Annotated in this window: 85 protein-coding genes and 2 pseudogenes (1 of these 87 running past the window's edge); 49 read left to right on the top strand and 38 right to left on the bottom strand. The window is 69.9% G+C overall.

Going from position 1 to position 114,979, the window contains the following annotated elements; all coding sequences use genetic code 11:
* The 7 genes from ACWDSL_RS02255 to ACWDSL_RS02225 all read left to right on the top strand — a co-directional run.
* On the top strand, window positions 1-213 hold a 213-nt coding region (locus ACWDSL_RS02255; RefSeq protein WP_450480816.1), incomplete at its 5' end, for an aldehyde dehydrogenase family protein.
* Window positions 214-397: 184 nt separating this feature from the next.
* Entirely contained in the window at window positions 398-1,918 is a 1,521-nt protein-coding gene (locus ACWDSL_RS02250) for a gamma-aminobutyraldehyde dehydrogenase (RefSeq protein WP_450480814.1), read from the top strand.
* A gap of 79 nt (window positions 1,919-1,997) precedes the next feature.
* On the top strand, window positions 1,998-3,275 hold the full coding sequence (locus ACWDSL_RS02245; protein ID WP_450480812.1) for a polyamine ABC transporter substrate-binding protein: 1,278 nt from the start codon (window positions 1,998-2,000) through the stop codon (window positions 3,273-3,275).
* A gap of 21 nt (window positions 3,276-3,296) precedes the next feature.
* Window positions 3,297-4,451 carry an ABC transporter ATP-binding protein gene (locus ACWDSL_RS02240; RefSeq protein ID WP_450480810.1) on the top strand — a complete coding sequence of 385 codons (1,155 nt, stop codon included), beginning with the start codon at window positions 3,297-3,299 and terminating at the stop codon, window positions 4,449-4,451.
* Window positions 4,448-5,395, top strand: coding sequence for an ABC transporter permease (locus ACWDSL_RS02235; protein WP_450480808.1), 948 nt, complete (start codon window positions 4,448-4,450; stop codon window positions 5,393-5,395). The genes ACWDSL_RS02240 and ACWDSL_RS02235 overlap by 4 nt, the downstream gene beginning before the upstream one ends.
* Window positions 5,395-6,189 (top strand): ABC transporter permease, encoded by a 795-nt coding sequence (locus ACWDSL_RS02230; RefSeq protein ID WP_450480806.1) that lies wholly within the window; start codon window positions 5,395-5,397, stop codon window positions 6,187-6,189. Before ACWDSL_RS02235 ends, ACWDSL_RS02230 begins: the two co-directional genes overlap by 1 nt.
* 5 nt (window positions 6,190-6,194) lie before the next feature.
* Window positions 6,195-7,640, top strand: a complete 1,446-nt coding sequence (locus ACWDSL_RS02225; RefSeq protein WP_450480804.1) for an NAD(P)/FAD-dependent oxidoreductase — start codon at window positions 6,195-6,197, stop codon at window positions 7,638-7,640.
* 62 nt (window positions 7,641-7,702) lie between these two features.
* Here ACWDSL_RS02225 and ACWDSL_RS02220 read toward each other — a convergent pair whose 3' ends face one another.
* The 3 genes from ACWDSL_RS02220 to ppk2 form a co-directional block, all read right to left on the bottom strand.
* Window positions 7,703-8,287: an SUKH-4 family immunity protein gene (locus ACWDSL_RS02220; protein ID WP_450480802.1), complete on the bottom strand. Its 585-nt coding sequence runs from the start codon at window positions 8,285-8,287 to the stop codon at window positions 7,703-7,705.
* 135 nt (window positions 8,288-8,422) lie between these two features.
* Window positions 8,423-8,953, bottom strand: coding sequence for a translation initiation factor IF-2 (locus ACWDSL_RS02215; RefSeq protein WP_450480800.1), 531 nt, complete (start codon window positions 8,951-8,953; stop codon window positions 8,423-8,425).
* Between the two features lie 154 nt (window positions 8,954-9,107).
* Window positions 9,108-9,986: a polyphosphate kinase 2 gene (gene ppk2, locus ACWDSL_RS02210; protein ID WP_450480830.1), complete on the bottom strand. Its 879-nt coding sequence runs from the start codon at window positions 9,984-9,986 to the stop codon at window positions 9,108-9,110.
* Window positions 9,987-10,383: 397 nt separating this feature from the next.
* Here ppk2 and ACWDSL_RS02205 point away from each other — a divergent pair, with 397 nt between their 5' ends.
* Entirely contained in the window at window positions 10,384-11,358 is a 975-nt protein-coding gene (locus tag ACWDSL_RS02205; RefSeq protein ID WP_450480798.1) for an acetylxylan esterase, read from the top strand.
* An 89-nt stretch (window positions 11,359-11,447) separates the two neighbouring features.
* On the opposite strand, the gene ACWDSL_RS02200 is transcribed toward ACWDSL_RS02205, so the two are convergent.
* The 9 genes from ACWDSL_RS02200 to ACWDSL_RS02160 form a co-directional block, all read right to left on the bottom strand.
* Window positions 11,448-13,151, bottom strand: coding sequence for a right-handed parallel beta-helix repeat-containing protein (locus tag ACWDSL_RS02200; protein WP_450480796.1), 1,704 nt, complete (start codon window positions 13,149-13,151; stop codon window positions 11,448-11,450).
* A gap of 170 nt (window positions 13,152-13,321) precedes the next feature.
* The gene (locus ACWDSL_RS02195; RefSeq protein ID WP_450480795.1) at window positions 13,322-15,493 is read right to left on the bottom strand and encodes a glycoside hydrolase family 3 N-terminal domain-containing protein; all 2,172 of its coding nucleotides are present in this window, start codon (window positions 15,491-15,493) and stop codon (window positions 13,322-13,324) included.
* Window positions 15,494-15,625: 132 nt separating this feature from the next.
* Window positions 15,626-17,227, bottom strand: coding sequence for an FAD-dependent oxidoreductase (locus ACWDSL_RS02190; protein ID WP_450480793.1), 1,602 nt, complete (start codon window positions 17,225-17,227; stop codon window positions 15,626-15,628).
* Between the two features lie 215 nt (window positions 17,228-17,442).
* Window positions 17,443-18,486, bottom strand: coding sequence for a LacI family DNA-binding transcriptional regulator (locus ACWDSL_RS02185; RefSeq protein WP_450480791.1), 1,044 nt, complete (start codon window positions 18,484-18,486; stop codon window positions 17,443-17,445).
* Window positions 18,483-19,589, bottom strand: a complete 1,107-nt coding sequence (locus ACWDSL_RS02180) for an ABC transporter ATP-binding protein (protein WP_450480828.1) — start codon at window positions 19,587-19,589, stop codon at window positions 18,483-18,485. The genes ACWDSL_RS02185 and ACWDSL_RS02180 overlap by 4 nt, the downstream gene beginning before the upstream one ends.
* Window positions 19,590-19,639: 50 nt before the next feature.
* Window positions 19,640-20,710, bottom strand: a complete 1,071-nt coding sequence (locus ACWDSL_RS02175) for an ABC transporter ATP-binding protein (RefSeq protein ID WP_450480789.1) — start codon at window positions 20,708-20,710, stop codon at window positions 19,640-19,642.
* Window positions 20,711-20,783: 73 nt separating this feature from the next.
* Window positions 20,784-21,683 (bottom strand): ABC transporter permease, encoded by a 900-nt coding sequence (locus ACWDSL_RS02170; protein ID WP_450480787.1) that lies wholly within the window; start codon window positions 21,681-21,683, stop codon window positions 20,784-20,786.
* Between the two features lie 6 nt (window positions 21,684-21,689).
* Entirely contained in the window at window positions 21,690-22,724 is a 1,035-nt protein-coding gene (locus ACWDSL_RS02165) for an ABC transporter permease (RefSeq protein WP_450480826.1), read from the bottom strand.
* Window positions 22,725-22,744: 20 nt separating this feature from the next.
* Window positions 22,745-24,412: an ABC transporter substrate-binding protein gene (locus tag ACWDSL_RS02160; RefSeq protein WP_450480785.1), complete on the bottom strand. Its 1,668-nt coding sequence runs from the start codon at window positions 24,410-24,412 to the stop codon at window positions 22,745-22,747.
* A 525-nt stretch (window positions 24,413-24,937) separates the two neighbouring features.
* Between ACWDSL_RS02160 and ACWDSL_RS02155 the strand changes: the two genes are divergently transcribed.
* The gene (locus tag ACWDSL_RS02155) at window positions 24,938-26,947 is read left to right on the top strand and encodes a beta-galactosidase (protein ID WP_450480783.1); all 2,010 of its coding nucleotides are present in this window, start codon (window positions 24,938-24,940) and stop codon (window positions 26,945-26,947) included.
* Window positions 26,948-27,468: 521 nt separating this feature from the next.
* Here ACWDSL_RS02155 and ACWDSL_RS02150 read toward each other — a convergent pair.
* The 3 genes from ACWDSL_RS02150 to ACWDSL_RS02140 all read right to left on the bottom strand — a co-directional run bounded on the left by ACWDSL_RS02150 (window position 27,469) and on the right by ACWDSL_RS02140 (window position 31,539).
* A complete protein-coding gene (locus ACWDSL_RS02150) occupies window positions 27,469-27,846 on the bottom strand; it encodes a Dabb family protein (RefSeq protein WP_450480781.1) in 378 nt (125 codons plus the stop codon).
* A 134-nt stretch (window positions 27,847-27,980) separates the two neighbouring features.
* Window positions 27,981-30,719: an AAA family ATPase gene (locus ACWDSL_RS02145; protein ID WP_450480779.1), complete on the bottom strand. Its 2,739-nt coding sequence runs from the start codon at window positions 30,717-30,719 to the stop codon at window positions 27,981-27,983.
* A gap of 73 nt (window positions 30,720-30,792) precedes the next feature.
* The gene (locus ACWDSL_RS02140; RefSeq protein WP_450480777.1) at window positions 30,793-31,539 is read right to left on the bottom strand and encodes a GOLPH3/VPS74 family protein; all 747 of its coding nucleotides are present in this window, start codon (window positions 31,537-31,539) and stop codon (window positions 30,793-30,795) included.
* Window positions 31,540-31,589: 50 nt separating this feature from the next.
* Between ACWDSL_RS02140 and ACWDSL_RS02135 the strand changes: the two genes are divergently transcribed.
* Entirely contained in the window at window positions 31,590-32,105 is a 516-nt protein-coding gene (locus tag ACWDSL_RS02135; RefSeq protein ID WP_450480775.1) for a hypothetical protein, read from the top strand.
* Window positions 32,102-32,455 carry a transcriptional regulator gene (locus tag ACWDSL_RS02130; protein WP_450480773.1) on the top strand — a complete coding sequence of 118 codons (354 nt, stop codon included), beginning with the start codon at window positions 32,102-32,104 and terminating at the stop codon, window positions 32,453-32,455. Before ACWDSL_RS02135 ends, ACWDSL_RS02130 begins: the two co-directional genes overlap by 4 nt.
* On the opposite strand, the gene ACWDSL_RS02125 is transcribed toward ACWDSL_RS02130, so the two are convergent.
* From ACWDSL_RS02125 to ACWDSL_RS02105, 5 genes are all read right to left on the bottom strand, one after another.
* Entirely contained in the window at window positions 32,444-32,740 is a 297-nt protein-coding gene (locus ACWDSL_RS02125) for a fibronectin type III-like domain-contianing protein (protein WP_450480771.1), read from the bottom strand. The genes ACWDSL_RS02130 and ACWDSL_RS02125 overlap by 12 nt on opposite strands.
* Window positions 32,741-32,772: 32 nt before the next feature.
* Window positions 32,773-35,442 carry a family 78 glycoside hydrolase catalytic domain gene (locus tag ACWDSL_RS02120; RefSeq protein WP_450480769.1) on the bottom strand — a complete coding sequence of 890 codons (2,670 nt, stop codon included), beginning with the start codon at window positions 35,440-35,442 and terminating at the stop codon, window positions 32,773-32,775.
* A gap of 106 nt (window positions 35,443-35,548) precedes the next feature.
* A complete protein-coding gene (locus ACWDSL_RS02115) occupies window positions 35,549-36,391 on the bottom strand; it encodes a carbohydrate ABC transporter permease (RefSeq protein WP_450480767.1) in 843 nt (280 codons plus the stop codon).
* A gap of 86 nt (window positions 36,392-36,477) precedes the next feature.
* The gene (locus ACWDSL_RS02110) at window positions 36,478-37,383 is read right to left on the bottom strand and encodes a carbohydrate ABC transporter permease (protein ID WP_450480765.1); all 906 of its coding nucleotides are present in this window, start codon (window positions 37,381-37,383) and stop codon (window positions 36,478-36,480) included.
* Window positions 37,383-38,720, bottom strand: coding sequence for an ABC transporter substrate-binding protein (locus tag ACWDSL_RS02105; protein ID WP_450480763.1), 1,338 nt, complete (start codon window positions 38,718-38,720; stop codon window positions 37,383-37,385). Before ACWDSL_RS02105 ends, ACWDSL_RS02110 begins: the two co-directional genes overlap by 1 nt.
* Before the next feature lie 275 nt (window positions 38,721-38,995).
* Here ACWDSL_RS02105 and ACWDSL_RS02100 point away from each other — a divergent pair, with 275 nt between their 5' ends.
* From ACWDSL_RS02100 to ACWDSL_RS02075, 6 genes and pseudogenes are all read left to right on the top strand, one after another.
* Complete coding sequence (locus ACWDSL_RS02100; RefSeq protein ID WP_450480761.1) at window positions 38,996-40,024, top strand: LacI family DNA-binding transcriptional regulator; 1,029 nt, start codon at window positions 38,996-38,998, stop codon at window positions 40,022-40,024.
* A 155-nt stretch (window positions 40,025-40,179) separates the two neighbouring features.
* Window positions 40,180-41,595: a glycoside hydrolase family 5 protein gene (locus tag ACWDSL_RS02095; RefSeq protein WP_450480759.1), complete on the top strand. Its 1,416-nt coding sequence runs from the start codon at window positions 40,180-40,182 to the stop codon at window positions 41,593-41,595.
* A gap of 13 nt (window positions 41,596-41,608) precedes the next feature.
* Window positions 41,609-43,690, top strand: coding sequence for a beta-galactosidase (locus ACWDSL_RS02090; RefSeq protein ID WP_450480757.1), 2,082 nt, complete (start codon window positions 41,609-41,611; stop codon window positions 43,688-43,690).
* A gap of 170 nt (window positions 43,691-43,860) precedes the next feature.
* Window positions 43,861-45,633, top strand: a complete 1,773-nt coding sequence (locus ACWDSL_RS02085; protein WP_450480755.1) for a family 43 glycosylhydrolase — start codon at window positions 43,861-43,863, stop codon at window positions 45,631-45,633.
* A gap of 212 nt (window positions 45,634-45,845) precedes the next feature.
* A pseudogene (locus tag ACWDSL_RS02080) lies at window positions 45,846-45,995 on the top strand (winged helix-turn-helix transcriptional regulator); the annotation flags it as partial.
* A 206-nt stretch (window positions 45,996-46,201) separates the two neighbouring features.
* Window positions 46,202-47,089 (top strand): alpha/beta fold hydrolase, encoded by an 888-nt coding sequence (locus tag ACWDSL_RS02075; protein ID WP_450480753.1) that lies wholly within the window; start codon window positions 46,202-46,204, stop codon window positions 47,087-47,089.
* Here the strand turns inward: ACWDSL_RS02075 and ACWDSL_RS02070 are convergent.
* From ACWDSL_RS02070 to ACWDSL_RS02055, 4 genes are read right to left on the bottom strand one after another with little or no spacing between them, the layout of a single operon-like run.
* Window positions 47,001-48,332 (bottom strand): SMI1/KNR4 family protein, encoded by a 1,332-nt coding sequence (locus tag ACWDSL_RS02070; protein ID WP_450480751.1) that lies wholly within the window; start codon window positions 48,330-48,332, stop codon window positions 47,001-47,003. The genes ACWDSL_RS02075 and ACWDSL_RS02070 overlap by 89 nt on opposite strands.
* An 11-nt stretch (window positions 48,333-48,343) precedes the next feature.
* Complete coding sequence (locus ACWDSL_RS02065) at window positions 48,344-49,150, bottom strand: copper homeostasis protein CutC (RefSeq protein WP_450480749.1); 807 nt, start codon at window positions 49,148-49,150, stop codon at window positions 48,344-48,346.
* Window positions 49,147-50,679 (bottom strand): M81 family metallopeptidase, encoded by a 1,533-nt coding sequence (locus ACWDSL_RS02060; protein WP_450480747.1) that lies wholly within the window; start codon window positions 50,677-50,679, stop codon window positions 49,147-49,149. The genes ACWDSL_RS02065 and ACWDSL_RS02060 overlap by 4 nt, the downstream gene beginning before the upstream one ends.
* Window positions 50,680-50,704: 25 nt before the next feature.
* Window positions 50,705-51,937, bottom strand: a complete 1,233-nt coding sequence (locus ACWDSL_RS02055) for an ROK family protein (RefSeq protein WP_450480745.1) — start codon at window positions 51,935-51,937, stop codon at window positions 50,705-50,707.
* 312 nt (window positions 51,938-52,249) lie between these two features.
* On the opposite strand from ACWDSL_RS02055, the gene ACWDSL_RS02050 reads away from it, so the two are divergent.
* From ACWDSL_RS02050 to ACWDSL_RS02005, 10 genes are all read left to right on the top strand, one after another.
* Window positions 52,250-54,067, top strand: coding sequence for a peptide ABC transporter substrate-binding protein (locus ACWDSL_RS02050; RefSeq protein ID WP_450480743.1), 1,818 nt, complete (start codon window positions 52,250-52,252; stop codon window positions 54,065-54,067).
* A 50-nt stretch (window positions 54,068-54,117) separates the two neighbouring features.
* On the top strand, window positions 54,118-55,080 hold the full coding sequence (locus tag ACWDSL_RS02045) for an ABC transporter permease (protein ID WP_450480741.1): 963 nt from the start codon (window positions 54,118-54,120) through the stop codon (window positions 55,078-55,080).
* Window positions 55,077-55,976, top strand: a complete 900-nt coding sequence (locus ACWDSL_RS02040) for an ABC transporter permease (protein ID WP_450480739.1) — start codon at window positions 55,077-55,079, stop codon at window positions 55,974-55,976. The genes ACWDSL_RS02045 and ACWDSL_RS02040 overlap by 4 nt, the downstream gene beginning before the upstream one ends.
* Window positions 55,973-57,721, top strand: a complete 1,749-nt coding sequence (locus ACWDSL_RS02035) for a dipeptide ABC transporter ATP-binding protein (protein ID WP_450480737.1) — start codon at window positions 55,973-55,975, stop codon at window positions 57,719-57,721. Before ACWDSL_RS02040 ends, ACWDSL_RS02035 begins: the two co-directional genes overlap by 4 nt.
* An 11-nt stretch (window positions 57,722-57,732) precedes the next feature.
* The gene (locus tag ACWDSL_RS02030; protein WP_450480824.1) at window positions 57,733-58,692 is read left to right on the top strand and encodes an ROK family protein; all 960 of its coding nucleotides are present in this window, start codon (window positions 57,733-57,735) and stop codon (window positions 58,690-58,692) included.
* Window positions 58,693-59,032: 340 nt separating this feature from the next.
* A complete protein-coding gene (locus tag ACWDSL_RS02025) occupies window positions 59,033-62,152 on the top strand; it encodes a non-ribosomal peptide synthetase (RefSeq protein WP_450480735.1) in 3,120 nt (1,039 codons plus the stop codon).
* A 2-nt stretch (window positions 62,153-62,154) separates the two neighbouring features.
* A complete protein-coding gene (locus tag ACWDSL_RS02020; protein WP_450480733.1) occupies window positions 62,155-64,746 on the top strand; it encodes a beta-ketoacyl synthase N-terminal-like domain-containing protein in 2,592 nt (863 codons plus the stop codon).
* Entirely contained in the window at window positions 64,743-68,228 is a 3,486-nt protein-coding gene (locus ACWDSL_RS02015) for an amino acid adenylation domain-containing protein (protein WP_450480731.1), read from the top strand. Before ACWDSL_RS02020 ends, ACWDSL_RS02015 begins: the two co-directional genes overlap by 4 nt.
* 153 nt (window positions 68,229-68,381) lie before the next feature.
* Window positions 68,382-75,629, top strand: coding sequence for an amino acid adenylation domain-containing protein (locus ACWDSL_RS02010; protein ID WP_450480729.1), 7,248 nt, complete (start codon window positions 68,382-68,384; stop codon window positions 75,627-75,629).
* Window positions 75,626-76,660, top strand: coding sequence for a MupA/Atu3671 family FMN-dependent luciferase-like monooxygenase (locus ACWDSL_RS02005; RefSeq protein WP_450480727.1), 1,035 nt, complete (start codon window positions 75,626-75,628; stop codon window positions 76,658-76,660). Before ACWDSL_RS02010 ends, ACWDSL_RS02005 begins: the two co-directional genes overlap by 4 nt.
* Window positions 76,661-76,716: 56 nt before the next feature.
* On the opposite strand, the gene fabD is transcribed toward ACWDSL_RS02005, so the two are convergent.
* Complete coding sequence (fabD, locus tag ACWDSL_RS02000) at window positions 76,717-77,670, bottom strand: ACP S-malonyltransferase (protein WP_450480725.1); 954 nt, start codon at window positions 77,668-77,670, stop codon at window positions 76,717-76,719.
* Window positions 77,671-77,756: 86 nt separating this feature from the next.
* Here fabD and ACWDSL_RS01995 point away from each other — a divergent pair, with 86 nt between their 5' ends.
* The 5 genes from ACWDSL_RS01995 (at window position 77,757) to ACWDSL_RS01975 (ending at window position 84,305) form a co-directional block, all read left to right on the top strand.
* Window positions 77,757-78,599, top strand: a complete 843-nt coding sequence (locus tag ACWDSL_RS01995) for a thioesterase II family protein (protein WP_450480723.1) — start codon at window positions 77,757-77,759, stop codon at window positions 78,597-78,599.
* Window positions 78,592-79,962 (top strand): MATE family efflux transporter, encoded by a 1,371-nt coding sequence (locus ACWDSL_RS01990; RefSeq protein WP_450480722.1) that lies wholly within the window; start codon window positions 78,592-78,594, stop codon window positions 79,960-79,962. The genes ACWDSL_RS01995 and ACWDSL_RS01990 overlap by 8 nt, the downstream gene beginning before the upstream one ends.
* Window positions 79,963-80,037: 75 nt before the next feature.
* On the top strand, window positions 80,038-81,822 hold the full coding sequence (locus ACWDSL_RS01985) for a non-ribosomal peptide synthetase (RefSeq protein WP_450480721.1): 1,785 nt from the start codon (window positions 80,038-80,040) through the stop codon (window positions 81,820-81,822).
* Window positions 81,822-83,087, top strand: coding sequence for an ATP-grasp domain-containing protein (locus tag ACWDSL_RS01980; protein ID WP_450480719.1), 1,266 nt, complete (start codon window positions 81,822-81,824; stop codon window positions 83,085-83,087). The genes ACWDSL_RS01985 and ACWDSL_RS01980 overlap by 1 nt, the downstream gene beginning before the upstream one ends.
* Before the next feature lie 36 nt (window positions 83,088-83,123).
* On the top strand, window positions 83,124-84,305 hold the full coding sequence (locus tag ACWDSL_RS01975; protein ID WP_450480717.1) for an argininosuccinate synthase-related protein: 1,182 nt from the start codon (window positions 83,124-83,126) through the stop codon (window positions 84,303-84,305).
* Between the two features lie 33 nt (window positions 84,306-84,338).
* On the opposite strand, the gene ACWDSL_RS01970 is transcribed toward ACWDSL_RS01975, so the two are convergent.
* The gene (locus ACWDSL_RS01970) at window positions 84,339-84,896 is read right to left on the bottom strand and encodes a hypothetical protein (RefSeq protein WP_450480715.1); all 558 of its coding nucleotides are present in this window, start codon (window positions 84,894-84,896) and stop codon (window positions 84,339-84,341) included.
* 93 nt (window positions 84,897-84,989) lie between these two features.
* Here ACWDSL_RS01970 and ACWDSL_RS01965 point away from each other — a divergent pair, with 93 nt between their 5' ends.
* The 3 genes from ACWDSL_RS01965 (at window position 84,990) to ACWDSL_RS01955 (ending at window position 87,827) form a co-directional block, all read left to right on the top strand.
* Window positions 84,990-85,811 (top strand): phytanoyl-CoA dioxygenase family protein, encoded by an 822-nt coding sequence (locus ACWDSL_RS01965; protein WP_450480713.1) that lies wholly within the window; start codon window positions 84,990-84,992, stop codon window positions 85,809-85,811.
* A gap of 165 nt (window positions 85,812-85,976) precedes the next feature.
* A complete protein-coding gene (locus tag ACWDSL_RS01960; protein ID WP_450480711.1) occupies window positions 85,977-86,909 on the top strand; it encodes a 4-hydroxybenzoate octaprenyltransferase in 933 nt (310 codons plus the stop codon).
* Window positions 86,910-86,933: 24 nt separating this feature from the next.
* Window positions 86,934-87,827, top strand: coding sequence for an oxygenase MpaB family protein (locus ACWDSL_RS01955; RefSeq protein WP_450480710.1), 894 nt, complete (start codon window positions 86,934-86,936; stop codon window positions 87,825-87,827).
* A gap of 223 nt (window positions 87,828-88,050) precedes the next feature.
* On the opposite strand, the gene ACWDSL_RS01950 is transcribed toward ACWDSL_RS01955, so the two are convergent.
* The 6 genes from ACWDSL_RS01950 to ACWDSL_RS01925 form a co-directional block, all read right to left on the bottom strand.
* Window positions 88,051-88,425 carry a hypothetical protein gene (locus ACWDSL_RS01950; RefSeq protein WP_450480708.1) on the bottom strand — a complete coding sequence of 125 codons (375 nt, stop codon included), beginning with the start codon at window positions 88,423-88,425 and terminating at the stop codon, window positions 88,051-88,053.
* A 136-nt stretch (window positions 88,426-88,561) separates the two neighbouring features.
* Window positions 88,562-89,302, bottom strand: a complete 741-nt coding sequence (locus ACWDSL_RS01945) for a DUF1775 domain-containing protein (RefSeq protein WP_450480706.1) — start codon at window positions 89,300-89,302, stop codon at window positions 88,562-88,564.
* A 16-nt stretch (window positions 89,303-89,318) separates the two neighbouring features.
* Entirely contained in the window at window positions 89,319-90,047 is a 729-nt protein-coding gene (locus ACWDSL_RS01940; protein ID WP_450480704.1) for a hypothetical protein, read from the bottom strand.
* Window positions 90,048-90,163: 116 nt separating this feature from the next.
* Entirely contained in the window at window positions 90,164-92,242 is a 2,079-nt protein-coding gene (locus ACWDSL_RS01935) for a cytochrome c oxidase assembly protein (RefSeq protein ID WP_450480702.1), read from the bottom strand.
* Complete coding sequence (locus ACWDSL_RS01930; protein ID WP_450480700.1) at window positions 92,232-92,840, bottom strand: copper resistance CopC family protein; 609 nt, start codon at window positions 92,838-92,840, stop codon at window positions 92,232-92,234. The genes ACWDSL_RS01935 and ACWDSL_RS01930 overlap by 11 nt, the downstream gene beginning before the upstream one ends.
* A gap of 87 nt (window positions 92,841-92,927) precedes the next feature.
* Window positions 92,928-93,629 (bottom strand): hypothetical protein, encoded by a 702-nt coding sequence (locus tag ACWDSL_RS01925; protein ID WP_450480698.1) that lies wholly within the window; start codon window positions 93,627-93,629, stop codon window positions 92,928-92,930.
* 218 nt (window positions 93,630-93,847) lie between these two features.
* Between ACWDSL_RS01925 and ACWDSL_RS01920 the strand changes: the two genes are divergently transcribed.
* From ACWDSL_RS01920 to ACWDSL_RS01910, 3 genes are read left to right on the top strand one after another with little or no spacing between them, the layout of a single operon-like run.
* Complete coding sequence (locus ACWDSL_RS01920) at window positions 93,848-94,153, top strand: PadR family transcriptional regulator (RefSeq protein WP_450480696.1); 306 nt, start codon at window positions 93,848-93,850, stop codon at window positions 94,151-94,153.
* A complete protein-coding gene (locus ACWDSL_RS01915; protein WP_450480694.1) occupies window positions 94,150-94,842 on the top strand; it encodes an ABC transporter ATP-binding protein in 693 nt (230 codons plus the stop codon). The genes ACWDSL_RS01920 and ACWDSL_RS01915 overlap by 4 nt, the downstream gene beginning before the upstream one ends.
* Window positions 94,839-97,184: an ABC transporter permease gene (locus ACWDSL_RS01910; RefSeq protein WP_450480692.1), complete on the top strand. Its 2,346-nt coding sequence runs from the start codon at window positions 94,839-94,841 to the stop codon at window positions 97,182-97,184. Before ACWDSL_RS01915 ends, ACWDSL_RS01910 begins: the two co-directional genes overlap by 4 nt.
* 142 nt (window positions 97,185-97,326) lie before the next feature.
* Here ACWDSL_RS01910 and ACWDSL_RS01905 read toward each other — a convergent pair whose 3' ends face one another.
* Window positions 97,327-97,923, bottom strand: a complete 597-nt coding sequence (locus tag ACWDSL_RS01905; protein ID WP_450480690.1) for a DUF308 domain-containing protein — start codon at window positions 97,921-97,923, stop codon at window positions 97,327-97,329.
* A 228-nt stretch (window positions 97,924-98,151) separates the two neighbouring features.
* Here ACWDSL_RS01905 and ACWDSL_RS01900 point away from each other — a divergent pair, with 228 nt between their 5' ends.
* Complete coding sequence (locus tag ACWDSL_RS01900) at window positions 98,152-99,351, top strand: sensor histidine kinase (protein WP_450480688.1); 1,200 nt, start codon at window positions 98,152-98,154, stop codon at window positions 99,349-99,351.
* Window positions 99,348-100,010: a response regulator transcription factor gene (locus tag ACWDSL_RS01895; RefSeq protein WP_450480686.1), complete on the top strand. Its 663-nt coding sequence runs from the start codon at window positions 99,348-99,350 to the stop codon at window positions 100,008-100,010. The genes ACWDSL_RS01900 and ACWDSL_RS01895 overlap by 4 nt, the downstream gene beginning before the upstream one ends.
* Here ACWDSL_RS01895 and ACWDSL_RS01890 read toward each other — a convergent pair.
* The gene (locus ACWDSL_RS01890; RefSeq protein WP_450480684.1) at window positions 100,001-100,963 is read right to left on the bottom strand and encodes a helix-turn-helix domain-containing protein; all 963 of its coding nucleotides are present in this window, start codon (window positions 100,961-100,963) and stop codon (window positions 100,001-100,003) included. The two genes, ACWDSL_RS01895 and ACWDSL_RS01890, sit on opposite strands and share 10 nt — an antisense overlap.
* A gap of 327 nt (window positions 100,964-101,290) precedes the next feature.
* On the opposite strand from ACWDSL_RS01890, the gene ACWDSL_RS01885 reads away from it, so the two are divergent.
* The 3 genes and pseudogenes from ACWDSL_RS01885 to ACWDSL_RS01875 form a co-directional block, all read left to right on the top strand.
* Complete coding sequence (locus tag ACWDSL_RS01885; protein ID WP_450480682.1) at window positions 101,291-102,166, top strand: SDR family oxidoreductase; 876 nt, start codon at window positions 101,291-101,293, stop codon at window positions 102,164-102,166.
* A 163-nt stretch (window positions 102,167-102,329) separates the two neighbouring features.
* A complete protein-coding gene (locus ACWDSL_RS01880) occupies window positions 102,330-103,091 on the top strand; it encodes a nuclear transport factor 2 family protein (protein ID WP_450480680.1) in 762 nt (253 codons plus the stop codon).
* Window positions 103,034-103,426 (top strand): annotated as a pseudogene (locus ACWDSL_RS01875) (glyoxalase superfamily protein); the annotation flags it as partial. The gene ACWDSL_RS01880 and the pseudogene ACWDSL_RS01875, both read left to right, overlap by 58 nt.
* Window positions 103,427-103,486: 60 nt before the next feature.
* Here ACWDSL_RS01875 and ACWDSL_RS01870 read toward each other — a convergent pair.
* The gene (locus tag ACWDSL_RS01870; protein ID WP_450480678.1) at window positions 103,487-104,089 is read right to left on the bottom strand and encodes a TetR/AcrR family transcriptional regulator; all 603 of its coding nucleotides are present in this window, start codon (window positions 104,087-104,089) and stop codon (window positions 103,487-103,489) included.
* 131 nt (window positions 104,090-104,220) lie between these two features.
* Here ACWDSL_RS01870 and ACWDSL_RS01865 point away from each other — a divergent pair, with 131 nt between their 5' ends.
* Window positions 104,221-105,651 (top strand): amidase, encoded by a 1,431-nt coding sequence (locus ACWDSL_RS01865; protein WP_450480676.1) that lies wholly within the window; start codon window positions 104,221-104,223, stop codon window positions 105,649-105,651.
* A gap of 75 nt (window positions 105,652-105,726) precedes the next feature.
* On the opposite strand, the gene ACWDSL_RS01860 is transcribed toward ACWDSL_RS01865, so the two are convergent.
* Entirely contained in the window at window positions 105,727-107,319 is a 1,593-nt protein-coding gene (locus tag ACWDSL_RS01860; RefSeq protein WP_450480674.1) for a ricin-type beta-trefoil lectin domain protein, read from the bottom strand.
* A gap of 391 nt (window positions 107,320-107,710) precedes the next feature.
* On the opposite strand from ACWDSL_RS01860, the gene ACWDSL_RS01855 reads away from it, so the two are divergent.
* The 5 genes from ACWDSL_RS01855 (at window position 107,711) to ACWDSL_RS01835 (ending at window position 112,994) form a co-directional block, all read left to right on the top strand.
* Entirely contained in the window at window positions 107,711-108,784 is a 1,074-nt protein-coding gene (locus tag ACWDSL_RS01855) for a hypothetical protein (RefSeq protein ID WP_450480672.1), read from the top strand.
* 207 nt (window positions 108,785-108,991) lie between these two features.
* Window positions 108,992-109,984 carry a hypothetical protein gene (locus ACWDSL_RS01850; protein ID WP_450480670.1) on the top strand — a complete coding sequence of 331 codons (993 nt, stop codon included), beginning with the start codon at window positions 108,992-108,994 and terminating at the stop codon, window positions 109,982-109,984.
* Window positions 109,981-110,328, top strand: coding sequence for a hypothetical protein (locus ACWDSL_RS01845; protein ID WP_450480668.1), 348 nt, complete (start codon window positions 109,981-109,983; stop codon window positions 110,326-110,328). The genes ACWDSL_RS01850 and ACWDSL_RS01845 overlap by 4 nt, the downstream gene beginning before the upstream one ends.
* 39 nt (window positions 110,329-110,367) lie before the next feature.
* Complete coding sequence (locus ACWDSL_RS01840; protein WP_450480666.1) at window positions 110,368-111,348, top strand: histidine decarboxylase, pyruvoyl type; 981 nt, start codon at window positions 110,368-110,370, stop codon at window positions 111,346-111,348.
* Between the two features lie 8 nt (window positions 111,349-111,356).
* Complete coding sequence (locus tag ACWDSL_RS01835; protein ID WP_450480664.1) at window positions 111,357-112,994, top strand: hypothetical protein; 1,638 nt, start codon at window positions 111,357-111,359, stop codon at window positions 112,992-112,994.
* Between the two features lie 34 nt (window positions 112,995-113,028).
* On the opposite strand, the gene ACWDSL_RS01830 is transcribed toward ACWDSL_RS01835, so the two are convergent.
* Window positions 113,029-114,795 carry an amylo-alpha-1,6-glucosidase gene (locus ACWDSL_RS01830; protein WP_450480662.1) on the bottom strand — a complete coding sequence of 589 codons (1,767 nt, stop codon included), beginning with the start codon at window positions 114,793-114,795 and terminating at the stop codon, window positions 113,029-113,031.
* 83 nt (window positions 114,796-114,878) lie between these two features.
* Window positions 114,879-114,979, bottom strand: the final stretch of a protein-coding gene (locus ACWDSL_RS01825) for a carbohydrate ABC transporter permease (protein ID WP_450480660.1). It continues 724 nt past the right edge of the window; the window shows 101 of its 825 coding nt (coding positions 725-825); the start codon falls outside the window, past its right edge — the gene reads right to left on this strand; its stop codon occupies window positions 114,879-114,881.

Raw genomic sequence — 114,979 nt, 5'->3', positions numbered from 1 at the left:
CTGGCCTCCTCGGTATGGACCAAGGACCACGCACGCGCCATGCGGATGTCCAAGGCCCTGGACTTCGGCTGCGTCTGGATCAACACCCACATCCCGCTCGTCGCCGAGATGCCACACGGCGGCTTCAAGAAGTCCGGCTACGGCAAGGACCTCTCGGCCTACGGCTTCGAGGACTACACCCGGATCAAGCACGTCATGACCTCACTGGGCTGACGCCTGACCGCCCCGGACGGCCGACATCGGCGGCCGACCCTATCCGATCACCGAATCCGTCGTGAAACTAAAAAGCAACAACGGAATCCCTTGTTGAAGAGAATGTCCTCTGTCAGGATCGGCCTTCGATTCCGGCTAGAACGACGCCATACCCCGAGGGGCGACCGGCGGAGGAGAGCACGCGATGGACCAGCGGTTCGATGTGACGGAGCGGTTCGCCCAGGGTGCGCAGTACATCGCGGGCCGGCTGCGCACAGGCGGCTCGGAACACCTACACGCGGTCGTCGACCCGGCCACCGGCGAGCAGGTGTACACCTACCGGCTCGCCGGTCCGGCCGACGTCGACGACGCCGTGGCGGCGGCGGAGGCCGCCTTCCCCGAATGGGCGGGCGCCACCCCCGGTGAGCGGTCGGACGCCATGCACCGGTTCGCCGCCGCGCTCGGGGAGCAGGCGGAGGAGCTCGCCTACGCCGAGTCGTTGCAGTGCGGTAAGCCGATCAAGCTCACCACCGAGTTCGACGTCCCCGGCAGCATCGACAACACCGCCTTCTTCGCGGGCGCCGCCCGCCAGCTGGAGGGCAGGGCGGCCGCCGAGTACAGCGGTGACCACACCTCGTACATCCGCCGTGAGCCGATCGGCGTCGTCGGCTCCATCGCCCCCTGGAACTATCCGCTCCAGATGGCGGCGTGGAAAGTCCTCCCGGCCATCGCCGCGGGCAACACCATCGTCCTCAAGCCCGCCGAACTCACCCCGTTGACCTCGCTGATGTTCGCGCAGGCGGCCACCGAGGCGGGCATCCCGGACGGTGTCGTCAACATCGTGACCGGCAGCGGCGTGGGCGCCGGTGAACAGCTGGTCGGCCACCCCGGCGTGGCCATGACCTCCTTCACCGGCTCGACCGCGGTCGGTAAGCGGGTGGCCGAACTGGCCACCGCCACCGTCAAGCGGCTCCACCTCGAACTCGGCGGCAAGGCGCCCTTCGTCGTCTTCGACGACGCGGACGTCGAGGCCGCCGCCCACGGCGCCGTCGCGGGCGCCCTGATCAACACCGGCCAGGACTGCACCGCCGCCACCCGCGCCTACGTCCAGCGCCCGCTGTACGACGCGTTCGTGGCCGCCGTCGCCGAGCTGATGGCGTCCGTACGCCTCGGCGACCCGTTCGACCCGCACACCGACCTCGGCCCCCTCATCTCGCGCACCCAGCGCGACCGCGTTGCGGGCTTCGTCGAGCGGGCCCGCGGCTACGCCACCGTCGTCACCGGCGGTGAGGCCCCCGGCGGCGATCTCGTCAAGGGCGCCTACTACCGGCCCACCCTCATCACCGGTGCCGCCCAGGACAGCGAGATCGTCCAGTCCGAGATCTTCGGCCCGGTCCTGGTCGTCCTCCCCTTCGACAGCGACGACGAGGGCCTGGCCCTGGCCAATGACACCCCCTACGGCCTCGCCGCCTCCGCCTGGAGCCGCGATGTCTACCGGACCCACCGCGCCACCCGCGAGATCAAGGCCGGATGTGTGTGGATCAACGACCACATCCCGATCATCAGCGAGATGCCGCACGGCGGCTTCAAGAAGTCCGGCTACGGCAAGGACATGTCGGCGTACTCCCTCGAGGAGTACACGCAGGTCAAGCATGTGATGTTCGACAACACGGCGGAGGTCCGCAAGGACTGGCACCGCACGGTCTTCGGGGACCGACAGATCTGATCCGTGCGGCCACCGCGGGTGGCCTTCGGCCGGCTGGGACCGGCCCGCACCGGCCGGCACCTTCGAAAGGCACAGCTTCATGGAACGAACGGAACCAACGGGGCCAACGGAACCCACCCACGAGTCCGAGAGCCTGTCCCCACCGCAGATCGCCGCGATCCGCCGCAGCATGACCAGCGGCCGGATGGCACTGACCCGCCGCGGCCTGCTGCGCGCCGGCAGCGCCGGAGCGTTCGCCATCGGCGGGCTCGGGGCGCTGAGCGGCTGCGGCATCCCGCCCGCGGGGCGCGCCGAGGCGGACAACGCTTCCGATGACCACTCCGACGACGAGAAGCGGGTCAACTTCTCCAACTGGACCGAGTACATCGACGTCACCGACGACAACAAGCACCGTCCGACGCTCGAGGAGTTCCGGCGCCGCACCGGCATCACGGTGAAGTACACCGAGGACATCAACGACAACGTCGAGTTCTTCGGAAAGATCAAGCCCCAGCTCGCCGCGGGCCAGGACACCGGACGCGACCTCATCTGCGTCACCGACTGGCTGGCCGGACGGATGATCCGGCTCGGCTGGATGCAGCGGCTGGACGCGGCCAACCTGCCGCACGCGTACACCAACCTCGGGCAAGGCTTCCGCAATCCGGACTGGGACCCGGGCCGCGCCCACTCCTACCCGTGGACCGGTATCCCCGCCGTCATCGCGTACAACAAGAAGGCCACCGACGGCCGCGCGATCACCTCCGTCTCCCAGCTGCTGGAGGACCCCAAGCTCAAGGGCCGGGTCGGCATGCTGACCGAGATGCGCGACACCGTCGGGCTCACCCTGCTCGACATGGGCAAGCGCCCCGAGACCGTCACCGCCGACGAGTACGACGCCGCCATCGCCCGGCTCCAGAAGGCCACCGACCGCGGTCAGATCCGCCGGTTCACCGGCAACGACTACACCGGCGACCTCACCAAGGGCGACCTCGCCGCGTGTCTGGCCTGGGCCGGTGACCTCATCCAGCTCCAGGCGGACAACCCGGAGATCGAGTTCGCCATCCCGGAGGCGGGCTACATGATCTCCACCGACAACCTCCTCATCCCCGACAAGGCCCGCCACAAGAAGAACGCCGAACGGCTCATCGACTACTACTACGAGCCCAAGGTCGCCGCGAAGACCGCCGCGTACATCAACTACGTCTGTCCGGTCGACGGCGTACGCGCCGAACTTGCGAAGATCGACAAGGATCTGGCGAACAACCCGCTGATCATCCCGGATGACGAGATGGTCGCCAAGGCCCACGCTTTCCGCCTGCTGTCGAGCAAGGAAGAGACGGCATTCGAGGACAAGTTCGCCAAGCTCACCGGCGCCTGACAAGCGAGGAAGACCCCAGCCATGCCCCAGCAGCCCACCACCGGCGGTGATGTCCGCCTCACCGGGATCAGCAAGACCTACGGGTCGTTCACCGCCGTCCACCCGCTCGATCTGGACATACCCGCCGGCTCCTTCTTCGCCCTGCTCGGCGCCTCCGGCTGCGGCAAGACCACCACCCTGCGCATGATCGCGGGCCTGGAGGACCCCACCACCGGCACCGTCCTGCTCGCCGGACAGGACGTCACCGCCCTCCCGCCGTACAAGCGCCCGGTGAACACCGTCTTCCAGAGCTACGCCCTCTTCCCGCACCTCGACATCTACGAGAACGTCGCCTTCGGCCTGCGCCGCCGCGGCATCAGGTCGGTGAAGAAGCAGGTCGACGAGATGCTGGAGCTGGTCCAGCTCGGCGACTTCGCCCGCCGCAAGCCCCAGCAGCTCTCCGGCGGCCAGCAGCAGCGCGTCGCCGTCGCCCGCGCGCTGATCAACCACCCGCGGGTGCTGCTCCTCGACGAGCCGCTGGGCGCCCTCGACCTCAAGCTGCGCCGTCAGATGCAGCTCGAGCTCAAGCGCATCCAGACCGAGGTGGGCATCACCTTCGTCCATGTCACCCACGACCAGGAGGAGGCCATGACCATGGCCGACACGGTCGCGGTGATGAACGGCGGCCGCGTCGAGCAGCAGGGCGCCCCCGCCGAGCTCTACGAGAACCCCGCCACCACCTTCGTCGCCAACTTCCTCGGCACCTCCAACCTCATCGAGGCCGAGATCAGCGACAAGAGCGGCGGCACCCTGGTGCTGACCACCGCGGGCGGCAAGCTCGCCCTGCCCGCCGCCCGCTGCGGCGCGCCCGTGCGCACCGGCGGCAAGGTGCTCGTCGGAGTGCGCCCGGAGAAGATCTCCCTCACCCACGCCGAGGACGCCGGCACCGTCGCCGACGGGCGCAACCGGATCACCGGCCGGATCGCGGACTCCAGCTTCATCGGCGTCTCCACGCAGTACGTGGTGCAGACCCCGGACTGCCCCGAGATCGCCGTCTACGAGCAGAACATCGAACGCGATGCGCGGCTGGTCCCCGGCGCCGAGGTCGTCCTGCACTGGAACCCGGCGCACACCTTCGGCCTCGACGCCGCCCAGGACATCGACGCGGGCACGGAACGCGACGAGGAGGCGGCGTGAGCGCGACCACCGCCCCCAAACCGGCACCCCCGGCGCCGCCCCCGCCGCCGGCAGCCGCGGCGGGCGTCCGTAAGGCCGCGCTCCGCAAGAAGCTGGTCCCCTACTGGCTGCTGCTCCCCGGCATCCTGTGGCTGCTGATCTTCTTCGCGGCGCCGCTGGTCTACCAGGCGTCCACCTCGGTCCAGACCGGCTCCCTCGAAGAGGGCTTCAAGGTCACCTGGCACTTCCAGACCTACTGGGACGCGCTTACCGAGTACTACCCGCAGTTCCTGCGCTCGGTGATGTACGCGGCGACCGCCACCGTGCTGTGCCTGCTGCTCGGCTATCCGCTCGCGTATCTCATCGCGTTCCGCGCGGGCCGCTGGCGCAATCTGGTGATGATCCTGGTCATCGCGCCGTTCTTCACCAGCTTCCTGATCCGCACGCTGGCCTGGAAGACCATCCTGTCCGACAGCGGTCCGGTGGTCGGCGTGCTGAACTCCCTGCACATCCTGGATGTGACCAGTCAGCTCGGGCTCACCGAGGGCGAACGGGTGCTGGCCACGCCGCTGGCGGTGGTCTGCGGTCTGACGTACAACTTCCTGCCCTTCATGATCCTGCCCCTCTACAGCTCGCTGGAGCGCATCGACGGCAGGCTGCACGAGGCGGCCGGGGATCTGTACGCCAAGCCCTTCACCACCTTCCGCAAGGTGACCTTCCCGCTGTCGATGCCGGGCGTGGTCGCGGGCACCCTGCTCACCTTCATTCCGGCCACGGGCGACTACATCAACGCCGAGCTGCTGGGCTCGACCGACCAGAAGATGGTCGGCAACGTCATCCAGTCGCAGTTCCTGCGGGTACTCGACTACCCGACGGCCGCGGCGCTGTCCTTCATCCTCATGGCGGCGATCCTCGCGATGGTCACCGTCTATATCCGCAGGTCCGGGACGGAGGATCTGGTCTGATGGCTCTGACACGCTGGATACGGCGGAACCTGGTCGTCATCGCGGGGCTCGGCACGCTCGCCTATCTGATCCTGCCCAACGTCGTCGTCCTGGTCTTCTCCTTCAACAAGCCCAACGGCCGGTTCAACTACGAATGGCAGCGGTTCTCCACCGACGCCTGGACCGACCCCTGCGGCGTCGCCGACATGTGCGGCTCGCTCGCGCTGAGCCTGAAGATCGCGGTGTGGGCGACCATCGGCGCCACCGTCCTGGGCACCATGATCGCCTTCGCGCTGGCCCGCTACCGTTTCCGGGCCCGCCCGGCCGTCAACAGCCTGATCTTCCTGCCGATGGCGATGCCCGAGGTCGTCATGGCCGCCTCGCTGGCCACGCTCTTCCTCAACATGGGCGTCGACTTCGGCTTCTGGACGATCCTCATCGCCCACATCATGTTCTGCCTGAGCTTCGTCGTCACCGCCGTCAAGGCGCGGGTGCTGAGCATGGACCCCCGGCTGGAACAGGCCGCCCAGGACCTCTACGCCTCCCCGGCGCAGACCTTCCTGCGCGTCACCCTGCCGATCGCGGCCCCCGGTATCGCCGCCGGTGCGCTGCTGTCCTTCGCGCTCTCCTTCGACGACTTCATCATCACCAACTTCAACGCCGGCTCGACCGTCACCTTCCCCATGTTCGTCTGGGGATCCGCACAGCGCGGTACGCCCGTACAGGTCAATGTGATCGGCACGGCGATGTTCGCCATCGCGGTGCTGTGCGTCCTCGTCGGCCAACTGGCCGGCACCCGCCGCAAGAGGAGCTGAAACCCATGGCCGCAGACGCCATGACGCGCTCTACCGGGGACAGCGCCCCCGGACCGTCCGCCCTGGAATCCCTGGCCGACGCCGCGTACACCCCGTACTGGCTGGAGGACCCCGGCCGGCCCCGTGCCCGTCCCGCCCTCGTCGGGGACGAGCACTGCGATCTGCTGGTCATCGGCGGCGGCTACAGCGGACTGTGGACCGCCCTGATCGCCAAGGAGCGCGACCCCGACCGCGATGTGGTGCTGCTCGAGGGCCAGGAGATCGGCTGGGCCGCCTCCGGGCGCAACGGCGGCTTCTGCGCCGCCTCCCTCACCCACGGCCTCGGCAACGGTCTGGCCCGCTGGCCCGGTGAACAGGCCGAACTCGAACGGCTCGGCCACCGGAACCTCGACGAGATCGAAGCCACCGTCGCCCGCTACGGCATCGACTGCGACTTCGAGCGCACCGGCGAGATCGACGTGGCCACCGAGCCCCACCAGATCGAGGAGCTGCGCGAGACCGCCGAACTGACCGCCCGGCTCGGCGTCGCGGAGCAGGAGTTCCTCGACCGCGACGCGGTGCGCGCCGAGGTCGACTCGCCGACCTTCCTCGCCGGGCTGTGGGACCGCAAGGGCGTGGCGATGGTGCACCCCGCCAAGCTGGCCTGGGGCCTGAAGCGCGCCTGCGCCGAACTGGGCGTACGGATCTACGAGCACACCCCGGCCGAGCGGCTGACGAGCGCCGGGGCGGCGATGGCCGTCCGTACCCCGTACGGCCGGGTGCGTGCCCGTCAGGTGGCGCTCGCCACCAACGCCTTCCCCGCGCTGGTGCGGCGCGTCCGCCCGTATGTCGTGCCCGTCTACGACCACGCGCTGATGACGGAGCCGCTGACCGAGGAGCAGCTCGACGCGATCGGCTGGAAGCGGCGGCAGGGGCTGAGCGACACCAACAACCACTTCCACTACTTCCGCATCACCGCCGACCACCGCATCCTGTGGGGCGGCTACGACATCATCTACCGCTACGGCGGCCGGGTGCGCGCCGAGTACGACCACCACCCGGCCACCTACGGCACCCTCGCCCGGAACTTCTTCCGCTGCTTCCCGCAGCTGGAGGGCGTGCGTTTCAGCCACGCCTGGGGCGGCGCGATCGACACCTGCTCGCGCTTCTCCCCGTTCTTCGGCAGCGCGCACGGCGGACGGGTGGTCTACGCCCTCGGGTACACCGGCCTCGGCGTCGGGGCGACCCGCTTCGGCGCGGAGGTGATGCTCGATCTGCTCGGCGGTGAGCCCAGCGCGCGCACCCGGCTGGAGATGGTGCGCAGCAAGCCGCTGCCCTTCCCGCCGGAGCCGGTGCGCTGGGCGGGCATCGGGATCACGCAGTGGTCGATGACCCGGGCGGATGAGAACGGGGGCCGCCGGAATCTGTGGCTGAAGGCGATGGACAAGATAGGGCTGGGCTTCGACAGCTGAGGTGGGCCTGCGGCCCGGGTGGTCGGCCACGGCCACGTCGGAGGACGCCGACCAGCCCGCCATCACTCCTCCGACGCGAGTGTCTCCAGCGCGAAGAGCACCACGTGCTGCCAGAACATGGCCGGGCTGTCGAAGGACTGCGGATCGACGTCGCGGATCTCCCCGACCAGGCGGCGCACCTCGTCTGCGATCTCTTCCTCCGATTCGTCCTCGTCCGCGCTGTAGAACAGGTCGAGGCCCTTGAACTTCAACCGGAGCTCGTACGCGGTCTCCAGGAACCGCTCCAGGGACGTGTTGGCGAGCGCGAACTTCCGGTCGCTGCTCCCCGGCTCGTACCAGTAGATGCGGTTGTCCGCCCGAGACATGCAGGCCAAACCGCCCATGCCCGAGGCGATCACGATGTCGTCCCGAACCTCCGGCGGGAACTTGTCCGGCGTCCCGGTGTCGAGGGCCTGGCTGATGGTCAGCGGCGGGTCGGTCCGGACGTTGCCGAAATACAGCTGGCCCAGGAGTGACTGGGGCATGCCGACCTCGGTCAGCAGCCGCCGATCCTCGGGGTTGGCGAAATGCCGCTCGGCGACCTCCGGCGGCATCGTCTCGACCCAGAGCGAGCCGAACGCCGACACCAATTCCGCGTGCGTGACCATCGCGGGCTCCTCAGCCGGCTGCCTACCCGGTTTACCACGGGGCGTACCTTAGCAAGTTCGGCCACGGACACTCGCCGGCGCAGCGCTGACCGCCTGCACCCTGTGGCTGCCTGTCGCCGGAGCCAGGCACCCCGTTCAGTGCGGTGACGGTTTCGGGTCCAGGGCGTTGCCGACGGTGCAGCCACCCTCTCCGGGCATCCGCTGGATCCGGGGCGGCACCCACACCTCGGTGGCACCGGGGCCCACGCGGGCAAGAAGGCAGTCCTGCGCGTCGAAGCCGTTTCCCTTTACCAACAGAAGAACGCCGACCCGGCCGCCGTCCGCCTTCACCTCGGTGCGGATCGCCGGATCCAGGTCCAGGGCAGCGAGCGTACGCCGCACCTCGGCCTCGTCCACCCGGCCGCCCTCCGGCACCCGGGGAAGTTTCGCGCGGAGCTCCTCGTACGGCAGCCGGGGCGGTTCGGGTGGCGGGGCGAAGGTCAGCGCAGGGCCATCCGGGCAGTCCACGTCACGGGGATCCTCATCCCACTCCGACTTGGGTGACACCCGCACCGCGAAACAGCGCCGCACGTCGACCTCTTCAGAGTCCCATCCGTTGTACGCCGAGCCCGACGTGCGGACGACCACGTCGACGCCGTCCCCGTCGTGTGTCGAGGTGCCCGTCACCCGCAGTACCTCCACCCCGTCGAGGACGGCACCACCCCGCAGTCGACGGCGAACAGCAACAGCGGGGCGAGCAGCAGCAGTCGGCGCATGCGTCCACCCTTCCGGCACCGGGCGCGGCGGGCAAGCGCTCGCGTACTCAGACCGGCGTAGGTGTTCACACTCCGCGCCCATCCGAGGGTCGGCGAGGCCGCAGACCCGCCCCTCCGCCGGGGGTCTCGCGATCCGGTGCCAGGAGCGAGGCGGCGTGGTCGGGTACATAGGTCTGCAGATGCCGGGGCGGCCGCTCGTACCCGGTGGGCGCGGGACGGGGCGGCAGTCGCAGGTCCGGCAGCCGGACGTCGCCGTACGGCACGGTGGACAGCAGGTGGGCGATCATGTTGATGCGGGCCGCGCGTTTGTCGTCGGCCTCGACGACGTACCAGGGGGCCTCGGGGATATCTGTGCGCGCGAACATCTCGTCCTTGGCCTGGGAGTACGCCTCCCAGCGCGTGATGGACTCCAGGTCCATCGCCGAGATCTTCCAGCGCCGGGTGGGGTCGCTCAGCCGCCTGCGGAACCGCTGCTCCTGTTCGGTGTCGCTCACCGAGAACCAGTACTTGCGCAGCAGAATCCCGTCCTCGACCAGCATCCGTTCGAAGACCGGGCACTGGTGCAGGAAGCGCTGGTGCTCCTCCTCGGTGCAAAAACCCATGACGCGCTCGACGCCGGCCCGGTTGTACCAGCTGCGGTCGAAGAGCACGATCTCACCCGCGGCGGGAAGCTGCTCGACGTAGCGCTGGAAGTACCACTGAGTGCGCTCCCGCTCGGTCGGCACCGGCAGAGCGACGATCCGCGCGATACGCGGGTTCAGGCTCTCGGTGACCCGTTTGATCGCGCCGCCCTTGCCGGCGGCGTCGCGCCCCTCGAAGACCACCACCAGCCGCCACCCCTCGGCCCGCACCCACTCCTGGAGCCTCACCAGCTCGATCTGCAGACGTGACATCTCCTGCTCGTACCTGGCCCGGGGCAGTCGGCCAAAGCCGCGGTCGCCCATGAGGCCAGTGTCGCATCGCACGGACCGCTCCGCCCCGCCACCGCGTCCCGCGCTGACACCGCGCCCAACGGCGCCCCCAGCGGCCTACGTCTCCTGGGCTAGCCGACTGGATTCCAGTTGAACCAGCCTCGGGAAGTGTCGGAGATGTCTGTGGGTTCGTCGCAAGTCTGGGATGTAAAGATCTGCAGGGCGACGGCGTCCGCGCGCGCCGCATAGTGGTCCGCCAGAACTACCAAGATCAGAACCGAAGACAGCATGAGCGCGGGAAGAACTCGTCCTCGGTGTACGCATGAGATGACCAGTGCTGCCACGGCCAGCACGAGGCCGGCCAGCAGGAGCCACCGGTTCCTGCCCGCTTCCTGGTCGAGTCGTTTCGAGGGTGTTCTACGATCACCGCATGCCGCGCTTCGCACACGACTTCCCCTTCGACCCGTCCTACGGCCGAGCGCTCAACGAACTGCTGCAGATCGCGGCACCCGCCGCCCCCGCCGACTTCGACGGGTTCTGGCGCGACAGATACGAGGAAGCCCGCCGGGTCGAGCCGGAGTCGCGCATCGGTGCACTCGTGGAAGAGCGCGATGGTGTGCGGATCTTCGACGTGTCCTACGCGTCGACACACGGCCGGCGCGGCGGCTGGCTGGTCCTGCCTGCCGACGTGGCATCGGTGCGCCACGGTTTCGTCATCGGCCATGGCTACGGCGGCCGGGCCCAGGCCGGCCAGGACATCCCGCTTCCCCTGCCCGCCTCGGCGGCGATCCTGCCGTGCGTGACCGGCATGCCGAGCAAGGGACTGCTTCCGGGCGTGCCGAGCGTCGCCGACGACCATGTGCTGCACGGCATCGACTCGCGTGACGGCTATGTCATCGGCGACTGTGTCGCGGACCTGTGGTGTGCGGCCTCGGCGCTCACCGAGCTGGTCCCGGCGCTCGCCGGCCGTGGGCTCGGGTACCTCGGGGAGAGCTTCGGCGGCGGTCTTGGCGCCCTCGGGCTGCCGTGGGACGGGCGCTTCGCGGCGGCACAGCTACGGGTCCCCACCTTCGGCAACCACCCGCTGCGTCTGACGCTTCCCTGCGTCGGCAGCGGCGAGGCCGTACGCCGCCACCGCCGAAACCACCCCGGCATCGTCGATGTCCTCGCCTACTACGACGCGGCCTCCGCGGCGACGCGGATGGACATCCCGGTGCTTGTCGCCCTCGCCCTCTTCGATCCGGTCGTGCCGCCGCCGGGCCAGTTCGCGGTGTACAACGCGCTCTCGGGGCCGCGCGAACTGCACGTCCTGCAAGCCGGCCACTTCCCCTATGACGGGGAGGACGTCGAGGCACAGGCGCTGCGTGCGGCCACGGCGGAGTTCTTCACCAAGCACCTGGTATGACATCGGCACCGGTCTCCGTCGCCGTGGCGTGGCGTGGCGTGGCGTGGCGTTGGAGACCGGTGCCGATGGCCGATGGGGTCAGTCAGGGCCTATGCGGCGTCGGCCCCGATGTTCGGCGGGCTGGGGATGGTGGCCCCGTAGTAGTCCACACCGCCGTTGCCGGACACGGCCGTTCCCGTTCCGAGGGCCGGGGAGCCCGACTTGAGCGTGTATGCCTGCGGACACGGCTGCGGCCCCGTGCCCGAGGTCGGAGACCATGAGCACGTACCGCCCCCGCCGGGCGAGGTGAACAGCGGGTCACCCCACACCGCGGCCGACTCAAGACCCGCCGCCTTCCACGCGGCGAAGTCGGCGTAGGTCGTGCCGCTCCAGCGCCAACCGCCGGTGTTCGTGCCGTAGTACAGGTTGTTCGACAGCGTCATGCCGGTCTGCCCGTACGGGTTGTAGTACATCTGGCCGGTCTTGCCGTACGTGCCCTTGTTGGCCATGTGGCAGATGTTGTCCTTGACCTGCGAACCACTGGCCCATGTGCCCGCGGCATAGCCGAACATGAAGCACGCGCTCGCGCCGGCCTTCTTGTTGGCACTTTGGTCCTTGTTGGTGAAGAAGGTGTTGCCGTAGATCGACAGCGCGTTCTTCGGCGCGCTGGGCACCACGTCGAACAGGCCGCCCTGGGCGTTCGCCCAGTCGTCGTTCTCGGAGATGTTGTAGCGGTAGGTGTTCGGCCCCCACACCCTCGAACTGGCCGTCGAGGTGTAGGCCAGGTAGCCGCTGCCCGCGTTGTTGTGGGTGTAGTTGTACTCCACCACCGAGTTGGTGGTGCCGCCGTCGAGATCGATGCCGTCCCAGTCGCAGCCGGCCGTGTACGCCGGCGACGGCTGCACGTTGTACACCTCGTTGTGGCGGATCGTCACAGCATTCGAGGTGTACGTCATGATGCCGCTGGCGCCGCCGCACGAGGTCACGTTCGCCCCGATGTCATGGACCACGTTGCGCTCGATGACCGCGCCGTTCCAGCCGTTCCCGGTCAGCCCGGCCCCGACGCTCTGGGGGGACATACCCAGGTTGTAGACGGAGTTGCCGGCGACCCGGACACTGGTGATGTTCACCCCCGAGCCCCAGCCGTAGATGCCGGGGCCGGCGGTCGAGGTCACGCTGGAACCGTGCAGCTTGTTGTCGAGGATCTGCACATCGTCCAACGGCCCGCTGTTGCCGTTGACCGCGTAGCCCAGGACCATGATCTGTCCGCCGAAGGTGCTGCTGCTGCCACTGGGCTGCGCGAACCCGGAGATGTCCGAACCCGTCACCTTCAGGCCCTTGGTCGCCGTCGACGACTTCTGGTTCTGCAGCAGCACACCGGCCGCGGTCGTGGTGCCGTTGACCAGCGTCAGGTTGTTCAGCTCGAAGCCGCTCACGGCATCGGCGGTGACCGCCGCCGAGTACTCCCCCGTGCAGGTGGACTTCAGCGTGGCCTTTCCGGTGCCGTACGACGTCACCTTGAACGGCGTGGACGCCGACGACACCGGCACGTTCGTCGAGTTGAACACCAGGCAGCCGGAGAACCACTCCTGGCCCTGGAACGCGACGGTACTGCCCTGCGGGAAGGCGAATCCGTTGACCTTGCCGACCGACTTCCATGCCTGGTCCGGCGACGTTCCGCTGTTGCTGTCACTGCCGAACGTCGACACATAGTAGGTGGTGGTAGCGGCGTGCGCGGTCCCGGTCGCGGCACCCGCCAGCAGCAGGCCCAGCATTCCCTGGGCCACCACTGCTGCACACATTCTTGCTCTCATGCTTACTCCCCACTGAGTGACCGTGACGACGCACGGACACGCAGATGACGACTCGTGGATGAGGCATGTCCGACGCGCCACGCACGGCCCAGCCGACGTGGCGTCGGACGCGATGTACCGACTCGCTGCATCACTCCCTTCGGCCGGACCACAGCCCGCCCCGCCGGTGGTCAGGTGATCAGGAGGGTGCTCCGGGCGCGGGTCTGTGAGCTGTTGCCCGTGTGGATGTGGATCTCGCCCGGCTCCACTGTGAAAACTCCGGCCGGGTCGTTGGTCCAGAAGCCGACGTCTTCTGCGCCCAGGGTGAAGCGGACCTCCTGCCGCTCCCCCGCCGCCAGCCGGATCCTGCGGAAGCCACGCAGTCGGCGGATCGGCTGGGCGATGCTTGCTGCGGGGTCCTGGACGTAGAGCTGGACCACCTCGTCGCCCTCGCGGTCCCCACTGTTGCGGACCACGACGGCCACCTCCACCGTCGCGCCCGCCCGCAGTTCCTCCGCCCCGATCCGCTCACGGCTCAGCACCGGGTCGCCCAGCCAGAAGGTGGTGTAGCTCAGGCCGTGGCCGAACGCGAACTCCGGCCCGTCGGCGAGGTCGAGGTACTTCGACACGTACTTCACATCGGGCGCGGCCGGGTCGGAGGGGCGGCCGGTCCGCTCGTGGTTGTAGTAGAGCGGGAGCTGACCGACCGCGCGCGGGAAGGTCACGGGCAGCTTGCCGCCCGGGGCCACGGCTCCGGTCAGGACGTCCGCCACGGCGGGGCCCGCCTCGATGCCCGGGTGCCAGGCCATCACGATCGCCGACACCTTGTCCGCCCAGCCGCCGATGGTGAGCGGGCGCCCGCCGACGAGCACCACGACGCAGGGCTTGCCGGCCGCGGCGACCGCCCCGATGAGCTGTTCCTGGGCGCCGGGCAGGCCGAGCTCGCTGCGTACGGCCGCCTCTCCGCTGATCGCGGGCGGTTCGCCCACCACGAGGACGACGGCGTCGGCGGCCTCGGCAGCCGCCACGGCCTCCGGAATGCCGCTGGTGTCGAACCCGTCCGGGGACACCCCGGCGGCGTGGCGGATGTCGGTGTCCGGCAGTGCCGCGCGCAGACCGGCAAGCACGGGGACCGCCGCGGGCGCGCCGGGCAGCGTCCATGTGCCCAGCAGGTCACCGGAGTCGGCGAAGGGACCGACGACCGCGAGCGAGCGCAGGGCAGGCGCGTCGAGGGGCAGGACATGGTTGTCGTTCTTCAGCAGCACCATGCAGCGCCCGGCGACCTCGCGCGCCGCGGCCCGCGCCGCGGGGGTCGACGCCGTCAGCGCCGCGGACTCCTCGACGTACGAGCGCTCGAACAGGCCCAGTCGCAGTTTCAGGCGCAGCACCCGGGCCACGGCGTCATCCAGCCGCTCCTGGCTCAGCGCCCCGGAGGCGAGCAGGTCCCGGCCGTGGTCGACGAAGGTGGTGGAGACCATCTCCATGTCGACTCCGGCGGTCAGGGACCGCCGTGCCGCCTCGGCCTCGTTCGCCACGTTGCCGTGTGCGATCAGTTCCTGGACGCCCGTCCAGTCGCTGACCACGACGCCGTCGAAGCCCCACGCGTCCTTGAGGATGTCGGTCAGGGTGTGCGGGTTGGCGTGGGCCGGGACGCCGCTGATGGTGTTGAAGGCCGCCATGACCGTGGCGGCGCCGGCGTCGACCGCGGCCCGGAACGGCGGCAGGTAGAGGTTGCGCAGCCGCTGCTCGGACACGTCGACGGTGTTGTAGTCGCGGCCACCCTCCGCGCCGCCGTAGGCCACGAAGTGCTTGGCACAGGCTGCGATCCGGTCCGGCGCGCTCAGATCGGCGCCCTGGTAGCCGCGCACCTTGGCCGCCGCGTAGCCGGCGGTCAGATACGGGTCCTCGCCGATACTCTCCGCGATCCGGCCCCAGCGCGGCTCCCGGGTGACGTCCATCATCGGGGAGAACGTCCAGTGGGTGCCGTTGGAGCGGGCCTCGCGCGCGGAGACCTCGGCGTCCTTCTCCGTCACCGCCGGGTCGAAGGCGGCGGCCTGGGCGAGCGGGATCGGGAACGTGGTGTGGTAGCCGTGGATCACATCCAGGCCGAAGACCAGCGGAATGCCCAGGCGGGACTCCTCCACGGCGATGCGCTGGAGAGCATTGCTCGCCTCGGCACCGACGACGTTGAGCACCGAGCCGAGCAGACCCTTGCGCGCGGCGGCCTCGGCCCCCTCCGTGTCGGCGCCCCCCGGACCGGTTTCCCACTCCCAGGCCAGCTGCTGCAGCTGGCCCAGCTTCTCATCGACGGTCATCTGGGCCAGGAGTTCCTCGATACGGGACTCGTGGTCATGGCCGCTCATGGCGGATTCCTCTCAGGTGTGAATCGAGCCCGCGCCCCCGGCTGTCAGGGACCGAGGGCGCGGGAGACAGAACGTGCCGTCGGAACCACGGCCCGTGGCGTGCGTGTCCGATCCTCAGTACGCGGCTGATCCTCAGTAGTGGTGCGCTCGGCTGCGGATCTCCTCCGGCCAGGCCAGTTGAATCCCGAGTGTCTGGCCGAGCAGGTGCTGGTAGTCGGCGAGCCGGGCCTGGTCCGAGCGGACCTTACGGGGCGGCAGGGCCCGGTCGAGGCAGAATCCGGCCAGGGCCCCCACGGCCTCGCCGATGGCCCACTCCACGGGGTGCAGCCGGTAGCAGCCGTTGGTGATGTGCGTGGTGCCGATGTTCTTGTTGGCCGGCAGGAGATTGTCGACGCGTACGGGGATCAGGGCGCCCAGGGGGATCTGGAAGGGGTAGGACTCGATGTCGATATAGGTGCGGCCCGCGGTGCTGGGATGCAGGTCGATGCGGTAGCTGCCGAGGCCCACGCTGTCGTGGAACACCTCGCCTCCGGAGCCCGGCGGGCGGGCCTCGACGCCCACGTGCTGTTCGAGGACGGTGAACTCGGCCCGGATACGGCGGGATTCGCGGATGTACGGGGTCTTGGCCAGGCCGTCAGGGGTGCCGGTGACGTCGGGCCGCAGGCGCAGGCCCGGCCAGCCGGTGCCGCCGTCGGGGCGAGGAGCCTCGGTCTGCAACCAGTGCAGGAAGGACAGCGACAGGTCGCGGCTGGCCGCGAGCGCCGCCTGCCGCTGCTCGGCGTCGACGCCCAGTAACGGCGCCTCCCAGTAGTCGATCTGTGGCCAGTTGACGACGGTGAGGTCGGAGGCGACGGCCCCGGCGGCCAGCTGCTCGCGGGCCAGGATGCGGCGGAACTCCCACAGGCCGAAGTGCTGGCCGGCCTCCCGGCCGCCTCCCATCAGCGCCCAGGTGCGCTGCTGGAGGGTGATCGGGACGACGTCGGTGAAGGAGAGTTGCGGGCCGGGCCAGAACGGGGCGACGGTGGTGCGCCAGTGGTCGTAGGAGGCGGGCCGGTCGATCACATGGTCCTCGCCGGGCCGGTGTTCCAGGGCGAAGCACCAGGACACGGCCTGCTGGTCGAGGGGGTCGGCGGTGTCGGGCGCATGCGGCTCCCCGGTCTCGTCGCGGCCCTCCGCGCCGAAGACATGCTCCACGCCGGCCAGTTCCAGCAGGTCGCCGAGTTCGGTGGCGTCGGCGACGTACGAGGCGTGGACGGTGATCTCGTGTCCGTCGTGCCGGTCGGTCAGCGTGACGGCCTCGACGCGGTCGCCGTCGGTGTGCGCGGCGACGGGCTCGTACCCGGTGAGGACGGTTATCGCGCCGGAGGACCGCCACGGGGCGAGCATCTCCTCGATGACGGCCACGGCCACCCGTGGTTCGTGGCACATCCGGCTCACGATGCCACGCCCCGGGTCGAGGAGCGGGTCCTGCGCGGCGTCCGGTCCGAGGGGGTAGTTCCGGCGATAGTAGTCGCGTACCCGACGGCGCAGTTCGGCGTAGCCGGGCGGCGCGGCCGGGCCCTCGATCCAGGGATGTTCGTCGGGCGGCACGGCCTGTGCGGTGAGCTGTCCGCCGAGCCAGTCGGTGGCCTCGGTGAGCACCACCGTCCGGCCGAGCCGGGCGGCGGTGAGCGCCGCGGCCACGCCGCCGAGTCCGCCGCCGACGACGAGGAACTCGGTTCGTATTTCTCTCATGGGCTCGGGGCTCCTTCTGCCGGTCGAAGTGGCCAGTTCGGGGGCGTACCCGAAGGGCCGGCCTCGCCGGTGGGTGTGGGTTAAGTGCGGGTATCCGTGGAGAGACGGTGTGCGGGCAGCACCGGACCGCCGTCCGTCGGGTTTCAGGGCAGGCCGGGACCTACGGACGGCGCCGCTCATCTCTCGGCGCCTCCTGCGGCGGCGGGCGTTCGGCCCTACTCGCTCACCGCCGCGATGGTGGTGCCCCGGATCAGCGGACACGGCACCAGCAGGCTGCCGGTCCGCTGCTCGGGGTCGTCGAGCGTGGCCTGGAGCCGGTCCACCGCGAGGCGTCCGATCTCGATGCGGGGAATCACCAGGGAGTCCCACTGCCCGGACAGATCCGCGGGCGCCCGCTCCAGCACGGCGACGGACACGTCATCGGGAATCTTCCGGCCACGGGCGCCCAGTTGCTCGCGCAGGGACTCCGCGAGCCGCACGCTCTCCGCCACAATCGCGGTCACCGCGCCGCGCGCCACCTCGTCGAGCCAGGAGCCCTCGATGTCCGGTGTGCCATGGAAACCTGGGGAGGTGTCCGTCACGCCGAGCCGCTGGACGGCCTCCGCGTAGCCGGCGCGGCGGTCCTCGTACGGCTCCATTTCCATCCACTCGCGTACGTAGCCGAACCGCCGGTGGCCGTGTTCCGCGAGCCGTTGCACGATCTGCCCGCTCGCCGACCGGTAGTCGGGGATGATCTGCGGGATCTCCGCACCGGGCACCTCACGGCGGCCGATGTGGAGAAAGGGATAGCCCTCGTACCAGAGCCGGGCCAACTCGCCGCGGTCGGTGGAGACACCGAGCAGAATGCTGCCGTCGGCCAGGTTGAGCCGATTAGTGCCGTTCCGGTAGACCTTCCGCCCGCCGTCGCCGCCGGACCCGGTGGAGGTGAACAGCACCAGGTCGAAGCCCGTCTCCTCGGCCCGCTCCTCGATCCCGAGCAGGAACTCGAAGTAGAAGTCCTCGTGCGCGCGCGGGAAGACGCGCTCGAAGGTGTGCACGCCCAGCAGGTTGTTCCGCTTCTTGCGCATGGCCCGGGCGGCGGGGTTGGCGACGTATCCGAGCTCGCGCACCGCTTCGAAGACTCGCTGCCGGGTTTCCTCCGGGATCCGCGCCGTTGCCGCGTTCCCGCTGATCACCCGGGACACCGCCGACTGTGACACGCCTGCCAGCCGAGCCACATCCGCCTGGTTGGGCGCCTTGTCGCGCCGTCGTCCTGTCACGGTGCTCCTCGCAGCGTCTCCCGCCGGGCGGTGGTGGCCGCGGCGTGTGTCGTCTCGGCCAGTTCCCGGGCCCGGCCCTTGACGTGCAGCCAGCACGTCGCCCAGTGCCCGTCGCCCAACTCGGTGCGCGGCGGGGCGTCGGTGACGCACTCTTCCATCGCGAACGGGCAGCGGGGGTGGAAACGGCAGCCTGTCGGCGGGTCGATCAGGCTGGGCGGCTCACCCAGCTCGTCGGCTCCCGCGAAGAGCGCGTCGCGGTCGCCCACTCCGCGCTCGGGGTCCGGGGAGGACTCTATGAGCAGTTTGGTGTACGGGTGCTGCGGTGACGCGATCACGTCCTCTTTGGGGCCGGATTCCACCATCTGCCCGGCGTACATCACGGCGATCTCATCGCACAGATAGCGGGCACTGGCAATGTCGTGGGTGATGTACAGCAGCGCGAGTCCGTCCTCGGTCCGCAGCCGCTGGAGCAGATTGAGCATCTCCAGCCGGATCGACACGTCCAGCATGGAGATCGGCTCGTCGCCGAGCAGGACCTTGGGCTCCACGGCGAGCGCGCGGGCGATCACGACGCGCTGGCGCTGCCCGCCGGAGAGCTCGTGCGGGAACTTCGCCGCGAAGTCCGCGGCCGGGGTGAGGCTGACCCGCTCCAGCAGTTCCGTGATCCGCTCCCGGCGCCCGGTGGCGGTCAGCTGGGGCTGGTGCAGGCGCAGCGCCCGGTCGAGGTTGTAGCGGACGCGGTGCAGCGGGTTCAGTGACCCGAAGGGGTCCTGGAAGATCAGCTGCACCTCGGAGTGGTAGGCGCGCTGGGCCCGTCGGCTGCCGTTCACGGGCTCGCCGCGCAGGGCGATCTCGCCCTGCGTCGGTTCGTGGAAGCGGGCCAGTATCCGGGCCAGGGTGGTCTTGCCGCTGCCGCTCTCCCCCACCAGCGCCAGTATCTGACCGGGCTTCAGGCGGACGGTCGCGTCCTCGACGGCACGGACGACCGAGGTGCGGCCGAGCGAACTGCGGACGGTGAAGTGCTTGGAGACATTCCGCGCTTCCAGGACGTATTCCGTCTCCGCTCCCGTCTCCGCTCCCGTCTCCGCAGCCGCCTTGGACACCCGTGCCGCCCGCCGGCCTGCCGAGGATGTCTCCTCGCGAAGGGTCTTGTTCACCGGTTCTGGCCTCCCGTCTCGCCGTCGGTCTCACCGTCGGTCTCGTTGAGCAGGCACGCCGCCTCGTGCCCTGGCTCCGGTCCCACGGGCAGCAGTGCCGGCAGCCGCTCGTCGCAGCCCTCCGTCCGCCGCGTGCAGCGCGGATGGAACGGGCAACCCGATGGTGGGCGGCCCAGGTCGGGCGGGGTGCCGGGGATGCCCCGCAGGGTGCGCAGCGGGGCGCGCAACGGCGGGAAGGAGTCCCGCAGGCCCTGGGTGTAGGGGTGCTTCGGCGCGCTGTAGAGGTCCGCCGCCCCGCCCACCTCGACGATACGGCCGGCGTACATGATGGCGATGCGATCCGCCAGCTCCAGCAGCAGCGACAGGTCGTGCGTGACAAAGATGACCGCGAAGTCCAACTCACGCCGCAGCCGAAGTACTTGAGCGAGGATCTGCCGCTGCATGACCACGTCGACGGCCGTCGTCGGCTCGTCCATCACCACCAGTTCGGGACTGCAGGCCAGGGCCAGGGCGATGGCGGCGCGCTGGCGCATCCCGCCGGAGAGCTGGTGCGGATAGTCCCGGACCCGGTCGGCGGAGATCCCGACCAGGGCCAGCAGCTCCGTGGCCCGCGTCCAGGCGTCCCGCTTGTTCATCGAGCGGTCCCGGGCTTGCAGGACATCGGCGAACTGGGCGCCGATCCGCATCACCGGATTCAGCGCGTCCATCGCCGACTGGAGCACGATGGACAGCGCCGTCCACCGGTAGCGGCGCAACTTCTTGGCGTCGAGCGCGACGAGGTCGACGGGCGGGGCGCCGTCCCGGCCGTGGAAGAGGATCTGACCGGCGGTGGTGACGGCGGGCGGGCGCTGGAGCCGGGTCAGAGCGGTGATCAGGGTGGACTTCCCGGAGCCCGACTCCCCCGCGACCCCGAGGATCTCGCCTCGGCGCAGGGTGAAGGACACATCGGAGCAGGCGCGCACGGGGACGGTGCGAGTGGCGTACTCCACGGTCAGGCCGCGGACCTCCAGAACGGCCTGCCCGGCCGGGGCCACGGACGGTCTGTGCTGCTCAACCTGTACGGTCATCGGAATCCCCCTCCGGGCCGAGAAGTCGTGGTGCGCGAGGTCATGGGAGGCGGTGGCAGGGCACACACGGTGATCACGCCCCGTTTCCGGCCCGCGCCGGCCGCTTGGCGCGCCGGACCGACACCGGACGGGCGCCCCGCAGCTTGGGGTTGGCGAGTTCGTCGACGCCAAAGTTGACCAGGGCCGACGCCGTACCGATCAGGGCGATGCACAGACCGGGCGGGACGAACCACCACCACAGGCCGCGCAGCACGGCGCTCTGCTGCTGCGCCGACTGGATCATCGTTCCCCAGCTGATCGTCGAGGAATCGGAGATGCCGAGGAACGCGAGCCCCGCCTCGGCCATCACCGCGCCGATCATCGCATGCAGGAACATCGACGCGATGAGGCCGGTCAGATGGGGCAGCACTTCGGCGAAGACCAGCCTGCGGCCTCGCTCGCCGAGCATGCGCATGGCCCGTACGAAGTCGCGGTTGGCGATGGAGAGGGCCTGGGCGCGAAGCGTACGTGCCCCGCCGGACCAGCCGAAGAAGCCGATGATCAGGGCGATGGTGGTGAGGCCGGTGCCCTCCAGGTAGCCGGCGACGATGAGGATGAGCGGCAGCACAGGCAGGACGAGGAAGAGGTTCGTCAGGAAGTTCAGGGCGGCGTCCACCTTGCCGCCGTAGTACCCGGACGGCACGCCGACCAGGATCGCCATCGCCGTGCCGACCACCGCGCCGAGCAGCCCGACGTACATCGAACCGCGGGCGCCGGAGATGACCTGGGCGAGCATGTCCTGGCCGAACTGGTTGGTGCCCAGCAGGTGGTCGCCGTTGGGCGGCTGGGCGATGACACTGGTGTCGTTCTCGCCCGGGTCGACGCCCAGCAGGCTCTCCACCAGCCAGGGCCCGAACACGGCGAGCAGGCAGAAAAAGGCCAGGACACCGAGGCCGATGCGAACCTTCCAGCTGGTGAGGAATACGGTTCTCACGGCCCGTCACCCTCCTTCTCTGATACGCGGGTCGAGCAGGGCGTACACCGAGTCGGCCAGCAGGTTGGCCAGCAGAACGGTCAGCATGATGAGAAAGAAGACCCCTTGCATGACCGGATAGTCGCGCTGCTGGAGCGAGGTGAAGAGCAGATAGCCGACACCCGGGTAGTTGAATACGACTTCGGTGAGCAGTGCGCCGCCGACGACGTGACCGAGGGCGAGAGCGAAGCCGGTGAAGTTCGGCAGGACGGCGTTGCGGGCCGCGTAGCGGAGCATCACCCTGCGGTTGGACAGGCCCTTGGCCTGGGCGAGAAGAACGTAGTCCTCACGCACGGTCGTGACCGTCATGTTGCGCATGCCGAGCAGCCAGCCGCCGAAGGCCGAGAAGACGATGGTGGTGGCGGGCAGCACCCCGTAATGCAGCACGCTCAGCAGAAACGACGGGGAGAACCTGATCGGGATGTCGGCGTCGTACCCACCGGACAGCGGGAACCAGCCCAGCTGGAAGCCGAACAGCCACAGCGCGATGAGCGCCATCCAGAAGTACGGGATGGCCGAGATGAAGGTGGTGAGCGGGCTGACCACGGCGTCGAAACGGCTGCCCGCCTTCCAGCCCGCCACCGCGCCGATCCCGGTGCCGAGCACGAACGCGATCACCGTGGTCGCGCCGACGAGGAGCAGGGTCCAGGGCAGCCCCTGCCACAGCAAGTCGCTCACGGGCACGGGGAAGTTGCTGACGGAGATTCCGAGATCGAAGTGCGCCAGTTGGCCCAGGTAGTCGAGGTACTGGCGGCCCAGGTTGGCGTCCGGGTTGCCGAAGACCTTGTGGATCGACTCCGCCGCGCTCGCCGACAGTTGCTGGCCGCTGACGCGCTGGAGCTTCTCGACGACCGCGGACGACGGGTCGCCGGGCATCAGCCGGGGCAGGAAGAAGTTCAACGTGATCGCCGACCAGGCAGCCGCCAGATAGAAGCCCAGGCGGCGGACCAGGAACCCCCAGCGCCGGGGGGCCCTGGCCCGGCGCGCGGCGGGCGCGGCGATGGCCACGGTGGTCGCCGCGGTCACGTGGTGGCCTGCTTCAGCTTCATGAGGGTGAGCGTGGCGTCGGGGCCGGCTCCAGGGAACGGCACATAGGAGTAGTTGTCGGGGGTGGGCCAGCCGGTCCATTCGTCGCTGTTGATCAGGACGAACCAGTAGCTGTCGTAGATGGGGCTGAACGGCACCTGCTCGGCGACGATCTTCTGCATCTCCTCCCCCGCGCTCTTCATCTCGGCCGGGTCGTTCGACCCCTGCAGCGTACGGATCGCAGCATCGGTGGCCTCGTCCTTCCACCGACCGTAGTTGGTAACCGCCGTCTCTCCTACTGGCCGGTAGGCCACGCTGCTCAGAGCGCTGTAGAGTCCTGCGACACCCGCTCCGCCCGTGGTGCTGATGGTGAGGTCGAACTCGGCGCGCTGCTGCTGGTCGAGAAGGTTGGCGCTGGGGGCGCCCACCGACTTCACCTTGATCCCCAGGTGCTTCTGCCAACTGCGGATCATGATGTTGGCGTAGGCGTCCCAGCCGTAGTCCTGGTTGAAGGAGAGCTTCGGGGCGTAGGACTTGCCGTCCTTCACCAGCTTGCCGCCCTGGACCTTGAAGCCGCTGAGCGCGAGTTCCTTCTGGGCCGCCGCGGCATCGACCTTCTGCACCTTGCCCCGGTACTCCGGGACAATCTCGTCCCCGTAGACCTCATCCACAAGTCCCGTGGGACCGGCCTCGGTTCCAGGCCGCTGCAGTGTGGCGACGATGTCCTTGCGCGGAATCGTCATCGCGAGCGCACGCCGCAGGTGGATGTCGTCGAAGGGGGCCTGGGCGGTGTTGAAGAAGAGGGAGTAGGCGCCTCCGGTCGCGTACTTCTGGTACATGTGGTGCTTGGGGTCCTTGGCGACGTACTCCTGTTCGCCGCCGTTCCAGCCGCTGAGCGCCCAGTTCACCTCGCCGCGCAGCAGCTGGGCTCGCAGGGAGTCGCCGTTGGTCGGGATGACCTTGATCTGCTTCAGGGCAAACTTTCCGCCCCAATAGTCATCCCTGGCACGGAGGGTGACCTGCTGAGCCGCGAACCGCTCCAGGGTGAAGGCGCCGGTGCCCACCGGGTCGGGATTGGTCCAGGTCCTGAGGTTCTTCCCCTCCCATATGTGCTTGGGCACGACCGGCAGCCACACGTTTCCGAGCTGATTCAGTTCACTGAACGCGGCTTTCGCCCAGTGGACCGTGACGGTGGTGGCGTCCTTCTTGGCGACGCGGTCATAGGTGGTGCCACCGGTGTTGAAGGCGGCATCCTTCAACGGGATGCTGAGCGAGAACACCACGTCGTCGGCGGTCATCGGCTTGCCGTCCGAGAACGTCACATCGTCGCGCAGCTTCACCGTGAGCGTCGTGCCGGCCTCGTCGAACTCCAGGCTCTTGGCCAGCCACGGTTTGACCTTCGCGCCGTCGCTGTAGTCGATCCGCGCCAGCGGCTCGTAGATCATCTCTATGCTGGGGGCCTTCTGCACGGCGGGGCCGAATACGTTGAAGTTGCGGACGAACGTCGTCCCGCCGTCGGTCTTGCCGAACACGAGTGCCGGCGCGCCCTCGCCGCTCGTCCCGGCTCCGCCGGCGCCCGTCCCGGCCGTACAGGCACTCGCTCCCAGCGGGACGGCCATGGCCGACGCGGCGGCCCGCACGATGAAGGCTCTTCTGGTGGGCATGGCTGACTCCTGGCTCCTCGTGAGGGCGATGCAGGGCGCAAAACGAAGTGCTCATACGTATGAGCACTAGCAGGGAGGGCTTCCGGGCCTCTGCTTCTACGTATGACCAGGGAACGTACGGACGTTACGAGAGTGCGTCAAGAGTGTGACGTGAAGAGGTTTTTGAGCCACAGCTCTCCGATGGCCCGGCTCATGGGCAGCTCGTCGTGGGCGACTTGCGAGACCAGCTGGTCAATCGTGGTGCTCGCAGTGCGGTTTGGCGTCAGAAATACGTTCCGATGTGCCGCTGCCCGCCATGTGCGCCCGCATTGACACCCCCGTGCGGCCAGCCTAAGTTGAACGCGCTTCCGGTGCGCAGCGTCCACTGCCGCCTCCCAGCCTCTGCATTGCGCATCACGACGGGACGTCGTGCATGCCTGCCTCCTCCCACTGACGTCCGATCGTCCGATCCCGCACGTTCTCGTGGACAAGCGGGTTCCCCATCGGTCTCCCACGCCTCGTAGCTCAGAACTCAGGAGCTTCGCCATGCCGCGATCCGACCACCCGCACCTCGCATGGGGCCGAATCCCGCGCCCCGCCTACGGCGCCGACTACAACCCGGAGCAGTGGGACAGAGCCACCTGGGAAGACGATGTCCGCCTGATGCGCGAGGCCAACGTCAACCTGGTGACCCTTGGTGTCTTCGCCTGGTCCTGGATCGAACCCAGGCCGGACGCCTTCGACTTCTCCGGCCTGGACGAGGTCATCACGCTTCTCCACGAGTCGGGCATCGCCGTCGACCTGGCCACACCAACCGCGGCACCGCCGCTGTGGTTCTCCCACGCTCACCCCGAATCGCTGCCTGTCACAGCCGACGGGCGAACACTCGCGCCCGGCTCCCGTCAGGCGTACTGCCCATCGTCACCGGCCTATCGGGAACGCGCCGCGCTGGTCACCCACCGCCTCGCCGAACGCTACGGCGACCACCCGGCGGTGGTGATGTGGCACATCAACAACGAGTACGCCAACGCCAACGCCCACTGCTGGTGCGCGACCTCGGCTGACGCGTTCCGCAACTGGCTGCGCACCACATACGGAGACGACCTGGATGCCCTCAACGACCGGTGGGGCCGGACCGTTTGGGGTATGCACTACAGCGACTGGGAACAGGTCATTCCACCGCACGCCGGCACCAGCAGCCTCTCGCCGGGGCTGTGGCTGGACTTCTATCGCTTCAGCGACGCCGAGCATCTGGCCTGCTTCCGCACCGAGCGCGACATCGTGCGCACCCACTCCCCCGGCCGCCCCGTCACCACCAACTTCATGGCCAGCGCGCTCCGCTGGAGCGACTACTGGCGCTGGGCGCGCGAGGTCGACATCGTCTCGAACGACCACTATCTCCCGTCCGAGGACCCCCACCGCGCCGCCGACCTCGCCTTCGCCGCTGACCTCACCCGCGGTCTCGCGGACGGGCAGCCCTGGATGCTCATGGAACACTCCACCTCCGCGGTGCAGTGGCAGCCCCGCAACGTCGCCAAAACCCCCGGGGAGATGGCCCGCAACACTCTGACCCACCTTGCCCGCGGAGCGGACGGCGCCCTGTTCTTCCAATGGCGCCAGTCCGTCTACGGCCCGGAGAAGTGGCATTCGGCCATGGTTCCCCACGGCGGTGAGGACACCAGAATCTGGCAGGAGACCAAAGCCCTCGGCAACACCGTGGCCGCCCTCGCCGACATCGCCGGCAGCACCTGTCCGCCGGCCGACATAGCCCTGCTGCTGGACTACGAGGCCATGTGGGCCCTGCAACTTCCCCACCGGCCCAGCGGCGACATGACGTACTCCGGCATCCTTCGCGACTGGCACCGCGCTCTGTGGGGTCTCGGTCTGTCCTGCGACCTCGTGCCCGCCCCCGGAGAGCAGCGCCTTCTGCTGGTGCCCTCTCTCTACGCCTTGTCCACCGACACGGCCCGGGCGCTGGAGGACTACGCGGCACGCGGCGGCCACCTGGTCATCGGCCCGTTCAGTGGATTGGTCGACCCGCACGACCGCGTGCACCCCGGCCCGTACCCCGGCGCGCTGCGTGACCTGCTCGGCCTGCGGGTGGACGAGTACCTTCCGCTCGCCGCCGGTGAATCGGTCGGCCTGGACGACGACTCGACCGGCCGGCTGTGGGCCGAGCGTGTGCTGCCCGACCCGGGAACCGAGGTGGAGAGCCGATTCGTCGACGGGCCCGCACAAGGAGGCCCGGCCGTCCTCCGCCGCGGCAACATCCGGTACCTGGCCACCCGCCCGGACACCTCCTCCCTTCTACGGCTCCTTCCCCAGTGGGCCGCGGCGGCCGGCTGCGCGACTCCGGTCCAGGGGGCCGGCCATGGAGTGGAAGTCACGCGCCGCAGCGCCCCCGACGGCAGGACCTGGCTCTTCGCCGTGAACCACACCAGTCACCCCGCGCAGGTGGCCGCGACAGGGGTCGATGTCATATCAGGCGCCCTTTCACCGGGCGTGATCACCATTCCGGCGGGCGAGGTCGCCGTACTGGCAGAAGGTCCTCAGTGACCTCGCCGGCCGAGCCGCCGCATCTCAGCCATCACATCGAACAGTGGGGTGACCCATGAAGGTCCGTTTGCTCGCAGTTGTAGGCGCGCTTGTCCTGGGAGCTGTTCCAGGCACGGCCGCCGCGGTGCCTGATTCCGCTTCCGCCGACGCGGTGCCAGGGGACCGAGGTCGACCTCCGGGTGCCGCCGGAGCTGGCTGATCGCTCCTTCCCGCAGGATCGGATCCGGCGCGTGGACCACCACGGGAATCTTTTTCTGCTGTTCCGCCGACGCGGCACGTTTGAGCTTGATCCTTTGGTGCGGCGTATGAACTCTCCTTTGCGGAGTTCGGGACGTCGTGCAGATCCCGTCGACACAGGGGCCGCAGCAGAGGACCGCGCCACCACTCATCGACGCTAAGGCCGTTGGCGAGGTCCAGGGAGGGTCCGTCGCACCCCCCATCCGTGGGAGTGGGAGTTCAGCAGCTTGGGCCAGAACGACACTTGGTGGCACGGCCGTGCGTTGCTCGTTGCTTTTGCGGTACTACGGCTGCTTGTTCACCACCGCGGCCAGCTCGGGGTCGCTTTGGTACCGTCGCCGGTGCAGATCGGCGATCTTCGCGCCCATCTGCGGGTCGTCATCGTCGGTGATGTCGTACGAGTCGAACTTCTCGACCAGCGGCATACCGACCCGGTCGGTATGCGCGTGCGCCGGATGCGTCAGATACTCCCAGTAGCTGTCGAGGTCCTCGATGACGAACACGGCGCCACAGTCGAAATCGCCTCCGAAGTCGCGGCCGACTACGAACGACTTCACGGCCGGGATGAGCCGGCCCTGGTTGCGCATGCTCTCCATCGCCTCCTCGATCTGCTCCTCCGTCACGCCCTCCTTGGCCTTCAGACGGATGCCGTGGTAGATCATCGTGCTCCCCTTCGCAGGTGGTGAATTCGTGGGTGGCGAAAAGCGCCGCACCTGAGCCGACTATGAACCGGCCTGGTGTCTCGTCACATCGGCACGGGTTGCCTATTCGATGGCGACGGCGCCTAGGCACACATTCACCGACTGTCGGGCCTGTCCTGGGCGACGAGGTCGGGGTGATCTTTGAGCTGTCTGCGTGAGTTGATGCCGAGCTTGCGGAAGATGTTGCGCAGATGAGCGTCAACGGTGCGTTTGCTGATGTAGAGCTGGACGGCGGCCTCGTTCGAGGTGGCGCCCGAGGCCACCAGGCGGGCGACGGCAACCTCCTGCATGGTCAGCTTCTCGTACGGTTGCCGGGACCGGGCCTGGACCTTCTCGCCGGTGGCGCGCAGTTCGCCGGCGGCCCGCCGGGCAAAGGCCTCCGCCCCGGACCTGGACAGCAGCTCGTGGGCGGTGCGCAGTTGCTCGCGGCAGTCACGCCGACGGCCTTCGCGCCGCAGCCATTCGCCGTACAAGAGGTGCGCCCGGGCCAGGTAGGGGAGCAGTGGGCCCTCGGCGAGCAGGTCGATGGCTTCCCGGTAGTGATCCTCGACGCCGGTCACAAGGCCTCGTGAGTAGGCAGCGACTCCCCGGCCGGCGACGGTTCCGCCGGCCTGTGTGCGCTCGGTGAGGGAGTCCAGTGCCTGCGCTGCGGTGATGTGGTCGCCACAACGGACCGCGGCTTCGATCAGTTCCGGCAGGGCCACTCCGGTGAGGAACAGATCACCGTGCTCGGTGGCCTTACGAGCCGCGGCCAGCGCGGCCGGGTAGTCGGCCAGCCCGTTGTGGAGCATGGCTGTTGTCCAGTGCAGATTCGTGACCCGTCCCGGACCTCCGGTGGCCGGTGCCGCGGTGGCTGCCTCGCACAGCTGGAGAACCTCGTCGCGGCGGCCGCGCAGCGCGGCGAGATGCAGCCGGTGATGGAGCAGCGGGGGTGCGCCGGTCGCGTCGGCGATCGCTGCCTCCTCCGCGGTGGTCGCGATCGCCTGCCCGATGTCACCGATCAGCGTGGCGTCGACCGCCTTCTGCGCGAGGCCGAGCCTGAGCAGCAGCGGCGAGCCCGAAGCGCGGCCCGCCTTCACCAGCCAGGCAGCGATGGCGGCATGGGTGTCCGGGTCCCACAGCTCGACGGCGATCATCGTGGCGAGCGCGGGACGCCGCGTCCAGAACGGGTCGCCGATGTCGTAGAGGGCGTGGCGAAGCAGCGGAACCGCGGCCTCGTACCCGTCGGTGGCCAGCACCATCAAGGCGTCAAGGGCGTCCGGCGAGCTCGCTGCCGGCGCCGTGGACCGGGCCGCGGTGAGAACCCGATCGATGACGACACCGCCGCGGCCGACAAACAGGCTCATCTCGACGGCATCGAGGAAACAGTCACGTGCCCGGTCCGGATCCAGACTCGCCAGCCGACCGGCGGCGCGCACCATCAGCATCGGTCCGGAGCCGTCGCCGTGCCGGGTGAAGGCGATGCGGCCCTGCAGCAGGCCGGCGTCAGCACGCTGGAACTCGTCCAGAGTGCTGGTCTCCAGGGTCGCGAGCAGGTTGGCCGCCTTGCCGAACGCCCCCGCGTCGAAGCCGGCCTGGGCGGCGTGCAGAGTTCGTTCGATCCGGCGTGCGGGATCCAGCGACAGCGCCACCGAGCGCTCGAGGAAGGCTGCCGCGGCTGCCACGCCCCCGCGTGCCTGGGCACGCGTCGCGCACCGCTCCAGCTCGTCGGCGACGTCGTCGTCGTCGGGGCCAGGGCTGGCTTGGGCGCGGTGCCAGGCCCGGCGGTCCGGCGCCATGACCGGGTCGGTTACGGCCGCCAGAGCCGCGTGCACCGCGCGGCGCCGGCCGGCGTCGGCCGCTCGGTAGACCGCCGAACGTGCCAACGGGTGGCAGAAACGGATGCGGGTACCGAACTCGACCAGTCCCGTCGCGTCCGCGTCCGCGCTGGCCGATGTCACATCGAGGTTCAGTTGACGCGCGGCCGGCCAGAGCAGGCCGGGGTCGCCGGTCGGGTCGGCGCTCGCCACGATCAGCAGAAGCGTGGCCTCGGCGGACAGACCGGCCAGCCTGGCTCGGAAGCCGTACTCGATCCGGGTCGGCACCGAGGACATGTCAGGCGGGACGAAGCCACCGGCGCGTGGCAGTTCCAGCAGCGCCAACGGGTTCCCCTGGGCCTCGGCGACAAGCCGCTCCCGGACCTGGTCATCGAGGGGGAACGGGCTTCGCTTCGCCAGCAGAACCTTGGCGTCCTCGTCGCTCAGACCGCGGACGGCCAGCTTCGGCAGCTCGCCGAGTCCGGTCGCCGGGTACGTCGCCGGGTATGTCGCCGGGTCGGTTGACCGCACTGCGAAGATCATCGCTACCGGGTCGGCGGCGACCCGGCGAGCGAGGAAGACCATCGCCCTCGCGGACGCGGTATCAACCCACTGCGCGTCATCGATCAAGCACAGCAGGGGCCGCTCCCGGGCCGCTGCCGTCACCAGGCCCAGGGCCGCCAGACCGATGCGGAACGGGTCGGGTGTGCCCTCCGCCAACCCGAAGGCCACCTCCAGGGCGTCACGTTGCCGGCCCGGCAGCTCGATGAGGTGCTTCAGCATCGGCACACACAGTTGGTGCAGCGCGGAGTACGGCAGTTCCTGCTCGAACTCCGACCCGGACGTCCGGACCGCCCGGAACCCGGGCGCCGCCTTGTGGGCGTGGTCCAGCAGGGCACTCTTGCCGATGCCCGCCTCGCCTTCCAGCACCAGCGCGCCGCCCTGTCCCGTGAGCGCGGCGCCGGTCAGCTCGTCGACGCGTTGCTGTAACTCGTGTCTGCCGACGAACAGATCAGTCAGGAACGAAGGAGTCCGCATAACGTGAACGGTAAGTGATCGCCGCTTACCGGGCACAGGCCCCTCAGCGACGCCGGCTGAGAGCGACGCCTGCTCAGTTGGTGACGACGGTCGCGGTCACCACGGCTCCCGTGGTGACCGCCGCGAGGGTCCGCATCACCGCGGCGTTCACCGCTTCGGCGCCCCAACTGGCCTGTTCCAGCTGCTTCGCGCGCTTGTGCACCGCACCCGACCAGGGGATGACGCGGTGCAGGCTCGGCAGGGTGCCGCTCGCGGAGAGCAGTCCGATCACCGCCGCCGTACGGGCATCGGGCTCCGCGCCGTCCACCAGCGCCGCGCGTACCCGCTCGACGAGGGCCTCCTTGTGTCGGGTGTCCGCGGCCCGCGTGACCGTCGTCCGGAACACGCCCAGCCTCTTCTTGCTCTCCCGGCGCAGCAGACCCCGCTCGACGAGCCGGTCAAGCACGGTCTCGCGAAGCCCGGTGCCGATCTCGATGAGGAGGGTCTGTACGCCCCGCACTCGCTCGGCGACCTTCTCGTTGGCGGCCCGGAGCAGGGGGTCGGGCAACGGCTCACCGGCAACGGCGTGCACCCGCATCCCGTTCAGCCCCTTGTCCTGCTCGTCGACCCTGACGCGGCCGGCCTGGACGAGCTCGACCAGCACCGCGCCGCCCAGGGTGTAGTACAGGGTGCCGGCCCCCGCGACGGCCCCCGACGAGTCGTCGAACATCAGCAGCATCAGGTCTTCGACGATGAGCAGGTCCTTCTGCATGTAGCCCTCTTCCCGTTCCCACCGGTGTCGGCACCGGCCGACCTCCGACTTGCCCATGAGGAAAGCCAAGGATAACTTTCCTTCAAGGAAAGTAAAGTGGCGGCAGGAGGGCAAGTGCCGTGAGCACACCGGTAGATGCCGAACAGGCATGGAGCGATCTACAGCGCATCCGAGTGCCGCAGGAGCGGGTGTACGACGAGGTCGAGCGGTCCGCCGCGGGCGGCTCGGGCACCACCTGGGCCACGGCCGCGCTCATGTGGCTCTTCCTGGCCGGTCTGGGCCTGGACCTGCCCGGGTGGGGCGTGGGGCTGGCCCTCGCCGCGTACCTCGCGCTGATGAGCGTGCCGGCCGTGCTCCACAACCGCCGCAGCCGGGTGCGCCTGCACCACACCCGGTACACCCGGCGGATGGTCGGCACCCACGTCGCCGTGGCGGTGGTGACCGGCGGGACGGCCCTGCTGTCCGGCCGTCTGGTCGATTCGCTGGAGCCGATGTCCGCCAGTCTGATCCAGGCCACCGTCTCGGCGGCGGTGTTCGTGCTGTTCACCGGGGTGACGAACCGCTGGGCGGCCGGGTCGGCGCGGAGCCGCGCCGCACGGCCGACAGGCGCGGGCGCCGCGGGCGCGGGCCGATGAGCGTTCCTGCCGGCTTCGACGAGCTGATCCATCCCGCCACCCGGCTGTCGGTGGTCGCGCTGCTCGCCGCAACGGAATGGGAGGACTTCGCGTTCGTCCGCGACAGCCTCTCGCTCAGCGACTCCGCGCTCTCCAAGCAGCTGCACACCCTGGAGGAGGCCGGATATCTGGAGCTCCACAAGGTGGGCGGCGGCCGCAAACGGCGCACCAGGGTACGGCTGACGGACCGCGGCCGCACCGCCTTCGAGGGGCACGTCGCGGCGCTCCGGGCGATCGTCGAGGGCGCCGGTCCCCCGGCGGCGGCCGAAACACCACCACAACAGCGACACCACTCGGGCTCAGGACGCTGACAGCGCGGGAGCCGACACCGTCGCCCGGCATCGGATGTCGTCGGCGGCGAAGGCCCCTTGAACGGTGATGTCGCCCGCCTCGAAACCACGGCTGCCGTCGGGGAGCGTGTACCGCAGTCGCTCCAGCGGGACCGCGAACGACACCGGCCGAGTATCACCGGCGGTGAGCCGGACACGCGTGAAGTCGAGCAGCTGACGCACCGGGCGGACGATGGCGGCATCCTCGTCACGGACATAGAGCTGGACCACGGTCTCACCCTCGGCCCGACCGGTGTTGCGGACCATGTCAGGGCGAAGCGCCGTCGGACGGAACGCCGTCAGGACGGAACGTTGCGGGCGGTTGCCTGGAAACGGCCCGGGCCCGCTTCCAGCCTTCTGCCGTCGGGGAGGATGACCGTGGCGGTGGCGGTCGGTGGTATGTCGACGTCGATGTGCAGGTTCTCGTCCTCCAGTCGCCATTCGACGGCGATGGTGCCCTGTGGGCTGTCGAACGTGCCGCGTGCCCAGCGGATCGAGGAGTGGACCACCGGTGCGACGACGAAGGACTCCCAGGCCACGGAACCCTCGGCCTGCCGCAGCCCGAGGGTGTGGGTGTGCAGGAAGTCGATGACCGCGCCCTTGCTGTAGTGGTTGAGCGAGGCGTGCGCGTCGCCGTTGTCGTCGACGCCGTCCCACTCCTCCCAGATCGTGGTGGCGCCGCGGTCGAGCATGCCCAGCCAGGACGGGGAGGTGCGCTGGAGCAGGACCTCGTAGGCGAGGTCGGCGTGGCCGGTGTCGGCGAGGGCGGGCAGCAGGTCGGCGGTGGAGAGGAAGCCGGTGCCCAGGTGCGTTCCGGCCTCGCGGATCAGCGTGGCCAGGCGCGCGACGGCCGCGTCACGCAGCTTCTCGGGGGCAAGGCCGAGCGCGAGGGCACGGACGTAACTCGCCTGGGTGTCGACGGTGGTGCGGCCGCTGTCGTCGAGGAACTCCGTGCGCCAGGCGTCCTTCACCCGCTCCGCGAGGCGTGCGTACCGGGCCGCCTCGTCATCGCGGCCCAGGACTTCGGCGACCGTGGCAAGAGTGGCGGTGGAGCGGTACAGGAAGGCGGTGCCCACCTCACCCTTGTCGGCCGTCATCCAGGCGTCCGGATCGCTCGGCACCGGTTCGACGAGTGAGCCGTCCTCCGTGCGCGGCTTCGGCTCGGCCCACTCGCCCCAATGGAACGAGCCGTCCCAGATGAATTCCTCGTGCGCCAGGGGTTCGGTCGACCGGGCCACCCGGGAGGGGTGCCGAGCGGTGCGCGCGATGGTCAGGGCCCATTCGACCCAGCGGACCATCGCGTCCCAGTTCTCGGCGAGGACCCGGCGATCGCCGTACGTCTGATACAGCAGCCACGGCACCAGCACGATGGCGTCGCCCCAGCCGGCGGAGCCCGTCATGCTGTCGAGGCGCTGGTCGGTGTGGAGCTTGATGCGCCGCCCGTCGGGGGAGAAGTTGGCGATGCGTCCGTCGTCGAGCTGGTCGTCGCGGACCGAGCGCAGCCACTTGCGGCTGAATCCGTGGATGTCGTAGAGGCGGGCGGCGGTGGGTGCGAAGACCTGGTAGTCGCCGGTCCAGCCGATACGTTCCCGGGTCGGGCAGTCGGTGGGCACGTCGACGGCGTTGCCCCTGAAGCTCCAACGGGCCACGTCATACAGGTGGTTGAGGTCATCGTTGCCGCAGGCGAAGGTGCCGGTGGGCCTCAGGTCGGTGTGGACCACCCGCATGGTGAGGCCCGCCGCGTCCAGCGGGACGTCACCGCGCTCCAGGCGCGCGTAGCGGAATCCGTGCACCGTGTGGCGGGGCTCGAAGATCTCGCCGACGGCACCGGAGGAGACGACCTCGTCGTGCTGGACGAAGACGGTCACCGGGTCGCCCGGGCGCTGGCAGTCGAGGTGGGCGGTGGTCAGGTCTCCGGTGGAGGGGTCGAGGTGCTCGCCGTGGTCGATCACGGTGCGGGTGCCGGCCGGGCCGAGGTCCGTGAGAGCGAGCCAACCGGAGGCGTTCTGGCCGAAGTCGGCGATCCAGGCGCCGCCCGGCAGCCGGGTGAGCGACACGGCGGGACGGTCTTCGATGCGGCGCACGGGCGGAGCCGGGGACCAGTCGATCGGTGGTGCGGTCACGGCATCGACGAGGACGGGCCGCGCCTGAGCGGCTGGGGCCAGGAAGTCCACGAACTGACCATCCATCAGGTCGGCGCGGGTGACGGGACCGGCGGCGGCGGAGGTCCAGTGCTCGTCGGTGCGAATGACCTGGCGCGTCCCGTCGGCGAGTTCCAGATGCAGCTCCAGCCGGGCGGCCAGGAGCTCCCCCCAGCCGGCGGGTTTACGGAAGGCGCCGACCTGGCCGCGGTACCAGCCGTCGGAGAGAGGGATCTCGACGGTGTTCAGGCCGGGGCGGACGGCAGAGGTGACGTCGGCGGCCTGGGCGTACAGGGTGCGGTCGTAGGAGGTCGAGCCGGGCGCCAGTTCGGTGCTTCCGGCGCGTTCGCCGTTCACGAACGCCTCGTACACCCCCAGGGCCGTGGCGTACAGGCGGGCGCGGACCGCTCCGGCGGTGCTGAACGTGGCGCGCAGGGTGTGCGCCGGTCGTGTGCCGGGCGGGCGGTGAGCGGCCTCGGGGTCGTCCGCCGGGGTGATCCAGGCGGCTGACCAGTCGGCGTCGAGCAGCCCGGCCTCGAAGGCATGCCAGACGCTCCATGCGGAGACCTCCGTGGCGGCGCGGGATCGCACGCGCCAGCGCACCCGTTCACCACTGCGCAGCGCGCGCACCGGCCAGTCGACGAACAAGTGGCCGGCGGCACGGGCGCTGTACTTCGGATCTCCGTGGATATGGATCTGCAGCTCGTAACCGTCCGGCGCCGCAGCGGTCCGGGGAGGTTTCCAGGAGAGGCGAGGGCGGCTGCCGCAGACCGGAATCCCGTCGCCCCCACAGTCGATCGCAAGGTCGTACGGAACGTTGGGGGTCATGAGCGCTCTCTCCTCCGGTTTTCCGGGCGAGTCAGGGGGCTTGGGGACATGAGGGTCGGCCGCCGTTGCCGCTGTGCCGGCCGGGAGCGGCCGGTGGCCGGCCTGGTCACTTGAGTGCTCCTGCCGACAGCCCGCTGATGATGTGGCGCTGCGCGATCGCGTAGAAGACGACGATCGGCAGCACCGCGATGAGCGAGGCGGCGAGCAGGATCTGTTGTTGCGGGGACTCCGCCGAGACGAAGTTGGTGAGCCCGCGTTGCACGGGCATCAGCGAGCTGTCGCTGAACAGCACCAGGCCCATGAGGTACTCGTTCCAGACCTGCATGGCCTGGATGACGGCCACCGCGATCAGGCCCGGCCGGGCCAGCGGGAGGACGATCCGCCAGAAGGTGCCGAACAGGGAGGCTCCGTCGATGGCGGCGGCTTCTTCGAGCTCCTTGGGCTGGCTGGCGAAGAACCCGCGCATGATCAGGATGGAGATCGGCAGCCCGCCGGCGATGAGCACGAGGATGTAGCCGAGGCGGGTGTTGGCGAGCCCGAGCGTGATCAGCAGCTTGTACTGGGCGATGAACGAGGCCGGCAGCGGGATGATCATGATGACGAGAATGGCGGCCACGACGGCGCCCCGCCCGGGGAACTCGATGCGCGCCAGGGCGTACCCGGCCAGGCTTGAGATGATCAGGATCCCGACGACCGCGGCCGTCGTGTAGAGAAGGCTGTTGGGCAGGTACTGGCTGAAGCCGCCCTCGTTCCACGCGGTGGCGAAGTTGCCCCATTCGAAGGGGTGCGGGATCGGGTCGGTTCCCTTGTACAGCTGTTCGGAGCTTTGCAGGGAACCGCTCAGCACCCACAGGACCGGCACCAGTGCTTCGAGCGCTCCGGCGATCAGCAGGGCGTACAGGCCCATGCGCGGCAGGCGGCTGCCGCGGCGCCCTGAGGTCGACGGCATCGGCCTCTGCATCGACGACGCACGCCGTCCCGCCTGCCTTTCGGCCGGGGGTCCGGGGGCTGTCCCCCGGGAAGACACAGTCACGGTCAACGTCCCTTCTCCGCCGTGGAGTCGGTGGATCCGCCGAGCCTGCGGGAGACCCACAGCTGGACGCAGGCGAGGACGACCAGGCACAGCCCGAAGATGACGGACATCGCGGCTGCGCGGCCGTACTCGTTGTACTGGAAGGCCTGTTGGTAGATGTGCAGGGTGGGGACCTCGGTGTGGCCGGCGGGGCCGCCGTTGGTCAGGACCTGGACGGTGCCGAAGATCTGCAGCCCGCTCAGCAGGGTCAGCACGCTCACGATGCCGGTGACATGTGACATGCCGGGCCAGGTGACGTAGCGGAACTGGGCCCATCCGCGGGCTCCGTCCAGTGACGAGGCCTCGTACAGCTCCTTGGGTACGTCCTGCCGGCCGGCCAGGAAGAGGATGAAGCCGAATCCCCAGTGGTACCAGACGAACACGGCGGCGACCGCGATCACGGCCGTCTTGGGGTCCCCCAGCCAGTTGTGCTGAAGACCGTCGAGGCCGACGGCCTTCAGCAGCTGGTTGACGACCCCGATGTTCGGGTCGAGGAACCACGAGAACATCACGCCCACCACCACCGTGGAGAACACGCCGGGCAAGTAGTAGACGGTGCGGAAGAACGCGGACCCGCGGCGGGCCCGGTGCACGGCCAGCGCCATGACCATCGACACCGCGTTGGCGACGATCAGCCCGACCACGCCGTAGAAGACGGCGTTCTTCATCGAACCCCAGAACTGGGTGTCGTGCAGCACATAGCGGTAGTTGTCGAGCCCGACGTACGGCGTGTCCAGGCTCACCCCGTCCCAGGTCTGGAAGCTCAGCAGAATGCCCTGCCCGAACGGGACCACCGTGAACAACCCGATCATGGCCAGCGCCGGCGCCAGGAACAGCCAGGCCGCCAGCACGCGACTGCGGCGCCGCACTACGCGCTCTTCTGCGCCGCGTCGAGATCGCCGAGGACCTGGTCGACCGTGCGTTCCTTGAGGACGAGTGCCTGAGTACCCTTCTGCAGGGCGGTGTTGACCTGCTCCAGAATCTGGTTCTGGACGAGTTGGATGTCCGAGATCTTCGCGGCGATGCCGGTCAGCTGCTGGGGGATGTCCTTCTCGGACACAGCGCGCGCGGAGGGGATCAGCGGGACCCCCTTGGCGAAGGCCTGCTGCTGGTCAGGCGCCGTCAGCCACTGGAGGAACTTCAGCGCCTTGGCCGCTTTCTTGCTCCGGGGGTTGACCGCGGCGCCCTTGGCGGCGCCGCCGACCATGCGCGGGACCTGTGTGCCGTCATCGGCCTTGGGGAGCGGGAAGGAGCGGAAGTCCGTGAAGTCCGGGGCGGTCGCACGGGCCACGCCGACGGCCGAGGTGCCGTCGAAGATGGCCGCGACGCCCTTGGTGTTGAAGAAGGCCTTCTCCACCGTGGGGTTGTCGGTGGTGCCGCTCGGCAGCGAGCCGGTGGCGATCACGCCGGCGTCCCGCAGGTCGGCCACGAGCTGCAGGGTCTTGCGCCAGCCCTCGCTCTTCCAGCTGTTCTTGCCGACGAAGGTGGCGTTCAGCTCCTCGTCGGTCATGTAGTTGGACGCGTACGACTGGATCACCTGGTTGGAGAGGCTGGTCGCGAACCAGAAGGGGCCCTTCCCGGACTTCTTGATCTTCCGCAGCTGATCGATGAACTCGCTCATGGAGGCCGGCGCCTGGTCCGGGTCAAGGCCGACGGCCTTGTACATCGCGGCGTTGACGAAGATCCCCAGGGCCGGGGTCTCCCAGTGGGCGCTGTAGATCCCCGGCTTCACATGCTGCGGATTGTCCGCCCCGAACGTCGTCGTCTTGAGCGTGGCGGGCCGGAAAGTGTCGCCCCAGCCGCCCTTCATCCGGTCGGTGAGGTCCATGGCCCAGCCGGCCTTGTAGTAGGGCGCCATGGAGTGGCCGTCGACCACCGAGTACATGTCCGGCATGTCGCGGGACTGGGAGCTCGACTGGAGCTTGGTCAGGAAGTCGGTGGGGCCGACGTCGTCGATCCTGATCTTCACGCCGGTCTGCTTCGTGTACTGCTTGGCCAGCGCCTTCAGCGTCGCGGCCTGGCCGCGGGACTGATTCATGAACACGACCTCCGAGCCGCCCGAGCCGCCCGAGCCGCCGGAACCGCAGGCCGCCAGGGACGTAGCGGCGAGACCGGTGCCGACGGCCCCCAGGAGGAAGCCGCGTCGGGAGGGTCCCGTGGTGGTGGCGGTCGGACCTGTCGAACCCGCCGTGTGGAATCGCGTCATCTCGGGTCTGCCCCTTTGGGTGAGTGCGAAGACGTCGCGCGAGGAGCCGCCAGGCATGAAGGGCCGAGAAGTTTGGCCCCAGCTGCTCGAAAGTAATTTCTGTCGGTCGCGCTGGCGGTGAACGTTAAGCCGGTGTCACGCGTCCGTCAATCCTTACCGCACGGTGAATTTTCGCGTATCAGCGCTCTTGATCTAGAGGTGTTTCGAAAATAGTTTCGGTGCTACGGTGCTGCGCAGCGCGGGCCGCTGACCCGCCGCCCTGCCCTGGGAGAGCTATGGCATCCGACCCCCAACGCGTCACCCTTGCGAAGGTCGCCCAGACCGCCGGTGTATCCGTGGCCACCGTCTCCAAGGTCATCAACGGCCGCCGCGACGTGGCCCAGCAGACCCGCGACAAGGTTCTGGACCTGTTGCGCCACTACAACTACGGCGGATACCGGGACGATCTGCGCTCGCATCCCACGGTGGAGCTGTTCTTCGGGTTCGAGCGGCTGAGCATCTACCACACCGAGATCATTCAGAGCGTGGTGGACGCGGGAGCCCGTGAGGGCATCGCCGTGGTGGTGGGCAGGCGCGGCGACCTGGACCCGACGGCCGATCCCGCCGCCTGGGCCCGCGACCTGGCCGCCGCCGGACGGCGCGCCGTCATCGCGGTCACGGCGAACACCTTGTCGCCGGCGATCCGTGAAGCCCTGAACCGGGTCCGCATGCCGCTGGTGCTGCTCGACCCGGAGGCACTGCCCGACGACTCGATCGTCAGCGTCGGTGCGACCAACTTCTCCGGCGGCCACGCCGCGGCCGCGCATCTGCTCTCCCTCGGCCACCGCCGTATCGCCTACCTCGGCGGCACGGAACACGCCTGGTCCAACCAGGCCCGGCTGCATGGCTTCCGCAGTGCGGTGGAGGCAGCCGGCGCGCGGGTGCCGGCCGAACTGGTCCGCCATGCCGGCACGTTCCACGCCGCCGAGGGCATCGAGCACGGCGGGCACCTGCTGGCCGTGGACCCGGCGCCCACCGCGGTGTTCGCCGCCTCCGACGAACTGGCCGCCGGGGTCATCGAAGCCGCCCGGCGGCGCGGCCTGCGCGTACCGGACGACCTGAGCGTCGTCGGCTTCGACAACACCCCGCTGGCCCAGGTGACCTCCCCGCCGCTGACCACCATCCACGGCCCCGTTCACGAGATGGGGGCCGTGGCCCTGCGCACCGCCCTTCAGCTGGCGGCCGGGGAGAAGATCGACTCCCACCACGTCGAGCTGGCCACGCAGTTGGTCGTACGGGAGTCCACCCGGCCTCCGCGTCACTGATACGGCAGCCATCCCGGCCCGTCCGAGCGCTCTGCCGCCCGCTACCGCCGCTGGGCCGGGCCGCCGCCGTCCTCATCCCACCGCCTTCAACGGGGCCCAGTCGCACCCCGCCCACCATCAGCGCACCACCCGATCCGAAGGAAGGGCAACCCGCGTTGACCACGACACCTGCGGCTCCCCGCTCCCCCGGCACCATCCCGAACCCGCTGCTCAAGATCTCCGGCACCGGTCTGACAACCCATGACGGCACCCCGGTCCGGCTCCGCGGCGCCGGGCTCGGCGGCTGGATGAACATGGAGAACTTCATCACCGGCTATCCGGGCAATGAGGACGCCATGCGTTCAGCCGTACGGAAGGTCCTCGGCGAGCGCCGCTACGAGCTGTTCTTCGACCGGCTGCTGAGCGTCTTCTTCGCCGACGCCGATGCCGCGCTGCTCGCGTCCAAGGGCCTCAACTGCCTGCGCCTGCCGGTGAACTACCGTCACTTCGAGGACGACGCCCGCCCGTTCGGGATACGCGAGGAGGGCTTCACCCACCTCGACCGAGTGGTGGAACTCTGCGGTCGACACGGCATCTACACCATCATCGACCTGCACTCCCTGCCCGGCGCCCAGAACCACCAGTGGCACTCGGACAACCCCACGCACCTTCCGTCCTTCTGGACACACCCGCACTTCCAGGACCGGGTGGTACACCTGTGGGAAGTCATCGCGGACCGTTACAAGGACAACCCGTGGGTGGCCGGCTACAACCCGGTCAACGAGCCGGCCGACGACTCCGGGCAGGTGCTGCCCGCCTTCTACGACCGCCTCGCGACCGCCATTCGCTCGGTCGACCCGCATCACATCCTCTTCCTCGACGGCAACCACTACTCCACCGAGTTCGACATCTTCGGTGACCCCATCGAGAACGCCGTCTACACCTGCCACGACTACGCACGCGCCGGTTTCGCCCGCAGCACCGGCTACCCCGGTCGCACCGACGGTGTCTGGATCGACAAGGAACAGGTCGAGGAAGCCTTCCTGCGCCGCACCGCGTACATGCGCAAGACCGGGACCCCGATCTGGGTCGGCGAGTTCGGCCCCGTATACACCGGCGACCCCGAGCGGGACGAGCAGTGCGGCCGGCTGCTCGCCGATCAGCTGGAGATCTACCGGCGTCACGAGGCGAACTGGACCATCTGGACCTACAAGGACGTCGGTCTGCAGGGGCTTGTCCATCTCGCCCCGGACAGCGCCTACGACCGGCATTTCGCCGCGTTCATGGCGAAGAAGCACCGCCTGGGCGCGGAGGCGTGGGGCTCCCCGGGCGGCGCCGCCCGCGAGCTGATCAGGCCGCTCGAAAAACTCCTCGCGGACGAGTTCCCGGGCTTCACCGCGCGGCCGTTCAGCACCCGCCAATGGCTCGACGTCCTCATCCGGCACATCATGCTGGGCCAGCCGCTGGTCCAGGAGTACGCCGAGCTCTTCCGGGGCCTCGGCGACGACGACGTACTCGCCCTGGCCGACTCCTTCGCACTGGACCAGTGCGTACGGCGCGACCGGCAGCTGGACCTGCTCGCGAACGGATGACGGAAGGAAATCCATGTTCCAGCCTCCTCAGCGCGTCCTGTTCGGCGCCGCCTACTACCACGAGTACCAGCCCTACGAACGGCTCAAGGACGACCTCGACCTCATGGCCGAGGCCCGCTTCAGCGTCATCCGCGTCGGCGAGTCGGTGTGGTCGACCTGGGAGCCCGACAACGGGCGCTTCGACCTCGACTGGCTGCAGCCGGTCCTGGACGGCGCGCACGAGCGCGGCATCGCCGTGATCCTCGGCACCCCGACCTACGCGATACCCCCATGGCTCGCCCGCCAGTACCCCGAGATCGCCGGCGAACGCGGCACCGGGCGACGCATCCCCTGGGGCTCCCGGCAAGAGGTGGACTACACCCATCCCGCGTTCCGTTTCCACGCCGAGCGCATCATCCGCAAAGTCGTCGCCCGGTACGCCGGCCACCCCTCCGTCATCGGATTCCAGGTCGACAACGAGCCCGGCCTGGAGCTGTTCCACAACCACGGAGTGTTTCAGCGCTTCATCGACCACCTGCGCCACACCTACGGCGACGTGGACACCCTCAACCGCGAGTGGGGCCTGACCTATTGGTCGCACCGGCTGTCGACCTGGGCCGACCTGTGGACACCCGACGGCAACACCCAGCCGCAGTACGACCTTGCCTGGCGACGCTTCCAGGCCCACCTGACCACCGAGTTCATCGACTGGCAGGCCGGCATCGTCCGCGAATACGCGAGCCCCGACCAGTTCGTCACCACCTGCATCGCCTACGACCGGCCGGCAGTCGAGGACGACGCACTCACCCGCAACCTCGACGTCACCGCCGGCAACCCCTACTACGCGATGCAGGACTCCCTCGCGCTGCCGGACACCCGCCCCTCGCACCAGAGCACGATGTCCAACGACGGAACCTGGGCCCTCTACCGCATCGCCGACCGCAGCTACGCCTCCCGGCAGGAACCGTTCCTGGTCACCGAGACCAACGCCCAGACCATCGGCGGCTCCTGGCGCAACAAACCCGCGTACGACGGCCAGTGGCGCCAAGCCGCCTGGGCGCTGATCTCCCGCGGCGCCTCGATGATCGAGTACTGGCACTGGCACACCCTGCACTTCGGCACCGAGACCTATGTGGGCGGCATCCTCCCGCACAGCGGCCGACCGGGCCGTATCTACCGCGAACTTGCCGCTCTTGGCGCGGAGCTGGAGACGGCAGGCGAGCTGGTCGCCTCCCTCACCCCGGACGCGGACGTCGCCTTCCTGTATTCGCTGCCCAGCAAATGGGCGCTGGAGGCCAAGCCGTCGCTGGCCAAGCCGGACGGCTCGGCGGACGAGCGCTCCCACGCGACCATCTTCGACGCCTTCTACCGCGGCGCGTTCGATGCGGGCCTCCAGGCACGCCTGGTCCATCCCGACCAGTTGGAGACCGTGGACCTGCCGCCGCTGCTCGTCGTCCCGGCGTTCTATGCCGCGGACGACGCGACACTGGACCGGCTGCTCGCCTACGCGGAGTCCGGCGGGCATCTGGTGATCGGCCCGCGCACCGGCTACGCGGACCCCGAGGCCCGGGCCCGCACCGACGTCCAGCCGGCCCGCCTCGCCGGGGCCGCCGGAGTCTCCTACGACGAATTCACCAATCTGGACACGGCAGTGCGGGTGCGGGGCAGTGCCGAGCTCGCGCTGCCGCCCGCGGCCCAGGCCCTGCACTGGGCGGAAGCACTCGTCCCGGACGGACTCGTCCCCGACGGAGCGGCCGTGCTGGCCACCTACGACGACCCGCACCTCGAGCACTGGCCCGCCGCCACCACCCGCCGGCACGGCACCGGCCGCATCACCTACGTCGGCACGGTGCCCGACCCCGCCTTCGGAGAGGCACTGTTCCGCTGGGCCGCCCCGGCCGAGACAGGCGGCCGCCCCCACCCGAGCGTCACGGCGACCTCGGCCACCTCCCATGACGGCCGCCGCGTCCGCTTCCTGCACAACTGGTCGTGGAACCCGGTGTCCGTTTCGCTGCCGACCGCCGCGGAGGACGTCCTCACGCGCACCGCCTACGAGGCCGGCCAGTCGGTCGAACTCGGTCCGTGGGACGTGAAGGTGTTCGCGGAACGCGGCTGACCTGGCACGCCGGGGACCCGGCGACAGCCGCCCCCGGGGCTCCCGCTGCCCGGAACCGGCAAGGGATCTGCCATTCACTCGCGCCCGGCGCCCGGTGCGCCAAATTCACCCGCCACTGTCACTATCCACTGTCACTCACTCCAGTGTCACTCACTCCAGGAGACCCGCCGATGCGCTCCTCCAAGCGCGTGCTCTGCAATCCCCTCGACCTCGCCTACCGCTACCAGGACATCCGCGCCACCGGCAGCGCCGACGGCATGGACGGCGGTCAGCCACGGCGGTCCGTCCACCGGGAGGCGGCGGATCCCTCCATCGTGCGGTACCGGGGCCGCTTCTATATGTTCGCGTCGATGTCGGCGGGGTTCTGGCACTCGGAGGATCTACTGCGGTGGGAGTACCGCGCGACATCCAAGCTGCCCGCCCTCGACTACGCGCCGGATGTCCGGGAGGTCGACGGAGCGCTGTACATCAGCGCGTCCAGGAAAGCGGACGACTGTCCCTTCTTCCGCAGCGTGGACCCGTTGACCGACGACTTCGTCAAGGTCACGCCGGGCACCTTCCCCTTCTGGGACCCGAGCATGTTCCAGGACGACGACGGCGAGGTCTATCTCTACTGGGGTTGTGACAACAACACGCCCCTCTACGGGGTGCGGCTGTCGAGCACCTTCGAGCAGATCGGCGAACCGACGCCCCTGATCCGGTCTGATGTCGCAACGCATGGCTGGGAACAGGTCGGTGAGGACTACATCTGCACGTCGGCGCACCCCGACCAGGAGGCAGTCCTCTCCCGGCTCCAGGGCAAGCCCTATATCGAGGGCGCGTGGATGACCAAGCGTGACGGAACCTACTATCTGCAGTACGCGGCGCCCGGCACGCAGTTCAACACCTACGCCGACGGCTACTACACGGCCTCGTCCCCGCTGGGCCCGTTCGAGTACTCGCTCGACAGTCCGTTCTCGTCGAAGCCGGGCGGTTTCATCACCGGGGCGGGTCACGGATCCACATTCCAGGACCGTCATGGAAACTGGTGGCACGCGTCGACCATGCGTATCTCGGTGAACGACGACTTCGAGCGGCGCATCGGCATCTTCCCCGCCGGATTCGACCAGGACGGCGTGCTCTTCTGCAACCAGAACTTCGCCGACTACCCCTTCGTCGTCCCGGACGGGCCGTTCGACCCCTGGACGCCTCCGGCCTGGATGCTGCTGTCCTACAAGGCTCAGGCCACCGCCTCGTCCTCCGCCCCCGGCCATACCCCGGCTTCGGCGGTCGACGAGGACATCCGCACCTGGTGGACGGCCGAGGAGCGTGAACCGGGCGAGTCCCTGACCGTCGACCTCGGCATGAGCAAGACCGTGCACGCGGTACAGATCAACCTGGCGGATCACGAGTTGGGCGCCATCGCCCCGCAAGTTCCCGAAGGCGCCGACTGGAACCCCCACTTCTGGCGCGGCATCTTCCCCACCCATGAGCCGGCGGAGACCGTGGTGGAGATCTCGCAGGACGGGCGCCAGTGGACCGTCGTGCGCGACTCCCGGGGAACGAACACCGACGCCCCGCACGCATTCATCGTGCTCGACGCACCGCTACGCGCCCGGTTCGTCCGGGTCACCGGCGGCCGCATGCCGTTCGACGGCGTCTTCGCGGTCAGCGGTCTACGGGTCTTCGGCACGGGTGACGGCGCGGCGCCGCGCCCGGTTCGTGCTCAGGGCCGCCGTGTCGACGGCCTCACCGCCAGGGTCGAGTGGGACTCCGTCACCGGGGCCACCGGCTACAACATCCGCTACGGCCGCCATCCGGAGAAGCTGTACCACAGCTGGCAGGTGCACGAGCGCACCTCGCTCGACCTGCGCTCGCTCAATGCTGACGCGGAGTACTGGGTGGCGGTGGACGCGTTCGGCGAGGGTGGCATCACGCCCGGGGAGACGGTACCGGTGAAGTGATGGGTGGCAGTGGGCCCCTGGTCGCCCTTACGGCCGAGTGTTCAACGACGAGCGCGGTCGGCCGCGCACTCGGCGCCGGGCTGGTCAGGGGCGGATGATGTAGCGGCCGCGGAGGCCGCCCTCGGCGGTGGCCCGGTGGGCTTCGGCGGCCTGGTCCAGCGGGACGACGGCGTGGACGCGGGTCGGGAGGTCGCCGGCTGCGGCGCGGGCACCGTCCCGGGGTCGGGCACGAGGACGGGCCCCGGTCGATGCGCTTCTCCGAACTGTCCCGCCAACTCGCGGGCGCCAGCCAGAAGATGCTCACCCAGACCCTGCGCTCCCTGGAGGTCGACGGCCTGGTCACCAGGACCGTCACGCCCACCGGGAGGAACACCACCGCGCGGCAGCCGAACACTGAGCTTTTTCAGGCCGACGGCCGGCTGTCGTCGCCTCCGCTGCCGCCAGGCCGAACCATTATTCGACATCATGTGGATCTTGTGCCCATGATGGCAGTGGACTCGGCCGGGGCCGTCCTCCGCTCCGACGCCTCGTTCTCAGAGCCCCCCGCATACGAATCGAGGAGTACACCGTGAGCAAGCCCGGACAGACCGTCGAGATCCCTCACCTCGGCGGATCGACCATCGGGTACACGTTCGGCAAGCCGTACGACCCCGCACTCCCGACGCTGGTCCTGATCAACTCGTACACCACCTCGGCCGAGTTGTACCGGCCGCAGTTCGCCGACCCGGAGCTCGGGTCCGCGGCCAACCTGCTGGCCCTCGAACCCTACGGGCACGGCCGCACGAGGGCCGCGTACCAGCACTTCACCTACTGGGACAGCGCGATCGCGAACTTGCAGGCCCTCGAGGCCCTCGGCATCGACAAGGCCTTCGTGCTGGGAACCTCGCAGGGCGGCTGGGTGGCGGTCCGTATGGCGCTGCTCGCCCCGGACGTCGTGAGGGGCCTCATCCCGCTCGGCACGTCGATGGACTACGAGAGCCCGCGCAGCCGCGACCTGGGGTGCTGGGACGCGATAGAGCTCAACACGCCGCTCGTCGACGCCCTCGCCGAGCCGGTCGGCGAGGACTGGGTGGTGCCGGACGAGGTCGTGGACGCCGTCTTCGCCACGTCCCTGGGCGGCGTCTCGGCCGAGGAACGCGAGTTCTGGCTCACCGCCTACCGTGCGAACTACAGCGGTGATGCCGGACGCCGCCGTCTGCGCCTCAGCACGGTGAACCTGCGGGACCGCGACGGGCTCCACGGCAGGCTCGACGAGGTCCGCTGCCCCGTCCTGTGGCTGCACGGCACGGCGGATCAGGTGTACTCCGTGCCGAACGCCCAGGACGAGATCCGGATGTTCACCAGCTCCCCCGAGGCGCGCCTGGAGATCATTGAGAACGGGCAGCACTTCCTGAGTGCCTCGCATCCCACGGAGGTCGGCTCCGCGGCGATCGAGTTCCTGAAGCGCTGGGCCTGAGCCTGTCGTAGGTGGTGACCCAGGCCGTTGAGATCGGCCAGTCGCGTTCGGGGCGGTGGGGGTGGAGACCGACGACGGCGAGCGGCGGCAGGTCGTCGAGTTTCGACAGCTCCCGCCATTGGTCCTGGGTCACCTCCAGGTAGCGCAATCCCTTAAGCTCAGTCACCGTGGCGATATCGGCGACGGGTGCCGCCGCGATGTCCAGCGCCCACAGGTTGGGCAGCGTACGGAGCGGAGCCAGCTCGACGGGCCGCGCGCAGGTGACCGACAGGGAACGCAACTCCCGGTTCCGGGCCGGCGCCGTCAGGTCGACCGACTCCACGTCCAGCTCCAGATACTCCACCGGAGGGCTGCCGAGCGGAGTCAGATCGGGCGAACCCCCGCTCGACAGCACCAGCGAACACACGTCGGGCACCGCGGCGAGGAACGCGCAATCCTCCACACCGGACACCCGGACCTCCTGCACGCGCGGACCGGCCTGCTCGGCCCGCGCACGGGAAGGTCGGCCGTCGCTGTACCTGGTGTGCTCGCCGGGCAGGCCCGGCAGGTCCGCGTCGATCCACAGGCTCTTGTTGTGATGGCGGTAGTCACCGCCTTCCAGCGCTTCCACCAGACGGCGCAGGAACGTGGTCACCGAGTCGGCGACGTACGCCGGCCCCTGCGTGTGGTCGACTCCGACCGCGATGACCTGCCCGGGACGACCCTTCGGCCCCGGATCCATGTCCACGGCGAGCCAGTTGCCACCCGTGTCGGACGCGAACCGGATCCAGCCCGCACGCAGCGGCGACCTCCGGACGGTGTTCGGGGGCCGGGCATCGAACACCGTCCGGCGCCAGGGTTCGAGCTCCCATTCCTGCGCGATGTCGAGCCACTCGTCATCCAGGTCGCCGATCTCGGCGAGGGGGAGCCACTCCTGCCGGTCGAACAGCGGGTTGACGACGCCATCACCTTCGCCGTCGGCGATGCCGTACAGCGCGCGGAGGTCCGGAGGCAACGCGACGCCGAGTGCCTCCTCCGCCGCGGCGAGGTCCTCCTCGCTCGCGGGCTCGGGGAGTTCCTCCTCGTACCCGAGGAGCTGCGCCATCAGCCGCCGGTAGGAGTGGAAGAGCCGCACCGCCTCGTCCGGATCACCGGCGGGAACCGCGGACTCAGGCCCTTCCTGCTCGTCACCCCGGTCGGGCGGAACGAAGTCTTCGTCGATCACATGAAGGAACGGCGACTTCTGCGGGGAGGATGTCGTCACGCCGCCGCAACCTAGCACCCGCCCCCGACACCGCGGCCGGTGGTCCGTGCGGCGTCCAGTGCCTGCCGGGCCTCGGCCACCACCTTCGGGTCGGTGACGAAGTGGGTGTCCTGGAGGGCGGAGGCTCCCGCGGCTCCGAGAGGTATCCACGCACCGCCGCGCCGGGGCTCGGCCCGGGTCTTGGCGGAGAGGTGCACTGCGGCGACCCCCGCGGCCACCAGGGCGGGGATGTCAGCGGTGCGGACGCCGCCGCCTGCCATGACCTGCACACCAGGAGCCGCGGCGACCATCGCGGCAAGCGTGGTCGCCCCGCCGGCCGCGGTCGCCGCGCCGCCGGAGGTGAGCACCCTGGTGATCCCCAGTGAGGGGAGCAGCGCCGCGGCGGCGACCGGGTCGGCGGACTGGTCGATCGCGCGGTGCAGGGTGACGTCCACGGAGCGCCCGTGGTTCGATGCCGCGTCATGGGCTGCGTCGGTCAGGCGGGTGACGGCGTCGGTGTCCAGGAGGCCTTCGGCGGTCAGCGCGCCGACCACCACGCCCGAGGCGCCCGAGGCGACGACCGAGCGTACCTCGGCGGCCATCAGGGCGATCTCCTCGGCGTCGTACACGAAGTCACCGGGACGGCACCGCACCAGAGCGTGCACCGGCGACCCGACAGCTGCGACCGCCTCCACCGAGGCCGCCGACGGGGTCAGGCCGCCCAGTTCGAGCCCGGTGCACAGTTCGACCCGGTCCGCACCGTGGTCGCGGGCGGCACGAGCACCCGCCGGGGAGGTGACCGCGATCTCGAGGGTGGTTCCGGGTGTGCGGCCGGTCACTCGTCGTCCCCGGTGAGCGGCTGGTCGGAGGCCGGGATGAGCCGGGCCGTCAGGTCCGGGTCGGCCATGTCGCGGTCGAAGGGGAACATGGGCCGACGGATGCGGTGGTGGTCGAGCCGCACCAGGTCCTGGTCGACACCACCTGGGGTGAGGGCCATCTTCCACGCCGCGGACATGTCGAACAGCTCCGGCTCCAGGTAGCCGATCTTCACGATGACCACGTCGGCGGAGCGGGGGTCGAGGTCCAGGTCGGAGAAGTCGTGTTCATGGTGGTAGGGCTTGCGCAGCCGGGTCAGGATCGCGTACACGCTGCCGACGCGGACCACGACCTCGGTCTCGGCGTCGCGGTCGCCGTGCCGGATCGCGTGTACCACGCCGGTGAGGGTGACGGGACCGGCGTGCCGGTCGTCCACCTCGGCTCCGGCGGTGACGGTGACGGTGGCGCCCACGCCGGCGGCGACCGCGGTGTCGACGGCGGCGGGTCCTGGCACCGAGGCGTACAGGACGGTCGGGCCGTCGTCCTTCTGGAACTCCGGGCGCTCCAGCAGCCTGGTCAGGCCCCAGGTGACGTCGCCTGCGCCGCCCGCGGTGGGGTTGTCGCCGGTGTCGCTGATGAAGTACGGCCGCTGCCGCGAGCCCAGAGCCTCGTCGAGGAGGTCGTCGAAGGTACCGGTCGGGGCGACGAAGGCGAAGTCGTGACGGGCATCCCAGAAGCCGCGGGCGAGGCGTTCGGCGCCCGACGACACGGCGTTCCGGTCGGGGCCGGTGACGACGACGGCTGCGCGGTTGCGCGGTTCGTCGGCCCAGGCGTAGCCGACCCAGATCGCCGCGTCGGTCACCCCGTCCATGGCCTCGACCTCGTCGACCGCCGCGTACACGCTCCTGGCGGGCTCGATACGGGTGGAGGTCTGCTCTCCGGCCAGCAGCACCGGGACCGGGACCCATGCCTTCACCGGTCGGGGGGCGCCGGAGGCGAGCAGGTCGACCAGGTTGCGCACGGCGCGCTCCTTGGTCTCCATGTGGTCCTCGTGCGGGGCCATCCGGTAGCAGGTGATGAGGTCGCTGCGGTGGGCGAGTTCGCGGGAGACGTTGCCGTGCAGGTCCATGGAGGTGGAGACGATCACGTCGGGGCCGACGGTGGCACGGATGCGTTCCAGCAGGACGGCCTCGGCGTCGTCGACGCCCTCCACGGTCATCGCGCCGTGGATGTCGTACCAGAGACCGTCGAGCCGGGGCAGTGCGGCAAGGCGGTCGATGAGTTCGCCGGTGAGTGCGGACCAGGCGGCGGCGGTGACCATGCCGCCGGGCAGCGACTTGCCCACCAGGGCGCCGTGCCAGTCGGCGGCCTCGCGCAGTTCCTCGCCGGGCGCGAGGAAGGGGTAGCGGCCGAACACGTCGGTGCCCCGCAAGGGATGGAACGCGGGGGCCTCGGTGCGGGCCGGGGAGAAGGTGGACGACTCGATGCCGAGCCCGGCGATGGCGATGACCGGGCGGGCGGCGGTACGGGATGCGGTACGGGATTCCGGCATGGCTCCTCGTGCGGGTTGTGGTGCGTCAGAGGGTGCGGTGTGCGGCGGGGCCGAAGCGCTCGACACCGAGCCCGGTGCCGCCGACGTCGCGGAGGGCGTGCGCCATGGCGCGCTGCAGTGCGAACTGTCCGGCCCCGACGACTCCGGCGTCGACGCCGAGGCTGGCCCGCTCGATCGTGAGGTGCTCGGTGACCAGCGGGTGGCAGCTGTCGTAGAGCTGGCTGCGGACCGCGGCGACGAAGGGTTCCAGAGTGGAGAGGATACCGCCGAGGTAGACGGCGTCCGGGTTGAAGAAGTTGACGTTGGCGGCGAGCACCTGCCCGAGATGTTCTCCGGCTCGGCGGACCGCGCGGGTGGCCTCGGGGTCGGCGTCGGCGGCGAGGCCTACGACGTCCTCGATGCTGCTGACGTCGGCGCCGCGCTCGCGCAGGATGCGCACCAGGGCGGCGCCGGAGGCCACGGTCTCCAGACAGCCCGTCTTGCCGCAGGAGCAGGGGATGTCGGCGGCGCCGTCGATCCGGATGTGGGTGATGTCGCCGGCGGCGCCGGTGGCGCCCCGGTAGAGGCGGCCGTCGACGATGACGCCGGCGCCGATCGCCGAGCCGATCTTCACCATGATCGACTGCCGGTGTTCGGCGGGCCGGACGGTGTGCTCGCCCATCGCCATGCAGTTGGCGTCGTTGTCCACCGCGGTCGGGACGCCGAAGCGTTCCTCCAGCCAGGTGGCGACCGGGAAGCGGTTCCACCCCGGCATCCGCGACGGCAGCATGGCGGCTCCGGACCGGATGTCGACGGGGCCCGGCAGGGACAGGCCGACACCGCACATCCGGTCGCGTCCGTGTTCCTCGGCCAGGGCCTCCAGGGTTTCGGCGAGCCGTGGCAGAGCCTGCTCGGGGCCGTCGGCGATGTCGAACGGAACGGTGGCGACCTTTTCGAGTCGGCCGCCGGGCAGCGCCACACCGATCCGGGCATGCCGGCCGCCGAGGTCGGCGGCGACGGCGAACTCGTCGGTGCCGCCGAGCCGCAGGACCTTGCGGGGGCGCCCGCCGGTGGACGACTGGGTGCCTTCCTCGGCGATCAGTCCGCGCTCGACCAGCTGCCCCACGGTGAGGGAGATGGTCGAGGGGGCGGCGCCGAGCAGGGCGGCGAGTTCGGCGCGTGACGAGGCCTGGCCCGAGGCCACGAGCTCCAGGACGCGGGCGGCGAGGGGGGAACTCCCCTTCGCCGGCTGACGGTTCCGCGCACTTATTTCAGTCATGTACGAAGTAACTTCCGCAACGGTGGATGTGACGAAGACAGTACGCCCGCACAACGCGTACGTGAACCGCTTCCCGGACAGCATTCCCGTGATCGACAGCATGACAAATCAGATGAAAGATGGCGTTTTCGCTACCTGGACAGGGCTTCGGAGAGTTCTGTCGAACTCGCAGAAACTTACTTTTTACTAATTCTTGTTTGTTTAATCAGCACGTGAGACGTTGACTGTCGTCGCAGCGCCGATCCCCGCGGCGCCCGCCCCAGGCCCAGGCCCAACGGGGCACACACGGGTCTTTTCACTCCGAGGAGAGTCATGTTCCTTGCTCATACGGCGACCGGCCGCCGCTGGGCCCTCGTCGCGGGTGCCGCCCTCACCTCCGGCGCACTGCTCACCGGCTGTTCCGGGGGCGGTACCTCGTCGTCCGGCGGACACTCGACCGACACCATCAACTACGCGCTCCCGGCCAACTTCACGCCGAACTGGATCCTCCCGATCGGCACGGCCTCGCACCTCAACACCAACAACTCCTCCATATCCCAGTCCCTCTGGGAGCCGCTGATCGCCTATGACGGCTCCACGGGCGAGGTCGGCTGGAACAAGGACAACTCCCTCGCCACCGCGGCGGACTTCGCCAAGGACAGCAAGAGCGTCACGATCACCCTCGGCAACCGGCACTGGAGTGACGGCAAGCCGATCACCTCGCGCGACGTCGAGTTCTGGTTCAACCTGGTCAAGGCCAACAAGGCCGACTGGGCAAGCTACAGTCCGGGCAAGGCGCCGGACAACTGGACCTCGCTGAAGACCGTCGACGACACTCACTTCACCATCACGTTCGACAAGGCGTACAACAAGCAGTGGATGCTCGCCAACGAGCTGAGCATGATCCGCCCGATGCCGCAGCACGTCTGGGACAAGACCGGCGACTCCGATGCCGTCTCCGACCTGGACCGCACCCCCGCCGGCGCCAAGAAGGTCTGGAAATACCTCAACGGCGCCGCCAAGAACATCTCCGGTTACGCCACCGACCCGCTGTGGAAGACCGTCAGCGGTCCGTACACCCTCAAGTCCTTCTCCACCGCGGGCAGGGTCGAACTGACCGCCAACGCCAAGTACGACGGCGGTGGCAAGGCCAACATCAGACACGTCAACCTGCTGCCGTTCACCACGACCGACGCCGAGGCGAACGCGCTGCGGGCGGGCACGCTCGACTACGGCTACATCAACGCCACGGACCTCAGCCAGGAGGATTCCTTCAAGGCGAAGGGCTACACGGTCAAGCCGTGGGCGGGCTGGGCGATCACCTACATGCCCTACAACTTCAACAACCCGGCCATGGGCGCCGTCTTCAAGCAGCTCTACGCCCGCCAGGCGATCCAGATGTCGGTCGACCAGACCAGTCTGGCGAAGGTGATCTTCAACGGCACCGCGGTCCCCACCTACGGTCCGATCCCCCAGGGACAGGCCTCCGACTTCGTCTCTCCGGAGCAGAAGAAGAACCCGTACCCGTTCGACACCGCCAAGGCGAAGCAGCTGCTGACCTCGCACGGCTGGAGCGAGCAGAGCGGCACCATGGTGTGCACCGACGCGGGCAGCGGCGACGACCAGTGCGGCGCGGGCGTCGACAAGGGCACCAAGTTCGAGATGCAGGTGCTGTCCCAGTCCGGTTCGACCGTGACCGACAACATGATGAGCGCGCTGCAGTCCTCGTTCTCGAAGACCGGCGTCAAGTTCACCATCAAGACCGCCCCCGTCAACTCCGTGCTCTCGCAGTCCGGTCAGTGCAAGTCCGGTGACTCGGGTTGCAAGTGGCAGCTGTCCTTCTTCGGCACCGCGGGCAGCTGGTACTTCCCGGCGTACCCGAGCGGTGACTCGCTCTTCCAGACCGGTGGCGGTTCCAACTTCGGCAGCTACTCCAACCCGGCGGTGGACAAGCTGATCGCGCAGACCACCACCTCCGAGTCGGCCGCCGCCGTCCAGGAGTACAGCGCCACGCTGGCCAAGGACCTGCCGGTGATCTGGCTGCCGGAGCCCGACTACCAGGTCTCCGTGGTCAAGAACGGGCTGGGCGGTTTCGCCCAGGACTCGCTCGCCAACTTCCACCCCGCCATGTGGAAGTGGACGAACAACTGAGCCCGGCCGGTGACCCAGCGCATTCCTGAGCCGAAGCGACCGGAAAACACATGAGTACTCCTTCGTACCTGATCAGACGCGTGCTCCAGGCCGTCGTGGTGATCGTGATCGTGACGATCGTGGTCTTCGGTCTGCTGCACGCCCTGCCCGGGGGTCCCGCCCGCGGCATCCTCGGCCCGCAGGCCACGGCGCAGCAGATCGCCCGCTTCAACCACGAACAGGGCCTTGACCAGTCTCTGCCCGTGCAGTACTTCCACTACCTGAACCAGTTGCTGCACGGCGACCTCGGCACCTCGTACACCCTGAACGCGCCGGTGTCCCGGCTCATCGGGGAGCGGCTGCCGAAGACTCTGGTCCTGACTGTCCTGTCGATGGTCATCGGCCTTCTGCTGGCGATCCCGCTGGGGATGTGGCAGGCCGTGCGCCGCAACGGGCCGGTGGACTATGTCATCACCACACTGAGCTTCATCGCGTACTCCACGCCGGTGTACTTCCTCGGGCTGATCCTGATTCTGGTGTTCAGCCAGGTGCTGCCGTGGTTCCCGTCCCAGGCGCCGCAGGGGGACTCGCTCGCCCAGGTGTTCTCCGACCCGCAGGCCCTGGTGCTGCCGGTGGCCGCCGGCGCCGCCTCCATGGTGGCGGTGTTCAGCCGCTATATGCGCGCCGCCACTTTGGAGAATCTTTCCGAGGACTACGTCAGGACGGCGCGGGCCGGGGGTTCCCGCCCCGGCGCCATCCTGTGGCGGCATGTCTTCCGTAACTCCCTGACCCCTGTGATCGCCATGCTCGGCTACTACCTGCCGGTGCTCTTCGGCGGTGCGCTGGTGGTGGAGCAGCTTTTCAACTACCCCGGTATGGGGCTGCTGTTCTGGTCCGCCGCGCAGGCCTCCGACTACCCGGTCCTGCTGGGCTGCGTGCTGGTCATCGCCGTCGCCACCGTGGTCGGCACGCTGCTCGCCGACATCGTCCAGCGGATCATCGATCCCCGAGTGAAGGCAGGCAGCCGGGTATGAGCGCCGTCATCCAGCCGGCCAAGACGCCCGGCACCGCGGACACCCCGCGTGAGAGCTCCGGCACCCGGCTCGCCGTGCGGCGCTTCCTGCGCAACCGGCTCGCCGTCGCCGGGCTCGGCGTCGTGGTGTTCTTCGTCCTGTTCTGCTTCGTGGGCCCGCTGGTGTACCACACGGACCAGACCCACACCGACCTCCAGCAGGTCAACCTCTCGCCGAGCGGAGCACACTGGCTCGGCACCGACGCCGTCGGCCACGACGAGCTGGGCCGGCTGATGTACGGCGGCAAGGTGTCGCTGGTCGTCGGTCTCGCCGCGGGCGTCCTGGCCACCGTCATCGGCACCCTGTGGGGCGCGGCCGCGGGCTACGCCGGCGGTTGGATCGACGCCGTGATGATGCGGATCGTGGACGCGGGCATCGCCATCCCCGCCCTCTTCATCCTGCTGGTGGTCTCCGCCATCACCACCCCCGGCCTGGCCGGCCTGATCCTCATCCTCGGGCTGGTGTCCTGGCTGGTGCCGACGCGGCTCATCCGGGCCGAGACCCTGACCCTGAAGAATCGCGACTACATACTGACTCTGCGGGCCATCGGGGGAACACACGCCCGCGCGATCCTGCGGCACATCCTGCCCAACTCCGTGTCGACCATCGTCGTTGCCACGACCTTCCAGATCGCCGACGCCATCCTCCTCGTGGCCTACGTCTCCTACCTGGGCCTGGGCCTGCAGCCGCCGGCCACCGACTGGGGCGGCATGCTCTCCGCGGGACTCACCGCCGCCTACTCCGGCTATTGGTGGCTCATCCTGCCGCCCGGCCTGGCCATCATCCTGGTGGTGTGGGCGTTCAACGCGATAGGGGACGGGCTCCGTGACGCATTCGACGTGAGGGGACGCGGATGACCGCCAGCCAGGCCTTCGCCGCCCCGGCGGCGAAGGCGATTCTCGAACTCGACGACCTCGGTGTCGTCTTCACCACCGAGTCCGCGGAGGTTCCCGCCGTACAGGGCGTGTCCCTGCACGTCCGTCCCGGTGAGACCCTCGCTCTGGTCGGCGAGTCGGGCTCCGGGAAGTCCACCGTCGCGCTGGCCGCGATGGGGCTGCTGGCCGGAAACGCCCGTGTCACGGGCCAGGCCGTGATCGACGGCACCGATATCGTCGGCGCCGGCGAGGCAGGGCTCGCCGCGCTGCGCGGCCGGACCGTCTCCATGGTGTTCCAGGAGCCGGCCACCGCGCTCGACCCGCTCACCCGGATCGGCAGGCAAATCGCCGAGGTGATCCGCAACCACAACGACGTCTCCGCCAAGGACGCCGCCGCTCGCGCCGTCGGCCTGCTGCGCAGGGTCGGCATCCCCGAGCCGGAGAAACGCGCGGCCGCCTACCCCTTCCAGCTCTCCGGGGGCCAGCGCCAGCGGGTGGTCATCGCCATGGCCATCGCCAACGACCCGGCCCTCCTGATCGCCGATGAGCCGACCACCGCGCTGGACGTCACCGTGCAGGCCGAAATCCTCGACCTGCTGCGCAGGCTCGCCGCCGAGACCGGCACCGGCGTCCTGCTCGTCACCCACAACATGGGTGTGGTCGCCGACTTCGCGGACCGGGTCGCCGTGATGTACCAGGGCCGGATCGTGGAGACCGGCCCGGTCGAGGACGTACTGCTGCGCCCGTCCCACGACTACACCCGGCGGCTGCTGGCCGCCGTGCCCCGGCTGTCGGTCGCGGAGTCCGACGAGCGCCGGCCGGACGACGAGCGCACCCCGGCCGGCAAAGCCCTCCCGGACGAGGGGTCCGGCAGCGGCGACGCCACCGCCCCGGTCGTCGAACTCCGCGACATCTCGGTGGTGTTCGGTCGCGGAAAGCGCGCGGTGCACGCCCTGGACGGTATCTCGCTCGTCGTCCGCCCCGGCGAGACCCTGGGCCTGGTGGGCGAGTCGGGCTCCGGCAAGTCCACCGCGGCGCGGGTCGCACTCGGCTTGATCCCGCCGACGTCAGGCGCCGTGTCGCTGTTCGGCGCCGACCTGGCCCGTACCCGTGCCCGTGCCCGCCGGAGACTGCGGTCCGGCATAGGCGTGGTCCTCCAGGACCCGGTCGCCTCGCTCGACGCCAGGATGACGGTCGGCGAGTGCGTCGCCGAGCCGCTGCGGGTACACCGCCGTGAACTGTCCGCCCAGGAGCAGCGCAGCAGGGTTGAAGCAGTGCTCGACCGGGTCCGGCTGCCCCGCGACATCGTCCGGCGCGCCCCCCGCGAGCTGTCCGGCGGTCAGCGTCAGCGGGTCAGTCTGGCCCGTGCGCTGGTGCTCGAGCCGCGGCTGCTGGTCGCCGACGAGCCCACCAGCGCACTCGACGTGAGCGTGCAGGAGTCCGTGCTGAAGGTCATCACGGAACTGCAGGACGAGCTGGGCTTCGCCTGTCTGTTCGTCTCCCACGACCTCGCCGTCGTCCAGCACTTCGCCCGCCGGGTCGCCGTCATGCGGGCCGGGCGGATCGAGGAGCAGGGCCCCACCGGTGAGACGCTGCTGCGCCCGGAAACCGATTACACCCGGCGGCTGCTGGCCGCCGTGCCGGTCCCCGACCCGGTGGTCCAGCGCGGACGCAGAGCCGAACGCCTGGCCACCTTGGCGGCCGGACGCATGGAGGACGAGGCGTGAACGACCGCCCCTTGTTCGCCGGCGTGGACATCGGCGGGACCACGACCCAGGTGGTGCTGTGCGATGACGACCTCACGGTGCTCGACCGGGCCGGAACGACCACTCCGGCGGCCTCCGGCGGGCAGGCCATGATGGACGCCGCGCTCGGTGTACTGGCACCGCTGTTGCGGCGTACGCCCGGCCGGCTGATCGGCGCCGGCGTCGGCGCGGCCGGGGTGGTGGACACCGCCGAGGGCCGCATCCTGGTGGCCAGCGACTCCTTCAGCGGCTGGTCGGGCTTCCCCGTCACCGCCGCCGTGGAGGACGCCCTGGGCGTTCCCGCGTTCCTCGACAACGACGTCAACGCGTTCCTGCGCGGGGAGGTGTCGGGCGGCGCGGTACGGGGCGAGCCCGATGTTCTCGGCATCGCGCTGGGCACGGGCGTGGGCGGCGCACTCTGGGCGGGCGGCCGGCTCTTCACCGGCCCGCACGGCGCGGCCGGCGAGATCGGGCACATCCCCGGGTTCGGCGACTTGCCCTGCACCTGCGGGGGGCGTGGCCACCTGGAGACCTTGGCCTCCGGCCGTTCCATCGCGGCCCGATTCGCCGACCGCACCGGCCGCCGGCTCACCGCGCGAGAGGTCGCCGACGCGGCCGCGTACGGCGACGAGGACGCCCTGGAGGTGTACCGCGCCGCCGGCGCCGGGCTCGCGCGGGCGGTCGTCATGACAGCCGGCCTGGTGGACATCACCACGGTGGTGATCGGTGGCGGCGTCAGCCGTGCCTGGCACCTTCTCGAGCCCGTCGTACGGGCCGAGCTCGCCGAGGAGCCCCCGGTCAGTGGTCACCCGGTCCGCCTGGTCCGTGCCCGGCTCGGCGCCGATGCCGTACCCGTGGGCGCCGCCGCCCGCGCCCGCCTGGGGACGACGGCGATTCGCACGGCGAACCACCGAGTCAAGAGGCTCGATGAAAATCAGCCACGCCAGACTTAATATCGCCAAGAGTCACGGCCGACATCATGCGCACCAAAGCGGGCAACAAGGGGGTACGCTCCTCAATCCACACCCCCGAGTGCGTGACCTGCATCACAAAAACGGGACAGCTCTGGTCGGCGCGACGCCGCGTGTCGCAAACTCACTGCGATCTTCTGTCAGAAGAATTGCTCACGGGGAAAACGGGGTTACGGGGGGCAACAGTGGGTCATCTATCGATTCAGGCGCGCGCTTCCAGATCCAGCGGATCGCCGGTTTTGAGGCATATCACCGCTGATATTCACGCAAGCTTCGGGAAACCTGGACATCTCGCATTCCAGCACCTCTCCAGGGTGACTCTGTGAATTCCGCCGGGCATCCGCTGTCCCGGCAGCAGCAGACCGTCTGGACATCGCAGCAACTCCAGCCCGACGGGGACTCCTACCATGTTCCCGTGGCCTACCGCCTTTCAGGTCACGTCGCCGAGAAGGAGCTTGCCGAGGCCATCCGGTCGGTGCTGGACCGGCACCCCGCGCTGCGTGTGGCGATTCATCAGTTATCGAGCGGTGAACTTCGTCAGAGCGTACGCCCGACGCCGGAGCACGTCCTGGATGTGCACCAGGTGACAGCCGATGAGCTGCAGGAACGGCTCGCCGAAGCGGCTTCGGAGCCGTTCTCCGGTGAAACCGCGTGCCGTGTGCGAGCCGGCTTGTTCCGGCTGTCCCCGCAGGACGCCGTTCTCCTCATGGTGTTCGACCACATCACGGTGGACGCGCCTTCGGTCGGCCTGATCATCGAGGAATTGGGCCAGGCCTATACCGATGCCCTCGACGGCCGCCTCCCGGCGGAGGCGCCTATTGACGAGTCGCCCTATTTCGCCTACGTCCGCCAGCAGCAGGAGTGGACGAATCTCCCCGAAGAGCGGGAACACACCGACTTCTGGGAGAAATACCTGGAGGGTATGGACGTACTCGCGTCCACACCACGCAAGCGCCCGTACGGCAATGATTCGCCCATTCGCCACTCCTCCTGCCTGCTGTCCTTTCGGGCGGATTTCTTCGAGCTCGTCGAACGCCGGCGGGTGACCCCCTTCGCAGTGCTGCTGTCCGCTTACTCTCTGACGCTTCAGCACTTCCTCCGCTCCGATGACGTCGTGGTCTCCTATCCGGCTGTCGACTGGCGACGCACCGAATTCGACAAGGTGGTGGGGCTGTTTACGGACATGATGCTCTTCCGCTGCCCTCCGCAGGCTGAAACAAGCCTTCAGGAGTACGTCGGGGACGTTCAGGAATCGCTCTTCAGCTGCCTGGAGCATCAGGGAGAGTCCCTGGAGAAGCTGTGGGCCCGTATGCGGGTGATCGCCGGTGGCGGTGCGGCCCTCCCGGCCATGCTGTCCGTCAACGACCTGGGCACAGGCCCCCGGTTGCGCGGGCTGGATGTGGAACGCATCCCGCTGATCCCGCGTGACGGCAAGTCTGAGCTGCTGCTGGCCGTCAACATCAGCGGCACCGAGGTCACCGGGCGGCTGGACTTCGACCCCGACGTGTACGCCCCGGCCACCGCACAGCGGCTGGCCCGCGCGTGGGAAACCGTGCTCGGCCAGATCCTCGACGGCTGGGACGGCGCCGCGCGGGAAGTGGAGCTCATCACCGAGGCGGACCGCTCCCTGGTGCTGGACACCTGGAACGCGCCGCCCGGCGAGCCGGCCTCGCCGCACGTCCCGGAGTCCTTCCTGCGACAGGCCACCGCCGCCCCCGAGAAGGTCGCCCTGATCGACGAGGGGCACGAGGTCACCTACGGGGAACTGGAACGGGCCTCCCGCTCGCTTGCCGCCCGTATCACGGCCCTCGGCCTCCCCCCGGGGAGCGTCGTCGCGCTCTGCCTGCCGAGGTCGGCCCGGTTCGTCGAGGCGGTCCTGGCCGTGCTCCGATGCGGCCTGGCCTTCCTCCCCGTCGACATGGAACAGCCGCCGCGCCGCCGCGCCTTCGTCCTGTCCGACGCGGGAGCGGCAGCCGTGATCGCGCCGAGCCATACCGGACTCGACGCGTCGACGCCCGGCGTGAAGCCGCTCGGCCTGGACGCCGCCGAAACCGCTGCCCCAGGCGACGCCCCAGGCGACGGGTTCGAAGACCGGCCGGTGGACGCCGAGGCCCCCGCGTACGTCATCACGACGTCCGGAAGCACCGGGCTGCCCAAGGCGGTCGTCGTACCGCACCGTGCGCTGACCAACAACCTCCGGTGGAAGCGGGACGAGTTCGGCTTCCGCCCGGAGGACCGCTTCTACTTCAAGACGCCGCCCATCTTCGACGCGTCGGTGTGGGAGTACCTCGCCCCGCTCACCGTGGGCGCCACGCTGGTGGTGGCGCCTCCGGGCGCGCACCGGGACCCGGCGTCCATGCTCGGCGAGCTGCGGCGCCACGCGGTGACCGTGGCGCAGTTCGTCCCCACCCTGCTCAAGGCAATGCTGGCGGAGGACGGGTGGGGCGGCCTCCCCGCGCTGCGCCGGCTCTTCGCCGGTGGAGAGCCCCTCGACTCCTGGGTCGTGAAAGCCGTGAGCATGAGATGTCATGCGCAGGTCACCAACCTGTACGGGCCGACCGAAGCGGGCTGCGACGCGACGTCCCATGTGTGCAGCCCCGGCGACGAGCCGGAAGCGTCGGTGCCCATCGGCCGTCCCATTTCCGGGGGCCAGGCCTATGTGCTCGGGCCCGGCGGGCAGTTGATGCCCCCGACCTTCGTGGGGGAGCTCTGCCTCGGCGGGCTCCCGCTGGCTCTCGGATACGCCAACCGCGCCGAACTGACCGCCGAACGGTTCGTACCGCACCGGTTCGGCGAGGACCCCGGCGCGTTGCTCTACCGGACGGGTGACCTCGCCCGCTTCACCGAGGACGGTCTGCTCGAGTTCCACGGGCGCGACGACGGGCAGGCGAAGCTCCGCGGACTGCGGGTGGAACTGGACGGGATACGCAACCTGCTGCTCGGGCACCCCGGAGTCCAGGACGCCGTCGTGACGGTCCGCCCCGAGCTCCCGGACTCCCTGCTCGCCTACGTCGTCTGCGAACCGGACGACGTCCTCGCCGACCTCCGCGGACACCTCGCCGACCGGCTGCCCCCGGAGCACCTGCCCACTCACTTCGTACGGCTGGCAAAGCTGCCCCTCACCGCCACCGGAAAGGTGGACGTACGAGCGCTGCCGCTGCCCGAGGCGGGAGCGGCCCCGTCGTCGCACGGCGAACCGCGTACCGGCCTCGAACGGCGGCTCGCCGCGCTGTGGGCGGAGGTCCTGGGCACGGAACCCGGCCGGGTGCCCCGTGACATGAGCCTGTTCCAGCTCGGGGGCAGCTCACTGACCCTCATTCAGCTGCATCGGCGGCTCAGGACGGAGATCGCGCCCGGCTTGTCGGTGACGGACCTGTTCAAGTACCCGACCGTTGCCGCTGTCGCCCGCTCGCTGAGTGGCTCGGAGAACGACGGAGGATGAGCATGACCCTTGCGCAGGAGAGCCGGCTCATAGCGGTGGTCGGGATGGCCTGCCGTTTCCCCGGCGCCCGTGACACCGACGAGTACTGGAACGCCCTCATGAAGGGGACGACGTCCCTGGTGCCGCTGACGGCCGACGAACTCGCGGCGAAGGGCGTCCCCCAAGACGTGCTCGCCGACCCGAGTTACGTTCCCGTGGCCGGGGCGCTCGAAGACGTGGAGATGTTCGACGCCGCCTACTTCGGGATCCCGCCCGCCGAGGCGGCTGCCATGGATCCGCAGCACCGCCTCTTCCTACAGGAAGCGGTGCACGCCCTGGAGCACGCGGGGTGGGCGGGCGGCGAGGACCGCAGGGTCGGCGTCTTCTGCGGCTCCGGCGAGAACCGTTACGCGGCGATGCTGCCCAGCCCGGACAGCGGCGCCCGGACCCACCGGTCCATGTCCGACTCCCCCGCCGCGCTGCCGCTGCGCGTCTCCTACCATCTCGACCTGCGAGGGCCGAGCGTCTTCATCAGCAGCCTGTGCTCCACCTCGCTCACCGCCGTCCACCTGGCCAGGCGCGCCCTGTTGGCGGGCGAATGCGAACTCGCCCTGGCGGGCGCGGTGTCCGTGCAGCTGCCACAGCACCACGGCTATCGCGCGCTCGACGGCTCCGTCATGTCCCCGGACGGCCGGCTGCGCCCGTTCGACAGCGCGGCGCAGGGCACCGTACCCGGAAGCGGCGCGGGAATCGTCGTCCTCAAGCGCCTGGACGACGCCCTGCGCGACGGCGACACCGTCCACGCCGTCATCCGCGGCTCCGCCCTCAACAACGACGGGGCCGACCGGCAGAGCTTCGCCGCGCCGAGCGTGCGCGGCCAGCGCGACGTCGTCATCGCCGCGCTCACCGACGCGGGTATCGACCCGGCGACCGTGGGGTACGTCGAGGCACACGGCACCGGCACCTCCCTCGGGGACCCCGTGGAACTCGCGGCGCTCCGCGAGGCCCGGGAACAGCTGGGTGCCACTACTCCCTGTGCGATCGGTGCCGTGAAGTCGTCCCTGGGGCACCTGGACGCCGCCGCCGGCATGGCCGGGCTCATCAAGGCCGTACTCTCCGTCCGTGAAGGCACGGTGCCCGCGACGGTGGGGCACGACGAACTCAACCCCCTCATCGACCTGGGGGACAGCGGCCTGTACATCAGCGTGGGCAGCCACCCGTGGCCGCGTACGGAGCACCCCCGGCGCGCCGCCGTCACCGCGCTCGGCGTCGGCGGCACCAACGCCCACCTGGTGCTGGAACAGCCACCCGGGCAACCCGCACCGTCCGGGCCGGCCGCCCCGGACGAGCCGTACATCTTCCCGCTCTCCGCCCATACGCCGCTGTCGTTCGACCGGCTCTGCGACCGGCTCGCCGAGACGCTGGACCACGAGGAACACGCCCCGGGCGATGTGGCCCGCACCCTCCAAGAGGGCCGCCACCACCGCACGCTGCGCCGGGCCTGGGTCTCCTCCTCCCTCCAGGGGATCGGCACCGCCCTGCGCGAGAAGCCCGTCCCCGCGCCGGCGGAAGGGCTCGTGCTGGCGATCGACCTCGGGGACGAGAACCCGTATCCGCTGGACGAACGGCTCGGCGAGCGCATTCCGGAGCTCCGCCGCGCCCTGGAGCACACGGGCTCCGGGGCCTTGCGGGCGGTGGTCGCGGCGCACACCGCGCGGGGCCTGCTCGATGCCCTGGCCGCACGGGGAGTCGTCCCGGACGCCGTGGCCGCGGTGGGCGCCGGCGAGTACCTGGCGTTCGCCCATGCCGGAGCCCTGCCCTGGGACGTGGCGCTCCGCTGCGCCGAGCGGCACAGCCGGGCTCTGGAGGCGTCACTGCCCGGCGGGGATCTGAGCGTCTGCGAACGGCTGCTTGACGAGATCGAACGGGACCTCGCCGGCTGCCCGCCCACCCCCCTGGCCGTCGAGGTGCGATCGCTCACCTCGGGCACCGGTTTCCCCGCCGGCCGGGTACCGCCGACGGGACACCTGCCGACGATGACCCGGGCCGCGGTGACCGGAGAGGAAGCCTTCGCTCCCCCGCCGGGCTGCCCCAGCCTGCTCGACGGCGCGGCAGGCTGGGAGCAGTGGCTGCGTCTGGTCGCCCGCTGCTGGGAACGGGGCGCCGACGTGTCCTGGCACCTGCTGCGCGGGGCCGGACGCCGGATTCCGCTGCCGGGCTACCCGTTCGACGAGGCCCGCCATTGGGCCGCTCCGGTGCCGGACGCCACCGCGGGACACACCCCCGTTCCTGCCGCCGCCACCACCTCCCGCTCCGACGACGGTTTGCGGGACGTCCTGACCGAACTGGGCGCCATCTGGCGGACGGTCCTCGGTGTTCCCGAGGTGGCGCCCGAGGACAGCTTCTTCGACCTCGGCGGGCACTCGCTGCTCGCCTCCCAGGTCATGACCAGGATCCGCGAGCTGTTCGAGGTGCGGATCCCGCTCGGCGATCTGCTGGACGCCGAGACGCTGGACGGCATGTCCGAGCTCGTTCAGGGCGAGCTTGCCGCGCTGCGTGTCTACGCGACGCAGACCGCCCCGGCCGACGAAGCGATGGAGACGGTGGAACTGTGAGCGTCACCCGCTTTCTGGAGGACATGTCCGCGCGCGGGATCCGCATCGCGCCCAACGGCGAGAAGCTGTCGGTGTCGGGCCCCGACGGCGCCCTCACCGACGCCGTCAAGAACTCGATCCGCACGCGACGCGCGGAGATACTCCGGTTCTTCCGCGAGTACGAGGAGGAGCAGCACCGCCGCGGCGTCCGCATTCAGCGCGTCGACCGCCGGGAACCGATCCCCGCGTCCTATGCCCAGCAGCGCCTGTGGCTGGTGGAGCAGACGGCGAGCGACCTGTCCGTCTACAACATGTACTTCGCCACCGAATTCCGGGGCGACCTGGACGAAGCGGCCCTGCGCGGCGCCGCCGACGATCTCGTGCGGCGCCACGAGATCCTGCGCACGGCCCTGACCGAGACGCCGGAGGGCCTGTTGCAGACCATCGACGACGACTGTGCGGCGCCGTTCGGAACACACCGGGCGGACACCCCGGAGGAACACGACAGGCTGCTCCTCGACATCGTCTCCACGCGGTTCGACCTGGCCGCGGCCCCGCTCATCCGCTTCGACCTGCTGCGCACGGCACAGCGGCGGTGGACCTTCGTCGTCACACAGCACCACGTCATCTCGGACGGCTGGTCCACCGGGCTGATCAAGAAGGAACTGTCCGAGTTGTACGCGGCGCGCGTCGCCGGGCGGAGCCCGCGGTTACCCGAGCTCTCCGTGCAGTACGCGGACTACGCCGTCTGGGAGCGTGAATGGCTCGGCAGCGACCTGGCGCGGCGGCAGCGCGCGTACTGGCGCGACAGGCTCGCCGAGCTTCCGCCGCTGCTCGACCTGGTCCCCTCCCGGCAGCGCCAGGCGGTGCAGAGCTATCGCGGCTCCGCGCTGACCTTCCGGTACGGACGCGAACTCCTCGACAAGGTACGGGGGTTGTGCGGGGAGACCGGCACCACCCTCTACAGCACCTTCATGGCGGCGTACTCACTGCTGCTGTCCCGTATGACGCGGCAGTCCGACATCGCCGTCGGCAGCCCGCTGGCCAACCGGCCCTATCCGGCGCTGGAGCGGACCCTGGGGCTGTTCTTCAACACCATCACCGTGCGGACGCGGGTCGATGAGAGCAGTACCGTCCGCGACTACCTGGCGCAGACCCGGAGCAGCGCGTTCGACGCCTTCGCCCACCAGGACCTTCCCTTCGACCAGGTGGTGCAGGCGACGGCCCCCGAGCGCAGCAGTTCGCACTCCCCGATCTTCCAGACCATCTTCATCCTGCAGACCTATCCGGGCGAGCAGTTCACCTTGCCCGGTGTCCACGCCGAGGCCGCTCCGACCCCCTTCTACTCGGCCCAGTACGACCTGATGTTCAAGCTGCGCGAGGACGACAACGGCCTGAAGGGGCTGCTGGTCTACAACGACACGCTGTTCGACGAGGCCGACGCGCGGCGCTTCGCCGACTGTTTCGTCCGTCTTGTGGAGCGTATGTGCGAGGACCCGGACGCACGGCTCGCGGACCTGCCGCTGATCGACCCCGACAGCTCCCGGCGCATTGAGCAGTGGAACGCCGGCACCAGCCGGCCGGTGCCGGCGCGGCGCGTGGAGGATGAGCTGCTCGACCGGCTGCGCGAGGATCCCGAGCGGGCGGCCGTCACGTTCCGGGGGACCGTGCTGTCCCGGGGTGAACTGGCGCGCAGGGCCGAGTCCGTCGCCGCCGGTCTGCGCTCCGCGGGGCTGCGGCCCGGCGGCCGGGTGGGCGTGCTGGTGCCCAGGTCGCCGGAGCTCATCGCCGTACTGCTGGGGGTCCTCCGGGCGGGGCTGGTGTACGTGCCCCTGGACGGGGCCGCTCCGGACGGGCGCACCACGTCCATGCTCGACTCGGCCGGCTGCGTCGCGCTCGTGACCGGGGAGGTGTACGAGGGCAGGTGCCCGTCGTTCGCCGGTGTGCGGCTGAAGGCCGCGGACCTGCTCCGGCACCCGGGGACGGCCGGCTACCCGGGTGCGGCCGCCGCCGACGCCGCCTATGTCATCTTCACCTCCGGCTCCACCGGGCGGCCCAAGGGCGTCGAGGTGTCGCACGCGAATGTGCTGAACCTCTTCACCGCCCTCGACGCGGTGGCTTCGCCCCCGGATCCCGCCGTGTGGCTCGCCGTCACCCAGGTCACCTTCGACATCGCGGTGGTCGAGCTGTTGTGGACCGTGGCCCGCGGTGTTCCCGTAGTGCTCTCGGAGACGTCCGAGACGATGCGGCACACCACGAGTGATCCGCAGGAGCTTCAGGCGCCCGCGACCATCCCGGAGCTCATCCGCCGTGAGGGGGCGACGGCCATGCAGGCGACCCCCACGCTGCTGCGCGGCGTACTCCGCCTGCCCGGCGCCGAAAGCGCCCTGGCCGGACTCCGGCTGCTGATGGTGGGCGGCGAACCGCTCGACCTCACCCTGGCCCGGCAGCTCAAGGACCTCGGCATCCCGCGCGTGCTGAACATGTACGGACCGACGGAGACCACCGTGTGGTCGACCTGCTGGGAGGTCCCGCGGGAGCCTGACCGCATCCTCGTGGGCCGGCCGCTGGCGAACACCGCGGCCCATGTGGTGGACGCGACGCTGGGCCCCGTGCCGATCGGCATGTTCGGCGAGCTGGTCCTCGCGGGGGCCGGTGTGGCCCGCGGCTACGTCGGCAGTCCCGGGCTCACCGCCGAACGCTTCCCCACCCTTCCCGCCCTGTGCGCGCCCTCCCTGTCCGCCGACGGCCGCGTCTACCGCACGGGAGACATCGCCCGGTGGCTGCCGAGCGGCGAGATCGAGCTGGTCGGCAGGGTCGACAACCAGGTCAAGGTGGGCGGCTACCGGATCGAGCTGGAAGAGGTGGAGCACGCGCTCAACTCCCTCGCCGGAATAGCCGAATCCGCTGTGACCGTCCAGCGTGAGCGGGAGCGCGGCCTGCTGGTCGCCCACTATGTGCCGGCGCCCGGCGCGGTGATCGACGAGGCGTATCTGCGGGCCGGGCTCGCCGATCTGCTCCCGGATCAGATGGTGCCCGCGGCCTTCGCGCCCTGTGCCGCCCTGCCCACCACCAGCGGCGGCAAGACGGACCGCAACGCCTTGCCGCACATCCGCGTCGACACCCGGGAGCAGACGGCCAAAGAGCCCGCGAACGATCTGGAGGCCCGGCTGCTTGCGGTCTGGCGAGCGGTGCTCGGCGACGACGGCATCGGCCCGGCCGACGACTTCTTCCAGTCGGGGGGCACGTCGATCCTCGTCGCCCAGCTGCTCACGGAGGTGCGCGACCGGGTGCACGAGGAGGCGCGGATCGTCGACCTGTTCCGCTACCCCAGTGTCCGGGCGTACGCGGCCCATGTCAGCGGGACGTCCCCGGCCGAGGACCCGCGGCGCGGCCGGGCGCCGGCCACGGACGCCCGCCGGGCGGCCCGGCAACGGCGTGGCCAACAGGTCTCCCGCAAGAAGCAGCTCCGGGCGGACGCGTTCCGGCCCGTCATCGACTGACCTCCGTCCCGCGCACCCCCATCCCGCGCACCCCCTCGTCCCGCGCACGCGGCGCTTCGCGCGCCGCTGCCCCACGCGTCCCTCGCCGCATCCCTGTACGCCGACTCGCCGCCCCCGCGAGTGCGTGCCGGCAGAAGTCCCGGAGTGTGAGCCTTGGCTGCCGACCTTCCCGACGAACACGACGCACCCGCCGAACACGCTGACGAGCTCCCGGCGATCGCCATCACCGGTATGGCCTGCCGCTTCCCCGGGGCGGATTCCACCGAGGCGTTCTGGGAGCTGCTGCGCGACGGCATGGAGCCCCGGGAGACCGTTCCCGACGAGGAGTTGAGGCGCGCGGGACTGCTGGACCGGGTGCGCGACGACCCGTCGTACGTCGCCACCCGTATGCGGTTCACGGACCCCTCGCTCTTCGACGCGGGCTACTTCGGCATGACTCCGGCCGAGGCTGCGGCGACCGACCCGCAGCAGCGCCTTCTGCTGGAGACCACGGTCCACGCCCTGCGGGACGCCGCTCTCGAACCGGGGACGTTCGACGGCAGCGTCGGCGTGTACCTGGGCATGAACCTCTCGGACTATCTGCTGCGCCATGTGATGAGCCACCCCGAGGTGGTCGAGGCGCTGGGCTGGCACCGCGTCCTCATGGGCAACGACCGGGGTTTCACCGCGACCGGTGTGTCCTACCGGCTGGGCCTGACGGGCCCGAGTGCGGCGGTCGACTGCGCCTGCTCCTCCAGCCTCGCGGCGGTGCACCATGCCTGCCGCGCGCTGCTGGACTACGAGGCGGACGCCGCCGTGGCCGGTGGCGCCGGCATCAAACCGACCGACCTCGGCTACTCCTATGTGGAGGGCGGCATCGGTTCCCCCGACGGCCGCTGCCGGCCCTTCTCCGCGGACGCCCGGGGCACGGTGTTCTCCAGCGGTGTCGGGGTCGTGGTGCTGCGACGGCTGGAGGACGCGCTCGCCGACGGCGACCGGGTACTCGCGGTGATCCGAGCCGGTGGTGTCAACAACGACGGGGCGCGGAAGAGCGGTTACACCGCGCCCAGCGCCCGGGGACAGGCCGAGCTGATCGCCTCGGTGCTCGAGCTGGCGGGCGTCGACGCCGATCAGGTCTCCTACGTGGAGGCCCACGGCACGGGCACCGCCCTCGGCGACCCCATCGAGGTGAGCGCCCTCACCGAGGCCTTCCGCATGACGAGCCGTACGAGCGGTACGAGCCGTGCGAGCGGTGCGATCGGCTTCTGCGGGATCGGGTCCGTGAAGTCCAACATCGGTCATCTGGACTCGGCCTCGGGGATCGCCGGTCTGATCAAGGTGGTCCTCGCGCTGCGCCACCGCACCCTGCCCCCGACTCTGTGGTGCGAGGAGACCAGTCCGCACATCGACTTCGACACCTCGCCGTTCCGGGTCACCGGAAAGCTGCAGCCATGGGACGGCCCGCGGCCGCTGCTCGCCGGGGTGAGCTCGTTCGGCGTGGGCGGCACGAATGTGCACCTGCTGGTGGAAGAGGCACCGGAGGTGCCGGCGGGGCCGGAGGCGGCCGCCGACAGTGCGCCCCGCAACGTACGGCTGCTGCCCTTCTCCGCCGCGTCGCGTACGGCCCTGGACGCATGGGAGTCCGGCCTGCGGGAGCGGCTTTCGGCGCAGACTCCCGAGGGCGTGCGCGACATGGCGTACACCCTTGTCCGCGGACATGCCGTACTGCCCTTCCGGCGCGCACTGCTCTGGGCCGACGGACGGGAACCCATCACCCTCGACGAGGACGGCGCGGACACGCGGCGCGGAGGGTTCGCCTTCGTGCTGCGGCATACCGAGCCCGACCAGAAGTCGGTCCAGGAACTTCTCGGCCGCCATACGGTGTTCCGGAAAACCGCCGAACGGCTCGTCGGGCCGTGGGCCGCGGCGCACGGCATAACGGTCCAGCAGGCGTTGCGCACCCTGGCGGCCCGGGCCCCGGCGCTGCTGACGTCCACCGTCGTATCACTGGGCGAGGCCGCCGTATGGGCGGAGCGCCGGGGATCCGCCCCGCGGGCCGTCGTCGCCGACCGGGCGTCCCGCCCCGCCGCGGCCGTGCTGGCCGGCGCGCTGACGGAGGACGAACTCGCCGCCGCCATGGCGGACTTCTCAATCGACAGCGCCCCTGTGGCCGACGGCATGGGATCCGACGAACACGTCCTGCGCCGGGTGTCGCTCCGTCCGCCGACCATCCCCTGGTACGACGAGGACGGAGCCGAGCTGTGCCCGGCGGGCCGCCGACCGGACCCGGCCCTGGCCTTCGGCGACGCCGCGGCCGCACCGGGCCGGCGCACCCTGCCGCCCCGGATCTCGGCGCTCGTGCACCTCGGCGCGGCCGCGGCGCTCCCTGCCGCCACGGTCCCGGGCGTGTTCGCGGGAGCGGTCCACGTGGTCGGTCCGTCCGGCACGCGAGGCGGCGACGCCTCGCTGCTCGGGCGCCTCGGCCGCGCCTGGGCGCTGGGACTCCTGGAGGACCGCTCGGGACTCGTCGATGCCGCCGGCGGCCGCGTCGTGGACCTCCCCGCGTACCCCTTCGACCGGCAGCGGCACTGGCTGGATCCACGGCCGCCGCAGGGCGCCGTCGAGCGGTCCGTACGCTCCGGTGGCCCAGAACCGGCGGCGGTGGAGGCGGGCGGTGCGGAAACCGCCGCCCAGTCGGCTCGGCACATCTTCGCGCAGTGTCTGGGGGTCGACGACGTCGCGGAGGACGACGACCTGTTCACGCTCGGCGGTGACTCCCTGCTCGCCACCCGGGTCGTGGCCATGGCCCGTGCGCGGCTCCGGGTGAACGTACCGTTCGGCACGTTCCTGCGGGAGCCGACGCCGGCCCACCTGGCCCGGCTGGCACACAGAGAGCAGGACGAGGCGGAGGGTGAGGAGGCGGCGGGCACCGGAGCAGGCGGTCCGATCCCGCTGACTCCGCTTCAGGAAAGGTTCCTGTTCCTCAGCGAGATCGACGGCGCGGCCGAGGCGTACAACGTGCCGGTGCTCGCCGACCTGCGCGGCCCGGTGGACATCGAGGCGCTGCGTGCCGCGCTCGCCGACGTCGTCGCCCGGCACGAGAGCCTGCGCGCGGTGTTCCGCACGACCGCGGACGGCACGACGCAGGAGATCCTGCCCGAGGTGCCCGTCGAGCTCCCCGTCCTCGCCGTCGACGGCGAGGAGTCCCTACGGTCCGCGATCGCCGGGCTGCTGGACCGCGGGCTCCCGCTGGACCGGGCCCCCGCCTTCGCCGCGCGCGTCTTCACCACCGGGCCCGGCCGGCACGTCCTCGCCCTCTCGGTGCATCACATCTGCGCGGACGCCCACTCCACCGGCATCCTGCTGCGTGACCTCTACGCCTGCTACGCGGAGCGAACCGGTGGCGACAAGGCCGCCCTGCCCGCCGTCGAAGGTCTGCCGGCCGCCCATATGCGTGCCGTCGCCGCATGGCTGACCTCCACGGACGCCGACCGGCAGCTGCGCTTCTGGCTGGACGAGCTGGCGGAGCTGCCCGAGCCGCTTCAGCTGCCGGGTGACCGGCCGCCCGGTGCGGTCCACGGCTACCGGGGCGGCACCGTCGACTTCGCCCTTCCGGCGGAACTCTCCGGCCGGGTCCGCGCACTGGCCGAGCAGCACGGTGTGACGCCCTTCGTCGTCGTACTCGCCGTCTTCTTCCTGCTGCTCGGCAGGGTCACCGGGCGGACGGATCTCGTCGTCGGGACACCGGTCTCCGGACGGCACCGGCCCGAGACCCGCGACCTCATCGGGAACTTCGTGAACACCCTCCCGCTCCGGGTGCGGACCGAGGAAGCCCTGGACTTCCACGCGTTGCTGGGGCAGGTCGCCAAGCGGGTGACCAGGGCCCTGGACCACCAGGATCTGCCCGTCGAGGTGGTCACCCGCCGGCTGGGAGGCGGCGGCCAGGACCTGAACGCCACCCCGATATTCCAGGTGCTGTTCAACATGCTCAACCTCGACGCGGGCAGTGCCGCGCCGCCGGCCGGGCTCGAGCGCCGCCCCCTGCCGTTCGAGCGGCACACCAGCCCGTACGAGCTCTCCCTCGACTGGTGGTTCGGCCGGGACGGGAGCATTACCGGACGCTTCCTCTACAACACCGAGCGCTTCGAGCGGGAGACCGTCGCGGGGTGGCAGGACACCTTCGCCTTTCTCCTGGCCACCGTCGTGGACGCGGCGGACCGGCCGCTGAGGGACGTCCCCTCCGAGTCGCCCGCCACCGCCGCCCGGACCTCCGCGGCCCTGGCCGGCCCGCGGGTCCCCGTCCCGCCGCGCCCGGTCCACGCGGTCTTCGCCGACTGGGCGGCCAGGGAGCCCGGCCGCCTCGCGGTCACCGACGGCCGGACCTCCCTGACGTACGGCGAACTGGCCCGTGTCTCGGCGGGGGTGGCCGGCCTGCTCGCCGGGCTCGGCGTACGTCCCGGCCACAACGTGGGCATCGCCATGGAACGGGGAGTGCCCCTGGTCGGCGCTCTCGTGGGCGTGATGCGCGCGGGAGCCACGCCGGTGCCCTTCGACCTGACTCACCCGCGGCGGAGACTCGCGGCCATGGCCGAGGACTGCGGCGCCGCCGTCGTCATCTCCGAGCGCAAAGAGGACGCCGACTTCGCCGTCGGCGCGACGGCTCTGGAGCTGACGGACATCACGGCGGTGCGAGGCGGCGCGGACAGCGTCCCGGGCGACGCGGTGGATCTGTCGGTGGGTGCCTATCTGACCTACACGAGCGGCACCACGGGCCGGCCGAAGGGCATCCACTTCCCCCACCGCGCGCTGGCGAACCTCATCCACTGGGAGACCGCCGGCCACACCGCGGGGCTGCGCCGGCTACAGCTCGCGTCCTTCGGTTTCGACGCCTCCTTCCACGAGGCGTTCGCCGCCCTGTGCTCGGGCGGCTCCCTCCACATCGCCGACGAAGAGACCAAACACGACCACGACATGCTGGCCGGCTTCATCCGGGACCACCGGGTGGAGAAGGCCATCCTGCCGGTGTCCCTCCTGCACGCGCTCGCCGCACGCTTCGAGCACGACACCGCCGCCTTCTCCTCGCTCAAGGAGATCGCCTCCACCGGCGAACAGCTGCGCCTGAGCGCGTCGGTGATCTCCTTCTTCGAGTCCCTGAAGGAATGCCGGCTGATCAACAACTACGGGCCGGCCGAGACACACGTCGTGACCTCGTACCGGTTCAGCGGACCGCCGCGTACCTGGCCACGGCACGCACCGATCGGCCGCCCGATCCAGAACGTCACGCTGTCCGTGCTGGACGGGCAGGGCCGCGACGCTCCCCGCGGCTCGGTCGGCGAACTGGTCATCCACGGCGACTGCGTGGCCACCGGCTACCTGGGACAGCCGCGGCTGACCGCGGAACGCTTCCCGCCTCCGGGCCCGGACGGCGGCACGGCGCACGGCGCCCGCGCGTACCGGAGCGGAGACAGAGCCCGACTGCTGCGCTCGGGCGACATCGAGTTCCTGGGCCGTGGCGACAACCAGGTCAAGATCCGCGGCTTCCGGGTGGAGCTGGGCGAGGTCGAGACGGTGATCCGCCAGGACCCGGCGATCCGCGACGTGGCCCTGGTCATCGGCGGTACGGAGGGCGACCGGCGCATCGACGCCTATGTGGTGGCCGCTTCCGGGGCCGGGGTGGCCGAGCGGACCCGGGATCGGCTCAGGGATGAGCTGCCGGCGGCGATGGTGCCGTCGTCCTTCACCGTCCTCGACAGCCTCCCGGTCAATGTCAACGGGAAGGTCGAGGTGTCCCGGCTGCCCCGGCCGGGCAGCCCGGGACCGCGGAGTGCGGGCGCGGGCTCAGGCGCGGGCGCGGACGCGGACTCAGCCGAGGCGGACGGTGCCCTGCACGGTGTCCTGACCGTCTTCCGCCGCGTACTGGACAACCCGCTACTCGGCCCGGACGAGGACTTCTTCGACGCCGGCGGCCACTCCCTGCTCGCCACCCGCGTCATCCACGGCGTACGGGAGGAATGCGGCATCCGGCTGTCGGTGCGGGAACTCTACCGGCGTGGCACGGCCGCTGAGGTCGCCGCCCTGGTGGCCGGCCACCGCCCCGCGACGGACGCCGAGGAAGAGCTGCCCGCCGTCGCTGCCCCGCTCGTCGTTCCCGCGGGGCACCGCGCGCTCCTCGACGGTTCCCCGTCCTCCGACCGGCAGAAGACCTTCGTGTTCGACACCGGGCAACGGCTGGACCCGGCACGGCTGAGTACGGCGGTGGATGCCGTCCTCGACCGGCACGCGGCCCTCCGCGTGCCGTATGCGGCGGATGCGGCGGCCGCTACGGACGGGGAGTCGCGGGCCCGGACGCAGGGCTTCGCCGTGGTCGATCCGCCCGGGACACCGGCGGGCATGACGCCGCACGGGGCCGCGGCATGGCTGTACGACCAAGGTCAGCGCAGGCCCATCGATCCCGCCGGGGAACCCCTGTTCCGGGTCGCGGCGGCGCAGCTGCCCGAAGGCCCCACCCTGCTGGCGCTGACCGTCCATCTGGCCGCCCTGGACGGGCGGAGCCTGAACACCCTGTGCCACTCCCTCGCCGAGGCCTACGCCACGCCCACGGCCCCCCGCGAAACGGACGACGGATTCCTGCGCCACCTCACCTGGCGGCAGTCGCTGGCCGGCAGCGAGCGCGCAGAGGAGACCGTGCGCCGGTGGCGCCGGCTTCTGCCCGGGGCCCCGCGGGAAGCCGACACCCTCGGTCCCGCGGCCGACGGGGAGATCGCCGGGCAGCGGTCCTGGGCCCCCGGGCAGCGGCTGCAGCAGATGCTGCGCCAAAGGTGTGCGGAGCACCGCGTCACCCCCTTCCTGTTGCACCTCACCGCCTTCGCCACCGCCCTGGCCTGGTCGCGGGACGAGGACGAGGTCTGCCTGGCGCTGGCGCTCGACGGCAGGATCCACCCCTCCCTCGACGCGACGGTCGGCAGCTTCGCCAACGTCGTCCCCTTTCCGTTCCGGCTGCGCGCCGCGGAGCCGCTGTGCCACGCCCTGGAGGCCGTACGCGAGGTCTTCGACGACGTGGACGGCGTACGCACCGTGAACTACGCCGACCTCGCGGCCGCCGACGAGGGGCTAGGGGCGTTCCGGAGCCTTCCGGTCGTCTTCACCTATGCGCGCGACGAGGGCGAGCCGCTGCGGCTCGGCACGCGGGAACTACGTGCCGTCGGGGCCGACGTACTGGCTGCCGGGCAGCGGCTGCAGCTGACCGTCGCCGACAGCCCGCGCGCCTTCCGCGCACAGCTCGCCTACGCCCGCAGCCCTGCCGAACGGCGGGACGCACGGGTGATGGCGCTGTATCGCACCGTGCTGTACGCCCTCGTGTTCGAGGCCGACACCACCGCCGCGGACCTTGCCGCATCCATCGATCCCGGGGAGGGCGCGTGAAGTTCAGCCTTTTCTTCTTCGCCAACGGGCAGGACACCACCGAGCAGTACCGTCTCCTCCTCGAGGCGGCGCGGTTCGCGGACACGGAGGGCTTCTCGGCCGTCTGGACGCCGGAGCGGCACTTCCACGACTTCGGCGCGCCGTTCCCCAACCCCTCCGTCACCTCGGCGGCCGTGGCCGCCATCACCTCCCGCGTCGACGTACGCGCCGGAAGCGTCGTGCTTCCGCTGCACGATCGCCTGCGCGTGGCCGAGGAGTGGGCCGTCGTCGACCAGCTCTCGGGCGGCCGGGCGGGCCTCGCCATCGCCTCCGGCTGGAACCCGCAGGACTTCGTCCTGGCACCCGGCAACTTCGAGCGGAACAAAAGCCTGGTCCGTGACGGCATCCAGGAGCTGCGCGCGCTGTGGTCCGGTGCGGCCGTGCGCCGTCCGGGGCCGGGCGGGGAGGAGCGGCTGATCCACACCTACCCGCGCCCCCGGCAGGACGAGGTGCCCCTCTGGGTCACCGCGGCGGGCTCCGCCGGGACGTTCTCCCTCGCGGGAGAGCTGGGGTGCGGCATTCTGACCCACCTTCTCGGGCAGTCCTGGGACCGGCTGGAGGACAATCTGGCCGACTACAGCGAGGCGCTCGAAGCCGCGGGACACGGCATCGAAAGCGACCGGGTGACGGTCATGCTGCACACGTTCGTCGCCGAGGACAGCCGTACGGCGATGGAGACGGCCCGTACCCCCATGACCGCGTACATGCGCTCGTCCATGAGCCTCTTCGGCCTCAAGTCGCCGCAGAGCCAGGGCGTGGGACCGGCATCGGACGCCGCGATGCGCGAGTTGCTGGACCACGCCTACGAGGAACACGCGCGGACCCGGTGCCTCATCGGCTCAGTCGACAGCTGTCTGCCCATCGTCGAACGCCTCGCCGACCTGGGTGTGGACGAACTCGCCTGTCTGATCGACTTCGGCGTCGCGGCGGACGAGGCGCTCGGCGCGCTGCGGAACCTGGCGGTGCTGCGGGAGAGGTGCGAACAGCTGTGATCTCCCGGACCGGAGGACGGCGGGCGGCCGTCTGCCGCCCGCCCGCCCCCAGCGCGCTACGCCCGCACCGCGGTGAGCCGGGCGAGGGCCTGACGCAACTGCTTGACGGTGCCCACGGCCATGGCCGGCACCTGCGAGGCCGAACCGCGGCTGATGTTCGTCAGCACCCTGCCGGGGCCGACCTCGACCAGCGCGTCGACGTCCTCCTTCACCAGCAGTTCCAGCGTCTGGCTCCAGTACACCGGCGAGGAGAGCTGGCGCCTCAGCGACTGACGTGCCTCCTCGCCCGTGTGCACATACGTGGCGGTCGCATTGGCGATCACCGGGATGACCGGAGTGGAGAACGGGACGGCCTCCAGATGGGCGGCGAACTCCGCCTCGATGTCCTTCATCAGGAGCGAGTGGAAGGGCGCGCCCACCTTCAGCTGTGCGACGTGTGTCGCACCGGCCGCCCGCGCGGCGACGGTGGCGGCCTCCACCCCGGCCACCGTTCCGGACACCACCGTCTGCGTCGGCGCGTTGTAGTTGGCCACGGCCACGCTCTCACCGGTGCGGCGCGACGACTCCTCGCACAGGTCACGGACCCGCTCGGCGGGCAGCCCCAGGACCGCCGCCATCCGTCCCGGTGTGCGCCGGTTGACCCCAGCCATCAACTCGCCGCGACGCCGCACCAGACGCAGCGCGTCCTCCCAGGCGAGCACCCCCGCGTGCACCAGGGCCGGGTACTCACCGAGGCTGTGGCCGGCCACCACGCCCGGCCGGATGCCGTGTTCCCGGAGCACCGCGGAGACGGCGAGGCTGGTGAGGAACACACCGGGCTGGGTCACGGCGGTGTCCCCCAGCGCCTCCTCGCTGCCCTCGAAGCACAGCCGGCTCAGCGGAAGTCCCAGAATCTCGTCGGCCGATGCGTAGTAGGCCCGTACGCTTTCCGCGTATTCCCGGGCGAAATCCTTTCCCATTCCGGGCACCTGCGAGCCCTGCCCGGGGAAGAGAAACGCAATCCTGTCCACGGCCACCCCGTTCGCGTCGTGACAACAAAACTTGACGCGGCCTCGACCGCGATCGCTCACCCTATCGATCAGGCGGGACGGAGACAATGCCAAGTCAAGTAATCATCAGAGATCTCGGATCCCGGTCCAGGCGATACGGGAACAAAGAGCACGGGTACGAAGAACCGGAAACAGAGCTGACCTGCTTTCTGATTCACCATTCCGGAGGCTCGGCCGCCGGCTACGCGCCACTGGCCGAGCACCTTCCCCCCACCTGGCGGGTGCTGGCCGTCGAACTGCCCGGACGGGGCGCCTCCGTCAACGAGTCGGCCTGCGTCGACATGGCCGAACTGATGGCGCGTGTCGCGCCCGCGGTTCTCGCCAACGCCGGCGACCGCTATGCCGTCTTCGGCCACAGCCTGGGGGCGTTGGTCGCGTATGAGCTGGTCAGAGAGGCCGAACGGCGGGGCACCCCACCGGTTTGGCTGGGTGTCTCCGGAAGCCCCGCCCCGCACCGCATCCGGGACCGGCTGCCGGAACGGCGTGACCTGTGGCCACGCGAGCGGCTCGTGGCGTTCCTGCGGGAGCTGGGGGGAACACCGGAGGAAATGCTGGAGATCCCGGACGTGGTCGACTACATGGTGACCGTTCTGTGCGCCGATCTGCGCATCGTGGACACCTACGAACACATCGAAGGACCGCCCCTCTCCACACCCGTCTCCGTCTTTTCCGGGGATGCCGATCCGCTCGCCGAGCATGAATTTCTGAAGGGTTGGCGAGAGAGAACCCTGGCACCCGTCAGTTTTCACACCTGGCCCGGTGGCCACTTTTATCTGTTCGATCATCCGGAAAGCTTCTGCAAGAGTCTCGTGGCGGACGTCAGTTCCGCTCTTTCCGGTACACCAGCAGCGGCGCGAGAAGAAATGGAAGACGCTGAGAGCCATGGCTGAGAACAAGCCCTCCGGTCCGGAGGGAGAGAAGAAGACGCGGCAGATCGCCGGTGCCGCGCTCCCCCTCTATCTGACGATGATCGCCTCGTCGGCGGCGTCCCTGGTGGACACGGCCGTCCTGGGGCGGCATGGCACGGCCTCGCTCGCGGCCTTCGCCGTCACGCTGGCCGTGTTCAGCCCGGCCACCGCCGCGGTGTCCGGAGCCATGCGCGGAGTCATGCCGTTCGTGGCGGCGTACAAGGACGACACCGCCGGCGACGCCGACGGCCTGCTGCCCGTGCTGCGCAACGGCATGTGGCTCGGGATCTGCATCGGACTGCTCGGCGCCGCGGCGGTCGCCTCCGTGCCGCTGATCGGCAAGGCCGGTGGAGTGCCGCAGACCACCCTCGACGAGTTGGGTGTCTTCCCGTACATCCTCGCCTGCAGCGTGCTCGTGATGTCGATCGCCGCCACCGCGACGTCCGCTCTCGTCGGGCTCGGCAAGGGCAAGGCGGTGATGCGTTCCGGGATGGCCGGCACCGCCGCCGCCGTCGTACTCTCGCTGGTCCTGGTCGGCGGCGTCGGCTCGTTCGACGGCCTCGGCCTGCCCGGCGCCGGCATCGCCATGCTCACCTCCAGCCTGATCAACGCCTCCCTGGCACACATCCAGTTGCGCCGGAACACGGTGTTGGCCGGAAGGCCGCTGCGGCTGGGGCGTCCGCATCCGCGTGAGGTGCTCAAGCTGGCCGCGGTCGGCATCCCGCTCGCGGCCACGGTGCTCATCAAGTTCGCCGTCCTGGGCGTCCTCGCCTTCTCCGCGGCCCGGGTGAACACCGACAGCGCGGCCGTGCACAGCATCTCCCTGTCCCTGGTGAACCTCATGTTCACCGCGGCGGTGGCGGTGGGCCAGGCGACCGTGCCGCTCATGGCCGCCCATGTGAAGACCGGCGACGTACAGGAGGTCAGGCGCAGCGCTCACGCGGGTGTTCTGGTGGCCCTGGGCACCGTCTGCGCTCTCGCGCTCCTCCTGGTGGTGGCACGCACCCCGGTGATCTCGCTGTTCACCAAGGACACCGGCCTTCACGACAAGGTGCTCGACCTGCTGCCCGTCGTCCTCCTCGCGGTGCTGGCGGACGCCGCCCAGGCGGTGTTCGGCTTCGGACTGATCGGCATCAAGCGCACCGTCCCCAGCCTGGTCGTCTTCGCGATCTGCTACGGGCTGCTGGCCCTGGTGGCCGTGCCCATAGGCGCCGCGGGCGGCCTGAAGGCGCTGTGGCTCTCCCTGGCCGGCGCCAACCTTCTGCTGGTGGCCGGGCAGGCCTTCTTCTTCCAGCGCCGCAGTGGCTCACTGACCAGGCCGGAACCGGCCCCCGCGAGCGCGTGACCCACCTTTCCGCGACCTCTCCCCACCCGACGTGTGCACCGTCATATCCGCGAAGTCAGGAGTACCTCCATGGGCATGTCCGACGATCGTGAGCGACCCAGCACTCTCGTTGAACTCTTCGAGACGACAGCGGCGCGTCACCCGGGCCACAACGCTGTGAGCGACGCCGAACAGACCCTGAGCTACCGGGAGTTGAGCGCACGCTCCGACGTGCTCGCCGCGCACCTGGTCACGCGAGGGGTCGGCCGGGAGGACCGCGTGGTGGTGCACCGCCCCCGCTCCAGCGAGGTGTTCGTCGCCCTGCTCGGCGTTCTCAAGGCGGGCGCGACCTACGTCGCGGTGGATGTCCGGTATCCCGACAAGCGCCGGGACCTGATGATCCGGCGCAGCGAAGCCAAGGCCATCGTGACCGAACCAGGCTGGGGTGCGCGGCTCTCGCACCTCGGGCCCGACGTGATCGAATGGCACAGCGCGGCCGACTCCCCCGCCCTGGGCGACCTGCCGCTTCCCGCGGCGGAGAACGGGGCCTGCGTGCTGTTCACCTCGGGCTCGACCGGGGTCCCGAAGGCCTTCGTGCTGGAGCACCGCAACCTGCTCGCCTTCGCCCGCAACCGCGTCATGCCTCAGCTGCTGCCCACTGATCGCACCAGTCAGATCGCCAGCGTCTCCTTCGACGCCTTCCACTTCGAGACCTGGTGCAGCTTCGCGTACGGTGCGGAGATCGTCGTCATGCCCGCCATGGCGGAACTCCTGGCCTCCGATGTGAAGCGGGAGCTGGAGGACCGCCGCATCAGCGTCATGATCGCTCCCACCATGGCGTTCAACCACCTGGCCCGCGAGAGCCCGGAGACGTTCGCCGGCCTGCGGGTCCTCCAGGTCGGCGGTGGCACCATGCTGGCCTCCGCCTGCCGGGACGTCCTGGCGAGCGGCTTCCGGGGGTCACTGTGGAACCTCTACGGCCCGTCGGAGACCACGACGGGCTGCTCGGTGGCCCACATCGAGTCGGTGGGACCCGAGGACACCTCGGTGCCCATCGGCCCCGTCCTGGACGGCTTCTCCATGTATGTGCTGGACGCCGACCGGAAGCCCGTGCCCGTCGGCGAGGTGGGCGAGCTGTACGTGGGCGGAGTGGGCGTCTGCCGCGGCTACATCGGTCAACCGGAGCTGACCGAGCAGCGCTTCGTCCCCGATCCGTTCGCCGAGGACGGCAGCCGCATGTACGCGACCGGCGACCTCGGCCGACAGCGGCCCGACGGGGTCTTCGAGTACGTCGGGCGTGCCGACGACCAGGTGAAGATCCGCGGCTACCGGGTGGAGCCGGGCGAGGTGGAGCGCGCGCTCGCCCAGCACCCGCTGGCCCGGGAGGCGATCGTGCTGGCCACCGGCGAAGAACTGGACCTGCGCCTGGTGGCATTCGTGGCGGCGGACAGCGCACTGACCGACGAGGAGCTTCTGGCGTACGCCGAGCGGGAACTGCCCGAGTACATGGTGCCCAGCCGCGTCCTGCTCCTGCCCCGGATCCCCGACAACGAGAACGGCAAGCGGGACGTGGCGGCGCTCAGGGCCCTGCTGGCCGAGGACTCCCGGCAGCTCTCGCCGTCCGACCTGCCGTCGGGGGAGACGGAGACGTACCTCGCCCGGTTGTGGCAGGAGTTCCTGGGCGACGAACCGGTCGGCGCCACACACGACTTCTATGCCGCCGGCGGCAACTCGCTCCTCGCCTTCCGCATCCGGCAGCGGGTGGCCAAGGAACTGGGCGTGTCCATTCCCTTCAACGCGATCCTCAACCACCCGGTGCTCCGGGATCTGGCGGCGCTCATCGACGCCCGACGCGACACCTCGGACCGGCAGGTGTCGTGATGCGGCGGATCGCAGTCGTCTACGACATGGGCGCCGCGGACGTGGTGGAGATCGCGGCCGCACTCGAAGGGCTGGCCGAACCGATCTTCGTCTGCCCGGACTCCGAGTTCGGTGAGCAGCCCACGGAGGTCATGGCCGAGCTGGGCCGGCTGTGCGACATCAGTGGGCTGGACCTCGGCCGCGCCGCCGCGAGGGTGCGCGCGGAACGGCCGGACGGAATCGTCACCTTCACCGACTATCAGTTGGAAACAACCGGGGCACTCGCGGCAGAACTTGATCTTCCGTTTCACTCGCCCGAGCTGGTGCGCAGGCTCACCCACAAGCATCTGCAGCGTGAGGTGCTCAACGGCTGCGGTGCGTCCGCGGTGCCGGCGCGGCTGGTCACCGGGGAGGATTCCGCCCGGCTCGCCGTGGCGGAGGTGGGCCTGCCGGCTGTGTTCAAACCCGACGTGGGAACTGGCAGCCGAAGTACCTACCGCATCTCCTCATACGACGACCTTGTCGCCGCCTGCCGTTCGGAATTCCCGGGGCCGGCGGAGTCCGCCGCTACAGAAGCCTTCGTCTTCGAGAGGGAACTGCGGGGAGTCGTGGACACCGCCCCCTGGGGCGACTACGTATCCGTGGAGTCGGCCGTCTTCGACGGTGCCATCACCCATCTGACGGTCACCGGAAAATTCCCGCTCGCGCCGCCGTTCCGGGAGGCCGGGTCATTCCTGCCCGCGGCCTTGCGGGAAGATGACGAGAAAACCGTCCTGGACGTGGCCACACGCGCCCTGACCGCCCTGGGCGTGCGCACCGGAGTGTGTCACACCGAGGTGAAGCTCACCCCGTCGGGACCGCAGGTCATCGAAGTGAACGGGCGCCTCGGGGGCCTCGTCAACGCTCTTCTCGCCCGCGCGACGGGAGTGGACGTCATCCGGCTGGCGGCCGGTATCGCCCTTGGGGACGTGGAAGCCACGAAAGCGGTGGACAACATCGCCTACGAGCGGATCGCGTTCATCTACGCTCGCGTGCCTCCCTTGGAGGCGCGGCGTGTCGCCGAGGTGTCGGGACTCGAGCAGTTGCGGCGTCTGCCCGGCATTTCCCGTGTCGTCCTGAGGCACGGAGCGGGGCACTCCATCGACTGGCGTACGGGGAGGCTGGGCCAGGTCTACGTCTGCTTCGGAGCCACGGAGACCCATGAAGCGCTGGCCTCGCTGCTCGATGAAATGACCGATGTGGTCAAGGTCCGCTATGAACCGCGATATCCGCCACCGATCAACTGATTCCGCATCCACACACCGCACCCTGGAAGAAGTTCCTTGAAAAAACCTCGAGTCGTACGCTCCTTCAGCGACCTCGCCACAGGGGTCCTCGACCAGAACCTGCCCGTGGTCACGCTGTTCAGCGGAGGGCTGGACAGTACGTATCTGCTGTACCGGCTGCGCCGGTCCGGGCACCGTGACATCCATGCGATCAGCGTGGACGTAGGAGGTGACGAAACCCTCGAAGAGAAACAGCGCATAGCCGACCGACTCGGCGTTGGATTGCACATCGTTGACGCACGGGAAACCTTCGCGCATGAGTTTGTTCTCCCAGCCATATCCGCACAGGCCGTCTATCTGAACACGCATCCGATCAGTTCCTCGCTGAGCCGTCCCCTTATGGCACGCATAGCGGTCGAGATGGCCCAGAACATGGGGGCATCGGCAGTACTGCACACCGCCAATCAGTCCCAGAACACGCTGCGACGGCTGAACGGGGCAATCAGCCTGCTCGGCTTCCCAGGCCGGTACGGAAGCCCCTACGAACTCGATCCGGTCGATCGCGCCCAGAAGATCGAGGAACTCAAGGATGCCGGCCTGGACGAGATGGCGGATCGCATCGTCAGCGGCGACTCGAATCTATGGTGCCGCGAATTCGAATCGGGAATCCTGGAAGATCCGGAGGACCATGCCACTCCCGAGCATCTGTATCGATGGTCCATCGCCGAGAATCCCGCACCCGAGGGCCTCATGGACATCAGGTTCCGCGCGGGAGTTCCCATCGCGGTCAATGGAACCCAGCTTCCGCTGACGGCGCTGATCCGCGAAATGAACCTGCGCGTGGGCGCCTTCGGTATCGGCCGTTACAGTGGCCTCGAGCATTTGCCCGACGGAGAAAAGGTGCTGGAGATCCGGGAGATGCCGGCGGCCTGCCTGCTCTTGCGCACATACCGGCATCTGGAAACAGCCACCCTGGATGCCGAGACCATCCGGGAAAAGATGCATATGGAGCAGCTCTGGGTGCGCGAGGCCGTCGAGGGTCGGTGGTTCGGCCCCCTTCGAGCCGCCTGCCAGTCATTCATTGACGACTGCTCGGCCCGTATCACCGGATCCGTGCAGTGGAGACTGACTCCCGGCTCGGCACAGACGACGGCGATCCTCGCGGAGCACCCCCTCTACCTGCGCGACCGGGAATCCTGGGAAAAGGAAAAAGTCACCGACGCCTCCTGTTCTTGGTGAACCGATGCGAGTTCTTCGTGAACCGATGCAAGCTCAAAGGGCGAGATAAGGGGGCCCGATAGGATAAAGACCGACCTGATCGGCAAGCCATTGAGCTCGCAGATACGTGCCTTTCCGGTCGTGAATGTGCACCGTATGATCGGGTGCGGGCTCATCCCAGTGAATTTGTCGCGAATTGATGGAGATGGAAACATGCGCATACTCCTCCTCCGCGGACAGCCGCAACGCAGGCACCTCCGGCCAGCGCACCCCACTCCACACAAGCGTCGCGGGACATTTTCCCGCAGCGCAGACGAAGCGGTCCTCGAGCCGGCCGAAAGGCTGGGATGTCCACTCCAGAAAAATCGGAAACGGGCCCGCGACAACTGAACTGGCCGACGGCTGAATGGCCGGACTCTGCCCGCACCCGAATGCGGTGGCTGTCGGCATGGCGGCGCTCAGCATCTCCAACTCCGACGCCTCGGAAACGGTGGCTTCGAGACTCACCTCGGCATCAGCCGGGTCGCCAATCGCCATCAAGCGACGAGCCGTCTTCACCGCAGCGGCCAAATCCGTCGTCCGGAACACCGGATGCGCCTGAGAGTTCCCCATGGAAAGCATTGTGCCAGCGGCGACATGTGGTGTCCCACGAAGCTCTGCATAAATTTTTCACAAAACGGTCTTTCATAGTAGAGAGGGTGCATCATGCCTACACCGGTCAAGGACTCTTCGACCGCGCTGAAGTCTGCTTACGCCGAGGCCGGGTGGAGCCGGATACCTTTCCGGTTCGACAACAAGGCGGTTGAGCTGATCCGCGAGCGAGTGGCGTCGATCAGCCGGGAGCGCAGGCCGGAGGTCGTCCATGAGAAGGACAGCGATGTCGTCCGAGCCATCCACGGCTGCCATCTCTTCGACGATGTGTGCTCCGCACTCGTGAGACACCCGCAACTCGTCGCTCTGGCCGAGGCCCTGACGGGAAAGCCGGTCTACGTCTACCAGTTCAAGGTCAACCTCAAGCAGGCCCATGAAGGCGCGGCCTGGCCGTGGCACCAGGACTTTGCGTTCTGGAGCAAGGAGGACGGCATGCCACGTCCGGATGCCGTCAACGTCGCCGTATCACTGGACGACACACATGAGGACAACGGCCCGTTGGCCGTCATCCCGGGCTCCCATCGCCTCGGCCTCATCGGTCTCCCCGACACGGTGGAAGGGGAGGGTGACTGGCGGCGACACGTATCCGCCGATCTGGCGTACACCGTCAACACCGATACGGCGTCCGACCTCGCCCGGCGTAACGGCACCGAACTCATGGTGGGCCCGGCCGGGTCGGTCCATGCCTTCCACCCGAGCATCGTCCATTCCTCGTCGAACAACTCCTCGACAGATCGACGTGCGCTGCTCCTGATCACCTACAACGCCGTCGACAACGCACCGGCCAACCCGACACGCCCCGAGTTCCTCGTCAGCCGGGAGGCCGCCCCGATCACCCCCTGCCGTGACGACCGGCTGGGTGTTCACGGGTCGTGACGACCGCGGAACTGATCGCGGCCACCTCCCGGCCTGCACTTACAGACCATTTCCCTTGCCCGTAAGACCGTCGATTCTCCCAGGAACGACCGGGTAACTCGCCCTGGTCGAGGCTAGGTTGGACCGATCGGCATGCAATCCCCCTGGAAAGGGACATGAATCGGTATGACCGTCGCCTCACAAGCCCCGGCCCAAGTCCCGGCCCGAGGCCGTACCGCCCGGTTGGTGGGGCGGGCCCCCGCCGGGGTGCGGCCGTATCTGGAGTTGCTGCGGCTGGACCGGCCGGTGGGGGCCTGGCTGCTGGTGGTGCCCGGATGGATCGCCCTGGCAGCGATCGCCGGGCCCCGGGACGGGGGCCTGCTCGGGCTGCTGCTCCTGGTGTACGGGGTGCTGTCGAGGGGGGCCGCCTGCGGGCTCAACGATGTGCTGGACGCGCGGTTCGACGCGCAGGTGCCGCGTACGGCGGGGCGGCCCGTCGCCTCCGGGCGGCTGGCGGCCGGGCGGGCACTGGTGCTGTCTGTCGTGGTGGGGGCCGCCGCTCCGCTGGTGATGGGGTTCTGGAGTGTGGAGGCCGTGGTGTGGGCGGCGGCCGGGGCGCCCCTCGCGGCGGTGTATCCGTATATGAAGCGGGTCACCCACTGGCCGCATGTGTGGCTGGGGACCACCATCAACTGGACGTTGCCGCTAGTGTACGTCCTGCTCACCGGAGGGCTCGGGCTCGGGGGCGGGGTGCTGTACGGGGCGCTGATCTGCTGGGCCGTGGGGACGGACGTGATCTACGCCTGCCAGGACCGGGAGGCCGATGTGCGGGCCGGGGTGCGGTCGGCCGCCGTGCTGCTGGGGCGCCGTAGCCGGGTGCTGGTGGGCGGCGTGTACGCGGGGTGTGTGGTGCTGCTCGCCTGGTTCGGGGTCGTGGCCGGGCTCGGGCCGCTGTACTGGCCCGGACTGTGCGTGGTCGCGGGGCAGTTGGGATGGCAGGTATGGCGGGCCGACCCTGCGGACGTCGGAGCCTGCGGGCGGGCGTTCGGCACCAACCCCCTGTGCGGACTGCTCATCCTCGTGACCGTGCTCGCCGGGCGGATCGGTACCCTCGGCTGAGGGACACGGACCCTGGAGGTGCTGGTGGGACTGCGGGAACGGATCGCGGCGGAACTCACGGCGACCATGCACGGCGGGGATCTCAAGCTGGAGCGGTACGCGGGGCCGCCCGGTGATCCCGGGCTGTTCGGGATCGCGCCGGGGGACCCGGTGTGGCGGGTGCACGGGCAGGCCACCGGGATGCTCACCGGCGGGTTCGCCGCGCTCATGCTCCAGTCGCTGCATCCGCTGGCCATGGCGGGGGTCGACCAGCACTCCGACTTCCGCGCCGATCCGGTCGGGCGGCTGAACGGAACCGTACGGTTCATCACCACGACCACCTTCGGCTCCTCGGCCGCCGCCCGCGAGGTGATCGACCTCGTCCGGCGGATCCACACCCGGGTGCACGGCACCGCCCCCGACGGCCGGCCGTACCGCGCGGACGACCCCGACCTGCTCACCTGGGTGCACACCGCCGAGGTACGCAGCTTCCTCGCCGGCCACCAGACCTACGCACCCCGGCCGCTCCGGCTGAACCCCGCCGAGTGCGACGCCTACTACCGCCAAGCCGCCCCCATGGCCGAGGTGTTGGGCGCACGGAACGTACCACGCACGTCCCTCGAAGCCGAGCGCTACCTGACCCGCCTCCGCCCCCAACTCCACGCCACTCCGGCCGCGTTGGACTCGGTGCGGTTCCTCCGCCGCTTCGGACGCACCCGACGGGAGCGGCTGGTCGTAGGCCTGCTCACGAACGCCTCGGTCGGACTCCTCCCCGACTGGGCCCGCACCGAACTCGGCATCCACCGCCCGGCCCCCGTCCGCACCGGCTGGGACCGGCCCCTGGCGACGGCCGTCGGACGCACCCTCCAGTGGGGGCTCGGGCCCTCCCGGATCCAGGCCGCCGCACGGGGGCGGCTGGCGGGGGCGGGGTGGGGATGACAAGGCGAACCGGCCCGTGCCAGGGTCGCATGGTGGGGTCGGACCGGAGACGACACACCATTCCTTCTGGACATCGGAACGCTGGACGCGCACAGTAGGGACGCTCTGACCCGGATGTCCCCCGTCATCGGCTACCTCGCCGTACTCCCCGGACATCGGGGCAACTGCTACATCGACGAGATCCTTACCGAAGGCACCCGGATCCTCAGCGCGCAGGATGTCACTATCGGGTCTCCAGTTCCCCGATCCGCGTCAGCGTCGTTCCGCTCTTCGGGCATACCCACACCGCGATGTCCGCGCGGACTGTCGCCGTCAGCGGATGCGTGTCCGGGTGTGTCGGGCACTGTGGCCAGACCGCAGGTGCGCCTTCGGACCATAGTGCCTCAACCGCCCATTCCTGGACCTGATCCGCCAGGTTCGCCAGCCGCTCCGCGGCGGTGCCACCAGGTGGTGAAGTCAGGCCCTGGCCCGAACCGTCCGGGGCGAAGAGCATGATCCCGTACGTGTCGTCCTCGCGTATACGCGGCTGCACCGCGCACTGCGCCTGGAGGTCCCGCAGGACTGTCTCCAGAGCTTCGGCGAATTCCACGTCGTCCACTGAGGGCTCCTGATCACATCGCGGAGGGCTGTCCCACAGTCTCCACTGTCCCCGAAGCTCGCGGAGGATCTTTTGAGGCGGGACCGGCCTTCCGGGCGGTGTGCCGGCAGGCAACCGCCGGCACACCCCCCACCGCTCAGCTCTGCGACGCGGAGGCCCGGCGTCGGATCAGCCACCACACGCCGCCGGCGAGGACCAGCAGGACGGCGACGATCGCCCCGATCAGTACGCCGGATGACACGCCGTCGCTCTCGCCGGTGGTCTTTTCCGCGGCCGATGTGGCGTCCTGTTCCGCAGCGCTGTCGGCGGTGGCGGAGGAGGTCTCATCGGGTGCCGGGCTCGACGTAGGGCTGGGGCCGGTCGGCTTGGCGTCCGGGGCCGCCGCCTTCAGCTTCAGGACCGGCGCAGGCTGCTCGGGCTCATCGCCCCCGCGGGGCAGTTCGATCCAGCGGGAGACCTCGCCGTCGCTGTACGTTTCGACGGTCTTGAACGCGATCTGCTTCGCGTCCGGCAGCCGGTTCACCTTGATCTTGTGTTCGGCGTTGACACCGGGCTTCAGCGCGGGCCCGCCGACGGTGTAGCCGTCAGCGGTGGCCTTCAGCCGCCACCCCTTGGGGGCGCCCGCGAGGGTCACGTCATCGGGGGCGATCCCGTCGGGCAGTACGATGCGCAGCTCGCGGAAGCCCGCCGAGTCGGATTCGGCCTCGGAGACGAAGGACAGGGTGACGTTCTCGGCCAGGGCCTGCGGGGTGTCGGCCTCGACTTCCGCATGCGCGGCGGCCGGTGCTGCCAGGGCGAGGGCCGACGTCAGCGCGGCGGCGCCGGCGAGTGCGATCCGGCGGCCCGTACGGGCGGGCGGGTGCGGGTGCTTGGACACAGGGGACTCCTTGCTGCTACGGGATTGACCGGCCCCGCGAACGAGCGGGGCCGGTGCGGGACCGGAGATGGTGCTCCGGTCGCGGCGGTCCCCTGCGCACCACCACATGCCTCAGAACCTCCCCGCCTGCCCGTGCCGGCAAGTCGTCGCGGTCCCACGCCCGCCGACCGGGCAGCCGAAGTGGCCGCCCCGCGCCGGTGGCCGGCCGCCGTGGCAGCGCCTGGGCCAGGGCGGCCGCGGCGGCCCTGGCCAGGGTGCGCAGCATCTCCAGCGCGGCCACCATCCGGGCGTCCGCGCGGTGCAGCAGCCAGGCCACGGCCAGCGCGGCGAGCGTGTGCACGGTCGTCATCGCCGGCCCGGCGTAATGCCAGGCATGTCCGTCGCCCGGCGCCGCCGTGAGGTGCCCGGCGGGCGCCGGGTGCCCCGGCGTCCCCGTCGGCGTGTCGCCGTCCGCCCAGGACAACGTCAAGTGCAGCACGCCCTGCGTGGCCAGCGTGAACAGCATGGTCGCGGTCGGCGGGCAGTGGCGCCGGGCCAGCGGCCAGACCCCCGCGAACTGCGCCGCGGCCAGGCCGCCCACCAGCCGCCACGGCACCGTTCCTTCGGCGATGGCGTGGTGGCCGAACGTGGCGAGCACCGTGCCGAGCGCCGCGAACACACCGGCCCGCGCGCACGCTCCCACCCGGGCATCGGGCCGGGATCCCCCGGCACACCCCTGGTGCCCCGTCACGGGCTCACGCGGCATGGCCGCCCACCGCCGCCTCCCGGCGCGCTGCCAGGCGTTCGTCGTGGACGAGCGGGCTGGTGGAGGTCACGGGCGGCGTTCACCTTGTCGTATACGGCGCGGAGGGCGGGAACTGTTCACACGGCCGGCGGCTGTTGGCGCGGGGCGTCGTCACCGTGCACGGCGTCACGGTGACCGGCCGCGCGCCGGTCGCGGGCGTGCAGACCGGCCAGGTAGGCGTTGTAGGCGGCGATCGGGTCGTCGGCGTCGCCACGGTCGATCCGCCGGTCGATACGACGGGCCTCTCGCTGGTCGGAGCGGACCCACTGGATCGCCAGAATGACCGTGGTGAACAGCACCGGGATGTCGCCGGTGGCCCAGGCGATGGCACCGGCGTTGTACTGGTCGTCCAGTGGCTCGGCGATCCAGGGCCGGTCCAGCAGCGACCACCAGCCCTCGCCGATCAGCTCCGTGGAGCTCATCAACGAGATGCTGAACCAGGAGTGGAACGGCATGGTCAGGATCAGCACGAACAGCCTGCCCAGGTGGGGCGGGCGGCGCGGCCCAGGGTCGATGCCGATGACGACCCAGAAGAACAGAAGGCCCACCGCGAGGAAGTGCACCAGCATGAACATGTGTCCGAGGTGGCTGCGCATCAGCGTCTCGAACAGCGAGGTGTAGTACACGGCGAAGGCACTGCCGATGAACAGCACGCTCACCACCACCGGATGCGAGATCACCTTCACATAGCGGCTGTGCAGCAGCTTGAGCAGCATCTCACGCGGCCCGTCCGGCGAGCCCTTGGGCGCGGCGGGCAGCGCCCGCAGGGCGAGGGTGGCCGGGGCGCCGAGCACCAGCAGGATCGGCACCGTCATCGCGAGGATCATGTGCTGGCCCATGTGCACGCTGAACAGCACCTTGCCGTACACCGCCAGTCCGCTCATGGTCGCGAACACCGTGACGGCCAGACCCAGCAGCCAGGAAATCGTACGCCCGACGGGCCACTTGTCGCCGCGGGCCCGCAACGTCCGTACACCCGCCAGGTACAGCAGTGCGGCCGCCCCGGTGCCGAAGGCGAACAGCGGGTCGAAGTGCCACCGGGTGAACAGCGGGGTCCAGGGGAAGCCGCCGAGCGCGGGCGGCATGTCGAAGCCCAGCAGCTCCTCGGCCGGCGAGAGCGAGGTGTCGCCGCTCCCGGGTGCCGGGGTACGGGACAGCCCCACCGCGAGCCCGATCGCCCCCGCCATCAGCAGCAGCTCGCCTACGGCGAGCCGGACGAACGCCCGCCGCCTGCCCTCCCGGAGCGCGGGCAGGGTACGGCGGCGGTGCCACCAGCCCATGCCGCCCAGGACGGCCAGCGCCACCGCCTTGCCGAGGACCATCACCCCGTAGGCGCTGCCGAACAGCTCCCCCGGGGACGGGAGCCGCACGGCGGCGCTGACCAGACCGCTGGAGCCGACCGCGAGCAGCGCCCCGCCGGCGAGCGGGCTGAACCGCCGCACCGCGTCTGCTGCCCGCTCCTCACGGCGGCCGGTGGCCACCAGTGCGAAGACCAGCCCGCCGACCCAGACCGCGACCCCGAGCAGGTGCAGCGCCAGACTGGTGACCGCGGCGTCGTGGTTGCCGGACGCGGCGGAATGCCCGCTGAACGCGGGTGGCAGCAGCCCCGCAAGAGCCAGGAGCAGCGCCAGGCGCGCCCAGCGTGCGGTCGTGACGCCCACGCAGAAGGTGGCGATCACACCGCCGGCCGCCGCCGTCAGAGCGTAGGAGCGTCCCTGCGTGTCGGTGATGGCGAAGTCGGCGAGAACCGCGGGCGAGGCGATGTCCGCGACCGGCGTGGCGAACACGTCGGACAGTGTGAACACCAAGGCGGCCACCGACGCCGCGCCCCACAGCGCGGCTGCCGCGGCGGCCCAGTTGAGGTAGCGCAGCTGCGTCGTGGTGAGCTTCCGGCCACCCGGCAAGAGGACGACCACCAGCAGCAGAGCGCCCACGGTGGCCACGGCGGCCACGTCCGTGAGGGTCCGGGCCACCGGCAGCCCCCACGCGGTCATGGCCCCGGCGTCCGGGATGCCGGGGATCGCCTCACTCGCGCCTCCGCCTGCCCCCACGGCCACCAGCGCCACGGCGACGGCCACCCCCGCGCCCGCGGCGAGCAAGGCGGGCAGCCGCGGCAGCAGCCGCTTGGCCCCGGTGTGCCTGGTCTCAGTCGCCATGACGCGCCCGCCTCCGTCGTGCCGCGAAGACACCGGCCCCGGTCACGACGGCGATCCCGGCGGCGGCCAACGCGCCGGCTCCGGCGAGGACCGACCCTCGTGCATCTGTGGATGCGGCGTCGTCACGGTCCGCTTCCCCGGATGCCGACGCGATCGAGCGGTCGGCGGTCCCCCGCCCCGCCGACGGTGACGGACTCGGGCTGTCCGCCGCCTTGACCGTGAAGGGGTACGAGCCGGAGACGGGATGGCCATCGGCGGACACCACCCGGTAGCCCACCGTGTAGCGCCCCGCCGGAGCACCGGCCTTCAGCGGGAGGGTGACGGTCCTGCCGTCCACCCGCGGCCGGCCGGCCGCCGCCGACGTTCCGTCCGACGTGGTCACGGCGACCTTGGCGTACTTCTCGGCCATCGCGTCGGTGAAGGTGAGCGTGATACGCGGGGGCAGCCCGGCGAGCGTCGCGTTCGCACCGGGGCTGCTGGTGTCGAGACCCGTGTGGGCCGCGGCCTGCCCGGCCGCGGCGGCCGGCACCACCAGGGCCGCGGACAGGACGAGGATGCGTGCCGCCGCGCGGGCGGCACGCCGATGGACGGCATGCATGTTGCGGAACTTTCTGTCGTCCCCCGGCGGCACGGACCACCGGGACGGGAGGGACCGGCCCGCCGGGCGGCCCTCGCGTCGCGCCCGTCAGGGCAGGCGAGGACCGCCGATCGGCATCGGCCGGAGAAGGACATGCGGAAGGGCGTGCGGAAGGACCTGCGTAAGGACATCCGGACGGTGCGCACGCGGCGGCGCGCGGCCTTCACGCAGCCGCATCAGCACGGCCGACTTCAGGGGTGCCGCGCTCTCGACGAAGGTGACCTGCGGACCGGCTCCCTGAACGCGGCCGAGCAGCGGCCAGACGAAGGCGAGCAGAGAGCGTACGGTCGCCGACAGCGGCCCGGGCTGCCACAACAGCCGCTCCGTGACCCCCAGCAGCCGGGCCGCGAGCAGCAGCGTGATGAGGTGTCCGGCCAGCAGCACGCCGGGGGGCGGCCCGGAGCTCGCGTCGTGCTCGACCAACCACGGCCCGGAGCCGAAGCCACCCTGCCCCGCGACCGCCGCACAGGCCCCGGGCAGCGAGTAGGCGACGTGGTAAGCGAGTTGCGCGGCGGCCAGAACGCCCAGCAACTGGGTGTCGGTCAGCCGCCACCGCGTCAGCACGGCCGCGCCGGGTACGGCCACCAGCACCATCGCCGCCACCACGGCCCACCGCGGAGTGTGGCCCTGCGACAGCACGTGTCCGACCAGCGGCAGGAGCACACACAGCACCGCCAGCACCCCGGCCCGTACCCCACGCAACACGCCGGACGCCGGGGAGGCGGAACACGGCACGAGGAACGGTCGCATCACAGGCGGCTTTCGGAAGTCCGGCGGGCGGGCGAGCGGCGGGACACGCGGTGAAGCCCAGTCCTCGGCAGCGTACCCACCCCTCCGACACGGTTCGCTCCCGGGTGGCCCCCTCCGTGCCCGCCCCCTGCACCCAGGACGTGAACGCGCCGGCCCCACCATGAACTATACATGCGACGTATACACGCGACGTATACACGGTGTGTAGAGTGTGGCTCATGTCCATCGGTCACACCCCTTTAGGACTCCTGGAGTCCGGCCCGCGACACGGTTACGACCTGAAGCGGGCCTTCGACGAGACGTTCGGTCACGACCGGCCGCTGCACTATGACCAGGTCTACTCGACGATGTCCCGGCTGCTGAAAGAGCAGTGGCTCGCGACCCCGCAGAAGCCGGAGGCGTACCTCCAGTCGGCCCTTTACACCAAATGCGACCACGCCCTCTTCCACCTGGAGGCGGACCTGCGCCGGCCGGAGCTGACCGCCGCCCGACTCGACAAACTCCGTGAGGCTGTGGCCCGGTGACGACTTCTCCCCCTGGTTCCCTGCTCACGGCGCGGGACCTGCGCAAGACCTACGGGCACACCCACGCCCTCGACGGCGCCGAGTTCTCCATCCACCCCGGCGAGGTCGTCGCCATCATGGGCCCCTCCGGCTCCGGCAAGTCGACGCTGCTGCACTGCCTCTCGGGCATCCTGCCGCCCGACTCCGGGTCGATCACGTACAACGGGCGTGAAGTGACGACGATGAACGACGCCCAGCGCAGCGCGCTGCGCTGCTCCGAGTTCGGCTTCGTGTTCCAGTTCGGGCAGCTCGTGCCGGAGCTGAGTTGCGTGGAGAACGTCGCCCTGCCGCTCAGGCTGAACGGCACCTCCCGCAAGGAAGCCGAGCGGGTGGCGCTCGGCTGGATGGAACGCCTGGAGGTCGACGACCTGAAGGGCAAGCGGCCCGGCGAGGTCTCCGGCGGCCAGTGCCAGCGCGTCGCCGTGGCACGCGCACTGGTCACCGGCCCCCGGGTGCTGTTCGCCGACGAACCGACCGGCGCGCTCGACTCCCACAACGGCAAGCGCGTGATGGAACTGCTCACCGACGCGGCCCGCTCCACCAACGCCGCCGTCGTCCTCGTCACCCACGAGGCACCGGTGGCCGCCTACTCCGACCGCGAGATCGTCGTACGCGACGGCAAGTCCCAGGACGTGGAGCGAGCCATATGAGTCCGCGCCAGTGGTCCAGAGACCTGATCATGGGAGCCCGGTTCGCCGTCACCGGCGGCCGCGAGGGCTGGGTCCGAATGACGCTGACTGCGGTCGGCGTCGGCCTCGGCGTGGCCCTGCTCCTGTTGTGCACCGCGATACCCAACGTGTTCGCCTCCCGCAGCAAGGTGGAGGACGCCCGCTACGCCAACGTGTACTCCCAGACGCCCCCGCCCAAGGCCGACAACACTCTCCTGATCGCCGACGCCGACACCACCTGGCACGACGACGACATCCAGGGCCGGTTCGTCGAACCCGAGGGCAGGCGGGCGCCGCTGCCCCCGGGGGTCGACCGCTTCCCGGGTAAGGGCGAGATGGTGGTCTCCCCCGCGCTCAAGGACCTGCTGGACTCGGACGACGCGAAACTGCTGCGGGAGCGCCTGCCGTACAAGATCACCGGCACGATCGGCGAGAGCGGGCTGATCGGCTCGCACGAACTGGCTTACTACGCGGGCGCCTCGGGGTTGAAGCTCACGGACTCCTCCCTGGTGACGCGGCTGGCCAAGTTCGGCAAACCGGACGCGGCACCCGAGAAGACCGACCCGGTGCTGCTGCTCATGGTCTTGGTCGTGCTCGTGGTGCTGCTGACGCCGGTCGCCGTGTTCATCGCCGCCGCCGTCCGCTTCGGCGGCGAACGCCGTGACCGCCGCCTCGCCGCGCTGCGCCTGGTCGGCTCCGACCGGGGGAAGACCCGGCGGATCGCGGCGGGCGAGGCGCTGGCCGGAGCCCTGCTCGGGCTGGCCGTGGGCACCGGCTTCTTCCTGCTCGGCCGCCAGAAGCTGGGCACCGGCGAGTTGCTGGGCGTGAGCGTCTGGCCCAGCTACCTCGACCCCACGCCCGCGCTTGCCGCGCTGGTCGCGGTGGCGGTGCCGGTCGCCGCGGTGCTGGTCACGCTGCTCGCGATGCGCGGCGTGGCCGTCGAACCCCTCGGCGTCGTGCGCGCGGCCAAGCAGCGGCGCCGCCGACTGTGGTGGCGGCTGCTGCCGCCGCTGGCCGGCCTCGCGATGCTCTACCCGATGATCGGCCAAGGCCACAAGAACGGAGACTTCAACCAGTACCTCGTCATCGGCGGCGTCCTGATGCTGCTGATCGGTATCACCGCCCTGCTGCCCTGGGTCGTGGAGGCGGTCGTCGTCCGGCTCGGCAAGGGCTCGCTGTCCTGGCAGCTGGCCGTACGACGGCTGCAGCTGAGCAGCGGCACCGCCGCCCGCATGGTCAACGGCATCGCCGTGGCGGTGGCCGGGGCCATCGCGCTGCAGATGCTCTTCACGGGAACGCAGAGCCAGTACACCACCAACACCGGCCAGGACCCCAGCCGGGTCCAGATGCAGGTCACCTTCAGCAGCCCCAAGCCGCTGTCCGGCGTCGAGCGCGAATTCACCGGCACCAAGGGCGTCCGGGCCGCGGTGGCCCTGGCCCGCACCGAGTACGGGGACACACGTCGCAACCCGGAGAACACCAACGGCCTGACCGTGGGCAACTGCGCCGCCCTGCGCGAACTCGCCACACTGCCCTCCTGCAAGGACGGTGACGTGTTCATCACGCGAACGCGAAGCGGCTACGCGGACCCCAGCAACGCATCCGAAATCGCCCTGGTGAAGCCCGGTCGGCAGCTCTACATCGAGCCGTCGTACGACGGCGCCGAACGCGGCCTCGAAGTGCCCTGGACCGTTCCGGCGAACATTCGGGAGGTGAACACCCGCAAGGACTCACTGCAGGACTACACCAGTCTGCTGGTCACCCCCGCCGCCCTGCCCCACAAGGCCGCGCCCACGGTGATCTCGGACGGTGTCTACCTGCGTCTGGACCCCTCGGTGCCGGACTCGCGGGAGTACATACGCAACGTCGCCGCCCGCGTCGACCCCCTGGCACAGACCTTCGGCTGGACGGCGACCGAGGAGAACGCCAAGTACACCTCCATCCGCACCGGCCTGTTCGTCGGCTCCGCCTTCGTGCTGGCACTGATCGGAGCGAGCCTGCTGGTCTCCCAGCTGGAACAGCTGCGCGAACGCAAGAAGCTGCTCTCCGTCCTGGTCGCCTTCGGTACCCGGCGCCGCACACTCAGCCTGTCCGTCCTGTGGCAGACAGTCCTCCCGGTCGGACTCGGTCTCGTACTGGCCACGACGGTGGGCGTCACCCTCGGCGCAGTACTGCTGAAGATGACCCGTACACCGGTGACCATGGACTGGGCGAGCGTACTCACCATGACCGGCGTGGGCGCGGCCGTGGTCGGCATGGTCACGCTGCTCAGCCTGCCGCCGCTACTGCGCATGATGCGCCCAGCGGGCCTGCGCGCGGAGTAACCACTCATCCATCCCATCCCATCCCATGAAGTGGGCTCCTCCTACCCAGGAGGAGCCCACCCCTGCGCGCAGGCAAGCCCGGTCGGCGTCAGCACAGTCACCGTCAGGGCGCCCTCGGCGCACAGCAGTCCGACGGCGGTGGTCAACGCTCTTCGCGTCGGCTGCGGATGCTCAGGGCGATGGCGGAGACAAGGAACCAGAAGGCACCGAAGGCCGAGTATCCGGCGACGGTGGACAGGCCGCTCGTCGCCGAGGCGGACATGGCGGCGAAGGAGGCACCGGCGAGGACGGAGAGTCCGCCGCTGATGACCATGGGCCACTGGGCACCGACGGTGCGTCGGCGCCGGATCGCCACGGCGAGCTGGATCGCTCCGGCAAGGAGGGCCCAGATGCCGAACACGAGCAGGGCCGTCCCGATGGTGGAGAAGACGGCGGTGATCATCCCAGCGGCGGCGGCGAGGCCGAGAGCCACGTTGGTGGTACCGACGCGGTCCGTGGAGCCGGTGCCGGCCATACGACGCTCGAGGAGCGTGGCGATGGCGTCCCACAGGGGGTAGACGACGAGCAGCACGGCCGCGATCGCCGTGGGCCTGTCCGCAGACACGAGCGAGGCGGAGGTCGTGACGACGAGTGCCACCCAGATCAGGGAGAAGGCGACTCGGATCAGGTAGAGCGATCGGAGCCCGGAGGGCGTCGTCGTGGTCGTGGTGGTACTCGAAGTCACGGTGGTCTGAGTCATCGGGTGTCCCGTTTTGTGATCGTGATGGTGTGAGACGGTCGCCTCGATGAGGAGTCTCAGCGGCCTCGGGAGAGGGCGTGTACTTCGAGCGAAGTAGTTTTGCCATCCGCTTCGAATCGAGTGAGTTCTGCCGCCCCCATCGCCCGGCCCGGGCTCGCCGTCTACATCACTCGCCGTCTACATCATTCGAAGTACACGGCCGCAGCACACGTGGACGAGAATTAGGCCATGGTCAAGGCGCAGAACGATCAGGACGGGCCCGTGGCACCCCTGTGGGTCCGCCGCCCCGAGGCGCTGCACCTCGTCGCCTATTCGGCGGCCGCGCTGGTGTTCACCGGCCAGATCGTGGCAGTGATCCTGCGAGGGTCGGATTGGCCGACGGCCCTCTCCGTACTCCTCGCCGGTGGCGGTGTCGCCCTCTCATGGTGGAGGCCGTGGGCAGGACTGGTCGTGGCGAGCGCGGCGTCCTTCGCCGTCACAGCGGTGGGCCACGACCCCCTGTCGGTGTGGATGATGGCGGTCCTCGTGCTGTTCTCGGTCACCCTCAGGGGGAAGCAGCCGCTGGCCGGAACCGGCATCGTGGCGGCGTTCTTCCTGGGCGCGTTCATGACGCTGGGAGGATTCCGCGGCGGCGCGATCGTGGGAGCCGCCGCACTCTTCTCAGCCATAGCAGGAGGCGCGACAGGGGCCGCGCTGCGCATCCATCGAGAGCACTGGCGCACCCTGGAGGAACGGGCCGAAAGCGCCATCGCAACCCGCGAGATCGAAGCCACCCGACGGGTGACCGAGGAACGACTCCGCATCGCCCGGGATCTCCACGACGTCATCGGCCACCAGGTCGCGATGCTGAGCATGCATCTCGGTGCCGCGGAGATCGGGCTGCCCGAAGACGCCGAGTCCTCCCGGCAGGCCCTCGTCTCGGCCAGGTCAAGCGCCCGCACCGTCGTCGTCGAAACGCAACGGATCCTCGCGCTCCTCCGCCTCGGAGACGACATCTCCGACGACGAGGCGCTCCGGCCGACCCCGGCGCTCAGCGGCCTGGAAGGCCTTGTCGCCTCTTTCGAGAGCATCGGCCTCGACGTCCGGCCCTCCATCGACATCCCCGCCGGTTTCGTGGAGCCCAGCGTCGGCGTAACGGTCTACCGGGTCGTTCAGGAAGCACTCACGAATGCCTACCGGCATGGAGAGGGGGCAGCAACGGTGGATGTGCGCGAGCGCGACGGCAGGATCTGCGTCACCGTGGAGAACCGCATCGGTCACTCACTGCGCGGCTCCGACTCCGACTCGGGCTCGGGCTCGGGCAGCGGACTCGGGCTCGTGGGGATGCGCGAACGCGTCGAGTCCTCCAGCGGGCGGCTGACGATCGACAGTGACGGCGGGCGATTCCGGGTCCATGCGGAGTTCAGCCCCCTCGGAGCCGCCGTATGACGACGCGGATTCTGATCGTCGACGACCAGGACGAGATAAGGGCCGGCATCAAAGCGATGCTCCGGCTCGACCCGAGTCTCGTTGTTGCGGGTGATCTCTCCGATGGACTCCAGGTCGTCCCCTTTCTCAGGGACCACCCCGTCGACCTGGTCCTGATGGACATCCGGATGCCCGGCATCGACGGTGTCGAAGCCACCCGCCGGATCCGCAAAGAGCATCCATCCGAGAAGATGCGGGTGATCGTGCTGACCACTTTTGACCAGGACAACATCGTTCTCGCCGCCCTTCGCGCGGGCGCCAACGGTTTCCTGAGCAAGACCGTGAGCCCCGCTGAACTCGTCGCCGGAATCACCGAGGTCGTTGGCGGTGGCGGTGCGCTGTCGGCCGCCGCGACGGCCGCGCTCATCGGTCACATGACCGACAGTCCGCCCCCGGTGATCGACCAGGAACTGCTGCGACGCTTCGACGCCCTGACACCCAGGGAGCGGGACGTGGTCGTTCTCGTCGCGAGCGGTCTCGGCAACGACGAGATCGCGGCCCAGATGTCCGTGTCGCCGTTCACCGTGAAGACGCATGCGGTACGGGCCATGACGAAGGTCGGCGCACGTGATCGAGCGCAACTCGTCTCGTTCACCTTCCGGGCCGGCCTCTACCCCTGAGCCTGCCGGGCGTGGCCAACGCGGAGGGAACGATCAGCGCGCCGGCCACGAGGGCGACGCGTCGCCAGTCCCCGGATCCCCTTGCGGAAGTCGATCGGGGAACGGCCCGTGCGTTGCATGAAGTACTTGCTGAACTGGGAGGGCGTGACGAAGCCGAGGTGGTCCGAGATCCGTGCCGCGGTCTCGTCGCTGTGCGCCAGCAGACGCTTCGCCTCCAGCACGACCCGGCGATCGATGAACTCCTTCGCGCTGAGCCCGGCGTTGGCCAGGGTCGCCCGGGCGAGGGTGCGCCCCGAATAGCCGAGCATGTGGGCGTAGTCCTCGACCCGTCGGGTGGCGGTGAAGTGCCGTTCGACCGCGTCACGGAACCGCAGGTAGGTCTCGTCCGGCTCCGGAGCGGGGCTGCCGACCGGGACGGTGAGATGGGCCAGTCGCAGCAGCAGGACGGCGAGCAGGTGGCGCAGGGCCGCGATGTGCACCTCAAGAGGCAGGTGACCGAGCGCCTGGAACTCGCGGCTCAGGTGTTCCGCGGCCATGGTCACCGCCTCGGCGTCGGCGGCGACGGGGGTGGTGAGGACCGGCGCGTGGGGGTTGTCGACATGGGCGGCCGTCGCCGTGGCCGGGTCGAGCACGTCCTGCTGGAAGAGGATCAGAGTGCCTTCGGCCCTGGTGAGGTCGCCCCACTGATGCACCTGCCCCGGACGCACCCACAGCCAGGAGCCCGGCCGCAGGGCGTAGCCGTTGAAGTCGACGATGTGCCGGAGGTCGCCCGCGGTGAGCGTGAGCAGATGATGGAAGTCGGGGCGCTGGGGCCGCGCGAGGACGTGCTCGGATACCCGCCGCCGTAGCTCGGCCAGCGGCATGACCTCCACACCGGCGGGCGTGCCCGCAGGCGCGGCGAACAGGATCTCCGGGATCTCGCGCGGGGATCCGTGTCGGTTTTTGGCCATCATCAGTCGGAAGTTTATCCGGCTTCCTCCCCGCGCTCTTCGTACGTTGGTCGTGCCGCTGCGGAAACGGAAGTCTTCCTGGCGGAAACCGGAAAGGACGGCACGTGACGACGACCTTCGACGAGCACCTGAACCAGGTGTCCGCGGACCGTTCCTCGACACGATCCTCCCCGCGTACGACCGCGACACCGGCCGGCCTGGTGCGCCAGACCCCTCGGGCCAGGCTCGTCCGGATCGATCCCGACCATTCCGATGTCCCCTCGGACCTCGGCGAACGAGCTCTGTCACAGGAACACACGCCTCCGTCACCACAGGAAGAGAAGTCACATCATGTCCGAGGTATCCGAGGTATCCGAGGTATCCATCCCCACGATCGCCGTCACCGGCTCCACCGGCCGGCTCGGTGGGCGCGTCGCACGGCGGCTGGCCGAGCGGGGCGTTCCGCAGAAACTCCTGGTCCGCAGCCCGGAACGGGCCCCACGGCTGCCCGGTGCGGTGGCGGTGCGAGGTGACTACGCCGACCAGGACGCCGTGCGGGAGGCCCTCGCCGGCACCCGCACCGTCTTCATGGTCTCCGCCTCCGAGAGCGCCGACCGGCTCGCCCAGCACGAGGCGTTCGTGGACGCCGTCGTGGAGGCAGGTGTCCGGCACCTGGTGTACGTCTCCTTCTACGGCGCGGCACCCGACGCCACCTTCACCCTGGCGCGCGACCACTTCCACACAGAGCAGCACATCCGCGCGAGCGGCCTGGCGTACACGTTCCTCCGGGACAACTTCTACGCGGAGTTCGTCCCCGACCTCGTCGGCGAGGACGGCGTCATGCGCGGCCCGGCCGGGCAGGGACGCGCCGCGTTCGTCGGTCAGGACGACATCGCCGACGCGGCCGCCGCGGTGCTGTCCCGGCCGGACGACCACACGGGCATCGCCTACGACCTGACCGGGCCCGATTCCCTCACGCTGGACGAGGCGGCCGCAATCCTGTCCGAGCAGCTCGGACGCGCCGTCACCTACCAACAGGAGACGGTCGAGGAGGCCTACGCCTCCCGCGCCTCCTCCGGCGCTCCGCCCTGGCAGCTGGACGCCTGGGTGTCCACCTACACGGCCATCGCGTCCGGCGAACTCGACGGTGTCAGCAACGCCGTACCCCGCCTCACCGGCCACCCCGCCACACCTCTCGCCGACATCGTCCGCACCGCAGGGGGCTGACCCACACAGCCGTCTGCACCGCGCTCGGCGGACGCATGTCGCTTTTTGACCATTGATAGTCGCCGTTCGCGCGGGTGAACCCGGTGTCGTCGGCATAGTTTGAACACATCGCCACTCGACCTCCGGTCCATCCCGGGCAGGTCCCCGAGCAAGGAAGACAGCCATGAGCAACGCGAAGAACACCGTCCTCCAGGCCGCCACCGAGCTGTTCGGCGACAAGGATCCCTCCGCCGTGGACCGCTGGGTGGCCGCCGACTACACACAGCACAGCGCGCTCGCCGCCGACGGGCCCGAGGCCCTCCGCGGACTGGTCGCCGGCCTCGGCGAGGACTTCCGCTACGAAGGCGCCCGGGTCATCGCCGACGGCGACCTGGTCGCCCTGCACGGCACCTACCACGGCTTCGGTCCGGACCCGCTCGTCGGGTTCGACATCTTCCGAGTCGACGCCGACGGCAAGCTGGCCGAGCACTGGGACGCCCTGACCCCGCTGGTCAAGGACACCGTCTCCGGCCGCTCCCAGACCGACGGCACCGCCGCGGTCACCGAGACCGACAAGACCGACGCCAACCGTGCCCTGGTGGCCGAGTTCGCCGAGAAGGTCCTCGTCGGCGCCGACTACTCGGTGCTCACCGATTACATCTCCACCGATACCTACCACCAGCACAACACCGAGGCCGCCGACGGCCTCGACGGCTTCGGGGCGGCCGCGGCCAAGTGGGCCGAACAGGGCAAGAACCTCGTCTACAAGAAGGTCCACAAGGTCATCGCCGAGGGCGAGTTCGTCCTGACGCAGTCCGAGGGCGAGTTCGGCGTGGCGGTCGCCTACTACGACCTGTTCCGCGTGGCCGACGGCAGGATCGTCGAGCACTGGGACGTCATCGCGCCCGTACCGGCCGAACTGCCGCACGGAAACGGCCTGTTCTGAACGACCGCATCCCACCCGCCGCAACCCACGCGTCGATTGACGGAGCACAAGCGCATGAGCAACCTCACCTACTCAGGGAAGACGTACAAGTTCAGCGTCGACAACGGGGCCGTCTTTCACAACACCTACAGCCCCGACGGCACCACGCTGCAAACTGGGAGCATCGGTTCGAGCCCGGACTGCCACTGTACGTGCAGGTGTCTCGCTCGGCAGCCGTGCTGCACCTCTCCGAGCACCACGGCGATGGCGTCCCCAACAGCGTGGTCTGGATCCCTGTGCACGATGTGTCCGCGCTGCACAAGGAATTGCTCGCCCGACCGAACGCGCCGGTACGTCCCGGTATCGATCCGGACGCGCCCGGCGGGCCGACGCGGCGGAGAACTTTCGCAGATACTTCAAGCCGGTTGCTCCCAGAGGCCGGTCAGGTGTTCGTGGAGGACGTCGTGTGCCTCTTGCGGGGTGAGGTGGCCGATGAGGACATGCGTGGTGAGGCCGTCCGCAAGGGCGAGGAGAGTGCGGGCCTCGCGTCGTGGATCGAGGGGCACGGCGCGGTCGGCGCCCTCGCCGACTTCCGAGATGAGGCGGGTGAACGCCTCCTGTAGGGCTGCGTAGTTCGCCTTCAGCGTCCCGGCGAGTGGCTTGCTGACAGCCGCCTGCGCGACAAAGGCGAGCCAGACCCGGGCCTCGGCGCGGTGCTCTTCCCCGAGTAGTGCGATCTCGGTGGCGGCGTGGCCCAAGGCGGTGCCGGCCGACTGGGCCGGGCTCCTGACGAGGCGGGCCTGTACGCGCTCGCTGATCCGCTCGCTGACGTGCCCGAGAGCGAATACGAGCATCTCTTCCTTGGTACGGAAACACCGCTGAACGGCGCCCATGGACACCTGCGCGCGAGCGGCGACGTCGCGAAGGGTCACGCCCTCGAGGCCACGTTCGTCGGCGAGGTGGCAGACCGCCTCGGCGATGAGGCGGCGTCGGCCCACATGATCCACGTGTCTGGGCATGCCCGGTCGCCTTCCTGCTCCACGGCGCTCTGCTTCGCACTGCACCTTATGCGATGCGCCTGTATCGGTACCAGGGTACGGTTGCGGTTCCGATGCAAGCGCATCGGTACGTAGGGGAGGAAGGAAAGGCCATGCAGGACGCCCTGTGGAAGATGTCGGCCGCCGCCCAGGCGGAGGCCGTGCGCGGCGCACACGTCTCGGCACTCGAACTGGTCGACAGTCACCTCGATCGCATCGCCGAGGTAAACCCACAAGTGAACGCGGTCACACAGCTCCTGGCGGAGCGCGCACGCGAGGCCGCGACACAGACGGACCGTCGGCGGGCCGCCGGTGAAGCGCTGGGGCCGCTTGCGGGCGTGCCGTTCACCGTGAAGGAGAGCACCGCCGTCGAAGGCGTGCCGACCACGTTCGGCACGGAGCGCTTCCGCGATCTGGTGGCGCCGGCCGACGCGCCCCCGGTGGCGCGGCTGCGCGCGGCCGGGGCCATCCCCATCGGGCACAGCAACATCCCCACCCTGATCCTGGCGGGGATGCACACGCGCAGCGAACTGTTCGGCGACACGGTCAATCCGTGGGACCGCGGCCGGACCCCGGGCGGCTCCAGCGGGGGCGACGCCGTGGCCGTGGCCACCGGCATGGCGGCGCTCGGGCTCGGCAACGACTCCGGGGGATCGGTGCGCGTCCCGGCCCAGTTCTGCGGCGTGGCCGGGCTGAAGCCGTCCACGGGCCGGTTCCCCGCCGACCACCGCGTTCTCGGCCCGGACGACCCGGGCCCGGCGTCCCAGATACTGGTCACCGACGGCCCGCTGGCCCGGAGCGTGGGCGACCTACGGCTGGCTTACGAGGTACTGGCCGGGACCGATCCGCGAGACCCACGGGCCGTACCGGTGCCCGCGTACGGCGAAGCGCTCCCCGGACCGGTGAAGGTCGCGGTCGTGGCGGACCCCGGCGGGCACGGCGTCCACCCCGCGGTTCGCGGAGCCATCGAGACCGCGGCCGACGCGCTCCGCGACGCCGGATACGACGTGCGCGAGGTACGGGACGTACCGCGGATGGACGAGGCTCTCGAGGCGTACGGCCGGATCACCGTGACCGAGTTCGCCCCGACCTGGCCTGCGGTGCGCAAGCTGCTCGGCAAAGGCGGGGACCGCTACATCGAGATGGCGATGGAGCAGACCCCGCCCGCAAGCGCGGACGAGTTCATGAAGCTGATGGGCACCTGGATGACCATTCGCCGCTCGTGGGCCGAATTCCTCGACGCATACCCGCTGTTGCTCGGCCCGTCGTTCACCGAGCCACCGGTCGAGCCGGGTCTGGAGTCGCGCGACAGGGCGGGCCGGGACCGGGTCGGGTCGGGAATGCGCCTGTGCAGCGTGACCAGCTTCGTGGGCGTGCCCGGTGTGGCCGTACCGACCGGCGTGGTCGACGGGCTCCCCTTGGGAGTGCAGATCGTCGGGCGCGCGTTCCGGGAGGACCTGTGCCTGGACGCGGCCCAGGCGATCGAGGACCGGCTCGGAGTTCTCACACCGGTCGACCCGCGCGTGGGGGGCCGGGCTGATTGAGCCCTTGTACCGGGGAGGGCGCGCTCGGCTGCCCCCGCATCCTGTACCGCGGAGCCGTCGCCGGGGTCGAGGTGATCACTCTGCCCCCGCCTTCCATCGCGGGGCGTCGCCGCCCCGGTCCGGCAGCAGGAACAGCGTGTCGCCCCAGGACGGTGTCACCGCGCGGCCCGGGGCGATCTCCGGGCGGACCACGCCGCGGGAGTCGACGGCGAAGCGCAGGTTCTGGCCGTTACGGCTGTAGACCGCGGAGCACTCCCAGATGCCGACGCCCTCGTCCGTGGAACCCCGGCTGTCCAAGCAGAAGCCGGGATCAGCGAGTGACTGGAGGACACCGCGCGCGGTGTCGACGCGCCAGCGCTGCGTGGCGGACGACGTGCAGGGTGCCGTGATGACATCCGTGCCCAGGTCCATCACCCCATCGCGGATGTCGAGGCACCGGCCCGAGGCGACGTTCACCATCTGGGCGTACGTGCCGTTCGGGGGATGTGCCGCAGGCGGCTGAGCCGTCGGCTTCGGCTTCGGTTTCGGTTTCGGCTTCGGCTTCGGTTCGGGCTTGGGCCCGGGCTTCGGGAACGCCGACTTTGTCGTCTTCGACGGGGCCGGAGTCGGAGTGGGGCTCGGCGACTTCGTCCCGGACGTGTGGGAGGGAGATGGAGTCTCCGAGACCTTCACCGCGGTCGTCGGCGATGGCGGCGGCGTGCGGGCGCTGCTCGCGGCTCGCACTTGCTCCGAACCGCCCGAGAGCAGCAGGTAGATCAGGAGCGGGGCCACCGCCGCCCCCACGGCCGTCGCGCCCAGCGCAATCCGCCGGGAGGGCCACCAGTTCGGCAGTCTGTCGGTGCCGACCCTGATCTGCTCGCCCGTGCCGCCCCTGACGTACGCCGCGCCACCCCACGGGAGCAGTCCCTCCGCCAGCGCCGTGCGGGGAGTGTCGCGCAGTTGCGACTGCTCCTCGTACGCGGTCGCACAGTGCGCGCAGTGCGCCATGTGGGTGTGCAGATCCACGCTGTAGCGCGGGGTGCCGGGTCGCACCGACTCCTCGATCAGCCGCCGGAAGCCGTCACAGTGCTCATCGCCGGAAACGGCCAGCCGGGTCATCAGCAGGGATTGACGCAGCCTCCAGAAGGCCGGTTCGATGCCGTACGCCACGTCCCGTGGGGAGATGCCCAACAGACTGGCCGCCCGCTCCGGCGGCTCCTGTTCGACGATGCCGTGCCAGAGCAGCACCTGCCCATGGACCGGAAGTTCCTCGAACGCGGTGAGCATCGGCGGGAGCGGGGCCTCGGGGCCGGACCTGTACACATGCGTGAGCAGATCGGTGTCGAGCCGGGCGGCGCGTTCGTCCGCGGCCCAGGAGGCGGCCACGCCACCCGCCAGCAGCAGGAGTTGATGGCGCCAGGAGCCGCGCGGCTCGTTGCCACGGACGGTGTCGCGGGCCGCGAGCGCAAACGCCTGGGCGGTGAGCTGCCGGGCCGCGTTCTCGTCCGCCGTGCATACGCGCGCGTACGCGAGCACCGAGGAACGGTGACGCGTGCGCAACTCGCGCAGGGCCGGATAGGCGGTCGGGGAGCCCGTCCGCAGCAACGTGGTCAGCTGGGCGTCGGACATCTCCTTCAGCGCACCCTCGCCGGCCTCGACGTCACCGTCATCCCGCGCCGCCCGGGTCATCCCCTGCCTCCTCGCACCCTCCGTCGCCGCCCGGCAGGCACGTCTGAAACTAAGAGGTACCGACCGGCTATGGGGTGACCTTAGCCGTGGCAACGGACTTGCAGGGACGGGGTACTGGTGGGTAATCGGGGTGTGCCATGAGGGATCGACAGACATCCGTGAGGTGGCGGAGGGAAAGCTCCATCCAACAGGTCGTCCGTCAACTCGCATCGAGGACAGAATCGTTATGAACTCCTGGCGCGAGTCACGCGACGCATTGACCCCGCAGCGCCATCGCGGTTGCATGCTTGTGGCCCTCCGGTGGGGAGCCGGGGGAAGGAGCATGTCCTGCCTAGGGGGAAAAATGAGGGGAAACGCGAATCGGAGCGCCACCAGACGTGTGCGGGCCGCCTTGAGCGCCACGGCCGTGGTCTGCGCGGTCACGACGGTGCTGCCCGGAGCCGCTTCGGCTGCGCCCATGACCGTGCCGGGCGTCGCGAGCGACAGCGGAGCCGGGGTCGAGCGGATCAGTGTCGCGACCGACGGCACCCAGGGCGACGGCGATTCCGTCGGCGCCACGATCACGGCCGACGGCCGGCGTATCGCCTTCTCGTCGTTGGCGAAGAACCTCACACCCGCCAACCCGGTGACATGGGAAAGGGTGTTCGTCCGCGACCAGCGGACGAGCCAGACCACGCTGATGAGCAGCATCACCCCGACGAATCAGGGCCCGGTGATCAGCGGAGACGGGCAATACGTCGCCTTTTGGGGGCTGTTGCAGAGAGACACGAAGGCATTCCTGTCCCAGGTGAGCTCGGGAAGCACGATCGGCATCAACTGCCCGGGCCTCAGCTGCAGCCAGCCGTCGCTGAGCGCGGACGGCCGCTACGTCGCCCAGGCCGCCACCTTCAATCGACCGCCGTCCCGGCAGCGCATCGAGGTACGGGACTGGCGCACCGACACCACGGAGACCGTCGCCGAGTTCGACCACACCGTCTCGGCCCGGCCGTCCATCAGCGGCGACGGCCGCTTTGTCGCCTACCAGGACGGCCAGACGGAGGACGTCTTCGTGTGGGACCGGACCGACGACACCTCCTCCGGCCCGATCGAGGGCCCGTCCAAGCCGGCGACACTCGTCCAGCTCAGCGAGGACGGCAGCAAGGTCGTCTACCTCTCGGGTTCCGACACCTACGTCCACGACGAGAGCTCGGGCACCGACCAACTGGTGCCGAACGTGCGGGGCGTGGCCATCGACCCCACCGGCCGCTATCTGCTGTACGCCCCACACGACACGACCGGACCGTCGCTCATGCTGCGCGACCTGGAGACGGGCACCGACGAGATCGTCTCGAACCAGCCCGCCTCGGCCGGGACCGACGCGGTCAGCGCCGGCGGGCGCGACGTGGTCTTCCATTCCACGGCCGACGACATCGTGCCCGGCGACACCAACCGCAAGTCGGACGTTTTCATCCGCCGCTTCTACTGATCGCCCCGACCGCCACGCTCTCCTGCTGCCAACGCTCCCCGAAAGTCGGGTTGGGCACGGCGCCTCGTTGTCACAGCGCCGTCGCGCGATGGCTCGCGAGTTGCCTTATGGTGATATGCGGGGGTTTGGCCACCAGTGTGGGATACGGGTGGGGAAGCGGCCGACCCGGGGGCGACACACAGTGACTCGTGAATGGGCGGATATCCCATGGACGACAAGGTTGTGCCGCCGGGCGAACCGGTGCCGGAAGAGGGCTGGGTCTACCTCCGGCTCGCGGGAGACGCGAAGCAGCGCGGCGAACAGCACGGGAAAGCACTGGCGAAGGAACTGCGAGACGCTCTCGACGTCGGCGACTTCATGGCTGAGTGGGACACCGGCGAAAACCTGACGAAATTCGCCGCCATAGCCAAGGAGGCGTTCGGTCCCATCGACAAGGAGTACCTGGACGAGATCAAGGGCATCGTCAAGGGCGCGACGAGTGGCGGAAACCCCTCGGTCACCCCCAAGCGAAAGGTCCCCATCACCGAAGAGGTACTGATCGCCTGGAACGCGTACAACGAACTGGTCGGCACGTGGTGGCCCCTGGATCCACCACAGGACACCGGCGTCGGCACACGCGTCAGAAGCTCCCCGGGGCGATGCAGCGCCTTCGCCACCACCGGGGCGGCCAGCGATGGCGGGAAGATCGTGATGGCCCACAACACCTGGGACCGTTACTCCATCGCCGAGTGTTACAACATCATCCTTGACATCGTCCCGCCCAGTGGCAAGGGACATCGCATGCTGATGCAGGCGGCCCCCGGCTACATCACCAGCGGCGCGGACTGGGTGGTGACCGACGCGGGGCTGATGATCTGCGAGACCACCATCGGGAGCTTCACCGGACACTTCCTCAAGGGCAGAACCCCCGAGTTCCAGCGTTCCCGGAAGGCCGCCCAGTACGGCGACAGCATCGAGACATGGCAACAGCTGACGGAGAGGCCAAGAGCGCGAACAAGAGGATCGCCCGCATCGACGTGGGCACGGCCTGTCACGGCTCCGAGGAGCGCACCGATGGCTACTTCGCCTGCTACAACGTCGCCTCGAACCTCAAAGTGCGCAACCAGGAGACCTCCGATCCCGGCGCCTACTCCGACATCCGCGGCAACGGCGCCCGGCGCGTGCGTTTCGGCCAACTGCTGGGCAACTCCCTCCGGATGACCGCCGAGCAGGCCCAGAAAGTGATCGCCGATCACCACGATGTCTACTGCGACAACGCGATCCGCCCCGGTTCACGGTCGATCTGCGGACATCTCGACCTCGACGACGGCCATGCCGGCAACCACGGCCGGGAGCCCTTCTACCCCTATGGGGCCAACGACGGGAAGGTCATGGACAGCGACATGGCCGCGAACATGACGTTCCAGGCCCGCTGGGGCAACTCCTGCGGCCTCCCCTTCGACGCCAAGGACTTCCTGGCGACACACCCGCAGTACGCGTGGCTGGCGGACTGGTTGCACGACCGGCCCACCCGGAAGTGGACCACCTTCCCCCCGAAGCGGTGAACGACAGGGTCGAGAGCCCGAGCTGGAAAGGGAAACGACATGCCGAACAACCCGACGCCCGGCAACACCAAGTCGGTGGTGAAGAACGCCATAGGTCCCATGGAGGACTACGCCATGGGCTACCTCAACCCCGTGGGCACCGACCCGGCACCCCCTTCACAGGGCACCGGATACGTCGCGACCATGAAACTCTCCGTGGGCACGGTGGGAATCAGCGATGCCGACATCCTGGACGAGGGCACCGAGAACATCGTGTCCTACGACCGATGTGAGGCGGCCGACGCCAACATCAGCCAGATCAACATGGGCACCGCCTCCTCGTTCTGCGGCCTGAACGGCGCCCTGTGGGGATACCACCTCGCGCACGCGGACCTCCCCACGACCCCGGTCTTCTCGATCCCCGCCAACGGTGGCAAACCCTTGGACGTCTACGACGCCACGCCCCTGCTCGACGCGACCTACCGGCTCTTCGGCGCCGTCGACGTCCCACGGCACCCGCCCCTTCCGGGAGCGCATGTCATCTGTGCCAACAAGAGCATCACCGTACGCGGACCGTCCTACGCCTGGGCCTTCATCGCGATCGCCATCGCCGATGACCCCACCGAGAGCAACCTGTTCATCGAGGACTGCGGCGAATTCCCCGCGCGTCCGTACGAGACGTACGACAGGGATGGGCATCCGGTGAAGACCGTCTTCCCCACCGGCGACCAAGTCAGCGACCTGCTCCTGAAACACGAATACGCCGTCGCGAAAAGCGTCCAGCTGTGCGGAGCGGACTACCGCAAGAAGGCCTACTCGAAGATGTACGCCGTCAGCCGCGCCGTGTACGCCGCGCCGGGCGAGGTGGGCTCCGCGCTCGCCTGCGCCCCGTACGTTCTGCTCGCCCAGAACGACGTCCCGAATCAGTGGACGACGGACAAGCTCGTCGACAGCAAGCTCACAGCGTGGCAGTCGGCACTGTGGAGTGACAAGCTCCAGCCCTACCCCTTCAAGGACCGCGAGGTCGTCGGGGCACCGTAGGAGATGCGATGACCGTCACCCAGCTCGAGAAGGACATCACGGACCAGTGGGCGCAGCTCTGCCCGGTCGCCGGGTACACCTCCGGATGGCCGCAGAACAAGGACATCGCTCACCTCTTCATCCCCACGACGGACGCGGTGCACGAGGCCAATGCGAAGATCGGCGCCCTGCGCAAGCGACTGTCGGAGATCTCCGACGCCGACCTGCGCACGACCGCCGACAAGCAGCTGACCCTGCTCGCCGCGCAGCTCGCCTGGCCACAGCCAGGCGCGGCCGTCCAGGACTGCGGCGACGGCGGCTTCTACATCAAGCTCCTCGATACGGAGTTCGGCCGCCCCGACCCCAGGAGCTGGCTCCCGGGCTTCCTCGACAGCGCCGCCAAGAAGATCGACTTCGAGACGGACCGGCTGACCAAGATCCCGCTGGACGCCACCCACCGCAGGCAGTGCCTCACCGCGGCCGCCTACTGCGAAGCCACGATGCGGATCCTCGAGAAGGACTACTCGGCGAAGATCGACACCGTCCTCAAGAAGCTGGATCACTTCAAGCAGACGGTGGACGGATCGTTCAAGGGGCTCGACGCGGACGACATACCGACCGTGATCCATGTCCTGCGGGAGCACACCGTCGCTCCCACGTACACCGACGGATACCCACAGCTCCTCGCCGATCTGTACGACTTCGCCCCCAGCGCCGCGGACCTCGACACGACCGCGACCACCTGGCTCGAGCAGGACCTGGCCATCGTGAAGGCCCTGGCCGCCGAGCTCGCGTCGCTGCTGAAGCTGCCGCGCGGCTCCTCCGTGGGCGACGTGTGGGCCGAAGCCGGCCGCAAGTGGCCGGTGGGCGCCACCCCGGTCAAGGACGCGGCGAAGACCTGCGCGGACTTCGCCGACACGTGCCTCGTCGAGGTCCCCGATGGGCTCAGACTGAACCCGACGCCGCCCTTCCTGGTGCCGATGATCACAGGCGGGCAGGACATCGCGGTCGACTTCCTGACGGCCAAGCCGCAATCGTGTCTCTACTACACCGAGGACAAAACCAGCGCCCTGCTCACGATGCTCAACATCGTGGTCCACGAGTACTCGCACGGCATCAACTTCGTCCTCTCGGCCCAGCGCGCCGGCTCTCCCCTGCTCAACCTCGCCGGGCCGATGCAGGTGCCGCTCACGGAGGGGCAGGCGTTCTGGCGCGAATGGGACTTCTGGCATGCGGCGGCCGACATCGTCGGGCACTCCGGTCTCACCGACACACAGCACAAATACCTGAAGCTGTACGGGCAGACCACCTGTGAGCAGTCCCAGGCGATCCGCGCCGCCCAGTTGGAGACCTACATCTGGCGTGTGGTGCGCCATCTGCGGGCGATGTGCGACGTCGAGGTCAACATGGGATGGCGCACGTTCGTGGACTTCCTCGACCAGGCGAGCGAACAGACCGGCCTGACCGAGGAGTTCCTGTTCGGCGAATGCTTCACCTTCCTTGCCCAGCCCGGCTACGCCCCTGCCTACGCCATCGACGGCATCCGCTACGGACAGCTCCAACAGCAGGCCGTCGCCAAAGCCGGCACAGTGAAGGATTTCAACACGAAGGCATCCGCCATAGGTTTCTATCCCTGGACCGTCTGCGATCGGAAACTGCGGACATGACGCCTGCGTCCGCCAATGGACATCGTCGGGCCCTTCATCCGCCCGTCTGCGGGGCGGGCGGGGCGGGCGTGGCGGGCCGGAGTGCGTGGGCTTCGGCGAGGAGCAGGTAGCCGCTGGCGGTCCAGGTGTAGGCGCGGTCGCGCAGGCCGGTTCCGGTGAGGGCGTCGAAGTTCTCCGCGAAGCCGTGTGTCTCGCACAGGGTCCGGAAGCGAGCGCTGATCTCGTCCGCGAGGTTGTGGTGACCGCTGCGGCGCAGGCCGTCCTCGATGAGGACGACGGCGGGGGCCCAGACGGGACCACGCCAGTAGCCGTCGGAGAGGTAGTGGGGTGAGCTGGGCAGTTCGGTCGCGAGCCCGTACGGCGTCAGGTGCGCCTGGATGCGGTCGGCCAGCACGGCGGCGACGTGCTGCGGCAGGTGCTCGCCCAGCGCGATCGGCATCAGATCCAGCAGGCTGGAGCTGCTCCAGGTGTCCCCGCTGTGCGCCCCGCGGGCGACGAAGTGGTCCCCCTTCCAGAGGTGGTCGAGCATCGCGGCCTGAGTGGTGTCCGCGGTCCGCGTCCACCGTCGGGCGTCGTCCGGCCGCCCCAGCTCTTCGGCCAGACGGGCGAGTTCACGCAGCTGGAGGACCAGGAACCCGGCGAGGTCGGCGGTGGTGACCACCCGTTCCGGGTCGAAGGTCGTGGCGTTGTCCCAGCCGCTGTCATTACCGTGCTGGTAGTGGGGAAGGGCGCTGCCGGGCGCTCTTCGCGCGGTGAGCCAGAACTCGGTCCAGCGTGCCAGCCGGTCGTACGTCCGGGCCAGCTCCGCCGGGTCGAGCGGTTCGGGCAGGCGTCGGCGCAGGTGACCCAGAGCCCAGCCGTGGATGGGGGGTTTGACGTAGTTGTAGAGGATCTCGGAGTGGCAGACGGAGTCGGGCAGGGCTCCGCTCTCGTCCTGGTGGTCGAAGGGGAGGCAGAACTGGTCCCAGGCGGACGCGGGCAGACCGGGGGCCAACGCCAGGGCGTTGAAGCAGTGGTCCCAACTCCAGACCTTGTCCATCCAGTGCTTGGACATCAGCACACCGGGCCGGGTGACGAAGCCCGCTGGGTTCACCGTCGCGGACCACAGGACGTAGGCCGCCAGTTCGGCGGCCGGGGTATCGGCCGAGCGCCACGGAGCGACCGCGTCGGCGTATTGGGCGAAGGCGTTCTGTGCGGCGGTCACGACCTGGTCGAAGGCCGTCTGCGCGGTGTAGGGGCGGCGCGCGCTGTCCAGTTCCTCGACAGCGGCCTCCCAGACCCCGCCGTTCTCCGCCGCCATGGCCAGACCCCGCTCCGCGCTGCCCAGGTCCTCGGCGCCGAACGCACCGACCGCGCCGGCGGACAGCGCGGTGATCCGGTAGCGGCGGCCGGTCTCGTACGAGGTGAAGACGTACGCCCCGTCCACCGGGTCACGGAAGAAGTAGGAGCCGGTGAAGGGGGTCAGGGTCTGCTCGGCGGCACGGATACGCAGGCCGAGCCCCTCGCCGCGCAGCCGTATGGTGTCCGGTGACTCGTAGGCGAGGTCGATACGGCCGCCTTCGCCGGTCCAGCTGAGCAGTCCGGGTGTCGCCTCGATGCGGGTCGTGGCCCGGGCACCCGTCCCGGCATCGAGGGGGACGAACCGCAGCACTGCGTGCATACCGTTCTGGTGCGAAACCAGGTGCAGGTCGTCGGCATAGGTCTTCTGGGCCACCACAGGCGAGATGCCGAACCAGGACCCGTGGGTGCTAAAGGGAATGTCGTGGACGGAGAAGGCCGGGCCGGACGGGGCGGCGGTCATGAGCGTTACTCGTTTCTTCGGCGATGGCGGGGGCATCCCGGCGGGAGCGTCCCGGCGGGCGGGGGAAGGAGCGCCGGGGAAGGTCAGTCCTTGACGGCGCCGGCGGTCACGCCCGCGGCGACGTACCGCTGGGCGAGGACGAGGATGACCGCGGCGGGCAGCGAGGCCACGACGGCGGTGGCCA

Source organism: Streptomyces sp. NPDC000941 (assembly GCF_053599555.1).
Note: the sequence above shows the minus strand (reverse complement) of the source record. Positions and strands in the feature narration are given on the sequence as shown.

Coding starts and splice junctions, on each gene's coding strand:
- ACWDSL_RS02130 (WP_450480773.1), top strand. CDS start 32,102: ATGAGCGTTCCTGCCGGCTTCGACGAGCTGATCCATCCCGCCACCCGG.
- ACWDSL_RS01960 (WP_450480711.1), top strand. CDS start 85,977: ATGACCGTCGCCTCACAAGCCCCGGCCCAAGTCCCGGCCCGAGGCCGT.
- ACWDSL_RS01930 (WP_450480700.1), bottom strand. CDS start 92,840: ATGCATGCCGTCCATCGGCGTGCCGCCCGCGCGGCGGCACGCATCCTC.
- ACWDSL_RS01980 (WP_450480719.1), top strand. CDS start 81,822: ATGCGGCGGATCGCAGTCGTCTACGACATGGGCGCCGCGGACGTGGTG.
- ACWDSL_RS02195 (WP_450480795.1), bottom strand. CDS start 15,493: ATGAGCGGCCATGACCACGAGTCCCGTATCGAGGAACTCCTGGCCCAG.
- ACWDSL_RS02230 (WP_450480806.1), top strand. CDS start 5,395: ATGGCTCTGACACGCTGGATACGGCGGAACCTGGTCGTCATCGCGGGG.
- ACWDSL_RS01890 (WP_450480684.1), bottom strand. CDS start 100,963: ATGATGGCCAAAAACCGACACGGATCCCCGCGCGAGATCCCGGAGATC.
- ACWDSL_RS02020 (WP_450480733.1), top strand. CDS start 62,155: ATGACCCTTGCGCAGGAGAGCCGGCTCATAGCGGTGGTCGGGATGGCC.
- ACWDSL_RS01900 (WP_450480688.1), top strand. CDS start 98,152: ATGGTCAAGGCGCAGAACGATCAGGACGGGCCCGTGGCACCCCTGTGG.
- ACWDSL_RS02040 (WP_450480739.1), top strand. CDS start 55,077: ATGAGCGCCGTCATCCAGCCGGCCAAGACGCCCGGCACCGCGGACACC.
- ACWDSL_RS01895 (WP_450480686.1), top strand. CDS start 99,348: ATGACGACGCGGATTCTGATCGTCGACGACCAGGACGAGATAAGGGCC.
- ACWDSL_RS01870 (WP_450480678.1), bottom strand. CDS start 104,089: ATGCCCAGACACGTGGATCATGTGGGCCGACGCCGCCTCATCGCCGAG.
- ACWDSL_RS01985 (WP_450480721.1), top strand. CDS start 80,038: ATGTCCGACGATCGTGAGCGACCCAGCACTCTCGTTGAACTCTTCGAG.
- ACWDSL_RS02085 (WP_450480755.1), top strand. CDS start 43,861: ATGCGCTCCTCCAAGCGCGTGCTCTGCAATCCCCTCGACCTCGCCTAC.
- ACWDSL_RS02225 (WP_450480804.1), top strand. CDS start 6,195: ATGGCCGCAGACGCCATGACGCGCTCTACCGGGGACAGCGCCCCCGGA.
- ACWDSL_RS02150 (WP_450480781.1), bottom strand. CDS start 27,846: ATGATCTACCACGGCATCCGTCTGAAGGCCAAGGAGGGCGTGACGGAG.
- ACWDSL_RS02145 (WP_450480779.1), bottom strand. CDS start 30,719: ATGCGGACTCCTTCGTTCCTGACTGATCTGTTCGTCGGCAGACACGAG.
- ACWDSL_RS02045 (WP_450480741.1), top strand. CDS start 54,118: ATGAGTACTCCTTCGTACCTGATCAGACGCGTGCTCCAGGCCGTCGTG.
- ACWDSL_RS01910 (WP_450480692.1), top strand. CDS start 94,839: ATGAGTCCGCGCCAGTGGTCCAGAGACCTGATCATGGGAGCCCGGTTC.
- ACWDSL_RS02160 (WP_450480785.1), bottom strand. CDS start 24,412: ATGCCCACCAGAAGAGCCTTCATCGTGCGGGCCGCCGCGTCGGCCATG.
- ACWDSL_RS01865 (WP_450480676.1), top strand. CDS start 104,221: ATGCAGGACGCCCTGTGGAAGATGTCGGCCGCCGCCCAGGCGGAGGCC.
- ACWDSL_RS01990 (WP_450480722.1), top strand. CDS start 78,592: ATGGCTGAGAACAAGCCCTCCGGTCCGGAGGGAGAGAAGAAGACGCGG.
- ACWDSL_RS01850 (WP_450480670.1), top strand. CDS start 108,992: ATGGACGACAAGGTTGTGCCGCCGGGCGAACCGGTGCCGGAAGAGGGC.
- ACWDSL_RS02100 (WP_450480761.1), top strand. CDS start 38,996: ATGGCATCCGACCCCCAACGCGTCACCCTTGCGAAGGTCGCCCAGACC.
- ACWDSL_RS01935 (WP_450480702.1), bottom strand. CDS start 92,242: ATGGCGACTGAGACCAGGCACACCGGGGCCAAGCGGCTGCTGCCGCGG.
- ACWDSL_RS01905 (WP_450480690.1), bottom strand. CDS start 97,923: ATGACTCAGACCACCGTGACTTCGAGTACCACCACGACCACGACGACG.
- ACWDSL_RS02105 (WP_450480763.1), bottom strand. CDS start 38,720: ATGACGCGATTCCACACGGCGGGTTCGACAGGTCCGACCGCCACCACC.
- ACWDSL_RS01845 (WP_450480668.1), top strand. CDS start 109,981: ATGACCGCCGAGCAGGCCCAGAAAGTGATCGCCGATCACCACGATGTC.
- ACWDSL_RS02060 (WP_450480747.1), bottom strand. CDS start 50,679: ATGCCGGAATCCCGTACCGCATCCCGTACCGCCGCCCGCCCGGTCATC.
- ACWDSL_RS02220 (WP_450480802.1), bottom strand. CDS start 8,287: ATGGTCACGCACGCGGAATTGGTGTCGGCGTTCGGCTCGCTCTGGGTC.
- ACWDSL_RS02175 (WP_450480789.1), bottom strand. CDS start 20,710: ATGACCGTACAGGTTGAGCAGCACAGACCGTCCGTGGCCCCGGCCGGG.
- ACWDSL_RS02035 (WP_450480737.1), top strand. CDS start 55,973: ATGACCGCCAGCCAGGCCTTCGCCGCCCCGGCGGCGAAGGCGATTCTC.
- ACWDSL_RS01920 (WP_450480696.1), top strand. CDS start 93,848: ATGTCCATCGGTCACACCCCTTTAGGACTCCTGGAGTCCGGCCCGCGA.
- ACWDSL_RS02120 (WP_450480769.1), bottom strand. CDS start 35,442: ATGACCCCCAACGTTCCGTACGACCTTGCGATCGACTGTGGGGGCGAC.
- ACWDSL_RS01995 (WP_450480723.1), top strand. CDS start 77,757: ATGCCAAGTCAAGTAATCATCAGAGATCTCGGATCCCGGTCCAGGCGA.
- ACWDSL_RS01965 (WP_450480713.1), top strand. CDS start 84,990: ATGCCTACACCGGTCAAGGACTCTTCGACCGCGCTGAAGTCTGCTTAC.
- ACWDSL_RS01885 (WP_450480682.1), top strand. CDS start 101,291: ATGTCCGAGGTATCCGAGGTATCCGAGGTATCCATCCCCACGATCGCC.
- ACWDSL_RS01835 (WP_450480664.1), top strand. CDS start 111,357: ATGACCGTCACCCAGCTCGAGAAGGACATCACGGACCAGTGGGCGCAG.
- ACWDSL_RS02190 (WP_450480793.1), bottom strand. CDS start 17,227: ATGAGAGAAATACGAACCGAGTTCCTCGTCGTCGGCGGCGGACTCGGC.
- ACWDSL_RS02240 (WP_450480810.1), top strand. CDS start 3,297: ATGCCCCAGCAGCCCACCACCGGCGGTGATGTCCGCCTCACCGGGATC.
- ACWDSL_RS01840 (WP_450480666.1), top strand. CDS start 110,368: ATGCCGAACAACCCGACGCCCGGCAACACCAAGTCGGTGGTGAAGAAC.
- ACWDSL_RS01970 (WP_450480715.1), bottom strand. CDS start 84,896: ATGGGGAACTCTCAGGCGCATCCGGTGTTCCGGACGACGGATTTGGCC.
- ACWDSL_RS02090 (WP_450480757.1), top strand. CDS start 41,609: ATGTTCCAGCCTCCTCAGCGCGTCCTGTTCGGCGCCGCCTACTACCAC.
- ACWDSL_RS02125 (WP_450480771.1), bottom strand. CDS start 32,740: ATGGTCCGCAACACCGGTCGGGCCGAGGGTGAGACCGTGGTCCAGCTC.
- ACWDSL_RS01830 (WP_450480662.1), bottom strand. CDS start 114,795: ATGACCGCCGCCCCGTCCGGCCCGGCCTTCTCCGTCCACGACATTCCC.
- ppk2 (WP_450480830.1), bottom strand. CDS start 9,986: ATGGGCGACCGCGGCTTTGGCCGACTGCCCCGGGCCAGGTACGAGCAG.
- ACWDSL_RS01860 (WP_450480674.1), bottom strand. CDS start 107,319: ATGACCCGGGCGGCGCGGGATGACGGTGACGTCGAGGCCGGCGAGGGT.
- ACWDSL_RS02055 (WP_450480745.1), bottom strand. CDS start 51,937: ATGACTGAAATAAGTGCGCGGAACCGTCAGCCGGCGAAGGGGAGTTCC.
- ACWDSL_RS01925 (WP_450480698.1), bottom strand. CDS start 93,629: ATGCGACCGTTCCTCGTGCCGTGTTCCGCCTCCCCGGCGTCCGGCGTG.
- ACWDSL_RS02205 (WP_450480798.1), top strand. CDS start 10,384: ATGCCGCGCTTCGCACACGACTTCCCCTTCGACCCGTCCTACGGCCGA.
- ACWDSL_RS02250 (WP_450480814.1), top strand. CDS start 398: ATGGACCAGCGGTTCGATGTGACGGAGCGGTTCGCCCAGGGTGCGCAG.
- ACWDSL_RS01940 (WP_450480704.1), bottom strand. CDS start 90,047: ATGCCGCGTGAGCCCGTGACGGGGCACCAGGGGTGTGCCGGGGGATCC.
- ACWDSL_RS01880 (WP_450480680.1), top strand. CDS start 102,330: ATGAGCAACGCGAAGAACACCGTCCTCCAGGCCGCCACCGAGCTGTTC.
- ACWDSL_RS02115 (WP_450480767.1), bottom strand. CDS start 36,391: ATGCCGTCGACCTCAGGGCGCCGCGGCAGCCGCCTGCCGCGCATGGGC.
- ACWDSL_RS02155 (WP_450480783.1), top strand. CDS start 24,938: ATGCCGCGATCCGACCACCCGCACCTCGCATGGGGCCGAATCCCGCGC.
- ACWDSL_RS02245 (WP_450480812.1), top strand. CDS start 1,998: ATGGAACGAACGGAACCAACGGGGCCAACGGAACCCACCCACGAGTCC.
- ACWDSL_RS02050 (WP_450480743.1), top strand. CDS start 52,250: ATGTTCCTTGCTCATACGGCGACCGGCCGCCGCTGGGCCCTCGTCGCG.
- ACWDSL_RS02200 (WP_450480796.1), bottom strand. CDS start 13,151: ATGAGAGCAAGAATGTGTGCAGCAGTGGTGGCCCAGGGAATGCTGGGC.